107 protein-coding genes, 1 tRNA gene and 3 pseudogenes (1 of these 111 only partly in view) are annotated in these 113,652 nt (G+C 59.5%); 68 read left to right on the top strand and 43 right to left on the bottom strand.

Going from position 1 to position 113,652, the window contains the following annotated elements; genetic code table 11:
* The 8 genes from GIV26_RS15065 to GIV26_RS15030 form a co-directional block, all read left to right on the top strand.
* Window positions 1–727, top strand: the 3' portion of a protein-coding gene (locus GIV26_RS15065) for an ATP-binding protein (protein ID WP_200583337.1). It extends 602 nt beyond the left edge of the window; only the last 727 of its 1,329 coding nucleotides appear in the window; its start codon lies beyond the left edge, outside the window; it ends in the stop codon at window positions 725–727.
* 277 nt (window positions 728–1,004) lie between these two features.
* Window positions 1,005–1,961, top strand: coding sequence for an ABC transporter substrate-binding protein (locus tag GIV26_RS15060; RefSeq protein ID WP_034127415.1), 957 nt, complete (start codon window positions 1,005–1,007; stop codon window positions 1,959–1,961).
* A 22-nt stretch (window positions 1,962–1,983) separates the two neighbouring features.
* Entirely contained in the window at window positions 1,984–3,315 is a 1,332-nt protein-coding gene (locus tag GIV26_RS15055) for an LLM class flavin-dependent oxidoreductase (RefSeq protein ID WP_236281355.1), read from the top strand.
* Window positions 3,316–3,416: 101 nt separating this feature from the next.
* On the top strand, window positions 3,417–4,256 hold the full coding sequence (locus tag GIV26_RS15050) for a helix-turn-helix transcriptional regulator (protein ID WP_236281353.1): 840 nt from the start codon (window positions 3,417–3,419) through the stop codon (window positions 4,254–4,256).
* A 36-nt stretch (window positions 4,257–4,292) separates the two neighbouring features.
* Window positions 4,293–5,675: an aspartate aminotransferase family protein gene (locus GIV26_RS15045; protein ID WP_236281350.1), complete on the top strand. Its 1,383-nt coding sequence runs from the start codon at window positions 4,293–4,295 to the stop codon at window positions 5,673–5,675.
* 146 nt (window positions 5,676–5,821) lie between these two features.
* A complete protein-coding gene (locus GIV26_RS15040; RefSeq protein WP_236281347.1) occupies window positions 5,822–7,201 on the top strand; it encodes an APC family permease in 1,380 nt (459 codons plus the stop codon).
* Between the two features lie 153 nt (window positions 7,202–7,354).
* Window positions 7,355–8,845 (top strand): aldehyde dehydrogenase, encoded by a 1,491-nt coding sequence (locus tag GIV26_RS15035; RefSeq protein ID WP_236281344.1) that lies wholly within the window; start codon window positions 7,355–7,357, stop codon window positions 8,843–8,845.
* Between the two features lie 131 nt (window positions 8,846–8,976).
* Window positions 8,977–9,909 (top strand): cupin, encoded by a 933-nt coding sequence (locus tag GIV26_RS15030; RefSeq protein ID WP_054898490.1) that lies wholly within the window; start codon window positions 8,977–8,979, stop codon window positions 9,907–9,909.
* A gap of 1 nt (window position 9,910) precedes the next feature.
* Here the strand turns inward: GIV26_RS15030 and GIV26_RS15025 are convergent, their stop codons facing one another.
* The 3 genes from GIV26_RS15025 to GIV26_RS15015 all read right to left on the bottom strand — a co-directional run bounded on the left by GIV26_RS15025 (window position 9,911) and on the right by GIV26_RS15015 (window position 11,478).
* Window positions 9,911–10,816, bottom strand: a complete 906-nt coding sequence (locus tag GIV26_RS15025; RefSeq protein ID WP_072446671.1) for a LysR family transcriptional regulator — start codon at window positions 10,814–10,816, stop codon at window positions 9,911–9,913.
* Between the two features lie 117 nt (window positions 10,817–10,933).
* Window positions 10,934–11,194: a metallothionein gene (locus GIV26_RS15020; protein WP_236281341.1), complete on the bottom strand. Its 261-nt coding sequence runs from the start codon at window positions 11,192–11,194 to the stop codon at window positions 10,934–10,936.
* Between the two features lie 56 nt (window positions 11,195–11,250).
* A complete protein-coding gene (locus tag GIV26_RS15015) occupies window positions 11,251–11,478 on the bottom strand; it encodes a hypothetical protein (RefSeq protein WP_034127424.1) in 228 nt (75 codons plus the stop codon).
* A 247-nt stretch (window positions 11,479–11,725) separates the two neighbouring features.
* Between GIV26_RS15015 and GIV26_RS15010 the strand changes: the two genes are divergently transcribed.
* The 11 genes and pseudogenes from GIV26_RS15010 to GIV26_RS14960 all read left to right on the top strand — a co-directional run bounded on the left by GIV26_RS15010 (window position 11,726) and on the right by GIV26_RS14960 (window position 21,913).
* Entirely contained in the window at window positions 11,726–13,453 is a 1,728-nt protein-coding gene (locus GIV26_RS15010) for a hydrogenase maturation protein (protein ID WP_236281338.1), read from the top strand.
* A 143-nt stretch (window positions 13,454–13,596) separates the two neighbouring features.
* On the top strand, window positions 13,597–14,223 hold the full coding sequence (locus tag GIV26_RS15005) for a dTMP kinase (RefSeq protein ID WP_236281336.1): 627 nt from the start codon (window positions 13,597–13,599) through the stop codon (window positions 14,221–14,223).
* A gap of 10 nt (window positions 14,224–14,233) precedes the next feature.
* Window positions 14,234–15,013 carry a hypothetical protein gene (locus GIV26_RS15000; RefSeq protein ID WP_236281334.1) on the top strand — a complete coding sequence of 260 codons (780 nt, stop codon included), beginning with the start codon at window positions 14,234–14,236 and terminating at the stop codon, window positions 15,011–15,013.
* 6 nt (window positions 15,014–15,019) lie between these two features.
* A complete protein-coding gene (locus GIV26_RS14995) occupies window positions 15,020–15,613 on the top strand; it encodes a hypothetical protein (protein ID WP_072446665.1) in 594 nt (197 codons plus the stop codon).
* Window positions 15,614–15,725: 112 nt separating this feature from the next.
* The gene (locus GIV26_RS14990; protein WP_014718439.1) at window positions 15,726–15,974 is read left to right on the top strand and encodes a CsbD family protein; all 249 of its coding nucleotides are present in this window, start codon (window positions 15,726–15,728) and stop codon (window positions 15,972–15,974) included.
* 490 nt (window positions 15,975–16,464) lie between these two features.
* Window positions 16,465–17,832, top strand: a complete 1,368-nt coding sequence (locus GIV26_RS14985) for an epoxide hydrolase family protein (RefSeq protein WP_089041682.1) — start codon at window positions 16,465–16,467, stop codon at window positions 17,830–17,832.
* Window positions 17,833–17,894: 62 nt separating this feature from the next.
* Entirely contained in the window at window positions 17,895–18,968 is a 1,074-nt protein-coding gene (locus tag GIV26_RS14980; protein ID WP_054898501.1) for an alpha/beta fold hydrolase, read from the top strand.
* A gap of 24 nt (window positions 18,969–18,992) precedes the next feature.
* Window positions 18,993–19,502, top strand: coding sequence for a cytochrome P460 family protein (locus GIV26_RS14975; protein ID WP_072446660.1), 510 nt, complete (start codon window positions 18,993–18,995; stop codon window positions 19,500–19,502).
* A 25-nt stretch (window positions 19,503–19,527) separates the two neighbouring features.
* Complete coding sequence (locus GIV26_RS14970; protein ID WP_054918943.1) at window positions 19,528–20,304, top strand: alpha/beta fold hydrolase; 777 nt, start codon at window positions 19,528–19,530, stop codon at window positions 20,302–20,304.
* 12 nt (window positions 20,305–20,316) lie between these two features.
* Window positions 20,317–20,394, top strand: a pseudogene (locus GIV26_RS14965) (creatininase family protein); the annotation flags it as partial.
* A 100-nt stretch (window positions 20,395–20,494) separates the two neighbouring features.
* A complete protein-coding gene (locus GIV26_RS14960) occupies window positions 20,495–21,913 on the top strand; it encodes an aldehyde dehydrogenase family protein (RefSeq protein ID WP_236281333.1) in 1,419 nt (472 codons plus the stop codon).
* Window positions 21,914–22,012: 99 nt separating this feature from the next.
* Here GIV26_RS14960 and GIV26_RS14955 read toward each other — a convergent pair whose 3' ends face one another.
* Both GIV26_RS14955 and GIV26_RS14950 read right to left on the bottom strand, forming a co-directional pair.
* Window positions 22,013–23,224 (bottom strand): cytochrome c biogenesis protein DipZ, encoded by a 1,212-nt coding sequence (locus GIV26_RS14955; RefSeq protein WP_236281330.1) that lies wholly within the window; start codon window positions 23,222–23,224, stop codon window positions 22,013–22,015.
* Window positions 23,225–23,254: 30 nt separating this feature from the next.
* Window positions 23,255–23,515, bottom strand: a complete 261-nt coding sequence (locus GIV26_RS14950; RefSeq protein WP_014718446.1) for a DUF2790 domain-containing protein — start codon at window positions 23,513–23,515, stop codon at window positions 23,255–23,257.
* 304 nt (window positions 23,516–23,819) lie between these two features.
* Here GIV26_RS14950 and GIV26_RS14945 point away from each other — a divergent pair, with 304 nt between their 5' ends.
* The 4 genes from GIV26_RS14945 (at window position 23,820) to GIV26_RS14930 (ending at window position 27,946) form a co-directional block, all read left to right on the top strand.
* Window positions 23,820–24,560 (top strand): response regulator, encoded by a 741-nt coding sequence (locus GIV26_RS14945; RefSeq protein ID WP_054898507.1) that lies wholly within the window; start codon window positions 23,820–23,822, stop codon window positions 24,558–24,560.
* Complete coding sequence (locus GIV26_RS14940) at window positions 24,557–25,864, top strand: sensor histidine kinase (protein ID WP_236281327.1); 1,308 nt, start codon at window positions 24,557–24,559, stop codon at window positions 25,862–25,864. Before GIV26_RS14945 ends, GIV26_RS14940 begins: the two co-directional genes overlap by 4 nt.
* A gap of 509 nt (window positions 25,865–26,373) precedes the next feature.
* Entirely contained in the window at window positions 26,374–26,958 is a 585-nt protein-coding gene (locus GIV26_RS14935; RefSeq protein ID WP_236281324.1) for a hypothetical protein, read from the top strand.
* Window positions 26,959–27,259: 301 nt separating this feature from the next.
* Window positions 27,260–27,946 carry an ImmA/IrrE family metallo-endopeptidase gene (locus GIV26_RS14930; protein ID WP_236281322.1) on the top strand — a complete coding sequence of 229 codons (687 nt, stop codon included), beginning with the start codon at window positions 27,260–27,262 and terminating at the stop codon, window positions 27,944–27,946.
* A 125-nt stretch (window positions 27,947–28,071) separates the two neighbouring features.
* Here the strand turns inward: GIV26_RS14930 and GIV26_RS14925 are convergent, their stop codons facing one another.
* Complete coding sequence (locus GIV26_RS14925) at window positions 28,072–29,367, bottom strand: ImmA/IrrE family metallo-endopeptidase (protein ID WP_236281320.1); 1,296 nt, start codon at window positions 29,365–29,367, stop codon at window positions 28,072–28,074.
* Window positions 29,368–29,736: 369 nt separating this feature from the next.
* Here GIV26_RS14925 and GIV26_RS14920 point away from each other — a divergent pair, with 369 nt between their 5' ends.
* Window positions 29,737–30,447 carry a hypothetical protein gene (locus GIV26_RS14920; protein ID WP_153475329.1) on the top strand — a complete coding sequence of 237 codons (711 nt, stop codon included), beginning with the start codon at window positions 29,737–29,739 and terminating at the stop codon, window positions 30,445–30,447.
* A gap of 746 nt (window positions 30,448–31,193) precedes the next feature.
* On the top strand, window positions 31,194–31,532 hold the full coding sequence (locus GIV26_RS14915) for a hypothetical protein (RefSeq protein WP_057975923.1): 339 nt from the start codon (window positions 31,194–31,196) through the stop codon (window positions 31,530–31,532).
* Between the two features lie 118 nt (window positions 31,533–31,650).
* On the opposite strand, the gene GIV26_RS27385 is transcribed toward GIV26_RS14915, so the two are convergent.
* On the bottom strand, window positions 31,651–32,376 hold the full coding sequence (locus GIV26_RS27385) for a methyl-accepting chemotaxis protein (RefSeq protein WP_370712708.1): 726 nt from the start codon (window positions 32,374–32,376) through the stop codon (window positions 31,651–31,653).
* A gap of 132 nt (window positions 32,377–32,508) precedes the next feature.
* Window positions 32,509–33,264 (bottom strand): annotated as a pseudogene (locus tag GIV26_RS27380) (MCP four helix bundle domain-containing protein); the annotation flags it as partial.
* A 157-nt stretch (window positions 33,265–33,421) separates the two neighbouring features.
* Here GIV26_RS27380 and GIV26_RS14905 point away from each other — a divergent pair.
* On the top strand, window positions 33,422–34,633 hold the full coding sequence (locus GIV26_RS14905; protein WP_236281315.1) for a multidrug effflux MFS transporter: 1,212 nt from the start codon (window positions 33,422–33,424) through the stop codon (window positions 34,631–34,633).
* An 86-nt stretch (window positions 34,634–34,719) separates the two neighbouring features.
* Here the strand turns inward: GIV26_RS14905 and GIV26_RS14900 are convergent, their stop codons facing one another.
* On the bottom strand, window positions 34,720–35,634 hold the full coding sequence (locus GIV26_RS14900; protein ID WP_127881521.1) for a site-specific integrase: 915 nt from the start codon (window positions 35,632–35,634) through the stop codon (window positions 34,720–34,722).
* Window positions 35,635–35,742: 108 nt separating this feature from the next.
* Window positions 35,743–36,555 (bottom strand): M949_RS01915 family surface polysaccharide biosynthesis protein, encoded by an 813-nt coding sequence (locus GIV26_RS14895; RefSeq protein WP_236281313.1) that lies wholly within the window; start codon window positions 36,553–36,555, stop codon window positions 35,743–35,745.
* Between the two features lie 411 nt (window positions 36,556–36,966).
* Between GIV26_RS14895 and arnC the strand changes: the two genes are divergently transcribed.
* The 12 genes from arnC to GIV26_RS14835 all read left to right on the top strand — a co-directional run bounded on the left by arnC (window position 36,967) and on the right by GIV26_RS14835 (window position 50,056).
* Window positions 36,967–38,001: an undecaprenyl-phosphate 4-deoxy-4-formamido-L-arabinose transferase gene (gene arnC, locus GIV26_RS14890; RefSeq protein WP_003191219.1), complete on the top strand. Its 1,035-nt coding sequence runs from the start codon at window positions 36,967–36,969 to the stop codon at window positions 37,999–38,001.
* Complete coding sequence (gene arnA / locus GIV26_RS14885) at window positions 37,998–39,989, top strand: bifunctional UDP-4-amino-4-deoxy-L-arabinose formyltransferase/UDP-glucuronic acid oxidase ArnA (RefSeq protein ID WP_186527332.1); 1,992 nt, start codon at window positions 37,998–38,000, stop codon at window positions 39,987–39,989. The genes arnC and arnA overlap by 4 nt, the downstream gene beginning before the upstream one ends.
* On the top strand, window positions 39,989–40,873 hold the full coding sequence (gene arnD / locus GIV26_RS14880; protein WP_127881523.1) for a 4-deoxy-4-formamido-L-arabinose-phosphoundecaprenol deformylase: 885 nt from the start codon (window positions 39,989–39,991) through the stop codon (window positions 40,871–40,873). Before arnA ends, arnD begins: the two co-directional genes overlap by 1 nt.
* A complete protein-coding gene (gene arnT, locus GIV26_RS14875) occupies window positions 40,870–42,525 on the top strand; it encodes a lipid IV(A) 4-amino-4-deoxy-L-arabinosyltransferase (RefSeq protein WP_198861553.1) in 1,656 nt (551 codons plus the stop codon). Before arnD ends, arnT begins: the two co-directional genes overlap by 4 nt.
* On the top strand, window positions 42,522–42,869 hold the full coding sequence (arnE, locus tag GIV26_RS14870) for a 4-amino-4-deoxy-L-arabinose-phosphoundecaprenol flippase subunit ArnE (RefSeq protein WP_060764738.1): 348 nt from the start codon (window positions 42,522–42,524) through the stop codon (window positions 42,867–42,869). The genes arnT and arnE overlap by 4 nt, the downstream gene beginning before the upstream one ends.
* Window positions 42,866–43,279 (top strand): 4-amino-4-deoxy-L-arabinose-phosphoundecaprenol flippase subunit ArnF, encoded by a 414-nt coding sequence (gene arnF, locus GIV26_RS14865; RefSeq protein ID WP_096144642.1) that lies wholly within the window; start codon window positions 42,866–42,868, stop codon window positions 43,277–43,279. The genes arnE and arnF overlap by 4 nt, the downstream gene beginning before the upstream one ends.
* Window positions 43,276–44,658, top strand: coding sequence for a UDP-glucose dehydrogenase family protein (locus tag GIV26_RS14860; protein ID WP_034127447.1), 1,383 nt, complete (start codon window positions 43,276–43,278; stop codon window positions 44,656–44,658). Before arnF ends, GIV26_RS14860 begins: the two co-directional genes overlap by 4 nt.
* Window positions 44,659–46,281, top strand: a complete 1,623-nt coding sequence (locus GIV26_RS14855) for an ArnT family glycosyltransferase (RefSeq protein WP_096144640.1) — start codon at window positions 44,659–44,661, stop codon at window positions 46,279–46,281.
* Between the two features lie 320 nt (window positions 46,282–46,601).
* Window positions 46,602–46,790: a type VI secretion system contractile sheath small subunit gene (locus tag GIV26_RS14850; protein WP_254989728.1), complete on the top strand. Its 189-nt coding sequence runs from the start codon at window positions 46,602–46,604 to the stop codon at window positions 46,788–46,790.
* A gap of 166 nt (window positions 46,791–46,956) precedes the next feature.
* The gene (locus GIV26_RS14845; protein WP_034127449.1) at window positions 46,957–47,667 is read left to right on the top strand and encodes an HPP family protein; all 711 of its coding nucleotides are present in this window, start codon (window positions 46,957–46,959) and stop codon (window positions 47,665–47,667) included.
* A 130-nt stretch (window positions 47,668–47,797) separates the two neighbouring features.
* Complete coding sequence (locus GIV26_RS14840) at window positions 47,798–48,901, top strand: enoyl-CoA hydratase/isomerase family protein (protein WP_236281310.1); 1,104 nt, start codon at window positions 47,798–47,800, stop codon at window positions 48,899–48,901.
* A 3-nt stretch (window positions 48,902–48,904) separates the two neighbouring features.
* Window positions 48,905–50,056 carry an acyl-CoA dehydrogenase family protein gene (locus tag GIV26_RS14835; RefSeq protein ID WP_089041737.1) on the top strand — a complete coding sequence of 384 codons (1,152 nt, stop codon included), beginning with the start codon at window positions 48,905–48,907 and terminating at the stop codon, window positions 50,054–50,056.
* Window positions 50,057–50,304: 248 nt separating this feature from the next.
* Here the strand turns inward: GIV26_RS14835 and GIV26_RS14830 are convergent, their stop codons facing one another.
* Genes GIV26_RS14830 through GIV26_RS14810 form a run of 5 tightly spaced genes read right to left on the bottom strand, consistent with a single transcriptional unit; the run spans window position 50,305 to window position 55,862 of the window.
* Window positions 50,305–51,078 (bottom strand): enoyl-CoA hydratase, encoded by a 774-nt coding sequence (locus GIV26_RS14830; protein ID WP_034127452.1) that lies wholly within the window; start codon window positions 51,076–51,078, stop codon window positions 50,305–50,307.
* Between the two features lie 11 nt (window positions 51,079–51,089).
* Window positions 51,090–52,217: an acyl-CoA dehydrogenase gene (locus GIV26_RS14825; protein ID WP_034127453.1), complete on the bottom strand. Its 1,128-nt coding sequence runs from the start codon at window positions 52,215–52,217 to the stop codon at window positions 51,090–51,092.
* Between the two features lie 9 nt (window positions 52,218–52,226).
* Window positions 52,227–53,411: an acetyl-CoA C-acyltransferase gene (locus tag GIV26_RS14820; RefSeq protein ID WP_047710882.1), complete on the bottom strand. Its 1,185-nt coding sequence runs from the start codon at window positions 53,409–53,411 to the stop codon at window positions 52,227–52,229.
* Between the two features lie 12 nt (window positions 53,412–53,423).
* On the bottom strand, window positions 53,424–54,191 hold the full coding sequence (locus GIV26_RS14815) for an SDR family NAD(P)-dependent oxidoreductase (RefSeq protein WP_236281307.1): 768 nt from the start codon (window positions 54,189–54,191) through the stop codon (window positions 53,424–53,426).
* Window positions 54,192–54,212: 21 nt separating this feature from the next.
* Window positions 54,213–55,862, bottom strand: a complete 1,650-nt coding sequence (locus GIV26_RS14810) for an AMP-binding protein (RefSeq protein ID WP_054919007.1) — start codon at window positions 55,860–55,862, stop codon at window positions 54,213–54,215.
* A gap of 374 nt (window positions 55,863–56,236) precedes the next feature.
* Between GIV26_RS14810 and GIV26_RS14805 the strand changes: the two genes are divergently transcribed.
* From GIV26_RS14805 to GIV26_RS14790, 4 genes are all read left to right on the top strand, one after another.
* On the top strand, window positions 56,237–57,130 hold the full coding sequence (locus GIV26_RS14805) for a bestrophin family protein (RefSeq protein ID WP_054919016.1): 894 nt from the start codon (window positions 56,237–56,239) through the stop codon (window positions 57,128–57,130).
* 70 nt (window positions 57,131–57,200) lie between these two features.
* Window positions 57,201–58,259 (top strand): tetratricopeptide repeat protein, encoded by a 1,059-nt coding sequence (locus GIV26_RS14800; RefSeq protein ID WP_198715810.1) that lies wholly within the window; start codon window positions 57,201–57,203, stop codon window positions 58,257–58,259.
* A 157-nt stretch (window positions 58,260–58,416) separates the two neighbouring features.
* A complete protein-coding gene (locus tag GIV26_RS14795; RefSeq protein WP_034127457.1) occupies window positions 58,417–59,916 on the top strand; it encodes an ATPase domain-containing protein in 1,500 nt (499 codons plus the stop codon).
* Window positions 59,916–61,586, top strand: coding sequence for an ATP-binding protein (locus tag GIV26_RS14790; protein ID WP_034127458.1), 1,671 nt, complete (start codon window positions 59,916–59,918; stop codon window positions 61,584–61,586). Before GIV26_RS14795 ends, GIV26_RS14790 begins: the two co-directional genes overlap by 1 nt.
* Before the next feature lie 61 nt (window positions 61,587–61,647).
* On the opposite strand, the gene GIV26_RS14785 is transcribed toward GIV26_RS14790, so the two are convergent.
* The 5 genes from GIV26_RS14785 to GIV26_RS14765 all read right to left on the bottom strand — a co-directional run bounded on the left by GIV26_RS14785 (window position 61,648) and on the right by GIV26_RS14765 (window position 68,215).
* The gene (locus tag GIV26_RS14785) at window positions 61,648–62,025 is read right to left on the bottom strand and encodes a response regulator (protein ID WP_032897270.1); all 378 of its coding nucleotides are present in this window, start codon (window positions 62,023–62,025) and stop codon (window positions 61,648–61,650) included.
* Between the two features lie 78 nt (window positions 62,026–62,103).
* A complete protein-coding gene (locus tag GIV26_RS14780; RefSeq protein WP_034127459.1) occupies window positions 62,104–63,297 on the bottom strand; it encodes a hybrid sensor histidine kinase/response regulator in 1,194 nt (397 codons plus the stop codon).
* Window positions 63,291–63,890, bottom strand: coding sequence for a chemotaxis protein CheB (locus GIV26_RS14775; protein WP_054896518.1), 600 nt, complete (start codon window positions 63,888–63,890; stop codon window positions 63,291–63,293). The genes GIV26_RS14780 and GIV26_RS14775 overlap by 7 nt, the downstream gene beginning before the upstream one ends.
* The gene (locus tag GIV26_RS14770; protein ID WP_019817062.1) at window positions 63,887–64,717 is read right to left on the bottom strand and encodes a CheR family methyltransferase; all 831 of its coding nucleotides are present in this window, start codon (window positions 64,715–64,717) and stop codon (window positions 63,887–63,889) included. Before GIV26_RS14770 ends, GIV26_RS14775 begins: the two co-directional genes overlap by 4 nt.
* A complete protein-coding gene (locus GIV26_RS14765) occupies window positions 64,718–68,215 on the bottom strand; it encodes a response regulator (protein WP_034127461.1) in 3,498 nt (1,165 codons plus the stop codon). It lies immediately after the preceding gene.
* A 262-nt stretch (window positions 68,216–68,477) separates the two neighbouring features.
* Between GIV26_RS14765 and GIV26_RS14760 the strand changes: the two genes are divergently transcribed.
* Window positions 68,478–68,831 (top strand): response regulator, encoded by a 354-nt coding sequence (locus GIV26_RS14760; RefSeq protein ID WP_034127462.1) that lies wholly within the window; start codon window positions 68,478–68,480, stop codon window positions 68,829–68,831.
* A gap of 114 nt (window positions 68,832–68,945) precedes the next feature.
* A complete protein-coding gene (locus tag GIV26_RS14755; RefSeq protein ID WP_236281304.1) occupies window positions 68,946–70,346 on the top strand; it encodes a DUF1254 domain-containing protein in 1,401 nt (466 codons plus the stop codon).
* 55 nt (window positions 70,347–70,401) lie between these two features.
* Here the strand turns inward: GIV26_RS14755 and GIV26_RS14750 are convergent, their stop codons facing one another.
* From GIV26_RS14750 to GIV26_RS14730, 5 genes are all read right to left on the bottom strand, one after another.
* Complete coding sequence (locus GIV26_RS14750; RefSeq protein ID WP_034127464.1) at window positions 70,402–71,073, bottom strand: DUF3313 domain-containing protein; 672 nt, start codon at window positions 71,071–71,073, stop codon at window positions 70,402–70,404.
* A 116-nt stretch (window positions 71,074–71,189) separates the two neighbouring features.
* Complete coding sequence (locus tag GIV26_RS14745; RefSeq protein ID WP_236281302.1) at window positions 71,190–71,531, bottom strand: hypothetical protein; 342 nt, start codon at window positions 71,529–71,531, stop codon at window positions 71,190–71,192.
* Between the two features lie 106 nt (window positions 71,532–71,637).
* On the bottom strand, window positions 71,638–72,180 hold the full coding sequence (gene idi, locus GIV26_RS14740; RefSeq protein WP_236281299.1) for an isopentenyl-diphosphate Delta-isomerase: 543 nt from the start codon (window positions 72,178–72,180) through the stop codon (window positions 71,638–71,640).
* Between the two features lie 48 nt (window positions 72,181–72,228).
* Window positions 72,229–73,026 (bottom strand): class I SAM-dependent methyltransferase, encoded by a 798-nt coding sequence (locus tag GIV26_RS14735; RefSeq protein WP_236281296.1) that lies wholly within the window; start codon window positions 73,024–73,026, stop codon window positions 72,229–72,231.
* Window positions 73,023–75,248, bottom strand: a complete 2,226-nt coding sequence (locus tag GIV26_RS14730) for a cytochrome P450 (protein ID WP_236281292.1) — start codon at window positions 75,246–75,248, stop codon at window positions 73,023–73,025. Before GIV26_RS14730 ends, GIV26_RS14735 begins: the two co-directional genes overlap by 4 nt.
* Window positions 75,249–75,605: 357 nt before the next feature.
* Here GIV26_RS14730 and GIV26_RS14725 point away from each other — a divergent pair, with 357 nt between their 5' ends.
* The gene (locus tag GIV26_RS14725; RefSeq protein WP_236281277.1) at window positions 75,606–76,298 is read left to right on the top strand and encodes an aspartate/glutamate racemase family protein; all 693 of its coding nucleotides are present in this window, start codon (window positions 75,606–75,608) and stop codon (window positions 76,296–76,298) included.
* 433 nt (window positions 76,299–76,731) lie between these two features.
* Here the strand turns inward: GIV26_RS14725 and GIV26_RS14720 are convergent, their stop codons facing one another.
* Window positions 76,732–78,396, bottom strand: a complete 1,665-nt coding sequence (locus GIV26_RS14720) for an electron transfer flavoprotein-ubiquinone oxidoreductase (protein ID WP_034126749.1) — start codon at window positions 78,394–78,396, stop codon at window positions 76,732–76,734.
* 516 nt (window positions 78,397–78,912) lie between these two features.
* Between GIV26_RS14720 and GIV26_RS14715 the strand changes: the two genes are divergently transcribed.
* The 14 genes from GIV26_RS14715 (at window position 78,913) to GIV26_RS14650 (ending at window position 90,588) form a co-directional block, all read left to right on the top strand.
* A complete protein-coding gene (locus GIV26_RS14715; RefSeq protein ID WP_014719538.1) occupies window positions 78,913–79,662 on the top strand; it encodes an electron transfer flavoprotein subunit beta/FixA family protein in 750 nt (249 codons plus the stop codon).
* Window positions 79,663–79,664: 2 nt separating this feature from the next.
* The gene (locus GIV26_RS14710; RefSeq protein ID WP_034120769.1) at window positions 79,665–80,594 is read left to right on the top strand and encodes an electron transfer flavoprotein subunit alpha/FixB family protein; all 930 of its coding nucleotides are present in this window, start codon (window positions 79,665–79,667) and stop codon (window positions 80,592–80,594) included.
* Between the two features lie 160 nt (window positions 80,595–80,754).
* Complete coding sequence (locus tag GIV26_RS14705) at window positions 80,755–81,570, top strand: substrate-binding periplasmic protein (RefSeq protein ID WP_089041900.1); 816 nt, start codon at window positions 80,755–80,757, stop codon at window positions 81,568–81,570.
* A gap of 9 nt (window positions 81,571–81,579) precedes the next feature.
* Window positions 81,580–81,942 (top strand): DUF4398 domain-containing protein, encoded by a 363-nt coding sequence (locus tag GIV26_RS14700; protein ID WP_003193475.1) that lies wholly within the window; start codon window positions 81,580–81,582, stop codon window positions 81,940–81,942.
* A complete protein-coding gene (locus GIV26_RS14695) occupies window positions 81,939–82,751 on the top strand; it encodes an OmpA family protein (protein WP_034126751.1) in 813 nt (270 codons plus the stop codon). Before GIV26_RS14700 ends, GIV26_RS14695 begins: the two co-directional genes overlap by 4 nt.
* Window positions 82,752–83,016: 265 nt before the next feature.
* A complete protein-coding gene (locus tag GIV26_RS14690) occupies window positions 83,017–84,456 on the top strand; it encodes an aminotransferase-like domain-containing protein (RefSeq protein WP_236281274.1) in 1,440 nt (479 codons plus the stop codon).
* Between the two features lie 93 nt (window positions 84,457–84,549).
* Complete coding sequence (locus tag GIV26_RS14685; protein WP_201914458.1) at window positions 84,550–85,041, top strand: translation initiation factor 2; 492 nt, start codon at window positions 84,550–84,552, stop codon at window positions 85,039–85,041.
* Window positions 85,042–85,203: 162 nt separating this feature from the next.
* The gene (locus GIV26_RS14680) at window positions 85,204–85,458 is read left to right on the top strand and encodes a YkgJ family cysteine cluster protein (RefSeq protein ID WP_197883257.1); all 255 of its coding nucleotides are present in this window, start codon (window positions 85,204–85,206) and stop codon (window positions 85,456–85,458) included.
* Between the two features lie 41 nt (window positions 85,459–85,499).
* On the top strand, window positions 85,500–86,105 hold the full coding sequence (locus GIV26_RS14675; RefSeq protein ID WP_236281272.1) for an START domain-containing protein: 606 nt from the start codon (window positions 85,500–85,502) through the stop codon (window positions 86,103–86,105).
* A gap of 103 nt (window positions 86,106–86,208) precedes the next feature.
* A complete protein-coding gene (locus GIV26_RS14670; protein ID WP_054897212.1) occupies window positions 86,209–86,445 on the top strand; it encodes a hypothetical protein in 237 nt (78 codons plus the stop codon).
* 213 nt (window positions 86,446–86,658) lie between these two features.
* Window positions 86,659–87,000, top strand: a complete 342-nt coding sequence (locus GIV26_RS14665) for a ribonuclease E inhibitor RraB (RefSeq protein WP_003193463.1) — start codon at window positions 86,659–86,661, stop codon at window positions 86,998–87,000.
* A gap of 444 nt (window positions 87,001–87,444) precedes the next feature.
* Window positions 87,445–88,854, top strand: a complete 1,410-nt coding sequence (locus GIV26_RS14660; protein WP_236281269.1) for a circularly permuted type 2 ATP-grasp protein — start codon at window positions 87,445–87,447, stop codon at window positions 88,852–88,854.
* A 4-nt stretch (window positions 88,855–88,858) separates the two neighbouring features.
* A complete protein-coding gene (locus tag GIV26_RS14655) occupies window positions 88,859–89,809 on the top strand; it encodes an alpha-E domain-containing protein (RefSeq protein ID WP_034126756.1) in 951 nt (316 codons plus the stop codon).
* Entirely contained in the window at window positions 89,806–90,588 is a 783-nt protein-coding gene (locus GIV26_RS14650; protein ID WP_034126757.1) for a transglutaminase family protein, read from the top strand. Before GIV26_RS14655 ends, GIV26_RS14650 begins: the two co-directional genes overlap by 4 nt.
* Before the next feature lie 171 nt (window positions 90,589–90,759).
* Here the strand turns inward: GIV26_RS14650 and GIV26_RS14645 are convergent, their stop codons facing one another.
* Window positions 90,760–91,560, bottom strand: coding sequence for a c-type cytochrome (locus GIV26_RS14645; RefSeq protein ID WP_236281267.1), 801 nt, complete (start codon window positions 91,558–91,560; stop codon window positions 90,760–90,762).
* Between the two features lie 647 nt (window positions 91,561–92,207).
* Here GIV26_RS14645 and GIV26_RS14640 point away from each other — a divergent pair.
* The 3 genes from GIV26_RS14640 to GIV26_RS14630 all read left to right on the top strand — a co-directional run bounded on the left by GIV26_RS14640 (window position 92,208) and on the right by GIV26_RS14630 (window position 96,506).
* On the top strand, window positions 92,208–93,413 hold the full coding sequence (locus GIV26_RS14640; RefSeq protein WP_236281264.1) for an acetyl-CoA C-acetyltransferase: 1,206 nt from the start codon (window positions 92,208–92,210) through the stop codon (window positions 93,411–93,413).
* A 16-nt stretch (window positions 93,414–93,429) separates the two neighbouring features.
* Window positions 93,430–95,574, top strand: coding sequence for a 3-hydroxyacyl-CoA dehydrogenase NAD-binding domain-containing protein (locus GIV26_RS14635; RefSeq protein ID WP_236281262.1), 2,145 nt, complete (start codon window positions 93,430–93,432; stop codon window positions 95,572–95,574).
* Between the two features lie 206 nt (window positions 95,575–95,780).
* Window positions 95,781–96,506, top strand: coding sequence for an amidotransferase (locus GIV26_RS14630; RefSeq protein WP_181124864.1), 726 nt, complete (start codon window positions 95,781–95,783; stop codon window positions 96,504–96,506).
* Here the strand turns inward: GIV26_RS14630 and GIV26_RS14625 are convergent.
* From GIV26_RS14625 to GIV26_RS14615, 3 genes are all read right to left on the bottom strand, one after another.
* Window positions 96,503–97,474 carry a magnesium and cobalt transport protein CorA gene (locus GIV26_RS14625; protein WP_034127041.1) on the bottom strand — a complete coding sequence of 324 codons (972 nt, stop codon included), beginning with the start codon at window positions 97,472–97,474 and terminating at the stop codon, window positions 96,503–96,505. The two genes, GIV26_RS14630 and GIV26_RS14625, sit on opposite strands and share 4 nt — an antisense overlap.
* 147 nt (window positions 97,475–97,621) lie before the next feature.
* Complete coding sequence (locus GIV26_RS14620; RefSeq protein ID WP_096143565.1) at window positions 97,622–98,344, bottom strand: 1-acylglycerol-3-phosphate O-acyltransferase; 723 nt, start codon at window positions 98,342–98,344, stop codon at window positions 97,622–97,624.
* Between the two features lie 212 nt (window positions 98,345–98,556).
* Window positions 98,557–99,249, bottom strand: coding sequence for a crotonase/enoyl-CoA hydratase family protein (locus GIV26_RS14615; RefSeq protein WP_014719521.1), 693 nt, complete (start codon window positions 99,247–99,249; stop codon window positions 98,557–98,559).
* Window positions 99,250–99,570: 321 nt separating this feature from the next.
* Between GIV26_RS14615 and GIV26_RS14610 the strand changes: the two genes are divergently transcribed.
* The 3 genes from GIV26_RS14610 (at window position 99,571) to GIV26_RS14600 (ending at window position 101,012) form a co-directional block, all read left to right on the top strand.
* Window positions 99,571–99,660: transfer RNA gene (locus tag GIV26_RS14610), tRNA-Ser, on the top strand.
* A 562-nt stretch (window positions 99,661–100,222) separates the two neighbouring features.
* Window positions 100,223–100,792 (top strand): DUF2975 domain-containing protein, encoded by a 570-nt coding sequence (locus GIV26_RS14605; RefSeq protein WP_236281244.1) that lies wholly within the window; start codon window positions 100,223–100,225, stop codon window positions 100,790–100,792.
* A 7-nt stretch (window positions 100,793–100,799) separates the two neighbouring features.
* Window positions 100,800–101,012 carry a helix-turn-helix domain-containing protein gene (locus GIV26_RS14600; RefSeq protein ID WP_236281241.1) on the top strand — a complete coding sequence of 71 codons (213 nt, stop codon included), beginning with the start codon at window positions 100,800–100,802 and terminating at the stop codon, window positions 101,010–101,012.
* A 72-nt stretch (window positions 101,013–101,084) separates the two neighbouring features.
* Here GIV26_RS14600 and GIV26_RS14595 read toward each other — a convergent pair whose 3' ends face one another.
* The 6 genes and pseudogenes from GIV26_RS14595 to GIV26_RS14570 form a co-directional block, all read right to left on the bottom strand.
* Entirely contained in the window at window positions 101,085–101,312 is a 228-nt protein-coding gene (locus GIV26_RS14595; RefSeq protein ID WP_236281239.1) for a hypothetical protein, read from the bottom strand.
* Window positions 101,313–101,338: 26 nt separating this feature from the next.
* Window positions 101,339–101,521, bottom strand: a pseudogene (locus tag GIV26_RS14590) (IS3 family transposase); the annotation flags it as partial.
* 117 nt (window positions 101,522–101,638) lie between these two features.
* Window positions 101,639–101,908 (bottom strand): short-chain dehydrogenase, encoded by a 270-nt coding sequence (locus GIV26_RS14585; protein WP_236281235.1) that lies wholly within the window; start codon window positions 101,906–101,908, stop codon window positions 101,639–101,641.
* 338 nt (window positions 101,909–102,246) lie between these two features.
* Complete coding sequence (locus tag GIV26_RS14580) at window positions 102,247–103,287, bottom strand: DMT family transporter (RefSeq protein ID WP_236281233.1); 1,041 nt, start codon at window positions 103,285–103,287, stop codon at window positions 102,247–102,249.
* 68 nt (window positions 103,288–103,355) lie between these two features.
* Complete coding sequence (locus GIV26_RS14575) at window positions 103,356–103,691, bottom strand: hypothetical protein (protein ID WP_032881258.1); 336 nt, start codon at window positions 103,689–103,691, stop codon at window positions 103,356–103,358.
* A 145-nt stretch (window positions 103,692–103,836) separates the two neighbouring features.
* A complete protein-coding gene (locus GIV26_RS14570) occupies window positions 103,837–104,211 on the bottom strand; it encodes a DUF2784 domain-containing protein (RefSeq protein ID WP_198706900.1) in 375 nt (124 codons plus the stop codon).
* A gap of 108 nt (window positions 104,212–104,319) precedes the next feature.
* Here GIV26_RS14570 and GIV26_RS14565 point away from each other — a divergent pair, with 108 nt between their 5' ends.
* Window positions 104,320–105,006, top strand: a complete 687-nt coding sequence (locus GIV26_RS14565; protein ID WP_236281230.1) for an HAD-IA family hydrolase — start codon at window positions 104,320–104,322, stop codon at window positions 105,004–105,006.
* Between the two features lie 129 nt (window positions 105,007–105,135).
* On the opposite strand, the gene GIV26_RS14560 is transcribed toward GIV26_RS14565, so the two are convergent.
* Entirely contained in the window at window positions 105,136–105,882 is a 747-nt protein-coding gene (locus GIV26_RS14560) for a 3-oxoacyl-ACP reductase family protein (RefSeq protein WP_198862201.1), read from the bottom strand.
* A 107-nt stretch (window positions 105,883–105,989) separates the two neighbouring features.
* Here GIV26_RS14560 and GIV26_RS14555 point away from each other — a divergent pair, with 107 nt between their 5' ends.
* The gene (locus GIV26_RS14555) at window positions 105,990–106,913 is read left to right on the top strand and encodes a LysR family transcriptional regulator (RefSeq protein ID WP_034126766.1); all 924 of its coding nucleotides are present in this window, start codon (window positions 105,990–105,992) and stop codon (window positions 106,911–106,913) included.
* A gap of 105 nt (window positions 106,914–107,018) precedes the next feature.
* Here GIV26_RS14555 and GIV26_RS14550 read toward each other — a convergent pair whose 3' ends face one another.
* The 3 genes from GIV26_RS14550 to GIV26_RS14540 form a co-directional block, all read right to left on the bottom strand.
* On the bottom strand, window positions 107,019–107,747 hold the full coding sequence (locus GIV26_RS14550; RefSeq protein WP_034126767.1) for an aspartate/glutamate racemase family protein: 729 nt from the start codon (window positions 107,745–107,747) through the stop codon (window positions 107,019–107,021).
* A gap of 13 nt (window positions 107,748–107,760) precedes the next feature.
* Window positions 107,761–109,290, bottom strand: coding sequence for an NCS1 family nucleobase:cation symporter-1 (locus GIV26_RS14545; RefSeq protein ID WP_057976279.1), 1,530 nt, complete (start codon window positions 109,288–109,290; stop codon window positions 107,761–107,763).
* Window positions 109,291–109,779: 489 nt separating this feature from the next.
* A complete protein-coding gene (locus GIV26_RS14540) occupies window positions 109,780–110,514 on the bottom strand; it encodes a phosphoadenylyl-sulfate reductase (RefSeq protein ID WP_054920611.1) in 735 nt (244 codons plus the stop codon).
* A gap of 151 nt (window positions 110,515–110,665) precedes the next feature.
* On the opposite strand from GIV26_RS14540, the gene thrH reads away from it, so the two are divergent.
* A complete protein-coding gene (thrH, locus tag GIV26_RS14535; protein ID WP_236281227.1) occupies window positions 110,666–111,283 on the top strand; it encodes a bifunctional phosphoserine phosphatase/homoserine phosphotransferase ThrH in 618 nt (205 codons plus the stop codon).
* Between the two features lie 120 nt (window positions 111,284–111,403).
* Here thrH and GIV26_RS14530 read toward each other — a convergent pair whose 3' ends face one another.
* The 3 genes from GIV26_RS14530 to pabB form a co-directional block, all read right to left on the bottom strand.
* The gene (locus GIV26_RS14530; protein WP_034128345.1) at window positions 111,404–111,766 is read right to left on the bottom strand and encodes a helix-turn-helix domain-containing protein; all 363 of its coding nucleotides are present in this window, start codon (window positions 111,764–111,766) and stop codon (window positions 111,404–111,406) included.
* Window positions 111,766–112,068: a type II toxin-antitoxin system HigB family toxin gene (locus GIV26_RS14525; RefSeq protein WP_054920621.1), complete on the bottom strand. Its 303-nt coding sequence runs from the start codon at window positions 112,066–112,068 to the stop codon at window positions 111,766–111,768. The genes GIV26_RS14530 and GIV26_RS14525 overlap by 1 nt, the downstream gene beginning before the upstream one ends.
* A gap of 227 nt (window positions 112,069–112,295) precedes the next feature.
* Complete coding sequence (pabB, locus tag GIV26_RS14520; protein WP_205547384.1) at window positions 112,296–113,639, bottom strand: aminodeoxychorismate synthase component I; 1,344 nt, start codon at window positions 113,637–113,639, stop codon at window positions 112,296–112,298.
* Between the last annotated feature and the right edge of the window lie 13 nt (window positions 113,640–113,652).

The raw sequence follows: 113,652 nt of genomic DNA, 5'->3' as shown, positions 1-113,652 counted from the left end.
CGGCGGCGATCTGCGCGCACCGCCCATCGACATCGAAGGCCCCGACGAAATACGCCAGGCCACTATCGCCTTCAACACCATGCAGGCGCAGATCCAGCACTTCATCGGCGAACGCACCCAGATGCTGGCAGCCATTTCCCATGACTTGCGCGCGCCTTTGACGCGGATACGCCTGCGCTGTGAGTTCATGGAGGATCTGGACCATCAGCACAAGCTGATTCGCGATGTCGAGGAAATGCAGTCGATGATCAACGCCGCGCTGGCGTTTTTCCGCGACGATACGGTACTGGAGCACAGCACGGCATTCGATTTGTCTGAATTGCTGCAAACCATCATCGACGACTATCGCGACCAGCAGTTGGCGGTCGACTTCCGGGGGCCGCCCCATCTGGTCTATCACGGCCGGCCATTGGCGCTTAAACGGGTGGTGGTCAACCTGCTGGAAAATGCCGCCAAGTACGCCCGGCACCCCAGCATTGCTCTGAGTGTTGACGATCAGCGGGTACGCATCGAGGTCAGCGACGAGGGCCCGGGGATTCCCGAAGCGGACCTGGAGCGTGTGTTCGACCCTTTCTTTCGTCTCGAGACCTCACGCAACCGCAATACCGGTGGGGTAGGGCTTGGGCTCTCGGCAGCGCGGGCCATTGTGCGCGAGCAGGGCGGTGAGCTGAGCCTGAGCAATCGACGTGGGTCGGGGTTGGTGGCTCGGGTTGAATTGCCGCGCTAGCGTGATGCGATATGCGCATTATTAATGAATTAGGTTATGCGTTATCAGTATTTTACATCTCGCCTTCAACACCACGAAAATAGCCCGGAAACCAAAAATCTGTGGCGATTGAGCTTGCTCCCGCTGGGGCGCGAAGCGGCCCTGCTCTTGTCAGGAGCATGGGGCCGCTACGCAGCCCAGCGGGAGCAAGCTCCCTCGCCACAGATAAAAGCTTTTTAAAACCGAGACCGTGCGTGCGGATCGATTTGAATGCCCCACAAGGCATCTGGAGACGAACGTGCGTTACCTCAAAACCCTGGCGGCCGGGTTGGCCGCCTCTTTGCTGTGCCTGACGGCGCAGGCCCAAACCCTGGTGGTCGGCGACCAGAGCTACAACGCGCAGGCCGTGATGGAAGCGGCGGGGGTGCTCGATGACCTGCCTTACACGCTGGACTGGAAGCAGTTCACGGCCGGGTCGCCGGTGGCCGAAGCGCTCAACGTCGGCAGCCTGGACCTGGGCCTGCTCGGGGATGCCCCGGTGTTGTTCCTGGGCGCCTTGGGTGCACCGATCAAGGTGATTGCCGTCAGCCGGCAAAATCTCGACGGCGTAGCCATCCTGGTAAAAAAAGACTCGTCGATCCACAGCCTGGCCGATCTGGCAGGCAAGCGCGCTGCGATCTGGAAAGGTTCCTGGAGCCAGCAACTGTTGCTGACCGCACTGGACAAGGCCGGGGTTGCGCGGGATTCGCTGCAATGGCGCTACCTCAGCGCCCTGGATGCCTCCCACGCGCTGGAAGGCGGTGCAGTTGACGTGATCGCCACCTGGGAACCCTACGTCACGCAACAGGAACGCCAAGGTGCGCGGGTGCTGGCAACCGCTGAAGACTTGATCCCGGCCCAGAGTTTCATTGCCGCCAACGCCAGTGCTGTCGAGGCCAAGCGTGAACCCATCAGCGACTTCCTCCAGCGCCTGAAAAAAGCCCGCGACTGGGCCCGCCAAAGCCCGGCCAACGCCAACGCGTATGCCGATGCCTGGGCCAAGCGCACCCGCGCTGATGCCGACATCGCTCGCGTCTGGTTTGCCCGCGCACGCACCACCGTCGAGCCGCTGACGCCTCAGGCGCCCATCGAGGCGCAAAAGACCGTGGACTTTTTTGCCGGCCTGGGCCTGGTCAAGTCTTACTCGGCCGCCACGTTGTTCGACCCTTCATTTGCAGCCGCCTTGCAGCCCGCCGTCGCCACCACCCAGCCCTGACCGCTTGAAGGACTACTGCGCAATGACTAAAAGACAGCTCAAACTGGGCGCCCTGACCATGGGCTGCGGTGGGCCGGGCCGCCATAACCTGTGGCTTGATCCGCAATTGCCGGCCGATGCCAGCGTCAACGTCGATTGGTACATCGAGATAGCGCGCCAGGCCGAGGCGGCGCTGTTCGACCTGCTGTTCATCGTCGACAGCCAGTTCATCACCGAAGGCTCGCCTTCCCATTACCTCAATCGCCTGGAGCCGCTGACCTTGCTGTCGGCACTGGCCGTGAGCACGCGGCATATCGGCCTGGTCGGTACGCTGACTACCTCGTATAACTCGCCCTATAACGTCGCCCGGCGCCTCGCCTCCCTGGACCTGATCAGCAAAGGCCGCGCCGGCTGGAACGTGGTGACCAGTGGCGATGCCGGTACCGCCGGCAATTACAGCCGCGACGAACATTACGACTATGCCACCCGCTACGGGCGTGCCGCCGAACACGTTCAGGTGGTGCAGGGGCTGTGGAATTCTTACGAAGACGATGCGTTTGTGCGCAACCGTGCCACTGGGCAGTTTCTCGACCCGAGCAAGCTGCACAGCCTGAATCACCAGGGCGAACACTTCTCGGTGGTGGGCCCGCTGAATATCCAGCGCTCGCCCCAAGGCCAGCCGGTGATTTTCCAGGCCGGCGACTCGGAGCAAGGCCGCGACCTGGGCGCCGCCACCGCCGATGTGATCTTCACCCACGCGGCCAGTATCGAGCAGGGCCAGGCGTTTTACCGGGATATCAAGGGCAGGGCGGCACAACGGGGGCGCGATCCGGAACAGGTACTGATCATGCCCGGTGCGGAAATTTATGTGGGCGACACCGATGCCTATGCTCGGGAAATCGAGCAGCACTATCATCAGCTCGACCACAGTTTTGCGCTGGCACTCAAGGAGTTCGGGCGCAATTTTGGCTGGCATGATTTCAGCCAATACGACCTGGATGCGCCGTTCCCGCAAGAGAGCCTGGAGGCCGCGCGCAGCAGTTTTTTCACCGCTGCCAAACGCATCGCCGACCAGGCGCGGGAGCAGGGCTTCAGCCTGCGCCAGGCCGTCGAATTTGGCCGGCAATTGCGCCCAGGCGCGTTCGTGGGCAGCGCGGCCACGGTGGCGCAGAAAATGGCGGATTGGTTCGAGGCACGGGCGGTGGACGGGTTCAATATCTACATCGGGCACCCTGGGCAATTTGATCGCTTTACTCAGGAGGTGGTCCCTTTGCTGCAAGAGCGCGGTGTTTATCGCACGGCCTACGAGGGCTCGACCTTGCGCGAAAGCCTGGGCTTGGCGATTCCGAGGTTCCAGCGCACCCCCTCACCCTAAGGGGTGATTTCGATGACTTTGCGGGTGTGGGACTATCACTTCAGTCCCCGGCGCCAGTGATCTGGTGTCGCACCCAACCGTTATGACGGCGAGTCTTCGAAGTGGATAATGATCGACTGTCTTCAGCCCAGTGGTTCGAACAGATAGCCAGGGTGACCGAGAGCATCGGGCACGCGGGGTTTGCCGCCACGTTGTTCGATGCCCTGGGGTGTATCCGCCCCATTCAGGCCACGACCTTGTACCTGTACCCCCACGACGGCATGCCCAGCGCATTGTTCGAACTGGACGGGCCATGGCTGCCCCAGGGCAATGTGCGCCAGTACCTCTCCGGTTTTTACTTGCTCGACCCGTTCTACGGCGCCTGCGTGGAGGGCGCCACTTCCGGCTGCTACGACCTCGCCGATGTGGCCCCCGACCACTTTGAGCACAGCGAGTACTACCAGTCGTTTTACCGGCATTCGCACTTGGAGGATGAGCTCAACTACATCCTGCAGGCGAGCAGCGGCTTGAGCCTGGCGGTGTCGCTGGCCTTTACGCAGAAGCTCGACGCGGACACCACCGAGCATTTCAAGCGCATAGCACCATGGGTATTGGCAGTGCTGGGCAAGCACTTCGTCGGCCTGGAGACTCAGGGCGCGCGTTTCGAAAGCCTGTTGGAACAGCGTATTCACTCGGCACTCAACAACTTCGGCTCCTCGCTGCTCACCGAACGCGAATGCCGAATCACCCAGTTGATCCTGCGCGGCCACTCCACACGTTCGCTGGCCGAGCGCCTCGGGGTTTCCGAAGACACCATCAAGTCCCACCGCAAGCACATCTACAGCAAGCTCGACATCGGCACGCAGTCGGAACTGTTTTCCCTGTTTATCGACTCGTTGGCCGAGGCCCAGGGCGGGCTGAGCAAAGACCCCCTCGAACGCTACATGAGCAAAGGCCGTTGACCGGCTGCATGACTACCCACAACAAGAGAAAAAGCCATGAACCTACCCTTTGAACCGCAACGCCAGACCCAGGACTACCAGGCCTCGGACGCGGCCCACCATATCCATGCCTTTGTGGATCAAAAGGCGCTGAATGCCGAAGGCCCGCGCGTAATGGTCCGCGGTGAGGGCCTGTACCTGTGGGACAGCGAGGGTAAGCGTTACCTGGACGGGATGTCGGGCCTGTGGTGCACGCAGCTGGGTTATGGCCGCAAGGACCTGACCGCTGCGGCGGCTGCGCAGATGGATCAGCTGGCGTACTACAACATGTTCTTTCACACCACTCATCCGGCGGTGATCGAGCTGTCCGAGTTGCTGTTCAGCCTGTTGCCAGGGCACTACAGCCATGTGATCTACACCAACTCCGGTTCCGAAGCCAATGAGGTGCTGATCCGCACCGTACGCCGCTACTGGCAAGTGCTCGGCAAGCCCGAGAAGAAGATCATGATCGGTCGCTGGAACGGCTATCACGGCTCCACCCTGGCGGCGTCTGCCCTGGGCGGCATGAAATTCATGCATGAAATGGGCGGCTTGATCCCGGACGTCGCGCACATTGACGAGCCTTATTGGTACGCCCAGGGCGGTGACTTGACCCCGGCCGAGTTCGGGCGGCGCTGCGCCCTGCAACTGGAAGAAAAGATTCTGGAGTTGGGCGCGCAAAACGTCGCCGGTTTTATCGCTGAACCTTTCCAGGGCGCCGGCGGCATGATTTTTCCGCCAGAAAGCTATTGGCCGGAGATCCAGCGTATCTGTCGCCAATACGATGTGCTGCTGTGCGCTGATGAAGTGATTGGCGGTTTCGGTCGTACAGGTGAGTGGTTTGCCCATCAGTATTTCGGCTTCGAACCCGACACGTTGTCGATCGCCAAGGGCCTGACCTCAGGTTACCTGCCCATGGGCGGTTTGGTATTGAGCAAGCGCATGGCCGAAGCCCTGGTAGAGCGGGGCGGGGTGTTTGCCCATGGACTGACGTATTCCGGGCACCCGGTTGCGGCGGCGGTGGCCCTGGCCAACCTCAAGGCCTTGCGTGACGAAGGGATCGTGCGCCAGGTAAAGGACGACACCGGGCCGTATTTGCACAAGCTCCTGCACGAAGTCTTTGGCAACCACCCGCTGATCGGCGAGATCCAGGGCACCGGCCTGCTGGCAGCCTTGCAGTTTGTCGAGGACAAAGGCACGCGCAAACGCTTTGCCAATGAAAACGACCTGGCCTGGCAATGCCGCACTTTTGGCTTTGAAGAAGGCGTGATCATTCGCTCGACCCTGGGCCGCATGATCATGGCGCCGGCCCTGGTAGCCAGCCGCGCGGAGCTCGATGAACTGGTCGACAAGACCCGCATTGCGGTGGACCGCACCGCACGGATGGCGGGAAAACTGTGAAGGGCTGAGCCCCCGCATGCCGCTTCGGTTGAACAGGGTGGGCGGCCCATAGCGGCCTGCCCACCGCTCCCAATGGATGACTCATCAAAGGTGTCGATTTGATCGAACGCCGCGGCGCCCTGCATTCCACTTTCCAGGAGTCAGCAATGAATACAATAACAAACGTAGCCGATACTCCCGTCCATCAAACCCCAACCCAACCAACCTCATCGCGCCGCTTTCGACAACCCCTGGGCCTTGTCGGGCTTGTACTGTTCGGGCTGGCGTATATGGTGCCGCTGGCGGTGTTCACCACCTACGGTCTGGTGACCCAAATGACCAAGGGGCACCTGCCCACCGCCTACCTGTTGACCCTGGCTGCCATGCTGCTGACGGCCTACAGCTATGGGTGCATGGTCAAGGCGCACCCGTATTCGGGCTCGGTCTACACCTATACGCGCAAGGCGTTTGGCGCCTCCTTCGGCTTTATCGCCGGCTGGACCTTGCTGCTGGACTACATCTTCCTGCCGCTGCTCAGCTATTTGCTGATCGGCATCTACTTGTCCGAATACTTTCCTACCGTGCCCACCGCGGTATGGGTATTGGGCTCCATTGCCCTGGTGACGGCGCTGAATCTAGTGGGTATCGAGTCGATTACCCGGGTCAATTGGGTGCTGATCGTGGCCCAACTGGTGTTCATCGTGGTGTTCGTGGGGTCGTCGATCCACAACCTCAGCGGGCAAGCCGAGCCGGTGTCGCTGCTCAAGCCGTTTCACCATGAAGGTTTCAGCGTGCCGCTGATCATGACCGGCGCGGCGGTGCTGTGCTTGTCGTTCCTGGGGTTTGATGCCGTGTCGACCATGGCTGAGGAGACACCTGACCCGCGTCGTACCATTCCGCAGGCGATCATGGCGGTGTCGCTGATCGGTGGGTTGCTGTTTTTGGTGGTGTCGTATTGCGCCCAGATGGTCTTCCCGGAATGGAATAGTTTTGCCGATCCCGACTCGGCTTCGGTCGATGTGATGCGCCGGGTCGGCGGCGAGCTACTGGTGAGTGCGTTTACCGCCACCTATGTGGCGGGCTGTTTCGCCTCCGCGATGGTCTCCCAGGCCAGCGTGTCCCGCGTGCTGTTCGCCATGGGCCGCGACGGCGCATTGCCCAGGGTATTCGGCAAGCTGGTGACGAAAAAACGCGTACCGGCCAACGCGATCATGCTGGTCAGCCTGTTTTCGCTGATTGCCCTGTTCATCAGCCTGGACACCGTGGCCAACATGATCAGCTTTGGCGCGCTGTTCGCGTTTTCGGCGGTGAACCTGGCCGTGATCAAACATTACTTGGGCGACCAGAAGCTGCGCGGTACACGCAACTATCTGCTGTACGCCGCACTGCCGGGCCTGGGGTTTCTCAGCACGCTGTGGTTGTGGACGAGCCTGTCGGGTATGTCGTTCACCATCGGCCTGGGCTGGATGGGCCTGGGGCTGGTGTGTTTGTTCTGCGTCACGCGTGGGTTCCGGGTACGCATGCCGGAGCTGCAAATGGCCGAATGAACAGGCCCCACCTCGGTTCATCCGTAGGAGCGAGCTTGCTCGCGAAAAACGTCAACGATAACGCGTGCTTCCTGGATGAACGCGGCGCCTGTGAGTTTTTCGCGAGCAAGCTCGCTCCTACAAAAGCCTTACGGCCCAATTCAGGAGTACAGCATGTTCAACCTCGACTATTGGCAGCAACGCGCTGCCCGTCAAACCTTCATCAGCACCGCCCTGATCGACGGCCAGCCCGTAGGTGCACTCTCCGGGGCGACCTTCGACACCATCAACCCGGCGACCAACCGCTTGCTTGCGCAGGTCGCCGCCTGCGGTGCAGCGGAGGTCGACCTGGCAGTACGCTCTGCGCGCCGTGCCTTTAACGACGGCCCGTGGCGACGCATGCCTCCAGGCGAACGCAAAAAAGTCCTGATCAAACTCGCCGACCTGTTGATGACCCACCGCGAAGAACTCGCACTGCTGGACTCCCTGAACATGGGCAAGCCGGTAATGGACGCCTATAACGTCGACGTACCCGGCGCGGCCCATGTTTTCGCCTGGTACGGTGAAGCTCTGGACAAGCTCTACGATCAGGTCGCCCCGACCGCCGCCAACGCGTTGGCGACCATCACCCGCGAAGCATTGGGCGTGATTGCAGCGGTGGTGCCGTGGAATTTTCCGCTGGACATGGCCGCCTGGAAATTGGCACCCGCCTTGGCGGCAGGCAATAGCGTGGTACTCAAGCCCGCTGAGCAATCGCCGTTTTCCGCCCTGCGCCTGGCCCAACTGGCGCTCGAGGCGGGCGTCCCCGAGGGCGTGCTGAACGTGGTGCCAGGCATGGGCGAGGGCGCCGGCAAGGCACTGGGGTTGCACCCGGACGTCGATTGCCTGGTATTTACCGGTTCGACCCAAGTGGGCAAGTACTTCATGCAGTACTCCGCGCAGTCCAACCTCAAGCAGGTGTGGCTGGAGTGTGGAGGCAAGAGCCCGAACCTGCTGTTTGCAGACTGTCAGGACCTGGACCTGGCGGCGGAGAAGGCGGCCTTCGGGATATTCTTCAACCAGGGCGAGGTGTGTTCGGCGAATTCGCGCCTCTATGTGCAACGCTGCATCCACGACGAGTTCATCGAGCGCCTGATCGATAAATCCCACGCCTGGATGCCCGGCAACCCACTGAACCCTGCCAGCGCCGCCGGTGCAATTGTCGACAGCGGGCAAACCGCACGCATCATGCAAGCCATCGGGCAGGCTCGCGCAGAAGGCGCCACGCTGTTGACCGGTGGCCAACAGTTGAACATCGAGGGTTGTTCAAACTTCATCCAGCCGACGATATTCGCCAACGTCACCGCTGATATGCGCCTGTCCCGTGAGGAGGTGTTTGGCCCCGTGCTGGCGGTGAGTCCCTTCGATACCGAAGAACAGGCGATACAGCAAGCCAACGACAGCGTCTACGGCCTGGCGGCATCGGTGTGGAGTGATGACCTGAACCGTGCGCATCGCGTGGCGCGTGCCCTGAATGCCGGCACCGTGTCGGTCAACACCATTGACGCCCTGGATGTGACCGTGCCGTTTGGCGGCGGCAAACAGTCGGGGTTCGGGCGCGATTTGTCGCTGCATTCGTTTGATAAGTACACCCAGTTGAAAACCACCTGGTTCCAATTGCGTTAACTGCCCCGTTTCGCATAACTGCTGTGCCGTTACAGGCATTCATCCGCCAGTGGGCAATGCCTATAGTCCACTTAGCCCGTGCAGCGCTTCAACCGTGCTGCGCGATCCAGCCCAAGACTGAGGTGAGCCTGATGAACCGTGAATTCGACCCCGCACTGACGGATATCAACCAAGTGGACGCCGAGTACTTCGAGTACAGCAAGGCGGCGAATCCCATCAGTGCCAACCTGATTTCCCGCATTCCCTACCACAGCTTTCCGGCCTCGCTGTATGACAATGGCCCCTCCCGCGTGGTACCGCTGGACCTCAGCGACGCCTTGGGCTGCGAAGGCCCTGCGACAGGCCCCGGGCTATGCGCGAACTTCATGCGCCTTAACCCTGGCGACACGCTGACCCTGCAACCCAACGCCACTTCCCAGGTGTTCTACGTGATTGCCGGGGAGGGCAGCGTGGTTCAGGGGGAGTATGAGATTCAATGGTCCAAGGGCTGCTTTATCGCCCTGCCGGGATTACAGCAAGCGCACTTCAGTGCCCGCGAGGATGCACGTCTTTACTATGTGCACGATGAGCCGTTGCTGCGTTACCTGGGGGTGACACCCCGCGCCGATCGCTTTGCGCCGACCCTGTACCCAGCAGCACTGGCCAACGCGAAGTTGCGTGAAGCGGCCGATGATCCCAGGGCACAGGACCGCAGCCGCATCAGCATCCTGCTGGGCAACCGTCATTTCCCGCAGACGCGCACGGTGACCCACGTGCTGTGGGCCATGTACGGGATTCTGCCGGCGGGATCGGTGCAGAAACCCCATCGGCATCAGTCGATTGCACTGGACTTCATTATTGATTGCCCCACGGGCTGTTATTCATTGGTGGGCACCGAGCTGGACGCGGATGGGCAAATTCGTAACCCGCAGCGGGTCGACTGGTCTCCCGGCCTGGCGTTTGTCACGCCACCGGGTTACTGGCATGCGCATTTTAATGAATCGGATAGCGAGGCGTTCCTGATCCCGATTCAGGATGCGGGGCTGCAAACCTACCTGCGTGCGCTGGATATCCGCTTCAGTTGAGTCACTTCCAGTCCGGTGTTTCGCCCAGTCGTTCAACGATAAAGTCGATAAAACACCGGACCTTGGACGATACGATGCGCTTGGGCGGGTACACAAACCACACCGCAAACGCCCGCTCCACGCCCTGGATATGCCATTCGGGCAGCCACACTGCCAAGTCGCCGGCCTCGATACTTCGCGCCACCAGCCAGTCCGGCAACAGCCCAAAGCCTAAGCCTTGGCGCACGGCGATGAGTTGCGCGTCCAGGTCATTGATTCGAATAACGCCGTCATGCTGCAACGGGAGCGCGCGGCCGGCGGATACAAAACTGATATCGCCGGTGGTCGCCGTGCCCAGCACCGCAGGCAAACCGGCCAGGTCGGTGGGCGTGGAAGGAGGAGGGTGCTGCATGCCAAACGCCGGGCTGACCACCAAGCGGTAGTGGCCGTCGCTGAGCTTGCGTGCCTTGAGGGTCGAATCGGCCAGCTCGCCAATGCGTATGGCTAAGTCGACGCCGGCATGAATCAAATTGACCTGGGTGTTATCCAGCACCAGTTCCACGCTGATCTGCGGGTAGCGCACCAGAAAGTCATTCAACGCCGGCAGAATGTGATGCCGAGCAAACGCCGGCGGCAGGTTGAGTTTCAACACGCCCCGGGGATGCTGGTTCAGCGCAGACGTGGCGGCTTTGGCGTGTTCCAGTTCATCCAATACCCTGCGTGCGTGTATCAGGAAGGTCTGGCCGCCTTCGGTCAGATGCAGCGTGCGTGTGGAGCGGTTGAACAGCGCGATGCCCAAGTCTTGCTCAAGGTCCTTCACATAGCGTGAAACCGTTGAGGCCTTGATTCCCAGGCGTTCGGCGGCACGCGAGAAATTGTTGCCTTCGGCGGCTTCGATGAAGGCGGTGAGCGCGGTGAAATAGTCCAAGGGCAGCCTCAGGGCAGGGCGGTGACACGTGCAGGTTGTTGAGTTTTGCCGGGGGCTGTCAACTGCTAGACCCTAGAGCCACGATGCAGCCCCCGTTTTCCTAATGGGTCTGAATGATCAAGGCGATATGGAATCGCTCGCAGGAAAGGTTTCTTCGATCGCCTCGTCGAGCTGGCTATCGCTGACAGCGCGGTCTTGCACCTTCACGTTCGACTCGCAATGGCAATCGGCACTGGGGCACGCTTGAACCTGGGGGTGCAAGTCGGCGCATGCCTGGCTGCAGTAGGCTTTGCCGTTGCGCTGGTGACGCGTGTCATGGGTCACCTGGCAGGTGCAGCCTGGGCAGGCGCAGGTCCAACCTTGAGTTGTCGGGTTCATAGGTCCTCCGAATATTCAGTGATTGATAAACGGGCAGCGGTTTTCTGATACGTAAATCAGGGCTGCTGGTAATGCCCTGGGATGTCATGGCCTTCATCGGCCGGCTTGTTGCGCTTTTGCACCTGGACGTCGCTCAATTTCGCGTCCTTGAGCTCTGCGAAGCGCTGCCTGAGCAGGGACTCGGCCCATTGCGGGTCCAGCGTGTCTGCATCGTGCTCAAGCGTGCGGCTTTGTGGCTGGTTGTCGAGGATGAAACTGATGAGGTAATGCGCTTTCTCGAACATGAACGTGGCTCCGTTACGGTTAACAAGGCAAACCCGAGCAGGGCATGTTCGTTTGATGAGTGGGCTGCGCAGTGATTCAGAAAATATAAGCCGCTTTCACCGGCCGAACCTTGAGAACAACAGAACCCGACTATTGATCTCGATCAGGTGGCCGTGCTGGCCCGCTCTATAACCTTGGGCGCTTATCGATGGCCAGGGACGGCTCAACGAGCAGCTCTGGTCGCACATTCTCAAGGAAGAGTCAGCCATGCGATCACTCAAGATCCTGTTGTTATCATCGGCATTCAACGGTTTGACCCAACGAGCCTGGCTGGATCTGCGCCAGGCGGGTCACGACCCCAGCGTTGTGGTGTTCATCGATCAAGCCACGGTGTGCCAGCAGGTCGAGGCCTCAGGCGCCGACCTGGTGATCTGCCCGTTTCTGAAGGACCGTGTGCCGCACCAACTATGGAGCCATCCGCAGCGCCCGGTGGTGATCATCCATCCAGGCATCGTTGGTGACCGCGGTGCCAGTGCGCTGGATTGGGCTATCACCCAGCAGGCTCGCCGTTGGGGCGTCACCGCCTTGCAAGCGGTGGAAGAAATGGATGCAGGACCGATATGGTCCACCTGTGAGTTCGACATGCCCGACCAGGTGCGCAAATCCGAGCTGTACAACGGCCTGGTAAGCGATGCCGCGATGGTTTGCATTCGTGACGTCGTGGCGAAATTCGCCAAGGGCTTCGTCCCCACACCGCTCGATTACACCCAACCCAGCGTCATCGGGCGCTTGCAGCCGAACATGACCCAGGCCGACCGCACCTTCAGTTGGTTCGATTGCGCAGCCTTTATCAAACGCAGCATCGATGCTGCCGATGGCCAGCCCGGCGTGTTGGCCAGCCTGTTGGGCGGGCAATATTACCTCTACGACGCGCACTTGGACGCCCGCCAGGGCACTCCCGGAGAAATCCTCGCGGTACAGGACGACGCTGTGCTGGTGGCGGCCGGAGATCACAGCCTGTGGATCGGCTCGCTCAAACCCAAAGGCCCAGAGACCTTCAAGCTGCCGGCACGGCACGTACTGGCGCAAAGGCTGGCCGGCGTTCCGGTGCTGGACAGCTCAATCGCCCGCCAGCCTTTCAACGAGCGGGTCTATCAACCCATTCGCTACCAAGAGTTCGGCCACGTCGGCGAACTGACGTTCGAGTTCTACAACGGCGCCATGAGCACCGAACAATGCCAGCGGCTGGTCGCAGCGTTGCGCTGGGCCAAGGCGCGAGATACCCGGGTGTTGCTGATCAAGGGCGGGCGCGGCAGCTTTTCCAATGGGGTGCACCTAAACGTCATCCAGGCCGCCGACGTGCCGGGGCTGGAAGCCTGGGCCAACATTCAAGCCATCGACGATGTGTGCCTGGAGCTGCTCACTGCCAGGCAGCTGGTGATCAGCGGCCTGACCGGCAGCGCAGGCGCAGGCGGCGTGATGCTGGCGCTGGCCGCCGACCTTGTATTGGCCCGCGAAGGTGTGGTGCTCAACCCGCACTACAAGACCATGGGACTCTACGGCTCCGAATACTGGACCTACAGCCTGCCACGGGCCGTGGGCAGCGAAATCGCGCATAAGCTTACCGAAGAATGCCTGCCCATCAGCGCCATCCAGGCCCAGCAGTACGGCATGGTCCAGGGCATCGGGCCCCGCTGTCTGCAGGCATTCGGCCTGTGGCTTTTGCAAGAGGCTGACCGTGCGTTGACCGATGATAAGTACCTTCACGCACGCACGCGAAAAGCCATGCTGGATACTCAGCAAGTTGAACGCTGTCGCGAGCAGGAGCTGGCACAGATGCGACTCGACATGGTGGAAAACCGCCAGCAGTTTGCCGAGAAATGCCGCAACTTCGTGTTTAAACGCAAAGCCTGCCAGACCCCGCAGCGGTTGATTGCGCCATGGGCGTTGAGGTACGAGGCTGGTGTGCCGGAAAGCCGGATGCTGAATGACTGACCGTCGACGCGGGGAGGGCGCGTCGGCCAGTCCAGCCTCGCATTGGGCAATAGGGTTGCCCATAATGGAGGCCAACTCGCCCAAACGCTCAGACCCCGAGGCCCCATGGAACTGCACAACCTGAACGATGATGCAGCGCCCGTATGACTCGTGCGCTGTTTATTTCGATGGATGGCCCCAAAGGCACCGGTAAAACCACGCTGTTGGAGGCCGTTACGACAGCGTTGAGGGCCGACAACATAAAGGTCGTGCGACTGTGCGAGCGCAAGAGCGATCCCTGTCGAGCGCAAACGATGGCTCTGGTTAACACGTTCGCCCGAGATCCCAGCCGGGATCTGGAACTTGAGGTGTGTGAGCGCTTTGCCGACAGCCGCAGCTGGATTACTCGGAACGTACTGGCCGCGCAGCCACCTGACAGCATCATCCTGATGGATCGCTGGTACCCGTCTGATGCCGCGTTTCGTCGGTTGATACCCTTTGCAGACATTCTTGAGCTGAACATTAATCGGCAGGTGCAAATGCCGGACCTGCACGTGGGGGTTGTCACCGCGGCGCAAATATCCTGGGCGCGGGCGGTAGCACGACGGCGGGGGTTGAGCAGTACGGTGATGTCTAAGCTGGAGGAGCAAGTTGCGTGTACCGAGGCGTTTGAGCGAGCGGCTGTGGAGCAGGGGTGGGTAATGTGTCGCAATGAAGGGACGATTGAAGAGGCGGTGAGGCGGGTGGTTTTGCAGATATATAAGGTCCTTCATCCCAAGCATCAGGAGTAACGGAGTGCCGTTGAACCAGCAAGATCAGGATGATGTTGGTCATCAGAACAAACGTCACCGAACGAAGAAACTCTATGAAAACGTCGTGATAGGAAACTTCCTGTACGGTCTCGGGTTCGCCGTGCGGTCATGTCTAGACGCAAACACCTCGATCCCAAGCGTGGTCAACCTGCTACAGCAGACGCCTGCAGACAAAGAGCTGGCTGACGTACTGCTGAGCTTTCCAGGTGTCGTGCGCTTGATCGAATTCAAGATGAAGGACGCCAGCCTGAAAAAAGAACGGCTGCGACATCGTTTACTCATGGGCGCCCTTACAGGTGAGAATCAGGCATTGGTCGAAACGTCCAGAAGCCTGCACTGGTATGTGGAGGTGGGCGCCAATGACACCGACGCGCCTTTGGTTTCGCGAGCCGTGCCTTATCTGGACGCCTTCGACGAAGAACACTTGGCGTTGTCCGCGGGAAGCCTTGAACGACTCGTGGAGCAAACCGCGCGCGAAGCTGTTCGCGGCCTGGACCCGATGATGCGCGAGCGTTCACAGATATACCTGCGATTTTTACGCAATATTCAAGCTGACGACCCGGTGGGCGCAGGTGGTGTGCTTCTGGTCATGGGCGCAGGTGGAGCAATGCATTTTGTTCAGCTGCGAGACGTCTGTGATTTGAGTATGCCGCACAGGCAATGGCTGGAGCTGGAAATGAGCGGTCCGCAGCTGGAGCGATCTGTGCCTGCGTTGGAGCGAAGCATGAAGCGTCCCAAACACCGCGACGGCCCCGAATATGGAAGGTAATGACCCATGGACGAACACGTGAACGAGAATGACCTCAGCCTGCGGGCCATGGCCGTTGCTGCCAAGGGCATCATGAGCGCAGCGGAAAATGACAGAAAAGCCGCTGAGCAGGCGATTGCGCGCCTTGGCTATCTGGAAAAACGTGTTGAGCAGAGCCTGCAACAGATTCCGACGATACTGGGCGCTTCAGCGGCGCAGATCGCAGATTCAGTGGCTTCAAAGGCGGCCGAGCAGTTGGTTGGCAGGTTCAGACAGGCCGATGCCGCGGCGCTTGATGCGGCGCAAAAGTACCAGGCCGCCAGTGACAGCCTTAAGCGTCGATTCTGGCTCAGCATCTTCGCCATTCATCTAGGTGTGGTATTGCCTCTGGCGTTGCTGTTTTTCTTTGCGGTCCCCAGCACCGATGAGATTGCGCAAAGGCAACGAGAGTTAGCGGTGCTTGAGCAAAACATAGAAGCGTTGAAACGCCAGGGTGGTGAAGCTGCCATTATTGACTGCGAGGGACGCCCGTGCGTGCGCACGCGAGAGGTCCCGGGCGAAAATCCCTATCACGATGCCGCTACAGGGAAGAAGACTTATCGGTTGATCTGGACCAAGTGAGCTTCATCAACTTTGAACTAATCACTAAGCCTGTCCACCTAACGCTTTGCACGTTGCCTCAAGCCCGGGGTTTTCCTGGGTTACCCAATCACACACGAAGGTTTGGTTAATCATGAAGAGCGAACAGGTAGAAGGCGTTGTAGAAAAGGTTGCTGGCAAAGCGCAGAGCGCAGTCGGGAAGCTTTTTGGTGATTCGAAGTTGGAAGCTGAGGGCGCTGGACGCCAGGCTGCGGGTCAACTGACGCAAACCTATGGTGACGCACTGGACAGCGTTTCTACATTCGTCAAGGAAAAACCGGTTGCTGCACTGGCAATCGGGGCTGTTGCTCTACTGGTGCTGAAAAGATTGCTTGGTCGCTGAACAGCAGTAGCTTCAATAAGATTGCTGGCACGGTAGAGACGATGGTGAACGCTAACCAGAATCAGGGGCAAATTTCTGGAGTTTCTTGCAGGCGTGGAAGGGCGTGAAGTGGAGCGGGGTATCTGCCTGTTCCTTGGGTAGCCAAGTCATGCTGCCTAGCAATCGACGCGGTCTCTATGCCCTTTGCCGAGCTTGATGGGCTGAAAAGCCCTTATGTTTTCCAGGTCCCAGAAAAGCCAATGCCCCGACAAGTCGGGGCATTGGTTTTTTTATGAGCGAGTGGTCGGTTTGTATCGTTTTGTATCTGCGCTTTGGATAGATACACAGCGATTCCTTTAAGTCGGTTGATGACACATACGGGATACCTACGGGGCTTTAAATGAACCCATCGAGAAGGCGCAAACCTTCTCCAATGGATGACTCATTTAACTCGCGGCTATCTCTGCGCGTTTCGCGACGTTGTCGACCAATGACTTATAGGAAATTCAAAATGCCTGCAGCTACGTTCGGTTTCACCTGGCGCCATTGTATGGCTTCTTCCGTGAGAATGGGCGCTTTGGGATTGGCCCTGATAGCCGGCAGCGGTGGTGCCTGGGCTGCTGGCCCGGCCGCCGATGCGTCAGTTGCCAGCTCGGCCTCGACCAGTCCCGAATCGATTAGACCTTATCGAATTCACGTCGATGAAGCGCAATTGACCGATCTGAAAAAGCGTATTGCAGCGACCCGCTGGCCGGACAAAGAGACCGTCAATGACGTTTCCCAAGGCGTGCAGTTGGCCCAGGTCCAGGCGCTGGTGAAGTATTGGGGCAGCGGCTATGACTGGCGCAAGGCCGAAGCGAAGCTCAATGCGCTGCCTGAATTCATCACGACTATCGACGGCGTGGATATTCAATTCATCCATGTTCGCTCGCCAAACCCCAACGCGATGCCGCTGCTTCTGACACACGGATGGCCTGGCTCACAGTTTGAGTTCCTGAAGACGATCGGCCCTCTGACGGATCCCGTTGCTTACGGCGGTAAGGTTGAAGATTCGTTCGACGTGATCATTCCATCGATTCCGGGACACGGTTTTTCCGGTAAGCCAACTGAATTGGGCTGGGGGCCGGATCGGGTCGCGAAGGCTTGGGATGTGCTCATCAAGCGTCTGGGTTATACCCACTATGTTTCCCAGGGCGGAGATCACGGTTCGGTCATATCGGATGCATTGGGCCGCCTGAGTCCGCCGGGGCTGTTGGGCATTCACTTGAACATGCCGGCCACCATCCCGCCCGAATTGGTCAAGCCGATCAATAGTGGTGACCCGGCCCCTGTCGGGCTCACAGAGCCTGAACGCAAGGCGTTTGATTCCTTGAGCACCTTCTTCGGCCGCAATGCAGCATACGGCGCGATGATGGTTACGCGCCCGCAGACTATCGGTTACCTGCTGGCCGATTCGCCTACCGGAACTGCCGCGTGGATGTACGAAAAAATCGCCGCGTGGACGGACAGTGATGGCCAGCCTGAACGGGTATTGACCCGTGACGAGATGCTGGACGATATCAGCCTGTACTGGCTGACGAACGCAGGCGCATCGTCATCGCGTTTCTACTGGGAAAACAACAACAACAATTTCAGCGCTGCCGCGCAGAACACAGCAAGCATCAAGGTGCCGGTGGCGATCACGGTCTTCCCGCACGAGATCTATCAGGCGCCAAAAAGCTGGGCGCAACGCGCTTACCCATCACTTTCCTATTACAGCGAGGTTAACAAGGGCGGCCACTTCGCTTCCTGGGAGCAACCTCAATTGTTCAGCGAAGAGTTGCGGGAGGCCTTCAGGCCGCTGCGCGCCAAGCTGAGCGCAACGAAGACAGCCCAGTAGCTCACACGCAACCCAGCCAACACACCGGGCCGCTATTCGGCGGCTCGCTACGGAGAAATACCATGGAGATGACCTTGCTGAACAATCAAAATAAATCCAGCCGCCTGCGGGGTCTTGCCCCATCGCTGTTGGCAGCAGCGGTGCTGCAATTCGCGGCGGTGGCTGTCGGTTTTTCCCAAGCCAGCGCGGCTGATGTACCCGCGTCCACCATTGGGGCTATCACCCCGGGAGCTCACACCTCTCTCGGTGCACTTAAGCATGTGAAGGCGGGGCTGCTGAACGTTTCTTACGCGGAACTCGGTCCAGCCGATGGTCCTGTGGTCATTTTGTTGCACGGCTGGCCCTACGATATCAACGCATACGCTGATGTCGCTCCTGCTTTGGCGGGCAAGGGATATCGAGTGTTGATCCCTTCTGCGCGTGGTTATGGCGATACGCATTTTCTCTCGGCCAAGACTGCTCGCAATGGTCAACCTGCTGCGCTGGCGACCGACCTGATCGACTTCATGGACGCGCTGAAGATCAAGACGGCGGTGCTGGGTGGGTTTGACTGGGGCGCCCGCACTGCGGATATCGTTGCGGCACTGTGGCCGGAAAGAGTGAAAGCCCTGGTCGCTGTGAGCGGTTACCTGATAGGCAGCCAAGAGGCAGGCAAGGCGCCATTGCCGCCAGCCGCCGAACTGCAGTGGTGGTACCAGTTCTACTTCGCGACCGAGCGTGGGCGCCTGGGCTACGAGAAAAACACCCATGACTTCGCCAAGCTCATCTGGAAGCTGGCGTCGCCACAGTGGAATTTCGACGACGCCACTTATGAGCGCAGCGCGGCGTCCTTGCAAAACCCTGATCACGTGGCCGTGTCGATTTTCAACTATCGCTGGCGCCTGGGGTTGGTCAAGGGCGAGGCCAGATACGACGCGCTGGAGAAGAAACTCGCGGCATTTCCATCCATCAGCGTGCCCACCATCACCCTGGAAGGTGATGCGAACGGCGCACCGCATCCACCTGCCGAAGCGTACGCCAAGCGCTTCACTGGCAAGTATGAGTACCGATTGATCACCGGTGGAGTAGGCCACAACTTGCCGCAGGAAGCGCCGAAAGCCTTCGCCCAGGCGGTGATCGACGCCGATCATCTTTGAAAACCGGCGGAGAGGATGGCGAGAATGAAGCTGAAATTTCTGGCCGCGATGTCGGCTGCCATTGCAATCGCAGCGTTGACCGCTACCGGTGTTGCCTCGGGCGACGCCAGTAAGGGCGACGCCTCGCCGATCTATGGCGTGAAATTGCCTGAAAACTACCGCCTATGGCCGCTGATTGCGCCCGCGCAGGAAGCGGCCCCCTTGAACGAACTGCGAGCCGTGCTGGGCAATGACTTGGCCATCAAGGCTTATCAGGATTCAACGCTGCCATTCCCTGATGGCACGGTGCTGGTAAAGCTGGCCTGGAAACATGTGCAGTCCCCGGAATTCGAGCCGGCGTCCATCCCGGGGCCGGCCACCACCGTGCAGGTGATGGTCAAGGACTCGAAAAGATATGCAGCAACCGGTGGCTGGGGATTCGGGCGGTTTATCAACGGTAAACCGGCCGATGAAGCCCAACACGAAACCTGCTTCGCCTGTCACCAGGCGCGAGTGCGTAATCACGACTTTGTCTTCACGCGCTTCGCTCCCTGATTTCCCGTTAAACCCGGAGTCAACAATGAAAAAAGTATTAACCGCACTGGCCGTCGCCGTCAGCCTGAGCATGGCGACACACGCCTGGTCGCAAACTGAAAAACCCACGATTGTGCTCGTACATGGCGCCTTTGCCGATGCGTCGAGTTGGAATGGCGTCGTGAAGATTCTCGAGAAGGACGGTTACCCGGTGGTTGCCGCTGCCAACCCATTGCGCGGTGTAAAGAGCGATGGTTCGGCAATCTCGGCATTGCTGACGAGCATTCATTCGCCGGTGGTGTTGGTCGGCCACTCCTATGGCGGCAACGTTATCAGTGATGCGGCCAACGATCATGCAAACGTCAAAGCCCTGGTTTACGTCAGTGCGTTTGCACCTGAGGCCGGGGAAACCGTCGCCGGGCTGGCCGGCAAATTCCCGGGCAGCACGCTGGGTCCAACGCTGGCTGCGCCTGTACCGTTGGCCGATGGGGGCAAGGACTTGTACATCCAGCAGGACAAATTTCACAACCAGTTCGCCGCTGACGTCCCCGCGAAAGAGGCGGCATTGATGGCCGCCACCCAACGCCCGGTAACGGAAGCGGCGCTCAACGAAGCATCCGGCAGCCCTGCCTGGAAGCATATTCCGTCCTGGTACATCTACGGCGACAAGGACAAGAACATTCCCCCGCAAGCCATGGCATTCATGGCCAAGCGCGCCGCTGCCAAAGCCGTGGAAGTGGTCAAGGGCGCTTCACATGTGGTGATGGTTTCGAACCCGGAACCGGTTGCCCGCCTCATCGAAAAAGCCGCCACGGCGAAATGACACGCCAAGGGCGAAGCGGCGCTTTCAGCGCTCTACGCCGAGGCGAGTTTTGCACGTCGCCCGGCGGGTTTCGTTTTGAAGTTGTGCAACGCTGAAACGCAAGAGAGGGGGGTATTCGACGCGGCCAACGCCTGGGCACACCGGGCGTTGTGCTTATCGCGGGCAACCGCAATCAATCAGGTACGCCACGATGTGGAAGATCAATCACAGTTACATTGACGGAGCATTCGTTCCTGTTCATGGCAATGAAACGGTGCAATGCATCAATCCGGCTACCGAGGCGGTCATCGGTACGCTCACTCTGGCTGATCGTGAAGATGCCAGGCGCGCTATCGCGGCGGCTTCGCATGCTCAAGTCGCGATGGGCCGCACCTCCAAGGCCGAACGTATCGACATGCTCGAGCAGTTGCAGGCTGCCGTGCTGGCGAGCACGAATGAAATTCGCGATACCGCCATCGAAGAGTACGGTGCGCCGTTTGCCCGTGCGCAATGGGTCAGTCGCTACGCTTCACAGTCATTTACCAATGCGGCGCAGGTGTTGAAACACTTCGACCTGAGTCGTTCGGTCGGTGACGCTACCGTGGTGATGGAGCCGGTCGGAGTCGCGGCGCTGTTTGCCCCCTGGAACAGCACCGCCGGGACGATATGCAGCAAACTGGGATCGGCCATCGCGGCGGGTTGTGCCTCGGTCATCAAACCGAGCGAGTTGAGCCCCTTGCAAACCACCGTGCTCGCCCAAGCGCTGCATCGCGCAGAGTTGCCCAACGGGGTTTTCAATATTCTGTTGGGACGCGGCAGTGATGTGGGTGACGAAATCAGCGCCAGCCCACTCATCGCGAAAATTTCATTCACCGGGTCCACCGCCACCGGAAAGCTCATTGCACGTGCCGGAATCGAGACCATGAAGCGAGTGAGCCTGTCGCTCACGGGGAAGTCGGCCTCTATCATCCTGGATGACGCCGATCTCGACATCGCCATTCCCCTGGCTCTGAATGCTGCGTTCATGAACAACGGTCAGGCATGTGTCGCTGGCACACGTCTGCTGGTGCCACGCTCGCACGCCGAGGACATTATCGAGCGCGTGAAAAGCCTGGTTGAAGCGATGGTCGTCGGCGATCCGCAGGATCCGGCCACTGCTCTCGGGCCGCTGGTCAATCGCGCCCAATTCGACCGCGTACAAGCTTTCATCCGCCGCGGGCAGGCGCAAGGCGCGACGTTGATTATCGGCGGGGAGGGCAGACCGACCGGCTTGGACAAGGGCTATTTCGTCAGGCCTACGGTCTTTGCCGACGTCAGCAATGACATGGACATCGCGCAAGAGGAGATTTTCGGCCCGGTGCTATCGATCATTGCGTATGACTCGCAAGAACAGGCGATCGCTATTGCCAATGCCAGTCTCTACGGTTTGCAGGCTTATGTATTTTCCCGGCAACCGGAGCGTGCCCAACGCCTGGCGACCCAGTTGCAGGCCGGCTCGGTGTTGATCAACAGAATTTCGCCAGAGCTGCTGGCGCCGTTCGGCGGGGTAAAGCAGTCCGGTGTCGGCCGGGAGTTTGGAGTCTTTGGGCTGGAAGCATTTCTTGAGGCCAAAAGCATCGTGTCAGATTAGCTTGGGGTTGGCGGGAGAGGGTGGTCGCGCAACCCAGGCCGCAGGAGAAAAAGCTAATGGCCCACAGCACGTTGCCTGTGGGCCATGGGTTTTCAAGGGTTACGCGGCTGGAGCTTTCGCCTCCTGCAGCAGTTGCTGAATCATCTTTTCCTGCGTCTCGTAGCGACCTTCTCCGAAGTGGGTGAAACGCACTTGCCCTTTGGCGTCGATCAGGTAGTGCGCGGGCCAGTACTGGTTATCGAAGTTGCGCCAGATCGCGTAGTTGTTATCGATGGCTACCGGGTAAGTGATGCCGAGCTTTTTCACCTCATCCCTGACATTGCTGATGATGCGTTCAAAACCGTATTCCGGGGTGTGGACGCCGATTACCACCAAGCCATCCTTCTCGTACTTCTGCGCCCAGTCCTTCACGTACGGCAGGGTGTGCTGGCAATTGATGCAGTCGTAAGTCCAGAAATCGACGAGCACTACTTTGCCTCTGAGCGATTCACTGGTCAGCGCGGGCGAATTGAGCCATTCCACCGCGCCGGACAGCGACGGCATCGGGCCTTGGGCGTTGTCGAGGGTGGGTTCGGCCTTGGCCTTGCTTACCAGGTATTCGACGACTTTGGGGACGCTTTGCAGCACGCCTTTTTCCAGCACGCTGACGCCTTCGGACGACGCCCCGGCCAACAGCGTCTTGTCGGCACCGGTAGAAATCATCAGCGCTGCGGCCAGGACCGCAAAACCGGTGACGCGCCGCAGCCAACCAGTGACCGGAATCGAGGCCTTCAGGCGATTGACTAAACCGCGTCCGGCGAAAATCAGCGTACCCAACGACAGTGCACTGCCCAGGCCGTAGGCCACCAGCAGCAGGCTGGTTTGCGCATTGGCGCCTTGCAGCATGGCGCCGGTAAGGATCACCCCGAGGATCGGCCCGGCGCACGGCGCCCAGAGCAGGCCGGTGGCGACGCCGATCATCAGTGAACCCAGCGGCCCGGACATTTTGCGCGTCTGGGGGTCGAGGCGATTGCCCAGTAACACGAACGGGCTGGCCAGCCAGCCACTGATTCGTGCCGAGATCAGCGACAAGGCAAACAGCGCCATCACCACCAGTGCCACATAACGCCCGGCGTTGTTGGCCTGAATCACCCATTCACTGCTGACCACGGCCAGGCTGGAAATCAGCGCGAAGGTCAGAACCATGCCACCAAGGGTAAGCAGGATCGAGGAGCGTGTGCGGTCGATACCGGCGAACAGAAATGGCACGACCGGCAGGATACAAGGGCTGAGGACGGTCAATAAGCCGCCCAGTAATGCGATGAGGAACATAAGGGTCTCCTGATGAAATGTGGGCAGGGCTCAGTTATCGCTGTGGCATTCGGCAAATTTGCGGTAGTTCAAGATCTCGGTCTTGCCCTGCGAATTCAGGTAGGTCAGCTGGGCATCGACAATGCCGCAGGCAGCCCCGGCATCCTGTGTCAATGCCACCACTTTCTGGATGTCCAGGTGCGTGCCGTAGGTGTAGGTCTGCGGCGTGACGTCGGCTTCGGCGCGGGCCGAGAAGGTGCAGATATTCAGGGCGGCAAACAGGCAAGTGGCATAGAGGGTATTGGTGTTCATGGTCGTTTCCTCAAGGCTTCATGGGTTGGGTCGTTCGGTTGAGCCGAGGCGCTAGGGTTGGCCTCGATGTGGCTCATTAGAAGCCCGCGAGGTATCTCGTCTGTGTCAAAAACAGGCGCGGATAAATCGGTTCGTATCAGGACCCCGTCCCGATACAGAGCCATACAAAACCTAGGAAATTGTTGTTTTTGCCTCTGCATGTATCCTTCGCCACAGCAGATACACTGCAATACAAACCGCCGCGGGCGAACGGGCTCAGCCTCTATAGACTGAGCCGCAATTTCCAATGACAGAGGCTTGGCCCATGGAACACGTTGATCACATCCTCATCGTGGACGATGACCGTGAGATTCGAGAGATGGTAGGCAACTACCTGAAGAAGAACGGCCTGCGGACCACCGTGGTTGCCGATGGCCGCCAGATGCGCTCGTTTCTCGAGGCCACGCCGGTAGACCTGATCGTGCTGGACATCATGATGCCCGGCGACGATGGCCTGGTGCTCTGCCGCGACATTCGCGCCGGCAAACACAAGGCCACGCCGGTGCTGATGCTGACCGCCCGCAACGACGAAACCGATCGCATCATCGGCTTGGAAATGGGCGCCGACGATTACCTGGTCAAGCCGTTCGCCGCCCGTGAATTGCTGGCGCGCATCAACGCTGTGCTGCGCCGCACGCGCATGCTGCCGCCCAACCTGGTTGTTACCGAAACCGGAAGGTTGCTGGGGTTCGGGCGCTGGCGCCTGGACACCTCCGCCCGCCATCTGCTCGATAACGACGGCACCATGGTCGCCCTCAGCGGCGCTGAATATCGCCTGCTGCGGGTGTTCCTCGACCATCCGCAACGGGTACTCAATCGCGACCAGTTGCTCAACCTGACCCAGGGCCGTGACGCCGACCTGTTCGACCGTTCCATTGATCTGCTGGTCAGCCGCCTGCGCCAACGCCTGCTTGACGATGCCCGCGAGCCGGCTTACATCAAAACCGTGCGCAGCGAAGGGTATGTCTTCTCGCTGCCAGTGGAAGTGCTTGGAGCACCGGCATGAAGCCTTCGCTGCATTGGCCTCGTACCCTCATCTCGCGGCTGTCGCTGATCTTTCTGGTCGGGTTGACCCTGGCGCAGGCCTTGTCCTTCGGCGTGCAGTATTACGAGCGTTACGAAACCGCGAAAAACACCATGCTCGGTAACCTGGAAACCGACGTGTCGACGTCCATTGCCATCCTTGACCGCTTGCCCGCCGAGGAACGCATGAGTTGGTTGAAACAACTGGATCGACGCAATTACCGCTATTTGCTCGACGAAGGCTCGCCAGGCGTCGCTCTGCGTGACACTCCGATTGCAGTGACCTCGATCAAGGAGGCCATCGGCAAGGATTACCCGATGACCGTGACAGACATTCCCGGGCCTATCAAACATTTCCAGGTCCATCTGAAACTGGCCGACGGCAGCCCGGTGACCATCGACGTGCGCCCCTCGATGGTGCCGTTGTCGCCGTGGCTGCCGGTGGTTTTGCTGGGCCAGTTGGCCTTGATGATTCTATGCGCGTGGCTGGCTGTGCGTATTGCCATACGCCCGCTGACCCGCCTGGCCCAGGCCGTGGAAAACCTTGATCCCAACACTCACCCGGTGCATCTGGATGAACAAGGCCCGACCGAAGTCGCATACGCTGCCATCGCCTTCAATGCCATGCAGGCGCGCATTGCGGCCTATCTGAAAGAACGCATGCAACTGCTGGCGGCGATTTCCCACGACCTGCAAACCCCGATCACGCGCATGAAGCTGCGTGCCGAATTGATGGACGATTGCGGCGACAAAGACAAATTGTGGAACGACCTCGGCGAGATGGAGCATCTGGTGCGTGAAGGCGTTGCCTATGCCCGCAGCGTGCATGGCGCCACCGAGGAAAGCCGCCGTACCGATCTTGATTCATTCCTCGACAGCCTCGTGTTCGACTACCAGGACATGGGTAAGGACGTGCAGCTCAGCGGCAAAAGCAACGCAGTGATTCACACGCGGCCCCACGCGCTGCGCCGAGTGCTAGTAAACCTCACGGATAACGCGCTCAAATTCGCCGGTGCAGCGCAACTGCGGGTGGAGCCGAAGGAGGGCGACAGCCTCTCGGTGACCGTGATGGATCGTGGTCCCGGCATTGCCGAAGAGGAGCTGGCCCGTGTGATTGAGCCATTTTACCGCGTGGAAAATTCGCGCAACCGCAGCACCGGCGGCACGGGCCTGGGCCTGGCTATCGCCCAGCAACTGGCACAAGCCCTCGGCGGCACCCTGACCTTGAGAAACCGCGAAGGCGGCGGACTGTGCGCTGAACTGAGATTACCGACGCGCTCATCGTAGGAGGAGCGAAGCGTCGCTAGTCAACTGTGCTTTGAATCTGGATGTGGAAGAGTTGATCAACGCGAGTTTCATCAAGCGCTTTCGCCAGCGCCAGCATCAAACCGAGTCGACGTCGAGGGCTTCGAGGTACTCGCCGCCAAGCATCATTGAAAGCGCGGTTCCTGAGTCTGAGTTGGACGTACATGAACGGGACAAGCATGGGCAACGGCGCCGCTTCCCAGCTTGCACGAGCAGCGATAGTCGTTGACCTGAAGAGGACTCGTCATGAGCACTATGGACATGGCCCGTTGAGAGAGTAGGCGTAAAAACGAATTCGTCGAATCAGTGACTTACGTAGATCGACAGCCTGCAAACTGAACCGACGGCAGCGCGTAGGCAGCTCGACACTCAGCAAGCAGCGATTGAGGCTCAAACTGCTGACTTAAAAACCACGCAGTTTTCACTCCAGGCAGAGCTGACACGCAATGCCGGACTTAATCAACGCTGTACTGACCTAGAAGCCTTGGTCAGTGACCGGGATAAACAGATCCACTCCCTTAAAGGAAAAGCATGTTCATGCGCGCGGTGCTTTGGAGCACTACCCGCAGTCCGTCAAAGAGCAACGGGATCAGGATCAACGCCGGCATGAATCCCAACTCCACGAGGCTCAAGTGGAGAAGCGCAAACTCCAGGAAACCCTGGTACTGAAGCAGGATGACCTAACTCGCTTAAACCGTGACAACGAGCGGTTGCTTGGAGAGTCTAGGCAGCACGTGAAACTGCTACATGGCCATGAGGTGAAAATACAGGCACTGACTGGCGAGATCCAAGGTCTGAAACTGGCGGAGACGAGATCCGCCGGAGTTGCTGAGCAGCTCCAGGAACAGATCGCCACGCTTCGACAAGACGCCACGGCACTGAATGAAGCAGCAGCCAAGAGCGGCGAGCGCGAGCTGGAGGCAAGACTGCTGCTTGTCGCTGCCCAATCGGAGAATGAGCGACTCCGGCGATTGCAGGCTACCGAGGCTGAGACAGATAGAAGCGATTCGAACACCACATTTGTGCCTGCATCCGAGAAGCCAAAGACAGCACCCACAAAACCTTCGAGGAAGTGACCATGAACAAAGCCCGCTCAAACCGATAGGCCCTAATGAAGAATGCTCCGCGCTTCAGTGAGCTCATCAGCGACTCACATTTATGCTGGCGAACAGCACATTACCGCCAGCCTTCATACAGCTCGACACCCGCACTCGATTGGAAACCCGAGCTAAGTTAGGGATCGAAGCGGCTGACTCGAGTAAAGCAAATTAGCAGCAGGGTGCCGAGCACCGCCAGCGCATGTTTGAAAGACTTGAAAACCCTACATATTGGGTTATTATCAAGTTATGAACACTACATGCGGTGATTTTCATGCACATGTCAAGTATCGAACAAGAAGCATCCGAGCTGCTGCGCATGCTCTGGCGCGACCGATATCACCTGTGGGGCGATCAAGATATCACCCCGCTTCAGGCGCGTGATCCGAGAAAGGCGGCGTTAGCGTACGGCTTTGAATATCGGGAGCTTCCGAATCTCGGTGACCCCAAATTCATCCAAGGCGGCTCCGGCCCTAAGATTGCAGGTCTGATCGATCGCCAAGCGAACCGCATCGCCATCTCCCAAGAATTCTCACCCACAGTAAAACTGTTCACGGGTGCTCATGAGATCGGCCACCTTGCCCTACATAAAGGTGAGGTTATGCATAGGGATCGGGCGTTAGATGGCCGTCCAGTCGGCGGGCCGCGAAACCCTGAAGAACGGGAGGCTGATTTCTTTGCAGCGTGTTTTTTGATGCCTGCGAAACTGGTCGCTGACCGCTTCAGGCGTCTATTCCTATGTGGAGACCAGCTTCACTTTAACGATACGGTCGCATATCACCTCGATGCGCATAACATCGAAGGTTTGTTGTATGCCTCGTCAGACTCCTTGGAACGAGAGCTTGCTCTGGCGCGGTGCCAACGCTTCAATAATCTCAACGTCGTATCACTTGCTACGCAGTTTGGAGTATCCGATTCGGCAATGGCGTTACGGCTCAAGGAGCTAGGTTTAGTACGCTGGCCTTAGCTTGGTGCTTGAAACTGGGCGCTAGGTATCGATCGGAGTGAAAGAGAGTGGCGGGGTGGTATAGGACTGTACGCTCAAGCACCGCCCGACCATGAGACATAAACTTCCCGTCAGATGCTGATCAATCAATACTGCCGACCTACCTCGACCAGCAACTCCAACGCCCTCATGCGCAAACGGATCGCTGTCTTCGAAACGTTAAAATATTCGCTCAGGGAATTGCACACAGCATGAAACTGGATGATGTTGTCCCTCTGACTGTCCAGATACAGATGGCCGTGACCACGGTTTCGGATGCCAAGATGCTGTAGTAACAACCCAAACGCAGCCTGAAAGTCCTCTTTAGGCATCAAGAGACATGAAGCAAACGTATTTGCTTGCCACTCCAACCGCTCGACTTCCCCTTTAGGGATGGTGATGAGCTGGCTCTGGTCAATGTCCTGCTCTCGGATGGCTTCTCGTGTCATGTAGCGTTTATGACCTAGAAAGTGATGCCCCAACTCATGGCCGAGTATGAATCGGGCCAAGTGGGATTGGCTATCTGCCCCGAAGATTTTGATCTCAAGCGGGTTGAACGTGATACTGCCGAGGGCTGAGCCCGAGTTTTCAATGAAGCTCACGGACAGTCCACTGACATCAGCTTCCCTGGTCACTAGCTTAGTCAGATCGACCTCTCCCCGGATGTATGAAATGGATTTCAAAGCCTCCTGCGCCAAGCGATCTATTCTGTCCCGCGAAATGAACGCGACCCTGGGTGTTTCGATATGCGTGGGCTGACGAATCAGACTCAGATCGCTCTCTTTAAAGGCACTCTCAAGGTCGAGGCCTTTCCAGATGCCTTCCCAACCATCCGTAAAGCCGGCAGGAGTTACGGCATAGGCGCTGTAAACGGTAGGCCGAAAATCCGTCTGGGTAAGGGCGTATTCGATCTCTGCGCGCTTACGGGCTCTAGCGCTCCGCGCCCCGGTTAGCAGGGCGCGAGGAAGCTCCCATCGAAACTCAGATTGATCGAAGTAACGCAAGACACCGAAGCCTCGGTTCCGAGCAATATTGAACGTGCCGGACTGGAACGCACTGGCGGACGCAAAAACACCCTTGGCATTGAAGCCGGCCACTTGGCTTATCTTTGAACCAAATTCTTCGATGTCCCCCACGGGCACTTTGCCGCTGTAGTTCTTACATTCGATGAGCACAAGCAACGATGGGGTTTCGAAACCAGGCAGGAATACTTCGACAGAAATATCAAAAATGATGAAGCCCTCTCGGTCACGCGAGAAGTAACCCTTCTTCCTAAAAATTTTGCAGCACTCCGGTTGGAACGCATAGAAGCGACCTTCATTGATCTCACGAGACAGAAACTCAAAGACCTGCTCCTCGAATCGGTCGCCCTTGGCATAGGTACTGAGCGCTTCAATTTCCATATGTAGGGAGGACTCCTTGGTACCGGATTAGAATGTCAGTCGTGCGTGAATAGATAGCGCTCGCGACACGAACTACCACCAGGCATGTTGCCTGTCAGGTCGCACGAATAATGGGCGTTTTACCTGCTTTGATGTCAATGCCCGGAAACTAAGCGTAAGACCCACGTCGATTTTGGCAAGGTCTCGATTAGCGCTTGATGCATTTTTATCACTCTTGCGCAGCGTAGCGTCTCACTGCCTGGGTATTTAACCTCAGTGCTTCGGGGAGTAGCTTTTTCTGTTTACTTTGCCGAGTATGGACGGCTCAGACCTACAAGGAGTTATCAGTGCAAGATCCTATCAGAGCCGTGTTCACCAACGATGCCTTCGATGCAGCATTCCGATACGCAGGCAACCTTTGTGGCGACCCGATCCACGCCATCAAAGATGGTCGTGATCCTCGTCCCGGTGAAGGCCAACATGCAATTGAGCACAACGGTCGGTTCCTACCTGGGCGAGACCTTCGTTAAGGCACTGGACAAAGGGGGGCGCGCTTCGGTTGGTGGGAAGCCTGCTCGGCTGATGACAAAGAAGACGCTGACATACTTTTCGCCGGGTACTTTGGTCATTTGTCCCTACGCTAGCAAGGACATAATGGATAAGGTCGATTCTTCAGGCAAGGTCGCCGCAGTGATTGCTTTACCTTGGAGTGAAGAGGCGGTAGATGACTGGATTAAATCTTGGTCGCCCACGGTGAATGGAGTGCGGCAAACTCAGCCGCCTTCGCTGATAGATGATGCGGTAGTAGCCAAGGCCATGGAGTCGCTCACCCAGGTAGTGAACCTATCCCACTCGCTTTTCAACCCTAGAGACAAGGAGCAAGCAGTTCGGACTCTACGGATCTTGCGACGGAAGAAACACTCTCTGGACGCGGAGGGTATAAGAGCCTGGGCGGTGGCTCATGGATGGAAGCCAAGTGCGGCAGATGAGCTTGCAATGCTCGCGATAAAGACCGTCGCACTTAAAACCACACCTAAAGTGGATCGTCTCGATGCTGCTGAAGCTACCTATACCTACTGGGTAAATGCTGCGAAAAAATGAAGGACGATGCTCCGTGTCGGCATGGACAGATTTTTACGTAGATCGCGCGCGCATCAGCAGGTTAATTACTGCGCTGCACTTCCAACCATTTTGTCTGTGCGGTCTATAGCTCTATCACGGCTAGTCCGAGCCTGCCGCCGAATACTTTAGGAGCGAAATATGTCATTCGCAAACGCGCACCAGGCAGCGATGAAGATGCAAAGCAAAAAGGGGCGCTGCCTACATTTCAGTGATGGCATCATCGGAGATTCGAAAGATGGCAAGAGATGATCGGGAGTTTCTTGCCAAACAAGTCGGGTCAACGTGGAACCCTAAGGGAAAACTGGTAATCACAGGAAACTTCACCTGTGATGAAATGGTGTGGAGCGCGAGGGAACGTTGGACACTAAAAGGCGAAGCTTTTTGGGAGTCTGACCTATGATTTCGAACGTTTCGGGGTTTTGTGGGAATTTCGTTCGTAGGTAACTGGAAACAGAAAAGTCATGAACCTATAAGACATAACACTTCATTTAACATAATATACATTATGCGAACCGTCCTATGCGGAGCTGGGGGGCTCTGGTGGTCAGATTTCGAGCCTGGCACAGGCTTCGATCACTTGGCAGCAACCCGTACCTGGATATCAGTAAAGCGTAAGTCAAACAGGCTCGCGACACCTGACGACAACTCCGTCACGGTTGGCTTATCCGAGCACGTCATGAGAATCTACACGCTCAAACCACAGCTACCGATAATTGAGGTCATGGATGAAATTCAAGTTGTCCTTCACGCGCACCAACAAATTAGACTCAATGGAAAAGGACATTTTCACACTTGAAGTCGATGCTCATGTTGAGCCAAAACGAATCGCTGATTTTGATCAAGGCACAGCTTCAGTTAGCTTTGGATACCCAGGCATCACTGAGGAATACAGTATTGTCGGTCCACCCACCCAGGATGACCTAGTAGTTTTGGAGCTGGCCGGCAAACCGATTTTCAGGCTTTGGCAGCGAGATTCGGATGATTTGAGCATTGGTGCACCGGTTACGGTGAGCCAAGGCGAATTCGACCACAGTCTGGGCCGTGTTACCCAACGAACCTGGTGACACACGCGTAAATTAGATGGAGGGACCATGAATTCTGGTCCCTCCGCCTCCATAGATTTACATGCATTATAACTAAACTAAATAACTATTTAGTTTAGTTATATCTGATCGTTATCCATCAAAGCCTAAACCGATCCACCGACTGCGAAAGCTTCCCCGCCAAACTCGACAATTCATCCGTCGTAGACGCCGTCTCGCCAATCACCCGACTGTTACTTTCCGACATCCCCGCAATCCTCTCCACCTGATGAGCAATCTCATTACTGGCCAAGCTCTGTTCACTGATGGTGCGAGAAATATCATTGACCAATTCAGTAGTGCTCAACGTGGCCTGGAGGATCTCGCGAATGGCACGTTCCACTTCGGCAGTCACCGCCATGCCCTTGTCCACTTGGGCAACGCCCTCCTCCATGCTGATCACCGCTTCACGGGTGTTTTGCTGGATACTCCCGACCATGCTGGCGATTTCCTGGGTGGAGGCGCTGGTGCGTCCGGCCAGGCTGCGCACTTCGTCGGCCACGACTGCAAAACCGCGTCCTTGTTCACCGGCGCGGGCGGCTTCGATGGCGGCGTTCAGGGCCAGCAGGTTGGTCTGGTCGGCAATCCCTTTGATCACCTGGATAATGCTGTAGATCGCCTCGGACTCCTTGTCCAGCGTGCGGATCACTTGCGCCGACTGTTGGGCAGAACGGGCGATGCCGTCCATGTCGCTGACCACCTGGTGGATGACGCGGCCGCCGTCCTTGGCCAGGGTTTCAGCCTGGCTGGCCATGTCCAGGGCACGTTGGGCGTGACGGGTGATTTCTTCGATGCTGGCGGTCATTTCACTCGCGGCGGCGGCCATGGTGCTGGCGGCGACGCTTTGTTGCTGGCTGCTGCCTGCCACTTCATGGCAACCCTGGCTGAGGCGCTCGCTCATGCCATTCACGCCATGGGCATTGCTGCGAACCACTTCGATCATGCCGCGCAAATCCCGCTGCATCGTCGCCAGGCTGCGAATCAGTGCACTGGCTTCGTCCTGGTTCTTGGGTTCGGCAATCGGCTCGCTCAGGTTGCCATGGGCAATGCTCTGGGCAATACGGCTGGCGGTGCGCAACGGCCCCATGATGCTCAGGGTCACCCAACGTCCTTGTGCCAGCAGCAACAGCAGGCTCGCCCCCAATACGATAATCAAAGTCCAGTTAGCGTTACTGATGGTTTGCCGGGTACCGGTGCTGGTGAGTTGGGTATGGTTTTCGATCAGTTCGCTCAACGCCGCCATTTGTTCTTCCAGCTGGCTGAACGCGGCATTGAAGGTCTGCAGTTCCCCTCGTGCGGCCTCGGGATTGTCCAGGGCCAGCGCGACGATGCGCTCGCCGGCACTGATGTAGGTGTCCAGGCTGGGTTTGATTTTTTCCAGGCTGGCCTTGATCGAGGCGTCCAACGGCAGCTTGAGATTGTCCGCCAGCACCTCGCGAAAGTGCTCGGCATGCTCCTTGATCGTGCTGTTGACCTCGGCCGGCGTACTGGTGCTTTTGCCCAGCCCGACCAACATCGCCGACAGTACATCCGCACGCAGCGCGTCGTGCATCATGTCGGCTTCCATGTGGTTGCGCAGTACCGTCATGCTGACGTCGTTGTCCTGTACCGCATCGGCCATCCGCGTATTGCCCAGGTAGCCAGCCAGGCTCATGATCAAAGCGGTGAGCAACCCGGTCGCAATCAACAGCACCAAGCGTAATTTGATCGTCATAGTGGTACCCCGTGCCAGGACCGCCGGTTGGGAACCCAACCGTTTCAGTGTCGCTGCTAGCTGTATCGGCAGCTGTTGCTTGTTAGTGAAGCCTAAGTTTGCGGATCTGCGCGGTTCCCTTAAGCTGGCTGTCCGTTGCTCTACCTGGATCTGCCGAATGCCTCAACGTATCGCCCGTCTCGCCCTATTGCTGGGCTTGATCACCGCCGTCGGCCCGTTTGCCATCGACATCTACCTGCCGGCGCTGCCGACCCTGGGCGCAAGCCTCCAGGCCTCGCCGGCGGCCGTGCAGATGAGTTTGACGGTGTTCTTCATGATTATCGGCGTGTGCCAGTTGTTCTACGGCCCACTCAGCGATGTGTTCGGGCGTAAACCACCGATTTATGCAGGTTTGGTGATCTTTGCCATTGGCAGCGTCGGCTGCGCACTGGCCCCGACTATCGAAGTGCTGATCGGCTTTCGAGCCATACAAGCGTTCGGTGCCTGTGCGGGCATGGTGATCCCACGGGCGATTGTCCGTGACCTGTACACCGGCCATGAAGCGGCGCGTCTGATGGCTTTGTTGATGCTGGTGATGAGTGTTTCGCCGATCCTCGCGCCACTGGCCGGTAGCCTGGTGATTTCGATCTGGAGCTGGCGCGAAGTGTTTGCCGTGTTGGCGGTGGTGGCCGTGCTGTGCCTGGTGATGACCGCAGTACAACTGCCAGAAACCCACCCGGCCGAGCGCCGCCTGGGCAAGACACTGGGCCAGGCGTTCGGCAGTTATGGCGCCCTCCTCCGCGACCCGGTCTTTACGGGCTTGTCGGTGGTGTGCGGGTTTGGCCTGGCCACCTTCTTCGTGTTCATCGGCAGCGCGCCCTTCGTGTACATCGAGTTTTTTGGCCTGACGCCAACCCAGTTCAGCCTGTGCTTTGCGCTCAACGCGGCCTCGTTTTTCGCCATGAGCCAACTGACCGCCCGCCTCAGCGCCCGCTTTGGCCTGGCGCCGTTGATTCGCTGGTCGGTGGTGGGCGTGGCGGCGGTCATGAGCTTGCTGGCGGCTACTACGCTGTGGGGTGACAGCCTGGCCTTGATGATGGGGCTGTTGTTTATCGGTTTCGGCTTTCTTGGCCTGCTATTGCCGGCGGCCGGGGTGCTGTCGCTGGAGGATCATGGTGCGGTGGCGGGTTCTGCGTCTGCACTGCTGGGTGCGATCCAGATGGTCACAGCGACTGTGGGGATGACCTTGGTGGGTATCTTTGCCGACCATACACCGGCGCCGATGTTGATCGGTATTGCGCTGTGTGCGCTTGCCGCGATGGTTACCACGCTGTGGACCTTGCGCCGCTTGCCAGCTCACCTGGCCTCAAGCGTGACGCCACCCTCCTGATCCAACATCCTGGTTGCCTGTGAGGCCCTCTTCGCAGGCAAGCCAGCTCCCACATTTGGATCGTGGTGTATGTCTCAGGCTGCCACCTACAAATCAAACCGATCCACCGCTCTCCGGCGCTCATTGTCGTCGCGCACGTCATAGCTGGCAGTGGTCTGGATGTTGGTGTGATGCGCCAGTTTCTGCGCAATCGACAAATCATGCTCCTCGATCACCCGGGTGATAAACGAACGACGGAAATCATGGGGCATGATCTTGACCCCCACCTGATCACCGCGCTGGCGTGCGATGTAGTAAATCGCATGCTTGGTGATCCGCTCTCGGGTGATATGGCTGCCTCGCCGGATGCGGTTGAACAGAAAGCTATCGTCTTGCTCGCCTTCCTTGAGGTGCTCGCGACGAAACGCCAGCCAGGCCTGCAGCTTGGCAAACGCCCAGTCCGGCGCGTACTTGACCAGCTCTTTGTTGCCCTTGCCGATCACGCGCAAGCTGCGCTCGTCAAAGTTGATCTGTTCCAGGTCCAGGTTCACCGACTCCGACTTGCGCATGCCCGAGCCATATAACAGGCCGATCACTGCGGCATCCCGCAGGCCCTGAGGCCGAGGGTCGGCGGCGCAGACGTCGAGCATCTCGCGGATCAAGGTGCGGCGCAGATTGCGGCCCTGGCTCAGGCGCGTACCGGGTGTGGCCTTGACCGAGCGCATCTTCAACAGGTGGTCCTGGCTGATCAAGCTCATGCGCCACGCTTCATTCATGACCCCGCGCACCGCATTCACATACAGCGACGAAGTGTTCGGCGCTAAGCCGTCCTCGCGCAAGGCAGCCACCAGTGCGATGACGTGTTCAGGCTGCAGCAGGTGCCAGTCAATCTCTTCGAGGTTGAGGTCTTCGAAACCCAAGCGGTCGGCGGCATCCTGCAGCACGTAGCGCATGGTCAGTTGGCTGGAAGGCGCCAGGCGGGTGAGATATAGGGTCAGTGGGTTGCAAATGGACTCGGTCAAGGTAGATCAGCCTTTGGATTAAATACACCGACCAACTATTTGATTAGTCGATGTATTTAGTGGATTGGCGAAGGCCGAGTCTAACCCAGGACCGGCCCTGGCACAAAATCACGGGGCCGATTCGTCGTCTTCGCTGGCTGCCTGGGGTTGGGCCTGGGATTGGCTCCAGTCAGCGTCCTGTTGCTGCATCAGCGCGAACCAATGCTGGCGCATAAAGGCGAGGTAATTGTCCGGCGCCTTGGCAAAGTCCTTCTCGTCACCATAGCAACCTGGCAGTGGCAGTTCGGTGCCCTGCTCCTTGTATTGGCTGACCAGCGCTTGCTGCGCCGCGACGCTGCAGTCGGTGGGCAGGGGCATGCCGCGCAATGCACCAGCGTCCTCGTCCCACCAGCTGGCGCCCACGCGGTCAAGGCCACGCAGACGATACTTCTCGGACTTGCCGGCATGCATGATCAGCTTGAATTCGTTGGGGCTGACATCACTGGTGCAGGCCCGCGAATAACCGACCGTGGCCTGGGTATTGCCGTCGCCCAGCAGGTCGGTGACCTTGGTGGCAGCCCGGTCAAAGCGCAGCCCGGCGTCGAATTCGCAGTGCTGCACATCGTCGTACAGCATCCACACGCGCTTGGGGCGCTCGCCACCCAGCACGTATTGCGCCGCGTAGACAAAGGCCGACTGGGTACCATCGTCATCGCGCTCACCGACTTGCTCGGCGAGTACCAGCAGGTTTTTGCCTTGGCGGTCATCCCAGGTATAAGCCGCGACCTGCTTGCCGCGCACTTCCACCCCGTCCGGCACCTGGTCCAGTGGGGTCAGCGCGACGACTTGATCGGCCCGCACGCTGGTGACACAGGCCACCGTCATCAACAATCCCATCAGCGCTGGCCGCAACTGGCCGCGTAAAAGCTGCACGCTATTCATCCGAGTACCCTGGCAAGAGAGGGCTTACTTTACCGGCACTTGAGCGCTAATGCAGAGAAGATTGTTGAAGGGCGAGCATTGGGCTGATCGCCTCGCTCAGATTGAACCAAGCGTCTTGTACGAAGCTCCGATGTCGCCCTGTGAGACCTACATGTAACGCCTTGATTACTTAGCTGAACCCTAGCTGTCTGCCTGTCAAATAAACGAGTTTTTCATCCGCCTTTCATATTCGTTGCACATTTTTGCGCTTAACCTTGTACGCAACACTTAAGAGCAATCCGTGGATTATCGACTAACCTATTGAAAACGCGTCATCTTTAGCGCCGTTTTGTAACCTGCGGGCTGTAGTTTCGCCCAATGAACGCTGCTGTTTTCACGCTTGAAGTCGCTTTAGCCCGAGGTCATGAATCTTTGAAACCCTACCCTATTCATTGCGTGTCGATCGTTATCCCGGTCTACAACGAACAAGAAAGCCTGCCCGAGTTGCTGCGTCGCACCACGGCAGCCTGCAAGCAATTGGCTTACGAATACGAAATCATCCTGGTGGATGACGGTAGCCGCGACAACTCCGCTCAACTGCTCGAAGACGCTGCCGCCGAAGACGGTAGCAATGTGGTAGCGGTGATCCTTAACCGCAACTACGGCCAGCATGCGGCGATCATGGCCGGCTTCGAACAGTGCCGTGGCGAAGTGGTGATCACCCTCGACGCCGACCTGCAGAACCCGCCGGAAGAGATTCCGCGCCTAGTCGAGCAAGCTGCCCTGGGCTACGACGTGGTCGCCACCGTGCGTAATAACCGCCAGGACTCGGCCTTCCGCCGCTGGCCGTCGCGCTTGATCAACCTTGCCGTGCAGCGCTCTACCGGCGTGGCCATGACCGACTACGGCTGCATGTTGCGCGCCTACCGACGCACCATTGTCGACGCCATGCTCGCCTGCCGTGAACGCAGCACGTTCATTCCTATCCTGGCCAACGGCTTCGCCCGCCACACCACGGAAATCCTGGTGCACCACGCCGAACGTGAGCACGGCGAATCCAAATACAGCGCCATGCGCCTGATCAGCCTGATGTTCGACCTGCTGACCTGCATGACCACCACGCCCTTGCGCCTGCTGTCCATCGTCGGTTTCAGCCTGGCGGCGCTGGGCGTGCTGTTTGCCTTTGCCCTGATCGTCATGCGCCTGGCCTTCGGCGCCGACTGGGCCGGTGATGGCCTGTTCGTGCTGTTTGCGGTGTTGTTTGTGTTCACCGGTGGCCAGTTCATCGGCATGGGCCTGCTGGGCGAATACCTGGGCCGCATGTACAGCGATGTCCGCGCCCGCCCACGCTTCTTTATTGAAAAAGTGCTGCGCAACCAACCGGCAGCACCGGCTCCAGTCGTCGTGGTCGACGGTCTGGTGTCTTCCCATACTTCTACTTCTTCTTCGGATCAGGTCCAGTCATGAGTTCAAAAGCTGTTGTATTCGCCTACCACGATATTGGCTGCGCAGGCATTGAAGCGCTGCTCAGCGCCGGTTACGACATCGCCGCCGTGTTCACCCATGCCGATGACCCCAAGGAAAACAACTTCTACGGCTCCGTAGCCCAACTTTGCGCCCGCAATGGCATCCCGGTGCATGCACCGGAAGACGCCAACCACCCGCTGTGGGTCGAACGCATCGCCAAGCTGAACCCGGAGTACATCTTCTCGTTCTACTACCGCAACCTGCTGAGCGAGCCGCTGTTGGCCACCGCCCGCAAAGGCGCGTTCAACCTGCACGGCTCCTTGCTGCCTAAATACCGTGGCCGCGCCCCGGCCAACTGGGTGCTGGTCAACGGCGAAACCGAAACCGGCGTGACCCTGCATCGCATGGTCAAGCGTGCCGATGCCGGCGCCATCCTGGCCCAGCAAAAAGTCACCATCGAGCGCAGCGATACCGGCCTGAGCCTGCACGCCAAGCTGCGTGATGCGGCCACGGCGCTGCTGCGTGATGCCCTGCCACAGCTGGCCCAGGGCAAGCTGAGCGAAACCGCCCAGGATGAGAGCAAAGCCACCTACTTCGGTCGTCGCACCGCCGCCGATGGCAAGCTGGACTGGAAAAAACCTGCCGAGCAACTGTTCAACCTGGTACGCGCAGTGACCCAGCCCTATCCGGGCGCCTTCTGCGCCGTGGGCGAGCACAAGCTGATCGTGTGGCAAGCCGACGTGGTCAAAGGCAACGAAGGTCTGGCGCCTGGCCGTGTAATCAGCGTCAACCCGCTGCGCATTGCCTGCGGTGAAGATTCCCTGGTGGTCAAGTTCGGCCAGCGCAACGAAAACGGCCTGTACCTGGCCGGCCCGTCCCTGGCTGATGAACTGGGCCTGGTGGATGGCTCCGTACTGCGCGGCGCCGAGTCGGGTCGCAAGCCGCGCCGTACCCGTGTGCTGATCCTGGGCGTGAACGGTTTTATCGGTAACCACCTGTCCGAGCGCCTGCTGCGTGACGACCGCTACGAAGTCTATGGCCTGGACATCGGCTCCGACGCCATCGAGCGCCTGCGCAGCCACCCGAATTTCCATTACGTGGAAGGCGACATCAGCATCCACACCGAGTGGATCGAGTACCACATCAAGAAATGCGACGTGGTGCTGCCGCTGGTGGCCATCGCCACGCCGATCGAATACACCCGTAACCCGCTGCGCGTATTCGAACTGGACTTCGAAGAAAACCTCAAGCTGGTGCGCTACTGCGTCAAGTACAACAAGCGCGTGATTTTCCCGTCGACCTCCGAAGTCTATGGCATGTGCCAAGACCAGTATTTCGACGAAGACACCTCCAACCTGGTAGTGGGCCCGGTCAACAAGCAACGCTGGATCTACTCCGTCTCCAAGCAACTGCTGGACCGCGTGATCTGGGCTTACGGCGACAAGGGCTTGAAGTTCACCCTGTTCCGTCCATTCAACTGGATGGGCCCGCGCCTGGACCGTCTGGACTCGGCGCGTATCGGCAGCTCCCGCGCCATTACCCAGCTGATCCTGAACCTGGTGGAAGGCACGCCGATCCGTCTGTTCGACGGTGGTGAGCAGAAGCGTTGCTTCACCGACATTGCCGACGGCATCGAAGCCCTGGCGCGCATCATTGATAACGACAATGGCGTCTGCGACGGTCAGATCATCAACATCGGCAACCCCGAAAACGAAGCCAGCATTCGCCAGTTGGGCGAAGAACTGCTGCGTCAGTTCGAGGCTCACCCACTGCGCCACAATTTCCCGCCGTTCGCCGGTTTCCGCGACGTCGAGAGCAAGGCGTTCTACGGCACAGGCTACCAGGACGTGGCGCACCGCAAGCCGAGCATCGAAAACGCCAAGCGCCTGCTGAACTGGGAGCCGAGCGTGCAGATGAGCGAAACCATCGGCAACACGCTCGATTTCTTCTTGCGTGAAGCCATGCTTGAAATTGCGGATAAAAAGTAATGCAGGCAGGTCTTCGCATCGACGTCGACACCTACCGCGGCACCCGTGAAGGTGTGCCACGGTTGCTCGACTCCCTGGCCGAAGCCGGGGTCAAAGCGACGTTCTTCTTCAGTGTCGGGCCGGACAACATGGGGCGTCACTTGTGGCGCCTGATCCGCCCGCAGTTCCTGTGGAAGATGCTGCGCTCCAACGCGGCCGGCCTGTATGGCTGGGACATCTTGTTGGCCGGCACTGCCTGGCCAGGCAAGCCGATTGGCCGAGACCTGGGGCATTTGATGCGCCAGGCCAAGGCGGCCGGGCATGAAGTCGGCCTGCACGCCTGGGACCACCATGGTTGGCAGGCCAACACCGGGCGTTGGAGCGAGGCACAACTGGTCGAGCAAATTCGACGCGGCGTAGACACCTTGAGCGACATCCTCGGCGAACGTATCGACTGTTCAGCGGCCGCTGGCTGGCGTGCCGATGAGCGTGTGGTGCAAGCCAAGCAAGGCTTCAACTTTCGCTACAACAGCGATTGCCGGGGCTCCAGCCTGTTTCGACCAACCCTGGCCGATGGCAGCGCGGGCACCCCACAAATTCCGGTAGACCTGCCGACCTTCGACGAAGTCGTCGGGCCGGTGGTGGCTGCCAACGATTTCAACCGCTTCATTCTTGATCGCTTCAACGCGTCAAAGCTGAACGTCTACACGATCCACGCAGAAGTAGAAGGGATTCTGATGGCCAATGATTTTCGCCAGTTGCTCGCCCAGGCCGGGCAGCGCGGCATTGATTTCAAACCCTTGGGCGAGCTGTTGCCCACGGATGTGACCACCCTGCCCCAGCAACAGTTGGTGCGCGGCGCATTGAGCGGCCGCGAGGGTTGGCTGGGAGTGCAGCAGGCATGATCCGCCGCTGGGCTTTGCCCCTGCTCCTGCTGGCGTTTGCCGTGTTCTACCTGCTGCCATTGGCCACCCATGGCCTGTGGATTCCAGATGAAACCCGCTATGCGCAAATCAGCCAGGAAATGCTGCTGACCGGCAAGTGGGCCGCGCCGCACTTCATGGGCATTCGCTACTTCGAAAAGCCCGCCGCAGGCTATTGGATGATCGCGCTGGGCCAGGCGATCTTCGGGCAGAACCTGTTCGGCGTGCGGTTTGCCTCGGCATTGAGCACCGGTTTGAGCATTCTGCTGGTGTATCTGGTCTCTCGCCGGTTGTGGAACGACCCGCAAAAAAGCCTGGTCAGCACGCTGCTCTACATGAGCTTCGTCAGCGTGGCCGCGCTGGGCGGCTATGCCAACCTGGACCCGCAGTTCACCTTCTGGGTCAACCTGACAGGCGTGGCCTTGTGGTTCTGTTTCGACAGCACCACGCGGCGTGCGCGCTTGTGGTCCTGGGCCTTGCTGGGCCTGGCGTGCGGCATGGGCTTCATGACCAAGGGCTTCCTGGCCTGGTTGCTGCCGGTGCTGGTCGCCCTGCCCTACGCCGTCTGGCAAAAACGTTTTGGCGAGTTGTGCAAATTTGGCCCTGTTGCCGTGGTGGTGGCGATTGCTGTCAGCGTGCCGTGGGCCCTGGCCGTGCACCTGCAAGAGCCGGACTACTGGCATTTCTTTTTCTGGCACGAGCACATCCAACGCTTTGCCGGTGAAGACGCCCAGCACGCCGAACCTTTCTGGTATTACTTGCCGCTGCTGGTAGGGTTCGCGCTGCCGTGGGTTGCGCTATTGCCGTCCGCGTTCAAGCAGGCCTGGCTGCAACGTCGCGTGCCGAAAACCGCGTTCCTGCTACTGTGGCTGTTGATGCCCCTGGCCTTTTTCAGCCTGGCCAAAGGCAAGCTGCCCTCCTACATCATGCCGTGCATGCTCCCCCTGGCCTTGCTGATGGGCTCGGCCCTGAGCGACAAACTGGCTCAAGGGCGCGGGCGTGTGTTGCGCATCAATGGTTGGTTGAACCTGGTGATCGGTGTGCTGGTCTTGCTGGCCCTCAGCTGGTTCCAGTTGAAGAAGCCGGTATACGAACCGGGAGAAGAAACCCTCAGCCTGGTGCTGGTGTTCATCTTTTTGTTCGGTTGGATTGTGGTCAATCTGCTGCAAGCGGCGCGCCCTTTGGCATTGTGGGCCGCGCCGCTGATCGGCAGTGGATTACTGGTGCTGCTGGTGCCTGCGGCGTTGCCTCATTCGGTGGTTTACAACAAGACCCCGGACCAGTTCATCATTGATCACATCGACGAATTGCAACCCAGCGTTGCCCTGCTGAGCAACGACCTGGGCGCCGCCTCGGCGCTGTCCTGGCGCCTCAAGCGTCCCGATATCACGCTGTACAACACCTCGGGTGAGGTCAAGTACGGCCTGGCTTACGAGGATACGGCCCCGCGTCTGGTCGACCGTAACCGCATCCAGGCGTGGATGGCCGAAACCCGGCGTACCGGCGCGGTGGGCGTGGTGATGCGCGTCAATAGCACCGGCGAAAAAGAAGAACTCGCACTGCTGCCCACTGACGGCAAGCGTTATGCGCAAGGCAAGATCGTGATCCTGATTTTCCCGCAGGTCGCGCCATGATCACCCTGCTGCTACTGCTCACGGCCTGCCTGCTGACCTGCATGGGCCAAGTCTCGCAAAAATTCGCCGTGGAAAGCTGGCGCGACGTGCCGGACGGCTGGGCACCGAAACTGCGCTCACCGTGGTTGTGGTCGGCGCTGGTGTGCCTGGGCCTGGGCTTGCTGGTGTGGCTGCTGGTGTTGCAGCGCCTGGAAGTCGGCATTGCCTACCCCATGCTCAGCCTGAATTTTGTGCTGGTCACGCTGATGGCGCGCTTTGTGTTTCACGAACCCATTGATGGCCGTCACTGGCTGGGCGTGGGGCTGGTGATTGCCGGCGTGGTCTTGCTGGGGCGCCAGGTATGAGTCGCGTGTGGGGTTTCGCCCTGGCTTTGGGCAGTGTCGGCCTGGTGAGTGGTGCCCAACTGGGCATGCGCTGGAGCATGACGCGCCTGCCGCTTCCCACCCAATGGCTGGCTGCCTTCACGGATAACAGCATCGACCTGGGCGCCCTGGGCGTGGTGATCCTGGCGATCATCGCCTATGCGCTGTCGATGCTGTGCTGGCTCGGCGCACTGAAGCACTTACCCCTGGGCCGCGCCTATTCGCTGCTCAGTATCAGCTACGCGCTGGTGTATTTGCTGGCCGCCTGCCTGCCGGTGTTCAACGAAGATTTTTCGCGTTCAAAAACCCTGGGGGTGGCCTTGGTCATCCTCGGCGTACTGGTTATCAACTCTCGTCGTGCTAGCACCTCAAGTCCCAGGAATACCCCATGAAAATCAGTGTATTTGGTAGTGGTTACGTTGGTCTGGTCCAGGCCACTGTATTAGCCGAAGTCGGTCACGATGTCATTTGCATGGACGTTGACAAGCACAAGGTCGAATCGCTGCAGAAGGGGCATGTGACCATCTTCGAGCCGGGCCTGGCAGCCATGGTCAAGGACAACCTGGAAAGCGGGCGCCTGCGCTTTACCCACGACGAAAAACTCGCCGTCGAGCACGGTGAAGTGTTGTTTATTGCCGTGGGCACGCCGTCGGATGAAGACGGCTCGGCCGACCTGAAATACGTGCTGTCGGTAGGTGATGCGGTAGCCCGCCATCGCGTGGCGCCGGTGATCCTGGTGGAAAAATCCACTGTACCGGTCGGCACTGGCGACACATTGCGCGACCACATCCTCAATAACCTGCGCGCCGCCGGCCGTGAGCTGCAGTTCGATATCGTCTCCAACCCGGAATTCCTCAAGGAAGGCTCAGCCGTTGCCGACTGCCGCCGCCCGGACCGGATCATCATCGGCTGCGAGCGTGAAGAGGTGCGCGACGTGATGCGCGACCTGTACGCGCCCTTCAACCGCAACCACGATCGCATCATCTTCATGGACCTGCGCAGCGCCGAACTGACCAAGTACGCCGCCAACTGCATGCTGGCCACCAAGATCAGCTTCATCAACCAGATCGCCGAGTTGGCTGAACACCTGGGTGCCGACATTGAGTCGGTGCGCCTGGGCATCGGTGCCGACTCACGCATCGGCTACCACTTTATCTACCCTGGCTGCGGTTATGGCGGCTCGTGCTTCCCCAAAGACATGCGCGCCCTGATCCACAGCGCCAAGCAGGCCAACTGCTCCAGCGACCTGCTCGAAGCCGTGGAAGCCATCAACCAGCGCCAGAAGAGCAAGCTGTTCGAGCGCATCAACGCGTTCTTCCAGGGCAACCTCAAGGGCAAGACGTTTGCTTTGTGGGGCCTGGCCTTCAAGCCCAACACCGATGACATGCGTGACGCCCCCAGCCGCGTGCTGATGGAAGCCCTGTGGGCTGCCGGGGCCAATGTGCGCGCCTTCGACCCTGAAGCCATGCAGGAAACCCAACGCATCTACGGCGATGACCCGCGCCTGATGCTGATGGGCACCCCGGAATCCACCTTGGGCGGCGCCGATGCGTTGATCGTGTGCACTGAATGGCAGCAATTCAAGGCGCCGGACTTTGACCTGATTCACCAGCGCCTGAAAACCCCGGTGATCTTCGACGGCCGTAACCTGTACGACGGCGAGCGCCTGACGCGCAAAGGCTTCAAGTACTTCCCCATCGGCCGCGGCGACTCCTGCGAGTTACCGATCCCCCAGCAAAACTGGGTGGAACAGGTCAAGGACGCTTGCTAAGTGAACATCGCCTTACCGTCCGGGCAGCGTGCAACGATCCGCCGCCAGTCCCTGGGGCTTGGGCTCTTGGCGCTGCTGTTGTTTATCGTCGGCAACTGGCACCAGGCGATCATCGGCTTTGATTCGCGCTTTGTGCTGTTTGCCCAGGAAATGCTGCGCCATGGCCCGAGTTTCTTTCCCACCACCTATGGTCAGCCGTATGCCGATTACCTGGCGACCTCGACCCTGCTGACGTGGCTGCTGTCGTTGCCCCTGGGCCAGGTCACCAGCCTGACGGCGTGGCTGCCCACGGCGGTCGCTTCGGCGCTGATCGTGGTGCTGGTCTATCGCCTCACGGCACCCTACTCGCCACGTTGGGGCCTGCTGAGTATTGCGATGCTGCTGCTCAGCAGTACGTTCATCAGCGAAACCCGTGCAGTCTCCCTCGACCAGATGCTCGCCGCCGTGGCGTTGGCGGTGTTCTACCTAGGCTATGCCCATGATCATTTCGCTGCCGCCAAGCGCCTGCATTGGGTGTTTTTGCTGTTGCTGCTGGGGTTTGCCATCCGTGGCCCGATCGGCCTGGTGATCCCTACGGGCGTGTTGTGCAGCTATTACCTGATCAACCGCCAGTGGCGCCAGCTGTTCAGCTTCGGCCTGCTGGCACTGGCGCTGCTGGCGGCGTGCGTCGGTCTGTTGCTGCTGCTGGCCAAGCTCAGCGGCGGTGAAAACTTCATGCATGACGTGATTCGCATGCAGTTCCTGGGGCGAATGGATGGCAGCGAAGGCTCCGGCGGCGTCCTGTATTACTTCACCAGTTCCCTGGGCAACTACGCCCTGGCCTATCCACTGGCATTGTTAGTGCTGCTGGCGGTGCTGATGGACGGTCGACGCGCACCGGCCCCGGCCTTGAAGCTGGTGCTCTACTGCGCGGCAGCGGCTGTGCTGGTGATGCTGGGCCTGTCGGTACCTCAAGCCAAGAAAGCGCGCTACATCCTGCCGATGCTGCCGATGGCCGCGATCATTGCCGCGTACCCCTTCGCGGTCACGCAAGGGCGACAGTTTGCGTGGCTACGCGCCTTGATGCTGGGCATCTGGACGCTGTTGCCAACGCTGTTGGCCATTGGCTTGATGGTGGCGCGGCGGCGCTACCCGGAACCGCTGGCCGACCTTGAGCTGATCTTCGTCGTGCTCGGCACGCTACAGGTGCTGGCCCTGCTGGCATTGCTCCGCTCGCGGCTGCGCACCTACGGCCCCGCCTTGGCCGCCGTGCTCGCCCTCTGGACCACCTACATCATGGTGGTTGAACCCCTGGAACGTCAGGTGTACGACACCCGCACCTTCAGCCTTGCCGTCAAGGCGCACGTTCAGCAGCAACCGGCGCCGCTGGTGTTGCATGCACTGGGCAAAGACGCGAAAGCTATCAAGTTCATGGTCAACTTCGATTGCGACAAGGTGCCGCTGTTTACCCAACTGCCTGCCGAATTGAAACCGGTCCAGGCGCCGGCATGGTTGGTCATGAGCCAGGCTGACTTCCAGGCACTGGACGATCCGCGCCTGCGCTCAATCACGCCGACGCTCACCGCAGCGTTCGACAAAAATCCGTATGTGTTGCTGCACTTGGCAAAAGCCACGACGCCTTGAGTGCTATGCCCGCTGCACTGTAAGAAAGAACGCCCACTCCTCCACGAGTGGGCGACTTTCATCATAGGTACCAAGAAAACACCTACATTTGTTTGCGTAATGGCTGGTGCACTTTCCCTTCCGGTGCTCGGAGCCCAACTGTAGACTCGCTGCCACGTGCACTTACTATCTACCACCCGACCGCCAGGACTGCCCTGAAACGCTTGGGCCAGGGCACTTCATGACAACAAGGACGTTGTAGGCTGCCCGCGCGCGATGGCTTACTTCATCGAGAGGACAATGCCGTGCGAGAAAACCTGTTAACCCTCCCTTTACCCAGGCTGGATCGTTTGATGGCGTTGCGTGACGCACTGGTGGCGTTGAAAGGGCCGCTGGCCGACGATCCAAGGCTGCGCGAAGACCTGCAAGCGCGTCTGTTCAATGAAGAAACCCATAGTCGCGTGCTGGGCAAGATCAATCCGGCTACACCCGCAGACTCCGGGCCGATTACCTACGGCGAGGCCTTTTAGCTGCATTTATTTTGCATTTAACCCTCATTAATATGCATTGGCGCCGCGTTATCAAGCACTGCACACTGCACAGGTTCCTTCCCCCAAATGTTGGAACCTTCAAAGGGCTGTTCCGGGAAACCAGGCAGGCCTTTTTTTTCGCCCGCTGTTTATGGACCGTCTCTCAATGCTCGCTCGCTGGTTACCCGCTGCAATCAACACCCGTCCCGCCGAATGGAGCCGTGCAGCCATCGGCATGGCCCTGGGCACGATGTTCAGTGTCTGGGCCTGTGCCCAGGTGTTCGGCATGGAGGTGGCCCTGCACCTGCTCGGCCCGCTTGGCGCATCGGCCGTACTGCTGTTTGCCGTGTCGTCGGGGGCGCTGGCCCAACCCTGGTCAATCATGGGCAGTTACCTGTGTGCAGGCATCGTCGCGTTGTTGGTCGCCCGCGTCTTGGGGCGCACCTTGGGCAGCGCCTGCCTGGCGGCGGGCATGACCGTGATTCTCATCTGCTGGCTGCGCTGCCTGCACCCACCGGCCGGCGGCCTGGCCATGACCCTGGTGCTGGCCGATCCGGCATCGGTCAACCTCGGCTGGTACGAGCTTGCGCCGGTGATGCTCGGCGCCGGCGCCCTGCTCGCCTGCGCGCTGGCCTATAACAATGCCACGCGCACGCGTTATCCCAAGGGCCTTGCCGAGCCAGCCCCGGTTATCCTGGGCACTGCCAATGCCGTGAGCGAGCCGAGCATCACGGCAGCCGATCTCAAGCTCGCGTTGGCCGAGATGGAGCAGTTCTACGATGTCGAACCGACAGAGTTGGAGCAACTGATCCACGCCGCCGAGGGCCATGCCCGACGTCGCAGTATCGGTGAGGTTCTGGCCAGCCGGGTGGTTTGACCGGCACTGCATAAATGCAACAACGACCTGCAGGATTCCGGGTTGTACGAGGCAAATTTGCACTGGTACGATCACGAGAGAGTTCACCCGCGAACATCTTGATAAAGACAATAAAAGCAGGGAGTTAGAGATGACTGCTCAGGTTTCATCCCAAGCAAGCCACGCCGAGGTGCAGCAGGACGCTGTCCTGGCAAGCGTGCGCAACCATATCGGCCACCTCACCCTCAATCGTCCCGCTGGCTTGAACGCCATCACCCTGGACATGGTCCGCCAGTTAACCGCGCATTTGCAGGCCTGGGCCGACGACGCCGAGGTCTACGCCGTGGTACTGCGCGGCGCCGGTGAGAAAGCCTTTTGCGCCGGCGGCGACATCCGCTCGCTGTACGACAGCTTCAAGCAAGGCGACACCCTGCACCAGGACTTCTTCGTCGAGGAATATGCCCTCGACCTGGCCATTCACCACTACCGCAAACCCGTACTGGCGTTGATGGACGGCTTCGTCCTCGGCGGTGGCATGGGCCTGGTGCAAGGTGCGGACCTGCGGGTAGTCACCGAACGCAGCCGCCTGGCGATGCCGGAAGTGGCCATCGGCTACTTCCCGGATGTCGGCGGCAGCTATTTCCTCTCACGCATTCCGGGTGAGTTGGGTACTTACCTTGGGGTGACTGGCGTGCAGATCCGTGCGGCCGATGCCTTGTACTGCGGGTTGGCAGACTGGTACATCGACAGCGCCAAGTTGGTTGAGCTGGATCAGAAACTCGACGGCCTGCAATGGCACGACTCGCCGCTCAAGGACCTGCAAGGCGCACTCGCCAAGCTCGCCGTGCAGCAATTGCCCGACGCCCCCTTGGCGGCCTTGCGCCCGGCCATTGACCACTTTTTCGGGTTGCCGGACGTGCCCAGCATCGTCGAGCAACTGCAGCAAGTAACCGTGGCCGATAGTCACGACTGGGCACTGACCACCGCCAACCTCATGCAGACGCGCTCGCCCCTGGCCATGGCCGTGACCCTGGAGATGCTGCGCCGTGGCCGCCACTTGCCACTGGAACAGTGCTTTGCCCTCGAACTGCATCTGGATCGCCAATGGTTCGAGCGCGGCGACCTGATCGAAGGGGTTCGCGCCCTGATCATCGACAAGGACAAGACTCCGAAGTGGAACCCGCCCACCCTCCATGCGCTGGATGCCAGCCATGTGGACAGCTTCTTCCGCGACTTCGTGCAGATTGGGAAATAAGCCATGCAAGATCTTGAATACACTGAAGAACAAGTGATGATCCGCGACATGGCGCGGGATTTTGCCCGTGGCGAAATCGCCCCCCATGCCCAAGCCTGGGAAAAAGCCGGCTGGATCGACGACGCCCTGGTGGCGAAGATGGGCGAGTTGGGCCTGCTAGGCATGGTCGTCCCGGAGGAATGGGGTGGCACCTATGTCGATTACGTCGCCTACGCCCTGGCCGTGGAGGAAATATCCGCCGGTGACGCTGCGACGGGCGCGTTGATGAGCATCCATAATTCAGTGGGTTGCGGGCCGATCCTCAACTACGGCACAACCGAACAGAAACACACCTGGCTGGCCGAACTCGCCAGTGGCCAGGCCATCGGTTGCTTCTGCCTGACCGAACCCCAGGCCGGTTCCGAAGCCCATAACCTGCGCACCCGTGCCGAACTGCGTGATGGCCAATGGGTCATCAATGGCGCCAAGCAGTTTGTCAGCAACGGCAAGCGGGCCAAGTTGGCCATCGTGTTCGCCGTGACCGATCCGGACCTGGGCAAGAAAGGTATTTCGGCGTTCCTGGTGCCCACCGATACCCCAGGTTTCGTGGTCGACCGCACCGAGCACAAGATGGGCATTCGTGCGTCAGACACCTGCGCCGTCACCCTCAGCCAATGCAAGGTTCCCGAAGCCAATCTGTTGGGTGAGCGCGGCAAGGGGCTGGCCATCGCCCTCTCCAACCTGGAAGGCGGCCGCATTGGTATCGCCGCCCAGGCCCTGGGCATCGCCCGCGCCGCGTTTGAAGCCGCGCTGGCCTACGCCCGTGATCGGGTGCAGTTCGACAAGGCAATCATCGAACACCAGAGCGTGGCCAACCTGCTGGCCGACATGCAAACCCAGCTCAACGCTGCGCGCCTGCTGATCCTCCACGCCGCACGCCTGCGCACTGCCGGCAAACCGTGCTTGTCCGAAGCCTCCCAGGCCAAGCTGTTCGCCTCGGAAATGGCCGAGCGGGTCTGCTCCAAGGCGATGCAGATCCATGGTGGGTATGGGTATCTGGAGGATTACCCGGTGGAGCGTTACTACCGGGATGCACGGATCACGCAGATTTATGAAGGCACCAGCGAGATTCAGCGGATGGTGATTGCCAGGGAGTTGAAAAACTACCAGCTCTAACGGACATGACACCATCGCCTTCTGTAGGAGCGAGCTTGCTCGCGAAAAACGTCAACGATAACGCGTGCTTGCTGACTGACCGCGGCGTCTGTGAGCTTCTCGCGAGCAAGCTCGCTCCTACAAAAATGCCTTGACCGTCTGGCATTATGGCTTGCCTGCGATGCAGACACCTCGGTCCATCAGCTAACCGAGGCGATGCCATCGCAGGCAAGCCAGCTCCCACCTTTGCTATGCGGGGTTTGGCAGGGTTATTTATCCTTGAATTCCGGCGCCCGCTTGGCCACGAATGCGGCCATGCCTTCCTTCTGATCCTGGGTCGCGAACGCCGCATGAAACACCCGGCGCTCAAAGCGCACGCCTTCGGACAGGCTGACTTCAAACGCACGATTCACGCTTTCCTTGACCATCATGCTGATCGGTACGGATTTACCAGCGATCAGGGTGGCCACTTTCAGCGCTTCTTCCAGCAACTCATCGGCGGGCACAATACGCGCGACAATCCCGCAGCGCTCGGCCTCTACCGCGTCAATAAAACGCCCGGTCAGGCACATTTCCATGGCCTTGGCCTTGCCCACTGCACGGGTCAGGCGCTGGGTGCCGCCCATGCCCGGCAGCACGCCCAGATTGATTTCCGGCTGACCGAATTTGGCGGTGTCGCCGGCAAGGATAAAGTCACACATCAGGGCCAGTTCGCAGCCACCGCCCAGGGCGAAGCCATTCACGGCGGCGATGATCGGCTTGCGGCGATTGGCCACGCGATCGCTGTCGCTGAACAAGTCGTCCATATAGATCTGCGGGTAGGTCAGCTCGGCCATTTCCTTGATGTCGGCACCGGCCGCGAAGGCTTTTTTCGAGCCAGTCAGCACGATGCAGCCAATTTCAGGGTTGGCTTCCAGGCTGTCCAGCGCCTGGTTCAGCTCACTGACCAGTTGTGCATTCAAGGCGTTCAGTGCGCTGGGACGGTTGAGCGTGATCAGCCCGACACGGCCCTGGACGTCAAGCAGGATGGTTTCGTAACTCATGTATCGGCTCCTTAAAGATTGCGTGAGATGACCATGCGTTGAATATCGCTGGTGCCTTCGTAAATCTGGCAGACCCGCACGTCGCGGTAGATCCGCTCAAGGGGGAAGTCGTTCAGGTAACCGTAACCGCCCAAGGTTTGCAAGGCGGCCGAGCAGACTTTCTCGGCCATTTCGGACGCAAACAGCTTGGCCATGGACGCTTCCACCAGCGCCGGCTTGCCACTGTCACGCAGGGCGGCGGCGTAATGCACCATCTGCCGGGCGACGGCGATCTGGGTGGCCATGTCGGCCAGGCGAAAGGCCACGGCCTGGTGTTCGATCAACGGCTTGCCAAAGCTTTCACGCTCACGGGCGTAGTCGCGGGCCGCTTCGAAGGCGGCGCGGGCCATGCCCACCGACTGGGAGGCGATGCCCACGCGGCCACCTTCCAGGTTGGCCAAGGCGATTTTGTAGCCCTCGCCCTCCTCGCCCAGACGGTTGGCCACCGGTACTTTCACGTCTTCAAACAGGATCTGACAAGTGTCCGAGGCATGCTGCCCCAGCTTGTCTTCCACCCGTGCCACGGTATAACCGGGCGAATCGGTGGGCACGATAAACGCGCTGATTCCACGCTTGCCTGCGGCGGGGTCAGTGACCGCAAACACAATCACGATCCCGGCGTTTTGCCCGGAGGTGATGAACTGTTTGCAGCCGTTGAGTACATAGTGGTCGCCTTCAAGGCGCGCACGGGTTTTCAGGCTGCTGGCGTCGGAGCCGGCCTGGGGTTCGGTCAGCGCGAAGGCACCGAGCATGGCGCCGCTGGCCAGGGGCGTGAGGAACTGCTCTTTCTGCTGGTCATTGCCAAACTTGAGGATCGGTACGCAACCCACCGAGTTGTGCACGCTCATGATCGTGGAGCAGGCACCGTCGCCAGCGGCGATTTCTTCCAGGGCCATGGCGTAGGCAAGGTAACCGGTGTCGCAACCGCCCCACTGTTCCGGGACCAGCATGCCGAAAAATCCCAGTTCGGCCATTTCCCCAATGGCCTCCTTGGGAAAACGATGCTCGCGGTCCCACTCGGCGGCGAAGGGTTTCAAACGCTCCTGGGCAAATTGCCGGGCGGCGTCGCTGATTTGCAGTTGTTCGTCATTGGGCAACATTGGTCATCCTCAATACAGGCATTCAACGGCCATGGCCGTGGCTTCACCGCCGCCAATGCAGATAGCGGCGACGCCACGCTTGAGGCCCTTCTGGCGCAGGGCCGCGAGCAACGTCACCAGGATGCGTGCGCCGGAGGCACCAATGGGGTGGCCCAATGCACAGGCACCACCATGCACGTTGACCTTGTCGTGGGGAATCTCCAGCTTGCTCATGGTCACCAGGCTGACCACGGCGAAGGCCTCGTTGATTTCGAACAGGTCCACCTCGTCGAGGCTCCAGCCGGTCTTGCTCATCAGTTTGCGAATTGCCCCCACCGGCGCCACCGGAAACAGCCCAGGCTCATCGGCAAACGCGGCGTGCCCGTGGATCACTGCCAACGGCTTGAGGCCGCGCTTGAGTGCCTCGGACTCACGCATCAGCAACAACGCCGCGGCGCCATCGGAGATCGAGCTGGAGTTGGCTGCCGTCACTGTACCGCCGTCACGGAACGCCGGTTTAAGGCTGGCAATCTTGTCCAGCTTGGCTTTCGGCGGTTGCTCATCGTGAAGGATGGTTTTTTGTTCCTTGCCCACGGTGACCTGCACCGGGACGATTTCACTGGCAAAGCTGCCGTGGGTGATGGCCTCTTGTGCGCGGGTCAGGGAAGCGATGGCAAACGCGTCCTGGGCTTCCCGGGTAAAACCATTGTGCTCGGCGCAGTCCTCGGCAAAGGTGCCCATCAGGCGCCCCTTGTCGTAAGCATCTTCGAGGCCGTCGAGGAACATATGGTCCAGCACCTTGCCGTGGCCCATGCGGTAGCCGCTGCGCGCACGATCCAGCAGGTACGGGGCGTTGGACATGCTTTCCATGCCGCCTGCGATCACCACATCCACGCTGCCAGCGCGCAGCGAATCGTGGGCCAGAATCGTCGCTTCCATGCCGGAACCGCACATTTTGTTGAGGGTGGTGCAGCGCGTGCCCTTGTCCAACCCGGCGCCCAGGGCAGCCTGGCGGGCAGGCGCCTGTCCAAGCCCGGCGGGCAGCACACAGCCAAACAGCACTTCGTCGACAGCATCGGTGGCGATACCGGCACGCTCGACCGCCGCACGAATGGCGGCTGCGCCCAGCTGCGGTGCGGTCAGGCTTTTGAGGTCGCCCTGGAAACCGCCCATGGGCGTGCGCACGGCGCTGACAATAACAATAGGGTCGTTCATGGCAATTGCTCCTTATTTGGCGGCCATGCGCAAGGCACCGTCGAGACGGATCACCTCGCCATTGAGCATGCTGTTTTCAACGATGTGGCGTACCAGCGCGGCATATTCGGCGGGCTTGCCCAGGCGTGGCGGGAACGGCACGCCGGCAGCCAGCGAGTTGCGGACTTCGTCGGTCATGCCGGCCATCATCGGGGTTTCGAAAATGCCCGGTGCAATGGTCATCACGCGGATACCAAAGCGCGCCAGTTCCCGTGCGGCAGGCAAGGTGAGGCTGGCGATCGCGCCCTTGGAGGCGGCGTACGCAGCCTGGCCGATCTGCCCATCGAATGCCGCCACCGAGGCGGTATTGATGATAACGCCGCGCTCGCCGTCGGCATTCGCCTCGGTTTCAGCGATAACCGCAGCGGCCAGGCGCAACAGGTTGAAGCTGCCGACCAGGTTGACGTTGATCACCTGGGCAAAGCTTGCCAGGCCGTGCGGGCCATTCTTGCCGAGGATCTTCTCGCCGCGCACCACACCCGCGCAGTTGACCAGGCCATGCAAGCCACCAAAGGCCTCGACCGCCGCCTTCACCGCCGCTTCTGCAGCGGCTTCCTGGCTGATGTCTGCTACGGCACTGCGGGCGTTGTCGCCCAGTTGCTCGGCCTTGGCGGCCACGGCGTCAGCGTTCAAGTCCACCAGCATCACCTTGGCACCTGCGGCGACCAGCATTTCAGCCGTGGCCGCGCCGAGGCCCGACGCGCCGCCGCTGACCAGGAATACCTTGTTTTCAATCTGCATCGTTGTTTCCTTTTAAAGGGATCACGCCACGGCCGCCTGGGCCTTGGCTATTTCCTGATTGCGCAAAATAAAGCGTTGCAGCTTGCCGCTCGGGGTCTTGGGCAAGTCGCTGACAAATTCGATTTCCCGCGGGTACGCATGGGCGGCCAGGCGCTGACGCACATGCAGGCGCAACTCTTCAGCCAGCTCCGGGGTGGCACGGTATTGCTCACTGATCACCACAAAGGCTTTGACCAGCTCGGTGCGCTCCGGGCAAGGCTTGCCGACCACGGCAGCCTCGACCACCGCAGGGTGTTCCACCAACGCGCTTTCCACATCGAAGGGCCCCACGCGGTAGCCGGATGTAGTGATCACGTCGTCGCTGCGCCCGACAAAGCTGATGCTGCCGTCCGGGTTCAGCTCCACGGTGTCGCCGCTGAGGTAGTACTTGCCGACGAACGCCTTGGTTTTCACGCCGTCGTACCCGGCAAACCAGCACATAGGCGATTGCTCGCGGTCGATGGCAAGGATGCCGGGTTGGCCGGCTGGCAGCTCCTGATGGTTGTCATCCAGCACCACGATGCGATGCCCTGGCGAGGCAAAACCCGCCGAGCCGACATGCACCGGATGCGCCAAACCATGGTGATTGCACAGCACCATGCCTAGCTCGGTCTGGCCGTAATGGTCGTGGATGGTCACGCCCAGGTTGTCGGCGAACCAGCGGATCACCTCCGGGTTCAATGGCTCGCCGGCGCTGCTGACGATGCGCAGCTTGCCCTTGATCGAACGGGCGAACTGTTCGCCACCGGCAATCAACAGCCGATACGCCGTGGGCGAACCGGTCAGGTTGGTGATCGCGTATTTATTGATGACCCGGCAGGTGCTTTCCAGGGTGAACGGCCCATCGTAGAAGGTAATCGGGTGCCCCATGGACAACGGCCCGGTCACGCCGAAATAGATGCCATAGGCCCACCCAGGGTCGGCAACGTTCCAGAACGCGTCCTCGGGGCGCAAGTCCACGGCGTCGCGCATATAGCCCTGGAACGCGACGATGGCCTTGAGCGGTACCGACAGCGCCTTGGACGGGCCGGTGGTGCCGGAGGTGAACATCAGCAGGAACGGCTCCTCTGCGCCCAGCAGCACCGGCTCGCAGTGAGAAGAGTAATTGGGCAGTTCGGCCCAGAAGCTGTAGTCGCCCCGCACGATACCTTCGCCTTTGGCCCCGGCGACTGTGACGATGGTCGGGCAGTCGGCGACCTCCGCCAGCTTGGGACGGTTCACTGCATCGGTGACTACCAGCGCTGCGCCAGAGCTGTTCAAGCGATGTTCAATCGCCTTGGGTCCGAACGCGGTAAACAGCGGCTGATAGACCGCGCCGATGCGCCACGTTGCCAGCACGACCACCAACAATTCGGCAGTGCGAGGCAACAGGCCCGCCACTTTGTCACCGCGCTTGACGCCCTGGGCCAGCAGGAAGTTGGCGAAACGTGCGGCCTGCTCCTGCAGTTCGGTAAAGGTAGAGGTGGCGCTGCGCCCGTCCTTGCCTTCCCAGAACAACGCGATGCGCCCCGGCAGCGCGTGACGGTCACAGCATTCAACACAGGCATTGAGCGCCTGCAGATTGCCGGCCAGTGCGGCGTCGGCGGTATGCTGGTAATCAAACTCGGTAGTGGCAGCCAAATACTCACGCATCGCTTCCTATCCTTCTGTGTTTTTATTTTCAGGACGTTTACAACTCGATAAACCGCTGAAATAGTCGCTCCAGAGCGGCGCAGCGGCAATGGTCAAAGCCTTCAACTTGGCTGACTGGTTTGGCCAGTCCGTAGTGAACACGGGGGCTTTTTCGCTTTTCTGTGGGAGCGGGCTTGCCCGCGAAGGCGGTGGGTCAGTCACCCCGACTGTCACTGCACCACCGCTTTCGCAGGCAAGCCTGCTCCCACAGGGTTATGTACTGCCGGTTCACACGTTAGTCATTGAGTTGACTGATCAGACGGTCGATCCAAGTGATTGGACGCGATGCATAGCAGCTTCTAATCTGACAGCCTGCTCCGCCACAGAAGCCCTCCATGATCGTTCGCCCTAAACCCAACGTCCTGGGTATCCTGTTCTCCCTCAAAGGCTCCATTGCCAAGCGCATTGCCTGGCGCAGCCTGCTGGTCACGCTGTTGGCCTCGGTCATCGTGCTGGTGGAAACCCTGCACCCCGCCTATTTTTCCAAGGTCAACGCTACGCCCTTCACCTTGTTGGGCCTGTCACTGTCGATCTTCATGAGTTTTCGCAACAACGCCTGCTACGACCGTTGGTGGGAGGGCCGCAAGCAACTGGGGCAAATGGTCATTGACGTGCGCTCGCTGATTCGCGAGACCCAGGTGCTGGGGGACACCGCCGAGCGTGCTGGCCTGCTGCGCGGCCTGTGCGGTTTTGCCCATGGCTTGGTCGCGCATTTGCGCCATGAAGATCAAGCCCGGGCGATACACCCGTGGATCAGCGTGCCAGCGAGCCACCCCAACCTGCCGGACAGCGTGCTGCAAGCAGTCGGTGCGCGCTTTTCGGTCCTGGCACAACAGGGCGTGATCAGCGAATGGCGCTACACCCAACTGGAAGCCCGGCTGGTCAGCCTGAGCCAGGTGCAGGCGGCATGCGAGCGCATCAAGACCACACCACTGCCCTTTCCCTACACCCTGCTGTTGCACCGCACCATTTACCTGTTCTGCATCTTGCTGCCATTCGCCATGGCCGAGCCTCTTGGCTGGTTGACGCCAGTGTTCACCGCGATTGTCAGCTACACCTTCTTTGGCCTGGATGCGATTGGCGATGAATTGGAAGACCCCTTCGGCTTCGACGAAAACGACTTGCCGTGTGACGCTATCCTGCGGACATTGGAGCGCGAGATCCTCTCCGCCTTGGGTGAAGTCAACCTGCCGCCAGCGTTGGAGCCAGCGGACTACGTGCTGACCTGACGCGGGTTTGACACTCGCCTCGCACTGACCGAAGCTTGGAACTTTGCTGCCCAAGCTTTCGGACGCCTGCATGTCAAAGTCACGCCGTTACTCCATCATCGGCCTGTGCGCCCTGTTGCTGATCGTACTGATCACCTGGTTTTTCTCCCGTACCCCGGCAGTGGCCGTCGCCCCGGCCATCGCCCATGGCTATTCCAAGGCCTTGAAGCAGGCGCATAACGGCGAGCCAGGCGCCGCACGTGTGTTGTACCAACAGCTGGGCCGGCCGGACCTGTCGCCCGAGCGCCGCGCCGCCTTGCACGCCGAGCTGCCCAATTACCCCAGCCCCCAGGCGCTGAAGCTGGCCGATAAAGACCTGACCAATGAGTCGGCGCTGGTGCGCGAAGCCGCGATTCACAGCATCGTCGGGCTGGTGCCCACTGGCCAACGTACCTTGCTACTCGGCCCGGTGCTGGACGATCCGGAACAATCGGTGCGCTTTGCCGCCGCCAACGCCTTGCTCGGCCTGTCGCCCGATACCCTGGGTTTGTACTTTGGCCCACTGCAGCAGGTACTCGACGAATTCGTGACAACGCTGAAGGCCCAGCCCGAAACGGCTGAAGGCTGGATTCAATTGGCGCGCCTGTACATCCACAGCGCCCTGCTGCCGGAGGCGCAAAACGCCCTGGAGCAGGCAATGCGCTTGCAGCCGGACAACCTGCAAGCGGTGGTATCGCAAATCGAACTGCTGGACAAACAAGGAAAGACTGACGAGTCGCGTCAACTGCTGGCCCGACAATTGGCTGCGCACCCCGAATCGGCCTACCTGCAACATGCTCTGGGCATGTGGCTGCTGCACCATGGCGAGCGGCCCTACGCCCTGCTCGGCTTGTCCAAGGCGGTGGAGCTTGCGCCGGACAACCCGGATTATCGCTACGACCTGGCCACGACCCTGCACGCCCAGGACGAAGTAGAGGCGGCCCAGCGCCAGTTGGAAGAAATCGTCCAGCGTCACCCCGCCAACCGCAAAGCCCGCGTGCTGCTGGTCAACTACTGGAAAGAGACCGGCCAGTTGCAGAACGTCCAAGTGCTGCTCGCTCAACTGGAGCAACAGAACCCGGATGATCCGGCGCTACAGCAGGGCCTCTGATCTGCGATCAGTTCAGCACTGCAAAAACTTGTAAAAGCAGCCTCTCTTCGTCCAAATCATTCAAAACGTTGAACCGCCAGTGGCCACTACGGTCAAGTGAATATGGCGCGTCCCATTCGGCGTGCCCCTCTACTTGTACGTGACCTGAGGGCACTTCTTGAGTACATCCAAACAGCTGTTGAGTGAAAAGGCGGCCACCGGCGTCGAAGGTCTTGATGACATTCTTGCCGGGGGGCTATCGCGAAGCCACGTGTTTTTGCTCGAAGGCGAACCCGGCACCGGTAAAACCACCGTGGCCCTGCATTTTCTGCGGGCCGGTGCGCAGAACGGCGAACGTTGCTTATATATCACCCTGTCCGAAACCGAGCACGAACTGCGCCAGGGTGCCAAATCCCACGGCTGGGACTTGGATGAGCATATTCATATCTTCGAGCTGACCCCTCCGGAAAGCCTGCTCAACGCCGATCACCAGCAAAGTCTGCTGTATTCCTCCGACCTGGAGCTGGGTGAAGCCACCCGCCAGATCTTTGAAGTGGTAGAACGGGTCAAGCCGACCCGCGTGGTGGTCGACAGCCTGTCTGAGATCCGCCTTCTGGCGCAAAGCTCCTTGCGCTATCGCCGGCAGATCCTGGCGATCAAGCACTACTTCGTACGCTATGACGCCACCGTACTGCTGCTGGACGACCTGACCACCGAGTCCCTGGATAAAACCGTGCACAGCGTGGCCCACGGCGTGATTCGCCTGGAAGAACTGACCCCCACCTACGGTGCCGAGCGTCGGCGTATCCGCGTAGTGAAATACCGTGGCCAGAAATACCGTGGCGGCTTTCATGATTTCACCATCATGGGCGACGGCATTCACGTGTTCCCGCGCCTGGTAGCGGCCGAGCATCGCGGTGGTTATAACCGTCAAACGTTGAGCAGTGGCATCGAGGAGTTGGACTCTTTGCTCGGCGGTGGTATCGAGACCGGCTCCAGCAGCCTGATTCTCGGCCCGGCGGGCACCGGCAAGTCGCTGATCTCGATGATCTTCGCCGCCGCCGCCGTGGCGCGAGGCGAAAAGGCTGCGCTGTTTATCTTCGATGAAGAACTGGGCCTGCTGTTCGAGCGCATGAAAAACATGGGCATTGATCTCGCCGCGCTACGGGACACCGGCAACCTGCTGATCGAACAGGTAGACGCCGCTGAACTCTCCCCCGGCGAATTTTCGCACCGGGTTCGTCGCTGCGTGGATGAACGCGGCATCAAGACGGTGGTCATCGACAGTATCAACGGCTACCAGGCCGCAATGCCTGAAGAAAACGCGTTGATCCTGCATATGCATGAGCTGTTGCTGTACCTCAACCGCCGCGGTGCCGCGACCTTCATGACGGTGGCCCAGCACGGCCTGGTGGGCGACATGCAGACCCCGGTCGACATCACCTACCTGGCTGACACCGTGATCCTGCTGCGTTACTTCGAGGCTCTGGGCAAAGTTCGCCGGGCCATTTCGATCATCAAGAAAAGGACTGGCTCCCATGAGTCGACTATCCGCGAATATCGCATCGGCAGCCGTGGCATGACCGTGGGTGTTCCCCTGGATAACTTCCAGGGTGTGCTGCGCGGCATTCCAACCTATATGGGCGCCGGCTCCCCTCTGCTCAAGGATGAGGGCTAGTGCCGGCCCTCTCCCCCATCTCCGAGCGCGCCATCGTGCTGGCGCCCATGGGCCGCGATGGTTCATTGGCGCTGATGATGCTTAACGAAGCCGGCTACAGCGGGATCGTCGCCAGCAACCTGGGGCAAGTGTGCGAAGAACTGGCGCAAGGCGCCGGCCTGCTCATCATTGCCGCCGAGGCGCTGCGTGGCGTAGACCTTGAACCACTGCTCGAGCAATTGCACCAGCAGCCGGCGTGGTCCGACCTGCCGATCGTACTGATGACCCATCATGGCGGCAAAGAGCAGAACGGCTCCACCCGGCTCAGTGGCTTGCTGGGCAACGTGACGTTTCTGGAGCGGCCTTTCCACCCCATTACCCTGATCAGCCTGGTGAGCGCCGCGCTGCGCGGTCGGCGTCGCCAATACGAAGCACGGGACCGGTTGATTGACTTGAGCGAGAGTGAACTGCGGCTGCAGCGCACCCTGGAAACGCTTGAGCAGCAAGTGGAAGAACGCACGGCTCAACTGCGCCACAACGAAGAAGCCTTGCGCCAGTCGCAGAAAATGGAAGCCGTCGGCCAGTTGACCGGCGGCATTGCCCATGACTTCAACAATATGCTCACGGGCATTATCGGCAGCCTGGAACTGCTGCGCAGGCGGGTATCCCGAGGCAAGCTGGATGACCTGGACAGCCTGATCGACCTGGGTGTGACCTCCGCCAATCGCGCGGCCAGCCTCACACACCGGTTGCTGGCGTTTTCGCGCCGACAGTCGCTTGACTCCAAGCCCGTGCAGATCAATCAACTGGTGGCAGCCATGGGCGAGTTGCTGCAACGCAGCATCAACGAAAGCATCAGCCTGGACATGCGTCTGAGCGATGCCCTGTGGACCGCCGAAGCCGACCCGAACCAGCTCGAAAGCGCCTTGCTCAACCTGGTGATCAACGCGCGCGACGCCATGCCCACGGGTGGCACGCTAACCGTGGAGACCACCAATCGCCACCTCGACAGTGTCTTTACCGCCGCCTACGGCACCTTGACCCCGGGCGACTACGTAGAGCTGAGTGTCAGCGACAACGGTTGCGGCATACCGCAACATCTGATGGGCCGGGTGTTCGATCCGTTTTTTACCACCAAACCCATCGGCCAAGGCACCGGTCTTGGGTTGTCGATGATCTACGGCTTCGCTCGTCAGTCTCGTGGGCATGTGACCATCCACAGCGAAGTCAACCAAGGCACGACGGTCAGCCTGTTTCTGCCGCGCTTCATCGGTGAGCCCCAGGCACAGGCGCCGCTCAACCCGACACTGCTGCCGTTTGCCAATGCTGGGGAAACGGTGTTGATTGTCGAGGATGACCCCGCGGTTCGGGTGCTGGTCAGCGCTGTGCTCAAAGAACTGGGGTATGGGTTTATCGAGGCTGGGGATGCGAATACGGCGGTGCCGATTATTGAATCCGAACAGCGCATTGACCTGATGATCAGCGATGTCGGCCTACCCGGTATGAACGGCCGGCAACTGGCGGAAATCGGCCGGCAGATTCGTCCTCAACTCAAGGTATTGTTCATCACCGGCTATGCCGAGCATGCCGCCGTGCGAGGGGGATTCCTGGATCCGGGCATGCAGTTGATCACCAAGCCGTTTACCTTCGATTTATTGACCGCCAAGGTCCGAGAAATGATCAGGGCCTGAGGCGGTCACGCCACCTAAAAAGAAGAGCGTCGAGATGCGCAGAGTCTCAAGTTGTGCGGTATTACGCCAATAACCGCTGGATATGCTCCTGCAGCGTATCCAGATCGAACGGCTTTGCCAGGATCGGCGCATTGCGCGTGATGGGGCTGTGGCAGTCCAGAATTTCCTGCGGGTACCCGCTGATAAAGATCACCTTCAGCTCCGGACGCAATTTGATTGCCGGCTCGGCAATTTGCACGCCCGAGATCCCACCCGGCAGGCGGTAATCGGTCACCATCAAGTCCAGGTGCGGTTTGGTCGCAAGGATTTCGAAGGCCTGCTCCCCGTCGATCGCCTTCAAGACCCGGTAGCCCAAGCCTGCCAGGTACTCGCCCAGCACAAACATAATGGATTCGTCGTCCTCGACGATCAGTACGACATCTTGTGCATCTTCACTCATGGGAAGCCTTTGTCCGGTCAATTGCTGCAGTTACGACCATGGGGTCACGCAGAGGTTGCGTCGGGGTGACGATTGATTTCACTCAGCCACTTCCAAAGGCAGGCATACCCGGAACAGGGCGCCCTCACCTATCTGACTCTCGACCTCAATCGTGCCGCCATGGGCCGCCACGATCTGCTCGGAAATAAACAGGCCCAGGCCCAGGCCGGCTGCGGAATGGTTGGCCGAAACCCGTTCGAACTGTTGGAAAATACGCTTCTGGTTCTCCTCGCTGATACCAATGCCATGGTCGCGTACCTCTACCCGCGCTTCGCCATGCTCGGTATACACCCGCACCTGCACCGGGCTCTTAGCTCCGTAGCGCAGGGCGTTGGTCAGCAGGTTGGTGATCACCTGCTCGATACGGAACTCATCCCAGCAGCCTTGCACCGGGCTTTCGGCCTGCAATTGCATGGACGACTCGGCGGCTGCCACTTGCGGCGCGAAGTTATCCACCAGGTTGCGTACCAGTTGCGCCAGATCGATGCGTGCCGGGCGAATCGACAGCTTGCCGGTACGGATACGCGACACGTCGAGCATGTCCTCGATCAGGCGGATCAAGCTCTGGATCTGGCGCTCATCGCGGTCAACCATGGCGCGCATCTTGTCCAGGGTAAACGCCGCGGCGTTGTCCCGGGCCAGGTGCATCTTGCGCAGTTGGGTCTCCAGAATCAGCCCGTTGAGGGGCGTACGCACTTCGTGGGCGACAATCGACATGAAGTCGTCACGCATGCGCACCGCCTGTTCCAGCTCGGCCTGGGTGGCCTGCAGGCGCGTGAGCAACAGCTCCTGCTCACGGCGGCTGCGCTCCAGCTCTTCAACTTGCAGCTTCATCGCCTTGCTTTGGCGATACAGGTCGACGAACACATTGACCTTGCTCTTGACCGCATGGATATCCAGCGGCTTGTGCAGGAAGTCCACCGCGCCGCTTTCATAGCCCTTGAAGGCGTAGTTGAGTTCGCGGCCAGCGGCGCTGACGAACACGATGGGGATGTTCTTGGTCTTTTCGGTGCCGCGCATCAGTTCGGCCAGTTCGAAACCGTTCATGCCAGGCATCTGCACGTCGAGGATCGCCATGGCGAATTCATGTTCCAGCAACAGGGACAACGCCTCGTCGGCACTCAATGCCTTGAAGACCTGGCGATCCTCACGCTTGATCAGCGCCTCGAGGGCCAGCAGGTTTTCCGGCAGATCGTCGACGATCAGCAGTTTGGCCTGGACAGTACTTAACATGGGAAGGGTTCCAGGGAAGCCAGCAATGAGCCGATTCGGCTCAAGGAAAGAATATGGTCAGGTGTGTGCAAGGCCAGAGCCGCCAGGGGCATGACGGCAATGCGTGCCTCTTGTGGGTCCTGCACGATGGTAATGCCACCCGATTGCTTGACGTGGGCCAGCCCGCTTGCGCCGTCCTGGTTGGCGCCAGTCAACAAAATGGCGAGCAGGCGCGGCCCATACACATCGGCCGCAGAGGAAAACAGGTAGTCGATGGCGGGTCTGGAATGGTGCACCCGGTCTTCCTGGCTCAGGGACAGGCTGCGGTCCTGCTCTACCGACAGGTGATAACCGGGCCCGGCAAAGTACAAGGTGCCCGCCTCCAGCGCTTCTTTGTCCCTCGCCTCCTTGACCGGGATGTTCAGGCGCCGGGCAAAAACTTCTGCCAGTTGGCTGCGGCGCTCGTCCGGCAGGTGCAGCACGGCAATGATCGGCAGCGCGAAGGTGCTCGGCAACTGGCCGAAAATACTCAGCAACGCCTCAACGCCGCCGGCGGAAGCGCCGACGACGATGGCTTCGATTCCCGAAATCGGGGTGTCTGGCGCGTCGCTCATGATTTTCGGTAAATCCGTTCCTGCTTGACCAAGGGCTCGAATTGCTTGCTGTAGGCGGAAAAATCCAGGGTTTCCTTGCTGCCCAGCACCAAAAAGCCGCGATGACACAGCGACTCATGAAACAAGCCAAACGCTCGATCTTGCAATTTTTTATTGAAATAAATCAATACGTTACGACATGAAATCAATTGAGTTTCTGAGAATACGCTGTCGGTTGCCAGGCTGTGGTCGGCAAAGGTCACGTTCTCGCGCAATGTCTTGTCGAAGATCGCGTAATCGTAAGCCGCTGTGTAGTAGTCGGCAAATGAACGTTGCCCGCCGGCCTGCTGATAATTGGCGGTGTAGGCGCGCACGTTCTCCAGGGAAAAGATGCCCTGCTTGGCTTTATCCAGCGACGCGGGGTTGATGTCCGTGGCGTAGATGATGGTGCGTTCCAGCAAGCCTTCTTCACGCAGCAGGATGGCCATGGAGTACACCTCCTCGCCCGTGCTGCAGCCGGCGATCCAGATCTTGATCGACGGGTAGGTCTTGAGCAGCGGCACGACTTCCTGGCGAATCGCGAGGAAGTGCGACGGGTCGCGAAACATCTCGCTCACCGGAATGGTCAAGAACTGCAGCAACTGCATGAACGCGGCCGGGTCGTGCAACACGCGCTCTTGCAGTGCGGAAATGGTCGCGCAGTCGAACTGACGCAAGGCATGGGCCACACGGCGTTTGACCGACGCGCCCGAGTAGTCGCGAAAGTCATAGCTGTACTTGAGGTAAATCGCCTCGATCAACAGGCGCAGCTCAATATCGCTGCTCTTATCCAAGAAACACTGCTCCACTTAAATGCGTTCCATCTTCGGTAGCCATACGCGAATCAGTGAGAACAGGCGGTCCAGGTCAATCGGCTTGGCCAGGTAATCGTTTGAGCCTGCTGCCAGGCAACGTTCCTGATCGTCCTTCATGGCCTTGGCCGTCACGGCAATGATTGGCAGTTTTTTCCAGCGTGGGTCCTGGCGGATCAAGGCGGTGGCCTCGTAACCGTCCATCTCCGGCATCATCACGTCCATCAGCACCAGGTCGATATCGTCCACTTCATTGAGCTTGTCGATGGCTTCCTGGCCGTTACGCCCGATCACCACCACCGCGCCTTTGTGCTCCAGGGCGCTGGTCAGGGCGAAGATATTGCGTACGTCGTCGTCCACCAGCAGGATCTTGCGCCCCTCGAAGACCTTATCGCGGCTGCGGGCAGTCTTGAGCATCTTCTGGCGGTCATGGGACAACTGGGATTCGACTTTGTGCAGAAACAGCGTGACTTCATCCAGCAGACGCTCGGGCGAGCGCGCGCCCTTGATGATGATCGAGCGTGAATACTTGCGCAGTTCGGCCTCTTCATCCCGGGTCAGGTTACGCCCGGTGTAGACGATTACTGGCGGGAACGAGCAGATGTCCTCGGTGGCCATGCGCTTGAGCAGCTCGTTGCCGAGCATGTCCGGCAGCTTGAGGTCGATGATCATGCAGTCGTAGATGGTGGTGCGCAGCAGGTCGAGGGCTTCCTGGGCAAAGCCTACGGCGGTGATCTCGATGTCATCGTCGCCGATCAGGCGGGCAATGCTGTCGCGCTGCAGGTCATCGTCTTCGACCAGCAGGATGCGCTTGACCTTCTGGGTCAACTTGGCTTCCAGGCGCGCAAACACGTCCTTGAGCTCTTCGCGGGTAGTGGGCTTGACGGCATAACCGATGGCGCCCATGTGCATGGCGGCTTCGACGCGGTCTTCCACGGAAATCACATGCACGGGGATATGGCGCGTGTTGGCGTGTTCCTTGAGGCGTTGCAGCACGGTCAGCCCGGAATGGTCTGGCAGGCGCATGTCCAGCAGGATCGCGTCGGGGATGTACTGCTCGGCAAGGCTATAGCCCTCGTCGGCACCGTGGGCTACCAGGCAGTGGTAACCCAGTTCGTGAGCGAGGTCGAACAGGATTCGCGCAAAATTCGGCTCGTCTTCCACCACCAGGATGCAGCGGGTGCTGAACGGTGCTTTTTCTCGGTCGTCGGCAAAGCGTGGGATCACCTTGGCGTCGGCCACCGGCAATGGCGACACCTTGACAGGCGCCGGTGCCGGCGCGACCACCACTTGGCGCGGTGGCTCGATCGGCGCCGCGTCCTCGTCGCGTTCGACATACTGTTCAGGCAGTACAAGCGTGAAAATACTGCCTTTTCCCGGTTCGCTGGTCACACTGATATAGCCGCCCAGCAAGGTGGCCAGGTCACGGGAAATCGACAAGCCCAGGCCAGTACCGCCGTAACGGCGATTGGTGGTGCCGTCGGCCTGACGGAAGGCTTCGAAGATGCTTTCCTGTTGATCCGGGGCGATACCTATGCCGGAATCGCGCACGGTAAAGGCAATGCCTTCCCCCGGCGCGCGGGACACCGACAGGCTGACCTCGCCCTGTTCGGTGAACTTGATGGCGTTGGACAACAGGTTCTTGAGGATCTGCTCCAGGCGTTGGCGATCAGTAAACAGCAGGGTTGGCGAGCCTTGCTGCACGTCCACCTGGAAGCCCAGTTTGCGGTCCATTGCCAGCGGCTCGAACATGCCGCGCAGGCCATCCACCAGGCGTTCGACGCTAGCGTTTTCCGGGCGCACTTCCAGCTTGCCGGCTTCGACTTTGGAAATATCCAGGATGTCGTTGATCAGGTTGAGCAAGTCATTGCCGGCTGAATAGATCGATTCGGCAAACTTGACCTGCTCGGCGCTGAGGTTTTCCTGGGGGTTATCTGCCAGCAGTTTGGCCAGGATCAGCGAGCTGTTCAGCGGTGTGCGCAGCTCGTGAGACATGTTGGCCAGGAATTCGGACTTGTACTTGCTGGAACGCTGCAGCTCATCGGCGCGGTCTTCCAGCTCCAGTTGGGCCTGGTTCAGCTCGATGTTCTTGCGGTCCATGGCGTCGCGCTGTTCGGCCAGGGTCTGGGTCTGTTCGGCGAGTTGCTCGTTGGTCTGCTCCAGCTCAGCCTGCTGGGTTTCCAGGTGGGCCTGGGACTCCTTGAGGATGCGCGACTGTTCTTCCAGCTCTTCGTTGGCGGTCTTGAGCTCTTCCTGCTGTACTTGCAGTTCTTCGTTGAGCTGCTGGGTCTCGGCCAGCACTTCCTGCAAGCGCTGGCGATAGCGCGCGGCTTCGATGGAGGTGCCGATATTGCCGGCGATCAGTTCCAGCAGTTCGATATCACGCTCATCCAGCGGGCGCAGGAAACCCAGCTCGACCACGCCATTGACACGGTCATCATCGCTGGTTGGCACCACCAATACGCTGCGGGCGGCCCCTTCACCGAGGCCGGAACTGACCTTGAAGTAATCCACCGGCACATCGTCCAGGCGAATCAGACGATCGCGCTGGGCGGCCTGCCCGACGATGCCTTCGTCGCTGTAGATCGACTGTTCCTGTTGTTCCTGCTCGCGGGAGAAGCCATACGTGGCCACACGCTTGAGGCCGCCGTGTTCTTCGCGCACGTACAGCGCCGCGACGGCCGAGCCCATGTACTGGGCGAAGAACTGCAGGATATTGCGTCCCAGCATGTTCAGGGTCAGTTGGCCCAGCACTTGCTCGGCCAGCTCGGTCTGGCCATTGCGCAGCCAGGCGGTTTGCTCCAGGCGCCGTGCAATCTTCTGTTGTGACGCGAGGTTTGCGCTGTAACTCTTTGAAAGTGAAATTAAATTCTTCCTGCCGATGTAGGCCAGAAAACCACTCAGCCCCAGTACAAACGCCAGGTACAACGTGACACTGATCACCGTCGTGCGGGTAACCTCTGCGTTACGGGTGATACGGAACTGTTGTTCCATCGCCACCGCGTCCTCATATTCCTTGCGAATTTCATCGGTGAGCCGCTTGCCCCGGCCCGCCTTGACCGCGCCCCGGTAATCACCGCTGTTGCGCTGCAGCTCAATCATCGACTGTGCGTAGTTGTTCCATTCGGTTTGCAAGGTTTCCAAGCGCTTGAGTCGGTCGACCTGCTGCGGGTTGTCGGCCACAAGATCCTGCAAATTGCGCAGGTCGGCAATGATCCGCGGCTTGGCCACTTCGTACGGATCAAGGAAGTGCTCGTCACCGGTGATCAGGAACCCGCGCATACCCGTTTCCAGGTCAACCGTCAGTTTGGACGTCTCATTGAGGTTGTTAATGACGCGGTCGGTGTGCTCCACCCACTGGATCACCGAGAGCAAATAGGTAATCAGGCAGACGAAAAACACCGCGCTGAGCACGCCCACGCCCAAGGGCAGGGCCACGTTACGGCTCAGCAAGGTACGAAAGCTTTTTTCATCGACGGACGACGCGGGTGTCATGGGCATGCCTTGGCCAAATGCGGGAAAACCGCAAGTTTGCCCGAATAACATCGCTCAACGCTATGTTTGTGCGTTGATTGGCAGCGAATGCGGTCAAGCGCATGGCGCCGGTACCTTTGTGAGTCATTACGCAAGCTGACGGGACTTTTTGCCTCGCTAAGGTCACAATGCCAGCAATTGCTTCGGAACTTGCTGGCATTGTTATCACTCCCAATCTAGTTGCCTTTAAGCCCAGCGCTCTCACTGTTCAGGAAAGTTCACTATGTCCCACACCTCCACCATCCTTGTAGTCGAAGACGACGCCATCGTGCGCATGCTGATCGTCGATGTCCTCGAAGAGTTGGAGTTCAAGGTGCTCGAAGCCGCGGATGCTGGGGAAGCACTGGCGCAGGTGCAAAATACCGACCAGATCATCGACCTGATGATGACGGACGTTGGCCTGCCCGACATGGACGGCAAACAACTGGCAACCAAGGTCCGCGAACTGCGCGCTACCCTGCCTATCCTGTTTGCCAGCGGCTATGCCGAAAACATTGATGTACCTGACGGCATGCAGGTGATTGGCAAGCCGTTTTCGATCGATCAGTTGCGTGACAAAGTCAAATCCATGCTCTAACGCCCCTTCCCCATGGTCCTTTGCAGAGATTAACGTGACGACCGGCCAATAAAACAGGAAACTCAGCGCCTTCACGCCACGCTCTCAGATAGCACTCAGGAAGGACGCAACAACATGATTGGAAAACCGACGCGCCTGCTGTTGGCGAGCCTCTCGATACTCATGAGCTCCGGCGCCTGGGCTGACTTCACCGCAAGCCCCAGCGAAGCCAGGGCCATTGCCAAGGAAGCCTACTTGTACGGCTTCCCGGTGGTGCAGATGTACAAGACGCTCTACACCCAGGCCGTTGATAAAGGCGGTGCCCACTTCAAGGCGCCGTTCAACCGTATCGAAAACAGCGCCCAGGTGCTCACCCCCAAGGACAACGCAGTTACCACCCCGAACGTCGACACGCCCTACTCGTTCGTGTGGATGGACTTGCGCAAAGAGCCGCTGGTGCTGACCCTGCCCAAGATTGAAGACAACCGCTATTACTCGGTGCAATTGATCGACCTCTATACGCAGAATTTCGCCTACCTGGGCACCCGCAGTACCGGCAATAACGGCGGGCACTACATGATCGCCGGGCCAGACTGGAAAGGTCAGCAGCCGGTGGACATCGACCGTGTGGTCTACAGCGAAAGCAACATCGCCTACGCCCTTTACCGCACTCAACTGTTTGACGACAAAGACCTGAGCAAGGTCAAGCAGATCCAGAGCGGCTACAAGGTGCAGGCGCTGAGCAGTTATGTGAGGCAACCCGCCCCCGCCAACGTGCCGAAGATCCAATGGCCCAAGCCGATGGCGACGATGACCGAAGGCCCGCAGCTGTTTCGCTACCTGAACTTCATGCTGGCCTTCGCCGCGCCCCAGGACAATGAAAAAGATCTGCTGGCGCGCTTTGCCAGGATCGGTATTGCCCCGGGCGCGCCGTTCAAAGTCAACCAGTTGACCGCCGAGCAGCGCAAGGCTCTGGAAGACGGCATCGCCGATGGCCGCGCTGAATTCGCCGCGTTCAAGAAGGCCAAGGTCGACACCCACCAAGTAACCGGCGCAGACCTGTACGGCAGCCGCGATCACCTGCAAAACAACTACCTGTACCGCTACGCCGGTGCCGAGCTGGGGATGTTCGGCAACTCCAGTGATGAAGCCGCACACTTGAGCTACGTCATCGACAGCGAAGGCAAGCCGGCCAATGGCGCACGCCACAGCTACACCGTGCATTTTGCCAAGGACCAGTTGCCGCCGGCTGACGCGTTCTGGTCGCTGACGATGTACGACGCCAAGACCAAATTGCTGGTGCCAAACCACAAGAAGCGCTACCTGATCAACTCGCAGATGTTGCCGAGCCTCAAGCTCGACGCAGAGGGTGGCTTGACCCTGGCATTGCAACACCACGAGCCACCCAAGGCTGAGCAGAGCAACTGGTTGCCAGCCCCTCCCGGCCCGTTCTATGCGGTCTTGCGCATTTACCTGCCCAAGCCTGAAGTCGCTAGCGGCCAGTGGAAGCTACCAGCGTTGACGCCGCTTAAATAAGCTCGGCGAATAAAAAAAGCGCGACGGGCGATGACCCGCCGCGCTTTTTTTTGACTCAGTGTTTTTTCAGTTTCACGTAGGACTGGTGCAGGTCTGACGCCCAACCGTCGATGACGCTTTTTACATCGTCGGCCTTCATCACTTGGGAGTCATTAGCCAGCGGCTTGCCGGTGCCTTTGCGCACCACTTGGGCCAGCACTTTATGAGTGGCGCCATCGAGGAACTGCGCCTCGGTGCCCAGGGTGGTTTCCTGGTCGCGAATGCCGGTGCCCGTGCTCACTGCCGCAGCCACCAGGGCGACGGGAATAAACTCATATGGCTTGAGACTCTCGGTCTTGCTGCTCACGGCGGTAATCGCCGCTCTCACAACAATTACCCCTGGGCCTGGGGCATTGGCCACGGGCAGTGACTGACCCAGCTCGCGCTTGAGCGCCTGGTTGTAATAGTCATTGATGCCCCGCAACGTGCTCTCGGGAATTCGGGAAGTGGCCTGGGGCTTGGGGTAAAACTGGGTAGGCTCGATGTAGACCGCGGTGTAGCGGCTCAGGTCCAGCTGTGGATCAACCCAGCGCATCACCTCAGCCCCCGACGGTGACTTGGCTTCCTTGAGCTGACTGTAGTTGGAAAGAAACCCTGAATACTCATCCGGCTGCACTACCTTGCTGGCGCAACCGGCCATGCCTAGCGAGGCAACACACAGTGTGCTGACCATTAGCCTTAGTTTCATCAATTAAACTCCCTGGCGACCACTATCGTAAGAGTGAGTGGTAGGTATAGCACCTTATTAACGCCAGAGATGGCGAAGGAGGTCGCCTCCCTCGCCACAGGTTATTGTCGTCTGTTCTAGCTCTGATTGGCCGCCGTCGTCGCTGGAAAATATGACACGGCTGAACGATGAACCGCGCGCTTGTTAACGTAGGCCCCGTAATCGACGTGCCACTCCTTCGACTTGGGTAGTTGGCTCTTATCCAACTTCACCTCCATGGGTTCATTCAGGCGGTCTTGTTGCAAGGCCAGGTAGACGGCAATGCCCTTGCCCAGAGGCGTACGCACGAAGAACACGACTTCTTGTCCTGCATCAACGTCAGGAATCGCTGGCGCGGTAAGGGTGATCGTGTTTTCGTTCTCGGTAATTTCAGCAGCTGGCAAATCATCGAAGCTAAGAAACTCGTATGCATTTGACATTTGGCAACCCTCGTCATCCAGGTGGGCCAAGGCGTGCAACACGCAGGCTTGGCCCACCTATTAACGGCTGTGGGATGCGCGTCGTCTACTGTCATAAACAACAGGTCTATACGTGCTTGGACGGTATGTCGAACTCGGGATGTTCTGCTAGAAGACGCGGCCATTGCATTGCAAACCAGGGCGTAAATAACGCCTGACTCTGTGCAAGTTGGGCGGATATGTCGGCTCGGGTCTGCCACTTGACCTCGCTGACTTCGTCGGCAGCGGGAGAAACTCCAGCGTCCGTTTGAGCAACCAGCACATGGCAGAGTTCGTGCTCCGCACCGACAGATCCGAACCGCGCGTGGTACTCAAAGCTGTACAGAGAGCGGCAGGAAGCCCAGACGCCTAACTCTTCGTGTAGACGACGGGACGCCGCCTCCAGAATAGTCTCGCCAGGTGCAGGATGACTGCAGCAAGCATTCGACCAAAAACCAGGCCAAAGCATTTTACCTGCCGCACGACGCTGAACCAGATGACGGCCACTGCTGTCGATCAAATGCACTGAAAAAGCGCGATGAAGCCGTCCGTTCCCCAGGTGTGCATCGCGTTTGCCACACACTCCGATCGGTCTATCTTGCGCATCAACTAACACTACATCATGGGTCATTGTGTATGTTCCTAAGTGCAATGATGTGCGCCCCCGCACAGTATCAAGCTAGAGGACGCGTCCCCAGGCACTGACTAACGTCAAGGCGGCGTCGGTGAACGTTGGATCGGCACGCAGCATGGCCATGGCATCCAGCTCTGCCTGGGTGAGTAACCCAAGTTCCAACAATGCAGGCCCTGCCTGCGCGGTGGTTGCCGCCCAGAAGGCATCTGCCGGGCTGTTGTCGCCGATTCGGCCTTCGAGGGTGCGATGCCCCACGTTGACAAGCCCCCGGTCACGTAGCCGATCAGGCAGTCGATCGGCCCAGAACATGTCAGACCCGATGGACTGCTCCAACAGTGTGATTCCGGCCTGGGCGACTTTGCGCAGCAACGGGTTCGTCGTTCTGAGGCTCGGTTGCAGGCTCACATCTTCGATCACCAACCAGCCTCCGGGACGTAACCAAGTGGCGGCTCGCGTCACTATCTCCTCGCGGTCAGTGAGGTGGCACAGCAACGCCCGGGCGTGCACCACGTCAAACGATGCCGCAGGAAAATCATCGGTCGTGACATTGTGGGTCATCACCTTGATGCCGGGGATATCGACCAGAAAGCGGGCATCGATATCCGTGGCGGTAACCGTTGCGTCGGGATATCGCTGGCTCAACCAGCCCGCGAGCGATCCGGCACCGGCGCCCAGATCAAGGATGGCGGGCGCGTCCGGCAGATCCAATCGTTCAAAAACCTTATGGCTTAACGGGTCAAAGGCGCGCTCCAGGGTTTGCAACCTCGCCAATTGGCCTGCGTGTTGGTCCGCGAGATAGCTGCGGGTGTAGCCGGGTTGCTCGGTGGAAACAGATGTGGTCAAAGCACCACCTCCAATTGATCAGGGCAGCGATTGAGAAACCCGCGCTCTTCGGGCTTGAACCCCGGAGCCCAGCGCAGGTTGGGAAAGGTCTGCAGCAGCATGCGCGCACCGATCGTGATCTCCATCCGAGCGAGCATGGAGCCCAGGCAGAAGTGGCGCCCCGCTCCGAAAGCGAAATGGCTGCTCGCCTGTTCGGCGCGCAACATATTGAAGGTGTCCGGGTCGCTGAACCGGGCCGGATCACGATTGGCTGAACCGATCAGGCAGGCCAGGGTTGCGCCACCAGGAATTGTTCCCGACGGCAGTTGCAGCGGTTCAGTCGCCTCCCGCAGTACAAGTTGCAAAGGCGGGTTGCGTCGCAGGGTTTCGGTGAGGGCGTTGTCCATCAGTGCTGGATCAGCGATCACCGCCTCTTTCACGCCAGGTTCGCTCAACAGGTTGACGATCAGATTCGCCAGGGCGCCGTGACTGGTCTCGCTGCCTGCCGTCATCAGGATCGCGCAATAGGACCGTACAAAGGACTCGGACAACGGCTGGTCGTCGATACGTGCCGCCAGGAGTTGTGAAATCAAGTCGTCCTTGGGTTCTATACGCCGAGCGTCGATGTAGGGCTGGATAAAGTCGTAAAAACTGTCCCGGTTGGATAACCCGCCGGTCAACAGTGCTGGGTCCTGACGATAGTTGCCCATGTACGCGAAGCCGATGGCACACCAACGCTTGAGCCGCTCCACCTCCTCTCGTGTGTGTGCCGGGAGGCCCAATGCATGAGCCATCACTCGCACCGGCAGCGCAGCGGTGAAATCGGCAATCAGGTCGACCTGAGGCCGGCCCTGCATACGCGCCAGCAAGTCTGCGGTCACTGCGGTGACAGACGCTTCGAGCGCCACCAGCGCCTTGCTGCGAAACGACGGGGTGAGCAATGCTCGGTGCTGGGCGTGTTCGCAGCCGTCCATGGTCACAATGGTGTGCCCCAGCAGCGGCCCAATCTGCCAGGTGTAGTTGCGATTGCTTGCCCCTGGGTGGGTCAGCGCGGCTTTGACATCCACATAGCGACTGACCAGCCACACATCGGTGGGCTCGTCGTACGCGATCGGAAGTGTGGTGCGTAAACGCTCATACAAGGGGTACGGGTCGATTTCGAACTGGCGGGACTTGAGGGTCGGCGGAGTCAGCGCCAGGTCCACTTGTCGGCTGTGCTGTACCGCGCAACCATCGGCCTGTAGGTGATAGCGCGAAACGCTGCGATGCCAGTCCCCCGCCGCCCGGACAACCTGACGCAACCGGTCCGGATCGGTCGCAGCGCACGGCGGGTAATGGGCATGCTCGGTAGCGGCTGCCGTGAATTGAGCAACTGCCGTGTTGACCATCTGATGGGCTGCTTCTATCGCGCCAGGCCAGTCCAGGCCAGCGGTGTGCGCGAGTATCGATACCAGATTGAAGCGCTCGCCACACACCACATCTTTGGCAACCGAGTGGATATCGTTTGTCCACGCGATGATATCGGCAGCGTGCTTACGCAACCTGCTCCACGTTTCCACCTGCGCAGGATGCTCGTACGGGTCCAGGGCTTCGGCACCATCGATCAGATCAAAAAAGAACAGGGCGCCGAAGGAATCCCGGCGCAACGGCAGATACTCAGCCAAGGCGAGCGCCGTATCGGTTTCTCGCATGCGTACCTGCGCCGCCTGCGCGCGCAGATGCTGGACCAAATGCCCCACCAGCCTCTGCCGCCAAGGCCCGCTGCCCCAACGCTGGATCTCGGGCCACAAGTCATCGGCCAGAACAACCAGCATCGGGTCCTCGAACCGGTCGCGTTCACCTGACGGCACAGCATCGCCGCTGTCGGTCAACGCCTGCACGGCGGCGATGAAATGCTCCAGCGCGCCGTTTTCCGCCCAGGGTCCGTCATCAATACGGTCATCCAGCGTAAGCGCCCACAGGTACCAGCACACCAGAGTCTGCGCTCGGTGCGTGGGCGCCCCCCCGCACAATGCTATTCCCAGGTCGAGCAGTGCCGTGGTGGTCAACCGATGCGCGCCACGCCTGCCGATCAAACCGTATCGCTGCGCCCAAGCAAGCGCATGCGCACGCAGCCGTTCAGTGTCGGCACGCGGCGGTGCAACGGCGAAAGGTAGCTGGATATCGGGAATCGTGAGCGGCGCCGGTGACGAATGACTGTTGTGGCGGGTATCGGTGTCGCCTTCACAGTGTTGCGGTGCCATGAAAAGCTCCTCTGGAATCAAACTTTCAGTAGGGCTGACCTTATTTGAAATCAAAAACTCTGGATGTGAGAGGTATCCGAAGGTCACTCGGCAATGGCGGTCTTTCGGCGTAGGGGAAAACGGAGCGTCGCCATCATGAGCGCTCAGGGGCTGCTCGGTCGTTCGTGCTGATTAGATATGGGGTTTTCAGCAAAATATACTGTCATTTCTCACAGGTATGGACGAGTCGCTCAGCACCGGACGATGACCGATCACCCACGTTGCTTGAACTGTTCCGGTGAATGGGTCGGCAACTGCGTATGACTCATCAGCCTCGAGTGGGTAAGGTGAAGGCTCATCCTTTTTCAGGAGCACCCTATGCGCACCATCGGCCTTATCGGCGGCATGAGCTGGGAGTCCAGCGCCGAGTATTACCGCCTTATAAATCAGCGCGTGCGCGACCGTCTTGGCCCGCTGCGCTCGGCGCAAGTGTTGATGTACAGCGTGGATTTCGGCCCGGTGGAACAGGCTCAGCATGCCGGGCGTTGGGACGATGCCGCGCTGATCCTGGAAGATGCCGCACGGCGCTTGCAGGCCGGGGGCGCTGATTGTGTGGTGCTGTGTACCAACACCATGCACTTGGTGGCACCGCGTATTGAGGCGGCGGTGTCGATCCCCTTCCTGCATATTGCTGATGCCACGGCGGCGGCGGCTCTGGAGGCCGGGACCCTGACGGTGGGCTTGCTGGGTACCGCGTTCACCATGGAGCAGGACTTCCTCAAGTCCCGCCTTGCCGCCCAGGGGCTCAACGTGCTGGTGCCAGACGCGGATGAACGCCAGGAGGTGCACCGAATCATCTATGAAGAACTGTGCGTGGGCATCATCAGTGACGCGTCACGCCAGGTGTATCAGCGGGTGATCCAGGCACTCGCTGCACAAGGCGCCCAGGCGATCATCCTCGGCTGTACGGAAATCTGCCTGCTGGTCCAGCCCGAACACAGCGCCCTGCCGCTGCTGGACACCACCGCGTTGCATGCGCAGGCCGCGGTGGGGTTTGCCTTAGAGGCTTAGGTATCGACACAACTTTGTGGTCCTTACCTGAATAACGGGTATGTACTCGGTCTGATCCAACATCCTGGCGGGCTTGCCCGCTTTCGCGGGCAAGCCCGCTCCCACAGGGGATCTGTACCAGACGCTGATTCTGTGGGTAATGCATGACCCGTGTGGGAGCTGGCTTGCCTGCGATAGCGGTGGTTCAGTTGTAGATTCAGTGACTGACACTCCGCCTTCGCGCGCTTGCCCTAATGCCAGTCAGTTAAGAGCTAGAGCAGACAACCAGTGACTTGTGGCGAGGGGGCTTGCTCCCGCTGGACTGCGTAGCAGTCCCATTTTTGGGGCCGCTTCGCGCCCCAGCGGGAGCAAGCTCCCTCGCCACAGTTACCGATTCTGTCTTAACTGACTGGCATTACCCATTTCGGGAGCCTTTTCTGGTTAAGCGAACGACTTACATATTCGGGTAAGTCGGCCCGCCCGCGCCTTCCGGCGTCACCCAGGTGATGTTCTGCGAGGGGTCCTTGATGTCACAGGTCTTGCAGTGCACGCAGTTCTGGGCGTTGATCTGGAAGCGTTTCTCGCCGTCTTCCTTGGTCACCACTTCATACACGCCTGCCGGGCAGTAGCGCTGCGCCGGTTCATCGTAGAGCGGCAGGTTGGTGCCGATCGGGATGCTTGGGTCTTTGAGCTTCAAGTGGCACGGCTGCTCTTCTTCATGGTTGGTGCCGGAGATGAACACCGAGCTCAGCTTGTCGAAGCTCAGCTTGCCGTCGGGTTTGGGGTAGTCGATCTTCTGGCTGTCTTTGGCCAGCTTCAGGCAGGCGTAGTCCGGCTTGGTGTCGTGCAGGGTGAAAGGAATCTTGCCGCCGAAAATATTCTGGTCGAGCCAGTTGAAACCGCCGCCGATGATTGCGCCGAACTTGTGCACGGCCGGGCCGAAATTACGGCTGGCGAACAGTTCTTCATACAGCCAGCTGGCTTTGAAGCTGTCGACATATGTGGTCAGCTCATCACCGCCCTCGGATTCGGCAAACAGGCGGTCGGCCACGGCGTCGGCGGCGAGCATGCCGGACTTCATCGCGGTGTGACTGCCTTTGATCTTGGCGAAGTTCAGGGTGCCCAGATCGCAACCGATCAGCGCGCCGCCCTTGAAGACCATCTTCGGCAGCGAATTCAGGCCACCTTTGCAGATCGCGCGGGCGCCGTAGCTGACCCGCTTGCCGCCTTCCAGGTACTGGGCCAGCACCGGGTGGTGCTTGAGGCGCTGGAATTCATCGAACGGCGACAGGAAGGTATTGCTGTAGGACAGGTCGACGATCAGGCCGACCACGACTTGATTGTTTTCCAGGTGATAAAGGAACGAGCCACCGGTGTTCTCTTTACCCATGATGTCCAGCGGCCAACCGGCGGTGTGCACCACCAGGCCCGGCTGGTGCTTGGCTGGGTCGATTTCCCAGATTTCCTTCAGGCCAATGCCGTAGTGCTGGGCGTCGGCGTCGCTGTCCAGGTTGAAGCGCTGGATCAGTTGCTTGCCGATGTGGCCACGGCAACCTTCGGCGAACAGCGTGTACTTGCCACGCAGCTCCATGCCCGGGGTGTACAGGCCGTCTTTTGGCTTGCCTTCACGGTCGACGCCGAGGTCGCCGGTGATGATGCCGCGTACCACGCCGTTCTCGTCGAACAGCGCTTCCTGGGCGGCGAAGCCTGGGTAGATTTCCACTCCGAGGTTCTCGGCCTGCTGGGCCAGCCAGCGGCACAGGTTGCCCAGGGAAATGATGTAGTTGCCTTCGTTGTGCATGGTCTTGGGCACAAAGAAGTCGGGCACCTTGGTGGAGGCTTCCGGGCTGCGCAGTACATAGATGTCATCGCGCACCACGGGCGTGTTGAGCGGGGCGCCGAGTGCTTTCCAGTCCGGGAACAGCTCGTTCAGGGCACGTGGTTCAAACACGGCACCGGAGAGGATATGGGCGCCGACTTCGGAGCCTTTCTCGACCACGCAGACGCTGATTTCCTTACCGGCTTCGGCGGCCTTCTGCTTCAGTCGGCAGGCGGCAGACAGGCCAGCCGGGCCAGCGCCGACGATGACCACGTCGAATTCCATGTATTCGCGTTCCACAGGCTATCTCCTACTCAAGGCTCAACAGGCTTTTTTTTCTAATGGGTGGAGGTTCGGTGTGGTTCTGCGCGAAGGCAGGACCCACCTGTCTCTCTAGGTGGCGCATTATATATAGACCACTGACAGCGTCCAATACAAACGTTTGTTTGAATTGCCTGCAGCCTAGATAAATCAAAGCAACGGGGCTTATGACTGACCATTTTGCCGTATTGACCAGAATAGGCGTTCCGGTCAAGATACGGTCGGTTTTGCGCTTCCCGTAGGCAGACTGCAGGTTTCAAGAGCACGTCCAAAGACAAGCCGAAGGCAATGAAGGTGATGCGCACCCAAACGTTGGAGCGCAGTTTACACGCCACGATAAAGAATGACCTCTCAGTCACCACTGACGAACGGTCGTCATTTCCCGTGTGCAAGGCCACTGCCGAGGTCTTTGGAGGTGCCCTTGTGTGCCGATGAGCATCAACCGCCAGGTTCGCCTAGGCGACTTTCTTTTCACCGGAGAGTAACGAGGAATCCATGAAGGTTCTTGTAGCTGTCAAACGCGTTGTCGATTACAACGTGAAAGTTCGCGTCAAGGCGGACAATTCCGGCGTCGACCTTGCTAACGTCAAGATGTCGATGAACCCTTTCTGCGAAATCGCTGTGGAAGAAGCCGTACGCCTGAAAGAGAAAGGCGTGGCGACGGAAATCGTCGTGGTGTCCATCGGGCCGACCACTGCCCAAGAGCAGTTGCGTACCGCTTTGGCCCTGGGCGCCGACCGCGCCATTCTGGTGGAGTCCGCTGAAGAGCTGACCTCCCTGGCCGTTGCCAAGCTGCTCAAGGCCGTTGTCGACAAGGAACAGCCACAACTGGTGATCCTGGGCAAACAAGCCATCGACAGCGACAACAACCAGACTGGCCAGATGTTGGCTGCACTGACCGGTTACGGCCAGGGCACCTTCGCTTCGAAAGTCGAAGTGAGCGGCGACAGCGTTGCGGTCACCCGTGAAATCGACGGCGGCGCGCAGACGGTTTCCCTGAAACTGCCGGCCATCGTCACCACCGACCTGCGTTTGAACGAGCCGCGTTATGCGTCCCTGCCAAACATCATGAAAGCCAAGAAGAAGCCTTTGGAGACGTTGACTCCGGACGCGTTGGGCGTTTCCACCGCCTCTACCAACAAGACCGTCAAAGTCGAAGCGCCGGCTGCACGCAGCGCGGGTATCAAGGTCAAGTCGGTGGCTGAACTGGTCGAGAAACTGAAAAACGAAGCGAAGGTGATCTGATCATGACTATCCTCGTAATCGCCGAACACGATAACAAGGTGCTGGCCCCGGCCACCCTGAACACCGTGGCCGCTGCCGCTAAAATCGGTGGGGACATCCACGTGCTGGTTGCTGGTCAGGGCGCTGGCGCCGTGGCTGAAGCGGCTGCAAAAATCGCAGGCGTGAGCAAAGTCCTGAACGCTGACAATGCCGCTTATGCGCATCAGCTGCCGGAAAACGTTGCACCGCTGGTCGCCGAGCTTGGCGCTGGCTACAGCCACATCCTGGCCGCCGCTACCTCCAACGGCAAAAACATCCTGCCACGCGTTGCCGCGCAGCTGGACGTTGACCAGATCTCCGAGATCATCTCGGTAGAAAGCGCCGACACCTTCAAGCGCCCGATCTACGCCGGTAACGCCATCGCTACCGTGCAGTCCAACGCCTCGGTCAAGGTCATCACCGTACGCGCCACCGGTTTCGACCCGGTTGCTGCCGAAGGTGGCTCGGCTGCCGTTGAAGCCGTCTCCGCTGCCCACGACGCTGGCACTTCCAGCTTCGTCGGCGAAGAGCTGGCCAAGTCGGACCGTCCTGAACTGACTGCTGCCAAAATCGTCGTTTCCGGCGGGCGTGGCATGCAGAACGGTGACAACTTCAAACACCTGTACGCCCTGGCCGACAAGCTGGGCGCTGCGGTCGGCGCTTCCCGCGCAGCCGTTGACGCAGGTTTCGTACCCAACGACATGCAGGTCGGCCAGACCGGCAAAATCGTTGCGCCACAGCTGTACATCGCCGTCGGTATCTCCGGCGCGATCCAGCACTTGGCCGGTATGAAAGACTCCAAAGTGATCGTTGCGATCAACAAGGACGAAGAAGCTCCGATCTTCCAGGTTGCCGATTATGGCCTGGTGGCGGACTTGTTCGAAGCGGTACCTGAGTTGGAGAAGCTGGTCTAATCCAGCCGCTTCACTTATAAAGAGCCCGGTCTTATGACCGGGCTTTTTTATTCCCTGTAGGAGCGAGCTCGCTCGCGAAAAAACCACAGGCGCCGCATTTATTCAGAACGCACGCGTTATCGTTGACGTTTTTCGCGAGCACTTTAGGAAGGAACATGCCATGGCGCTGCGCCCCTGGACTGTACTGTTGGGCCTTACGCTGCTGCCGAGCCTGACGCTCGCCGCCGGCAAGTGCGAGCGCCTGGTGATCACCGGCAGCCCGGACGCACCGCCTTTACTCTGGCGCGACCCCCAGGACCCTACGCACCTGATCGGCGCGACCGCTGACGTGCTGCAACAAGTGGGCAAGGAGCTCGGGGTGAAAATCGACCTGCTCTACGGCGGCAAACGCTCCCTGGCCCTAGATGAAGCACGCAGCGGGCGCATGGACATTCTCGCCGACGCACCGCTGAACCTGGGTGAACTGGACCACTTCGACTACATCCATCCGGCGCTGATGCAGACCGACTACCTGGTATGGACGCGCAAGGATTCAGCCGTGGTCTATTCCACCGCCGCCGATTTGCACGGCCACAAAGGCGCAGTCTCGGAACGTGCGCGTTTGAGCACGGAGTTCGAAACCTTCGCCAGCCAGCAACTCAACCTGCAACGCCTGCCCAATTTGACGCCGGCTTTCCAGAAACTGTTGCTCGGTGAGGTGGACTACGTGCTGGCTGGGCGCTATTCCGGCATGGCCATGGCCCAGACCCTGGGCATGAGTAATGACCTGGTGGCCCATGAGGTGCCTGTCGATCAGCCTGGCCTGTACCTGGCGATTTCCCACAACTCGGCCTGCAATGATCCTTGGCTTCGCGGACAGCTGACGAAAAAGATGACAGAATTGCCCGCCTCCGGTGCCGCTCAAGCCGCGCTGCAGCGCAATCTGGAGCGTTGGAAAGCGCAACTGCAACAACCTGTCGGCACCCCAACAAAGTAGGGATTTACAGTGATTTTTCGAGCTCTTTTCGCGGCCCTTGCCGTTGTCGCGCTGGCGGGATGCGCAACCGATCCTGCGCCGATCGAACAAATGCGCCTGACCCAGCAAGCCTTGGAACAAGCCACCGCGGTCGGGGCCAACACCGATGAATCCCCCGAACTGAAGCTGGCCGAAGAAAAATTCGCCCGGGCCAAGGGCAACATGGCCGACCAATCCTACAAGCGAGCGCGGATGCGCGCCGAGCAGGCTGAGCTGGACGCACGCCTGGCCGAAGCCAAAGTGCTGACCGGCAAGAGCCAGGAACAATTGAACGTGCTCAATACCCGTATCACTCGCCTGCGTAAGCAGCTGCAGTTGGGAGAAGCACAATGAGCCCGATGATCCGTGGCCTGAGCTGTGTACTGCTGCTGGGCAGCGTGGCCCTGGGCGGCTGTGCGAGCCAACCCACGAGTGAGCAGGCGTTGCAGCAGGCCGGCGATGACTTTCAAAAGGTCAAGGAAGACGCCAACGTGCTGCGCTTCGCGCCCAAGGACGTGATCCGCGCCGGAGAGTCCCTGGCCCGCGCCGATCGCCTGTCCAGCTACTGGGGCAGCGGCTCCGATGTGGTGCATTACGCCTACCTGAGCCAGCGGTACAGCGCCATCGCCCGAGAGCACACCCAGCAGGGCCTGAATGCCGAGCGCGGCACCCAACTGGAGTTGGAACGTCAGCGCCTGCAACTGGCCTTGCGCGAAAACAAGCTGGCCAGCGTGCAACAGCAGGGCAAGTGGGTTGAAGCGCAAATCGCCAGCCTCACCACCCAGACCGACCGTGGCCTGGTGATGACCCTGGGCGACGTACTGTTCGACACCGGCGAAGCGGAGCTGCAGAACTCGGCCAACCGCACGGTGCTCAAGATCGTGCAATTCCTGCAACTGAACCCCAAGCGTCGGGTGCGCATCGAGGGCTACACCGACAACACCGGTGGCGAGCAGGAAAACCTGAAACTGTCCCGCGACCGGGCTCAATCGGTGGCCGACCTGTTGATGGACCTGGGCATCGATGACAAGCGCATCGAAGTCGAGGGCTATGGCGACCAATACCCGGTGGAAGCCAATGCCTCCGAGCGTGGTCGTGCACAGAACCGTCGGGTGGAAATTGTTTTCTCTGACGAGAAGGGCCAATTGGGCGCTGCGCGCTAACAGCTGACGCAGCTCCAAATTGTGGGAGCGGGCTTGCTCGCGAATGCGGTGGCTCAGTACTGGATGTGCTGGCTGACACACCGCCTTCGCGAGCAAGCCCGCTCCCACATTTCGTTTCGGCGATGCCCACCCCAGCTCCCCCCGCAGTTTTTACTGTCACTCCCGCCCACGCTCGACTATTGTGGCAACTGTCCCCGTACACTTCTAAACTGTGCCGGTATGTTTCACACAAAAATAAAATGCCCGTGAAATCGAGTGCTGCGTCATGACCAATCTGTTGCTTTACCAGCGTATTGCCCAGCAACTGGCTGAGGACATCCGCCGCGGTGTCTACCAACCGGGGGAGCGCGTGCCGTCGGTACGCAAGATGAGTTCCCAGCTCAATGTGAGCCATGCCACGGTGCTGCAGGCCTACGCCAACCTGGAAGACCAGGGGCTGATTCGGGCGCGGCCGCAGTCGGGCTACTACGTGCATCAGACGCCAGCACTCACGGCGCCTACGCCTGATATCGCACGGGTCGAGCGCCCAGGTTTGGTCACCCGTAGCAGTATCATCCAGCAGGTGCTGGTCGAGTCGCGCCGTGAAGGGGTGTTTCTCTTGGGCGCGGCGGTGCCGAGTGTCGACTACCTGCCGGTGCGGGCATTGCATCAGCAATTGGCCAAGGTCACGCGTTTCCAGAGCCCACGGGCGTTCAGCTACATGTTCAGCCCTGGCTTTGAACCCCTGCGGCGCCAGGTGGCGATCCGCATGCGCGATGCCGGGGTGGTAGTGGACCCTTCCGAAGTGGTGATCACCCACGGCTGTGTCGATGCCTTGCAAATGTCGTTGCGCGTGCTGACGCGCCCTGGCGACCTGATCGCGGCTGAATCACCGACCTATTACGGCTTGCTGCAATTGGCTGATCTGCTGGGCCTCAAGGTGATCGAGATCCCCAGTGACCCCGCCACGGGCATGAGCCTGGAAGCCCTGCAACTGGCCGCCAACCAATGGTCGATCAAAGCGCTGGTGCTGACCACGCGCTTGAGTAACCCGCTGGGCGGCACCATGCCAGAGGAGCGGCAGAAACAGTTGCTGCGCCTGGCGTCGGACTTCGATATCCAGATTGTCGAAGATGATATTTACGGCGAGTTGATGTTCGAACTCGGCCGCACCAAAGCCCTCAAGGCCTACGACCGCCTCGACCGAGTGATCTATTGCTCAAGCTTTTCCAAGACCTTGTCCCCAGGCGTGCGCATTGGCTGGATGATTGCCGGCAAATACCAGCAGGAAATCCAGCGCCTGCAGATGTTCAGCACGCACTCGGCATGCAGCGTCACCCAGATGGGCGTCGCGGCCTATCTGGAAAACGGTGGCTACGACCGTCATTTGCGCTACATCCGCCAGGAATACCGCAAGAACCTCAGTGCCTTCCAATTGGCGGTGCAGCAGTATTTCCCCGAAGGCACCCAGATGACCCGCCCGACCGGCGGCTTTATCTTGTGGGTCAGTTTGCCGGGGCGGGTCAATACTCAGGAACTGCATGTGCGTGCCCTGCAACAAGGCATCAGTATTGCGCCAGGGCTGATTTTCAGTAATACCGAACAGTTCAACCACTGTATTCGCCTCAATTGCGGCACGCCGTGGAATCGCGAGGCGGAGAGGGCGTTGATGACCCTGGGAATGCTTGCCAGCCAGCTGTGCCAGGAGGCCGCAGCGGGTTTTTGAGGCGAGCAAAGGGGACAAGACTGATCTGTGCCCTTGTCATGCCGCGCACAACAAGCGAGCATATGGCCTTCTGCCGTTAATGCTGTTGGCGATATGACTTCTATTTTTCGCGTTACGTTGATGCTTGGTCTGCTGAGCCTGTGCAATGCCGGTAGCGTGCTGGCTGCAGCGCCGGTGGTTGAAGGCAAGCCTGTTGTCGGTGCCGAGCAAAAGACCTCAGCCAAGCAGCCAACGCCTGCGAAAAAAGCCCCCGCCGCGCAAAAGAAAGCCGCTTCGACCAAAAAGCGTGCACCCGTGGCGAGCAAGTCCAAGTCGGCCCATGAGGTCGCCCAGACCAAACTGCCACCGGCACAGTTGGACCTGTCCCTGCCTTCGGACATGGTCAGGCACTTGCAACCCATTGGCACCATGCCCAAGCCCAAGAGCGTGCCTCTGTTGCCGCCGATGTTTGGTGAAAAGCCCACCGACAACAGTGCGTTCCAGATCAACGGCCGCTTGCTCAGCAATGAGATGAAGCTGCAACTGCGTAACGAAGAGCGCCGTGATGTTGAAGGCGCTGCGCTGGATTTCGAATTCAAGCAATAAACTTTCTGAGCACAGGTGACCCAGGTTGCCGACCATCTGTCGCAGACTGGTCGGTCACTTTTGTTTTGTGCGAAAAACTCCTGTTGGGCCATTTTAAAACGGCTGTTTAAGGGCGTACTCTAGCCCGGCCATCCCTATTGAGTCGTCGAGGACCTGCTGGTCATGAAATGCCGTGAAGGCTGTGGCGCCTGCTGCATTGCCCCCTCCATCAGTTCGCCACTACCCGGAATGCCCCAGGGCAAACCCGCTGGCGTTCGTTGCGTGCACCTGTCGGTGGAACAATTGTGCCAGTTGTTCGGTCAACCGCAGCGGCCCGCCGTGTGCAGTGATTTCCATGCCGATATTGAGGTGTGCGGCAACGACCAGGCCGATGCCATCCGGCTGATCGGCTGGTGGGAGCAGATGACGGCGGCTTGATGGGCTTTACTATCGGAACTTCAACAATAAGGAATACAACGATGGGTTCGCTGAAACGAGTGGCTGTGCTGTGCGGTTTTACGCTGTTGTTTGCGGCCACTGCCCAGGCTGAGGATTGGCAAGTCGCCAAGGACGAAGACGGTATCAAGGTGTCCCTGAGCGAGATTGCCGGTTCCAAGTACAAGGCCTATCGCGGCGTGACCGTGATCAAGGCGCCTTTGGCCAAGGTCCAGGCGCTGCAGGAAGATGTGGTCGGTGCTTGCGCATGGATCCATGAATGCAAATCCCAGAAACTCGTCGACAAGAAAGGCGACGAGGCCTGGACCTACACCCAGTTCAAGGCCCCGTTCCCCGTGACGGACCGCGATTCTTACATCCACGTCACCACCACCAAATCCGCTGACGGCACCGTCACGCGCAAACTGGAAGGTGTGCCGACCTACAAGCCCGAAGCAAAAGGCTACGTGCGGGTCGCCCAGGTGGAGGGTTTCTGGAAACTGGTGCCAAAGGGCGATAACCAGACCGAAGTCACCTACCAGGTACACACCGAGCCAGGTGGCAGCGTACCTTCGTGGCTGGCCAACAAGTTTGTGGTGGACGCCCCGTTCAACACCTTGAAAGCCTTGAAAGAACACGCTGAAAAATAAGTGCAGTTGATCCGGTGCCTCCGGGCTTGAGCGGAACGTTTTGCGCGCCGCCAAGGTCCAGATACTTGTAAGCCCACCTATGGGTTTTATCGAGGAGGCATCGATGCAAACGTGGCAAATTACCTTCGTTGATGATCACGGTGAAACGTCCGTGCAGCAGTTCACCTGCGAACAAAAGCCCAGCCTCGAAGATGCTGCGCATATGATTCGTGCGAAGCTGGTGCCGATTGCTGCCAAACTCGATCTCAATGACCTGGAAGGCCGTAAACCCGAGCCGACGGTCAAGATTCTCAAAGACCAGAACAGTATCCAGATTCTCGATATTTCTCCCTCCGTCTAAACATTTTTCATGCGCCACACGAGCCCCTCTGGTGGTGGTGACAGCTTCACGCTACTCTGCAATCGAGATCAGCGAATGAATCGCTAAGGTCTGGTCTTGTCAGCTACATGCTTGTTTTCCTGCGGTGTTGTTATGCCGTGGTGCCCGCGCCAGCAGGGCGCGGGGCTTCAGGAAGCACGGAAAGTCTATCCATCGGTGTGAGGAGGACGTTTCATGAGCACAGCCTATCAAGAAGACATCAGCACCAACGTACTGCGCCGCATGAAAGAAGGCGGCTTTGATTTCTCGCGCTTTCACCCCATCGAGTTCTACGCCATTTTCCCGGATGAGGAACGGGCGCGCAGGGCTGCGGGTCGATTTCGTGGGGAGTCCCTCAACGCCCAGGTCAGCGCGCGCGACGATGGCGCCTGGTACCTGGAACTGAGCAAAATCATGTTCGCAACCTACGACGGCATAGGAGACTTCGAGCAAGACTTTGAAGCGGTGGTCGAGCCCCTGGGAGGGATCATCGAAGGATGGGGCGTCAAGCAGGAGGTGCGTGGGTTACCCATGTAGTTGGTATTTATGAGCAGCACAGCGTATCGGCTGACCTTTGGGTCGGCCGATTTTGTTTGGGCTACCGTCGCAACGGAAACTGCCGTTTCAGGCGCAAAAAAAACCACCCGAATAGGGTGGCGGAAAGGGAAGACCGAGGAGTCATCAGTACACGAGTCAATACGTTACTGAATGTGCAAAGGGTTTGGCTGTAGGACACGTCCTGTTCAACCGATGTGGGCGATTATCCGCATGTGCAGGCGGGCAGTGAAATCAACTCTGACTATGCTGTTGATAGCCAAACACCGCATTGCAACGGAGCGTACGGCGTGGCCCAGGCAATTGCGCGCACCAGGACGGTGCGGCAAATCCCCTCGGATTATGCAACTGTTTGATTATCAAGTGTTTATGCCGCTGGCACGGGCCTTGCGAAGGTTCTTGCGTCCGGGTGACAAGGAGTACGGCATGATCCGCACTTATTACGATGAAATGTACGATGGGGCAGGGCAGGTTCGCCCCCATTATCGCGAGTTCGCCCGTTGGTTGGCCGACACCCCTGCCGAACTGCTGGCCCAGCGCCGGCGTGAAGCCGATTTGCTGTTCCATCGCGCCGGCATCACCTTCACCCTCTACGGGGACGAACAAGGCACCGAGCGTCTGATCCCCTTCGATACCATCCCCCGCAGCATTCCGGCGAGTGAATGGCGGGTTGTCGAACGCGGTTGCATCCAGCGGGTCAAGGCGCTGAACCTGTTCCTCACCGACCTGTACCACGACCAACGCATCATCAAGGCCGGCATCATCCCCGCCGAGCAGGTATTGGCCAACGAGCAATACCAACTGGCAATGCAGGGCCTGGACTTGCATCGCGATATCTATTCGCACATCTCGGGGGTGGACCTCGTACGCGATGGCGACGGCACGTACTACGTGCTCGAAGACAACCTGCGCACGCCCAGCGGTGTCAGCTACATGCTCGAAGACCGCAAGATGATGATGCGTCTGTTCCCCGAGTTGTTCGCGGCCCAGCGCATCGCGCCCATCGACCATTACCCCAACCTGCTGCTCGACACCCTCAAAAGCGCCAGCCCCCTGGATAACCCCAGTGTGGTAGTACTGACGCCCGGGCGTTTCAACAGCGCATTCTTCGAACATGCCTTCCTGGCTCGGGAAATGGGTGTGGAGTTGGTGGAAGGCGCGGATTTGTTCGTGCGCGATGACCGTGTGTTCATGCGCACCACCGATGGACCCAAGGCTGTCGATGTGATCTACCGTCGCCTCGATGATGCATTTCTAGATCCCTTGGCATTCAACCCCAACTCGATGCTTGGTGTACCCGGCCTGCTCGCCGCCTACCGTTGCGGCAATGTGGTGCTGGCCAACGCCATTGGCACCGGAGTCGCGGACGACAAATCGGTTTACCCGTTCGTCACCGAGATGATCCGCTTCTACCTCGATGAAGAGCCGATCCTGCAGAACGTTCCGACTTTTCAATGCCGTAAGCCTGACGAGTTGTCCCACGTACTGGCCAACCTGCCCGACCTGGTGGTCAAGGAAACCCAGGGCTCCGGTGGTTACGGCATGCTGGTTGGCCCGGCGTCTACAACCGCAGAAATCGAAGCGTTCCGGGCGCGTATCAAGGCCAAGCCACACGCCTATATCGCGCAGCCGACCCTGTGCTTGTCCACCTGCCCGACCTTTGTCGAAAACGGCATCGCCCCGCGCCATATCGACCTGCGCCCCTTCGTGTTGTCCGGCAAGGACACCCGCGTGGTGCCGGGTGGCCTGACCCGTGTGGCGCTGCGCGAAGGCTCGTTGGTGGTCAACTCGTCCCAGGGCGGCGGAACCAAAGACACCTGGGTGGTCGAGGACTGATGCCATGTTGAGTAGAACTGCCTCGGATTTGTACTGGATGTCACGCTACCTGGAGCGTGCCGAAAACCTCGCACGCATGCTCGATGTCAGCTATTCGCTGTCGCTGATGCCCCAGGACGGGCGCGGCGATGGCCTGCATGAATTAGCCATGCCGCTGTTGATCACCGGCACTCTGGACGATTACCACGAGCGCCATGGCCCACTGCACGCTGAACGGTTGCTGCATTTTTTTGCCCTGGACGCGGCCAACCCGGCGAGCATCTACAGCTGTCTGGGTGCGGCGCGGGCCAGCGCCCATGCGGTACGTGGGCGGATCACCGCCGACATGTGGGAAAACATCAACGCCACCTGGCTGGACATTCGCGATATCGCCCAGCAGGGGCTCAGCCATTACGGCATGAGCCGGTTTTGTGAGTGGGTCAAGGAGCGTTCCCATCTGTTTCGGGGCGCCACGTACGGCACCATCATGCGCAACGATGCCTTCCGCTTTATCCGCCTGGGCACTTTTATTGAGCGTGCCGATAACACCCTGCGCCTGCTGGATGCCCGCTACGAAATGGCCGGCGAACAGGCGGCGGCGGTCAGCGATGGTACGGCTCACGCTTATTACCAATGGAGTGCGTTGCTGCGCGCTCTGTCGTCGTTCGAGGCGTACACCGAGATTTATCGCGATGCGCCGGGCGCTCGGCAAGTGGCCGAACTGCTGCTCTTACGCGCGGATGTGCCGCGTTCGCTGCGTGCTTGCAGCGAAGAGATCGACCAGATCCTCGCGAGCCTGCCAGGCCTCAATGGTCGCCCGGCCCAGCGCCTGGCCGCCGAGATGGATGCGCGCCTGCGCTTTACGGCCATCGACGAAATCCTCGAGGAAGGCCTGCATGCCTGGCTGACCGACTTTATCCCCTTGGTCCGCCAGTTGGGCGACGCCATCTACAGTTCCTACCTGGAGGCGGCATGAGACTCTCCATCAGCCACGACACCACCTACCACTACGAAGACCAGGTGCGCGCCAGCATCCAGTACCTGCGCCTGACCCCCCATGACAGCGAGCGCCAGCACGTGCTGAGCTGGCAACTCGACCTGCCGCGCCCGGTGCGGGCGCAGGTGGACCCCTTCGGCAACATATTGCATGTGCTCACGCTGGACGAACCCCATGACGCCATCATCATTGGCGCTCGGGGCGTGGTGGAGATCGATGAATGGCGCGAGGCCGAACACGAAAGCCAGTCTGCCTTTCCGTTCCTGCGCTCCACGCGCCTCACCGAGCCCGACGACGCCCTGCGCGGGTTTGCCGAGCAAAACTGCCATCAGCGTCGCGACCGCACGGCGCTTATCGACTTGATGCAGGCGCTGAACCACACCATGGTCTACACCCCCGGCGCGACTGACGTCGATACCTGCGCCGCCCAAGCCTTCGCAGGGGCCGCTGGGGTGTGCCAGGACCATACCCATGCGTTCCTGGCCTGCGCACGTAGCCTGGGGATCCCGGCGCGGTATGTGTCGGGGTATTTGTACACCGAAGACAGCGCGCACCTGGCCAGCCATGCCTGGGCCGAAGCCTGGCTGGATGACGCCTGGTACAGCTTTGACGTGACCAACCAACTGGCGCGGCCGGAGCGGCACTTGAAGCTGGCCGTCGGCCTGGACTACCTCGACGCCTGCCCGGTACGCGGCATGCGCCGTGGCGGTGGGCATGAGCAGATGCACGCCAAGGTATTCGTGGCGCCGCAGCAATGACCGATAACTGTCGGAGCAAGCTTGCTTGATCGTTCGCACGCTCTGCGTGGGAATGCAGCCCAGGACGCTCCGCGTCCCATAGCGTGACGCAGAGCATCACGAGAGGCGTTACCACGCAGAGCGTGGGAACGATCGACGGTGCTCTCAGGCTTTTCGCGAGCAAGCTCGCCTCTACAACTTGCGGCCCGCCATATGCCGCAGATACCCCACCAGCAAGTCCAACTCATTGTCTGGCAATACACTGGCTGTAAACGCCGGCATCTTCGCCTGTGGCCAATGCCTCAGGCTTTGCGGGTCGCGGATGTAACGCTTGAGAAAATCGCCGCTGAAATACTCGGTGGGGTTGTAGGGCACATTCAAGTCCGGCCCCATCTGGGCATCACCGCCGCCATTGAGGCGATGGCACGCCAGGCAGTTCTTCTGGAACAACGCGAAGCCTTGGTTGATCGGGTCGTTCGCCGCCAGCTTAGGGTCGGGCAATAACGCCGGGAAACGCTCGCCAACCTTCTGCAACTGTTTGAACCTGGAGACCTGGAACGGCCACTGTTCCGGGCTGATACGTCCGGCTTGAGGGTTGGTCCAGACCAGATAGAACGGTCCGGCGCTGGGCTTGCCCTGTGCCAGTGGTGGCCATGGATGGGCCGGGTCTTCCACGGCCAGCCAGGCGCGGGCGCCGTTTTTTTCCAGCAACGGCGCGGCGGCAAGTTCGGCGGCAAAACCATCAAGGGCAACGGCTTGCAGGTGGTTCGCAGATTTAAGGCCCGGCAAGAGCACCGCGAGGGGCACCGCACGATAGGTCATGTTGCGCTTGTAGGACACATCATCAACGATCTGCACCGTTTGAGCGTCAGGGTGCTTGAGCAGCTCGGCGGTCTCCCAGGTGTTGTGGGTGTGGTCCAACTCGATGGTCAACTGTGCCGCCGCCGCAGGCAGGCTCAGCAGCAGGGCAAAAAGGGCGAGGATCGGTTTCAAGGCACAGGCCCGTTGCGAGAGAGTGAGGGCGCACACGATAACGGAAAACGGCAGGTAAAAAGACAGCCCCTGCAACAGGAGCGCTAAGCGCAATGTCCTGGCAGGTGCTGCCAAAAGCTGCAGGCCTGGTGCGGTGTGTGCACGGAAGCTGGGAGTGTCACCCAATAACCTTGGTTAAATTGGGCAAGATCAGAATCAAGGTGGTGGCGAACAGGATAAGTCCCGCCTGACGTACTTTCGATTGTTTGAACATGGCTGACTGCCTTTTCTTTTGTTGTTATTCCTGAGCGTCAAATGCGTGCCGTTGAAGTCAGTATCGCGAGGTGACGTTGCACTTTTCTTACAGCTGCTCCAGCAAAACCCGGCAGCAGCGTCTTACAGATTCAACCTTAGAGCGCCCGTTCTTTCTGGCTTAGACTCATTTCATATCAGCTAAGAAGTATTTGCGCTAAAAACGGCATGAGGCTTATTGCCACCTTGGCGCCAGCCCTAGGGCTAGACAGCTAAAACGATTAATCAGGCATTTCCCGTAGGTACCTACCGTTCGTCCGAGCGAGGGGGTCAAAAGCAATGAGCGCATCCGTCATTGAAACCGTGTCAATCGGGCCTAAGGTAGGGGCACACACCCATAGTGGTTCGAGGATGTCATGACCCAAGCTTTGATCTTTGATGCGATACGCACGCCCCGGGGAAAAGGCAAGGCCGACGGTGCCCTGCACAGCGTCAAGCCGGTAAACCTGGTGGCCGGCTTGCTCACGGCGCTGGCGCAGCGCAGCGACCTCGACACCCGCCAAGTGGATGACATCGTCCTTGGCTGCGTCACCCCCGTGGGCGACCAGGGCGCCGATATCGCCAAGACCGCCGCGCTGGTGGCCGACTGGGATGTCAGTGTTGCCGGTGTGCAGGTCAATCGCTTCTGCGCGTCGGGCCTGGAGGCGGTGAACCTGGGGGCGATGAAGGTGCGTTCCGGCTTCGAAGACCTGGTGGTTGTTGGCGGCGTCGAGTCCATGTCCCGCGTGCCCATGGGCAGCGATGGCGGCGCCTGGGTGCTCGACCCGCAAACCAATATGCACAGCCACTTCACGCCCCAAGGCATTGGCGCCGACCTGATCGCCACCCTGGAAGGCTTTACGCGCCAGGATGTCGACACCTTTGCCCTGCAGTCCCAGCAGAAAGCCGCCAGGGCGCGGGCAGACGGTTCTTTCAATAAGTCGCTCATCGCGGTGCACGACCAGAACGGCATCGTGCTGCTGGACCATGACGAATTTATCCGCGGCGACTCAACACTCGAGGGCTTGGGCAAGCTCAAGCCCAGCTTCGAAATGATGGGCCAGATGGGCTTTGACGCCACCGCGTTGCGGGTCTATAGCCACGTGGAGCGCATCCACCATGTGCATACGCCGGGCAACAGCTCTGGGATCGTGGATGGCGCCGCGCTGATGTTGATCGGTTCCGAGGCCAAAGGCCGCGAGTTGGGCCTGCAACCGCGGGCGCGCATTGTTGCCACGGCGGTGACCAGCACCGACCCGACCATCATGCTTACAGGCCCCGCGCCGGCCACTCGCAAGGCGCTGGCCAAAGCCGGCCTGCGGATTGAAGACATCGACCTGTTCGAAGTCAACGAAGCCTTTGCTTCGGTGGTGCTCAAGTTCATCAAGGACATGGGCATCGACACCGCACGGGTCAATGTCAACGGCGGCTCCATCGCCATGGGCCATCCCTTGGGCGCCACCGGCTGCGCGATTCTCGGCACCTTGCTCGACGAGCTCGAGGTGCGCCAGCAACGCTACGGCCTGGCCACCTTGTGTGTCGGCGGTGGCATGGGGATCGCCACCATTATCGAACGTCTCTGAGCCTAAGGAATTTGTCATGACCGATGCCATTCGTTACGAAAAAGGCCAGGACCAGATCGTGGTACTGACCCTGGACATGCCCGGCCAGAGCGCCAACACCATGAACGCCGCCTACCGTGAAGCCATGGCGGCCACCCTCGCGCGCCTGGAAGCGGAAAAGGACGAGATCGCCGGGGTGGTGATCACCTCGGCCAAGAAAACCTTTTTTGCCGGGGGCGACCTCAATGAGCTGGTCAAGGTCGATAAAGCCCATGCCAAGTCGTTCTACGACAGTGTCTTGGTATTGAAAACGCAATTACGCCGCCTGGAAACCCTCGGCAAACCGGTGGTGGCCGCAATCAATGGCGCGGCCCTGGGCGGTGGTTGGGAAATTTGTCTGGCCTGCCATCACCGGGTCGCGCTGGACGACAAGTCCGTGCAGTTGGGTTTGCCGGAAGTCACCCTCGGCCTGTTGCCCGGGGGCGGCGGCGTGGTGCGTATGGTGCGCATGCTTGGCCTGGAAAAAGCCTTGCCGTATTTGCTCGAAGGCAAAAAGGTGCGGCCCGCCCAGGCCCTGCAAGCGGGCTTGATTGATGAGTTGGCGGCGGATCGCGAGGCATTGCTGGCCCAAGCCCGTGCCTGGATTCTGGCTAATCCGCAGGTCAGGCAACCCTGGGACAACAAGGGCTACGCGATTCCCGGCGGCACGCCGTCCCACCCTAAAGTCGCGCAGATGCTCGCCATTGCGCCGTCGATCTTGCGTAGCAAGACCCAGGGCTGCTTCCCCGCGCCGGAGAAAATCCTCTGTGCTGCAGTCGAGGGCGCCCAAGTGGACTTCGACACCGCGCACCTGATCGAAACCCGTTACTTCACCGAACTGGTGACCGGGCAAGTAGCGAAGAACATGATCGGCACCTTCTGGTTCCAGCTCAATCAAATCAATGCCGGCAGCTCGCGACCGCAGGGTTTTGCGCCTTATGTAACGCGCAAAGTCGGCGTGCTCGGCGCCGGGATGATGGGCGCGGGCATCGCCTATGTCAGTGCCTGTGCGGGTATCGAGGTGGTGCTCAAAGACATCACCCTGGCCGCCGCCGAAAAAGGCAAAGCTCATTCGGCCGCATTGCTGGACAAGAAAGTCAGCCGTGGGCAATTGACCGCCGAACAGCGCGAAACCATCCTGGCGCGCATTCATCCTACGCAGGATGACGCCGACCTGGCCGGCTGCGACCTGATCATCGAGGCCGTATCCGAAGACCGCGCACTCAAGGCCAAGGTTTCGGCTGCGGCGCAAAGCGTGGTGGGGGCCGACGCGGTGATCGCCTCCAACACCTCCACCTTGCCCATCAGCGGCCTGGCCACGGCGGTGCCCGATCAAGCCAGGTTCATCGGCCTGCACTTCTTCAGCCCCGTGGACAAGATGGCCCTGGTGGAAATCATCAAGGGGGCGCGCACCAGCGACGAAACCCTGGCCCGAGGGTTTGACTTCGTCCTGCAAATCAAGAAAACCCCGATTGTGGTCAACGACAGTCGCGGCTTTTTCACCTCGCGGGTATTCGGCACCTTTACCAACGAAGGCATCGCCATGCTCGGCGAAGGCGTGGCCGCGCCGATGGTCGAGACCGAAGCGCGCAAGGCCGGCATGCCGGTGGGGCCGTTGGCGGTGTCCGATGAAGTGTCCCTCAGCCTGATGAGCCATATCCGACAGCAAACGGCCAAGGACCTGCAGGCCGAAGGCAAGGCTATGCCGAACCACCCGGCGACGGCGGTGATTGATCTGTTGGTGAACGAATACAAGCGCACAGGCAAGGCGGCCGGCGGTGGTTTTTACGACTATCCCGCAGGCGGCCAGAAGCACCTGTGGCCTGAGCTGAAAACCCGGTTTGAACAGCCCGACGAGCAAATCTCACCCCAGGACGTGCGCGACCGCTTGTTGTTTATCCAAGCCATCGAAACCGTGCGCTGTGTGGAGGAGGGCGTGTTGATGTCCACGGCGGATGCCAACGTTGGTTCAATCTTCGGCATCGGCTTTGCCGCGTGGAGTGGCGGCGCGTTGCAGTTTATCAACCAGTACGGGCTGAACGACTTCATCGCCCGCGCCCGCTACCTGGCAGAGCAGTATGGGGAGCGCTTCTCGCCGCCGGCGTTGTTGTTGGAAAAAGCCGCAAAAGGCGAGCGGTTTTAGACGTTTCACTGTAGGAGCGAGCTTGCTCGCGAAAAACGCACAGGCAACGCTTTTATCCAGGATACCTGCGTTATCGTTGACGTTCTTCGCGAGCAAGCTCGCTCCTACAGTGAGTGTGGGTGCCCATTGAGGGCTTGCTTTGGGGGTGTATTTCAAGGCAGGCTCTGGGGTGTGCAATATTCCCATCGCCGTGTCAGGTATTTTTTATGTCGCTACGCGTCTGCATCCTGGAAACCGATATTCTGCGTCCCGCTTTGATCGATGAGTACCAAGGCTATGGGCAGATGTTCAAACGCCTGTTCGCCAAGCAACCGATTGCCGCCGAGTTTGTCGTCTACAACGTGGTGCAGGGCGAATACCCGCCGGACGACGAGGTGTTTGACGCGTACCTGATCACCGGCAGCAAGGCCGATTCCTTCGGTACCGACCCCTGGATCCAGACGCTCAAGACCTACCTGCTCACGCGTTATGAGCGCGGCGACAAGCTGCTGGGCGTGTGCTTCGGCCATCAGTTACTCGCGCTGCTGCTGGGCGGCAAGGCCGAACGCGCCAGTCAGGGCTGGGGGATGGGCACCCACGCCTACAAGCTGGATGCGAAGACGCCATGGATGAGTCCTGAGGTGCCGGAACTGACGCTATTGATCAGCCACCAGGATCAAGTCACCACTTTGCCGGAAAACGCCACCGTGATCGCTTCCAGCGAATTCTGCCCGTTTGCCGCGTATCACATCGGCGACCAGGTGCTGTGCTTCCAGGGCCATCCGGAGTTTGTTCACGACTATTCCCGTGAGTTGCTGGAAATACTTCAGACAACCCTGGGTGAAAAGGTCTACAGCAACGGCGTGGCCAGCCTGGATCGCGACCACCATGGCGTCACCGTGGCGGAATGGATGATGCGCTTCGTTGCGCATCAGCCTGAAGCCAAGGCTTAAAGCCAGCCCGAACGCTTGAAACTTGCCCATAAACCGGTACAGCCCAAGGTAATAAACCCGAGCACCCCAAAATAGCCGTAGTGCCATTGCAGCTCGGGCATGTTCTGAAAGTTCATCCCATAAATCCCTGCCACCGCCGTGGGGAACGCCAGGATCGCCGCCCACGCCGCGAACTTGCGCTGCACCACGCTCTGGCGTGACGCCTCCAGCAACACACCGATCTCGATGGTCTGGCTGGCAATGTCGCGCAGGGTGGTGAGGTCTTCCATTTGCCGCGTCACGTGGATTTGCACGTCACGGAAATACGGGCGCATGTTCTTGTCGATAAACGGGAAGCTCAGCTTCTGCAGCTCCTGGCTGATTTCCACCATCGGCGCCACATGCCGCTTGAGCCGCAACACGTCGCGGCGCAGGCCGTGGAGATGCTGGATATCACGCTCGTTGAGCGAACTGCACAGCACGTTACGCTCCAGCTCATCGATTTCGGCGTGGATCGCCTCGCTCACCGGCTGATAGTTTTCGGTGACAAAATCCAGCAGCGCATAGAGTACGAAATCTTCCCCATGCTCCAGCAACAACGGGCGCGCCTCACAGCGTTGGCGCACAAAGCCGTAGGACGCCGAGTGACCGTTGCGTGCGGTTATGATGTAGCCGTTGCCGGCAAAAATATGGGTTTCGATAAACTCCAGCTTGCCGTTCTCGCGCACCGGTGAGTAGGTGACGATAAACAGCGCGTCGCCGAAGGTTTCCAGCTTCGGGCGGCTGTGTTTTTCCATGGCGTCTTCGATCGCCAGTTCGTGCAGGTTGAACTGGCGTTGCAGGTTGTTCAATTCCTGGGCGCTGGGTTCTTCCAGGCCGATCCACACAAAGTGCCCAGGTTTGGCGGCCCAGGCCGCGCCTTCATCGAGAGTGATATCCGAGACTTTCTTACCGGCGCTGTAGACGGCAGCCGCAACAACTCTACCCATGGTGCTGATCACTTCTTATCAAGAGGACAGATGTTGGGCAGCTTAGCCTGAATGGCGTTCCGTTGTTGCTGGCTGATATCACTGATCGTTCCCACGCTCTGCGTGGGAATGCCGCCCGTGACGCTCCGCGTCACCCTAAGCGTGCGCCTACGCGCGTTGCAGTTCGCGGTCCATCTGTGCAATGCATTCATCCATCTGCGTCTGACACGTCAGCAGCAACTGAGGGATGTCATCCACCGTCAACCCACAGGTAGGAATCGGCGGCAACGAGCGTATCAGCACACTGCCGCTGTCCCAACGATTGAGCTTCATCTGCGTCACGTAATTGCTGACACACACCTGCACGATAGGCACACCGGCCGCAATCGCCATATGGAACGCGCCTTTCTTGAACGGCAACAACCCTTTGCCCAGGTTGCGCGTACCTTCCGGGAACACCCAGATTGACGTGTCCTCATGCTGCAAGGTATGCGTGGTCGTCAGCATCGCACGCCGGGCCTTGTGCGCATTGCCGCGGTCGATCAGCACATTGCCCGCCAGCCAGAACAACTGGCCGAACAGTGGTACCCATTTCAGGCTTTTCTTGGCGATGCAGACCGTGCGGTGGGGCACTACATTGCCGAACACAAACAAATCGTAATTGGACTGATGGTTGGCGATCACCACGCAGGTACCGGGCTTGTCGCGCAGCGAGTCGACGTCGGTCTTCACGTTCAAGCCCAAGATCCGCATGGCCGGCAACGCATAGAGGCGAGCGCAGAGACGGCTGTTGTCCGGGTTGAACGGCCGGCACACACCGACCAGCACACCCAGCACGCCAGCGATCATAAAATGCAGGCTCATCAACAACATACGCAACAGAAAAAGCATCGACACGGCCCATCGGGACAAAAGGTGGCGCAGTGTACGGATGTGCACTGTATTCGGCAATTGCCCCTACAGACGTAGGAGATAGCCGATGTTTAAGCGCATGTTTCCACATGGGCCGATAACGGCTAGCTAGAGCGGCTACGGACGTTTCACATTTATAGGTAAGAAAAAGCCCGACTCAAGGTCGGGCTCTGGCGCAGCAGGGGTAGGACTTAGCTCAGGCTATGGCCCTGATCCTGGATGATTGCATCATCCAGGGCTTCGAGCAGCGCGCGGCGTACTTTCAACTTAGTGTGTTTGTGCGCGTTCATATTGATCTTCTTCAGCTGCCGCGCTGCTTCCAGTGCTGCAGCGTGCAGTTCTTCGGGTGCCACCACCTTGTCGAGGAAACCGGCGTGCAAGGCGCCTTGCGGATCAAACATTTCGGCATTGATCACCGAACGCTGAAACGCCGACTTACGCAGGCGATCCCGCGCCAACTCGATACCGGCGTGGTGCATGGTCATGCCAATCGCCACTTCATTCAGGCCAATGCTGAACGGGCCTTCGACGCCAATCCGATAATCGGCCGACAATAACAGGAACGCGCCCTTGGCCACCGCATGCCCAGGGCAGGCCACAATCACCGGGAACGGATGCGCCAACATCCGCCGCGCCAGGGTCGAACCCGAGGTCACCAGGCTGATCGCCTCTTTAGGGCCGGCCGTCATCACCTTCAAATCATAACCACCCGACAAAATCCCCGGCGTGCCCGTGATGATCACCACCGCCCGATCCTTCTCGGCCTGATCCAGCGCCGCATTAAACTCACTGACCACCGCCGGAGAAATGGCATTCACCTTGCCGTTGCTCAGGGTCAGGGTCGCGATACCGTCTTCGAAGTGGTAGGCAATCAACTCACTCATGACGCGGTTCCTTGTAGGGCTTGTTATAGAGATAGATGCGCAGACGTTACTCACCACGCCCGTGCGGGTAAAGCGCCGTGACTGACTACCCAGTCAGGCTTTTCCTGCATCCCCAAGGGTAGACGCCCCGGAGCAGGGCGCAGCAAGCACTCCAGACGCGTGCCGCCGATGCCTGAGAATGGCACAATCACCACCCCTTGCCGGACGGTGAATGGCATAACGGTCTAACCGCATGAAAATTCTGAAAAAAACCTTTGCCATCAGAAAGGCTTTCGACTACATTAGCGCGCCTCGACAGACTGAACTGGTTTGACGAGATACGGTGAAGTGTCCGAGTGGCTTAAGGAGCACGCCTGGAAAGTGTGTATACAAGAAATTGTATCGAGAGTTCGAATCTCTCCTTCACCGCCAAATTCTACTAAAAAGCCCCGTTTTTACGGGGCTTTTTTGTATCTGGTTGTTTTGTTACCCCATTTGTTCCCCCATGTGGATTTCGCAGCAATGTCCGTGTCTTGAGGTGTTTCAGTCATCTCTTCTTTCTGTCCCAAGCGTTATCCCCGCGTTAACCATATTTTTAGCTGTCGGTTCTGCCAGTGGAGTGGGATGCATCGGTATACCACGTCTTGAATGTGAGGATAGCCCTGTGCGCGCATGCCCGACTCCTGTCCGGGTGATGGCTCTTAGTTCTCGTTGGTCAGTGCATAGCTCAGAGCAGTGATGGCGTTCATCGCCTTCACCTTCTTCAGCCGCTTTTCCATTTCTAGCCTGACCTTTTCCAGATCGCCGTTAAGCGGGGGCTCTTCGGTGTGTCTGAAATCGGGGTATTACCGACCGCAAAATAGGCGCTATTCAGAGAGGTTTTGGAAAAAATTATTAGTTCTGATCAATTTATTATCTTTTTTCATTAATTAATTATTGTTTTGCAATAATATTGTTGTTAGGGTTTTACTACCTCAACACTATGGAGCTTCACATGACTTCCATTCACCTTGTTCAAATCAGCCAGCGCATGGCGACTGCCACCCTGTCGCTTATCATCAGCATGTTATTGCTCAATACCGCCGTATGGCTTTATCCCAACCTGGGCACAACGTATGGCTTGGGCTTTGGGCTCACTGAGCGGCTGTTGGTTGATCGGCTGCTGATGGTCGCCGCCGATCAACCGGTATCGCTCCTGTGGTGGCAAACACTGGGGGGGATCGTGCTGTCGAGCGTGCCATTGATGGCACTGGCATTTGGTTTGAATCACTTACGCCGGTTGTTTCAGAGCTATGCGCGTGGTGAGTATTTTTCCAGTGACGCGGCTTCACGTCTGGGTAAGGTAGGCTGGGCAGTGGCGATCTGGGTCGTATTGGACTTCTTGTGCGAGCCCATGCTCAGTGTGTGGGTGACGATTTACGCTCCTGTCGGCGAGCGTCTGATCACGCTCAGCATTACCGCGCCAAGTTTTGTTGCCCTGTTCCTCGCAGCCTGCATCTCGGTCATTGCGCGTATACTTCACGAAGCCAGTGATCTGGACTCAGAAAGTCGTTCGTTTGTTTGAGATCTATATGCCAATTGTCATTCAACTTGACGTGATGCTTGCATTACGCAAAGTCAAATCCAAAGACCTCGCCGTCGCCATCGGAATCACTGAAGCCAACCTTTCCTTGCTCAAGCAGGGGAAGGTCAAAGGCATACGTCTGGCTACCCTTGATGCGATCTGTGACTATCTGGATTGTCAGCCTGGCGATCTGTTGGTTCGTGAGGCTCAAATCGCGTAGATCCTGGTGCCATCGGATGGAATCTTCCACGGGCTGCTGCCATCACACCCGATTCCTTTAGTTCAGAGGGGATCAGTGGTAGTTTTTCTCCCTAGCCCGGTTGTACGGAAGAAGAGCTTTTACGGTGGCATCAGATAGGCTATTGATCTTGTGCAGGTAGATCGGTTTTATCCAGTCGCACTCCATATCAAAAATTCGCGTTTCGATGGTGTCCTCAGGCGGCGCCCGCTCGACAGGCTGGCTTTGGCAAGTGGTGAGCAGCACGAACAGGCTACCAGCGACTCCACTTTTCCCATTCATCTCTCACCCTTGCGTCTGTGTAGTGGTCAACTAATCCCGGACACGACGTTAAGTTTTTCCTTGGCCCGCGCTGGAGCCAACCCATCGTTGAATTGATGAGGCCTAATCCAGTTGTAGCGATGCATCAAAAAATGGCTGATATCGCGCTGTGCTTCCCGCGCAGTTCGATAGCCCACGGTCGGTATCCATTCTGTTTTCAAGCTGGGGAAAAAGGGGACAGATTTATTTAATTTTCATTTCACCACGTTCGAAGCAAACAAAATCCCAGGTTTCGAAAGAAACCTGGGGTTTCGTAATTTTTAAGTTGAAAACCTACTGCTCTTAAATCATGCGCAGGACACGTCTAGCCGTCGCCCCATGACATCAAGTAAATCGCATCCGTCCCGCAGCGGAATGGAGCAGAGCAATGCCAAGTCACTCAGCACCACCGCATCACTGTTGATCTCACTACGTAGCGCAAGATTCTCAAGGACTTGAGTAACAGCACGAAGCCGATAGGTCGCAGCATCGAGGAGTATTCCCAGCGGCACGGTGGTGTCGACAAAAAGGGCAGGGGTGGCGCTGTCGTTGCTGGTAAGGGCGATGTATTGGTTCATATGTTGAACTCCGGTTGTCAAAGGAGAGCAACCACACATTTGTCGCCAAACAAAAGGGTGGCAGCTGTACGCAGGTTGGCGAACCGGGACAATCGGAAAAACCGGCAGACCCGAAGGTCTCCCGCGCACAGCTACCGTCGAGCAGCTTATTGCGCGCAGAAGCATCCCGCAAATCCCGAGAGGCATCTATCGATTTATCATCGGGTCGCCAAACCCGTTCGCTATGTGAGCGACCGTCAGACTATAGGTGTGGCGATTTTAAAACGGCAGCCCATCGCTTCTGAGTGACGTGTAGGACGTTGCCGAAAGCCACCCACACCCTATGCCTAAGTCCGCCCTCAATGCCTATGCCGATGATGCACATCCGGAAAGTGCGCATGGCTATGCCTCATCACTCCATGTGCATGCACATGGCTATGAGGCACCTTCGAGTCCCACTCAAACCCATGCTCATGCTGGTGATGTTCATCATGCACATGCCAATGCCCATGTTCCGTTGCCTCATGCACATGCTCATGGGCATGCCGTTCCGTCAGGTGCAGCCACACGCCCACGGCCATCAGCGCCGAGGCAATCCAGAAGGCCGCGGTCACCGACTCGTCAAATACCAGCAACGCCACTGCGGCACCGAGAAAGGGTGCCGTGGAGAAGTAAGCGCCGGTGCGCGCGCTGCCCAGCCCGCGTAGCGCCAGCACGAACATCACCAGGCTGATGCCATAGCCGAGGAAACCTACCAGTAGAATCGGCGCCAGTTGCGCCATGCCGGGAATCTGCGCCCCGAGGTAAAGTGCCAGGCTGCAATTGACCAGCCCCGCAATCAAGCCTTTGGCACTTGCGATAAACAACGCGTCAGACGCGGACACTTTGCGCGTGAGGTTGTTATCGATCCCCCAGCACAAACACGCTAGCGCAACGGCAAGCGGTCCGGCCCAGTCCTGGCGGCTGCCGTCGGCACCGGACCCTGGCAACACCACGCCGCCCAGCACAATGGCAAGCATGCCGAGGACGATGCGTCGGTCGGCGTTTTCGCGGAACACGACCCAGGCGATCACGGCGGTGAGTACCGATTCAAGGTTGAGCATCAGGGAGGCGCTGGCGCTGGTGGTGCGGGTCAGGCCGAACATCAGTGCAACGGGGCCGAGGAGGCCGCCGAAGGCGATGGCGCCAAGTAGCCAGGGCCATTCCGATGGGGTTAGCCCGGTAGGTTTCCAGCCGCGATCACGGATCAAGCGCACACCGGCAAGGCCAATGCCGCTGCCGAGGTAGAGCAGGCCGGCGAGCAGGATGGGCGAGAGGCCCAGGCCAAGACTTTTGGCGAGCGGGGTGCTGGCGCCGAACAGGGCGGCGGCCGCGAGGGCGTAAATGATGCTGAGGTTCATGGGCCATCCTCGAAAGTCAGGCCCATGATACGTCGCTTGCCGGGGTCAGCGCCCTGGCAGTTTCATACTTACTGCGCGGTTTTCAGCTTGATCACATCACCGGAGATTTTGGTGGTATAGCCGTTCAATACCCAAGCCCAGAACCACTTTTCCTGCACTTGTGTGTTGATCAGCGCGTCGCCGCCCTTGGCCTTGATGGCCGCATCCTGGGCGCGCACGAAGCGGTTGTTCTGGCCGATCGGGATGACGCCCAGCAGCATGATGCCGGTGGCGCTGGCTTCGCTGTGACCGAGGACGGTGTATTGGCTGGCGTCGTATTGCTGGGTTTTCATGGCGGTGCCGGTGCAACCTGCCAGGGTGAAACCGAGAACTGCTGCTGCAACTGCTTTACTGACGTATTTCACTTGAAACTCCATGGACTCAACCTCGAGATTCAATTCCCGAGGGGGCGACACTTTAAGCGCTCGGCGGGCAGATTGAAAACAATCTGCCCAGGTTTCATGTTCAGGCTTGTGCGTGCGCCCAGGCGAGCAAGTTCGGATCCGAAGGTCATGCGCTTCTGCGTGCCAGCCAACGCCGGATCAACCGCCCATACACCACAACGTTGATCAATATCACCACCGCCCCCAGCACCAGTTGAATATTCGCCGTCAGCCCGGCGGGGTAGATCAGCGTCAGGATGTAGTGCTCGATAAACCCGCCGCCATAACCGTCTTGGCCAGCCAAGTGGCGAAACAGGTTTTCCCAACGGGTAAGCGGGCAGGGCAGGTGCAGTACCTCTACCGCAATGCCCCAGGCCACGGCGGGCAAGTGCAGCCACATCACCCTGGGCCATTTCAGGGCGAGCAGGCCGCCGAACAGCACGAACAGGATGAAGGTCAGGTGAAACAGCACGAGGCCGTCGGCGGCGAGTCGGTAGAGCATTGGGAGCACGTCGAAAAGAGGGGCAAACAGTCTAAAGGGTTGCTCGCCGGTTAGCGTGGCCGTTATTGTGCTGAATCCATTTAGTCCTTGCCCCAGGGTTGTGTCGTGATGAATGCACCGCGTACCGCTGTCCCGATCAAAGCCGTGATTTTCGATATGGACGGGTTGTTGCTGGATACCGAAGGCATCTACACCGAAGTCACGCAGATCATTGCCGAACGCTATGGCCGTACCTACGACTGGGGCATCAAGCAACACATCATCGGGCGGGGTGCCCAGGATTTGGCCGATTACGTGGTCAAGGCGCTGGACCTGCCGATCACGCCCGCCGAGTTTCTGGAAATACGCGAACCGCTGATGAGCGAGCGCTTTCCCAAGGCCTTGGGCATGCCCGGTGCCGAGGCGTTGGTGCGGCACTTGAAGGCGCACAATATTCCGATTGCGGTGGGCACCAGTTCATCGCGTAATTCGTTTGGCCACAAGACCACCCTGCACCGTGAATGGTTTGGCCTGTTCGACACCATCGTCACCGCTGACGACCCGGAAGTCGGTGCTGCCAAGCCCGCGCCGGATATCTTCCTTACCGCAGCGCGCCGGTTGGGTGTAGCGCCTGAGGATTGTCTGGTGTTCGAAGATTCGCCGTTCGGCGTGACGGCCGCGAAGGCTGCGCACATGACCGCTATTGCGGTGCCCGATGAGGCGATGGCTGACAGCAAGTACCAGCATGCTGACCAGATTATTTGCAAGCTCGCCGACTTTGATTTGGCCGCCTACGGCTTGCCCCCCATGGCCTGACCCCGCGCGGTCAAAAATGTGGGAGCTGGCTTGCTCGCGAATGCAGGGTGTCAGTCAGTAGATTTATCAACTGACTCACCGTATTCGCGAGCAAGCCCGCTCCCACATTTGGTTTGCGGTTTTGCAAAATCAGGCGCTGAAACCACCATCGATGGTCAGGCTGGCGCCCGTGATATAGCCGGCTTCCGGCCCGGCCAGATAGGCCACAAAACTGGCAATCTCCTCCACATGCCCATACCGTCCCACCGCCATCAACCCGATCAGACTTTCGGCAAAATCACTGTTCGCCGGGTTCATATCGGTGTCCACCGGCCCAGGCTGCACGTTGTTGATGGTAATGCCCCGTGGCCCCAGGTCCCGCGCCAATCCCTTGGTCAACCCCACCAGCGCCGCCTTGCTCATGGCGTAGGGCCCGCCACCGCCAAAGGGCATGCGTTCGGCGTTGGTGCTGCCGATATTGATCACGCGGCCGCCTTCACCCATGTGTTTGGCGGCTTCCTGGGTGGCGATAAACACGCTGCGTACGTTGATCGCCAGGGTCTGGTCGAAGTCTTCCAGCTTGAAGTCTTCCAGCGGCGCGATGGCCAGCACGCCGGCGTTATTCACCAGGATATCCAGGCGTCCAAACGCCTTGACCGTGGCGTTGACCGCCGCGCGAATCGCCGTGGCATCGGCGCTGTCGGCGTGAATCGCCAGAGCCTGACCCCCTGCGCTGATCACCTCGTTCTGCAACGCTTGGGCCTTGGCGGCCGAGCTGACGTAGGTAAAGGCAACCGCTGCCCCCTGGGCGGCGAGGCGCTTGACGATGGCGGCGCCGATGCCGCGGGAACCGCCTTGAATCAAGGCGACTTTGCCGGTGAGGTTGTGTGTGGTCATGTCGATCTCCGAGGTAGTTGATGGAGCGAGTATCGACCTCACCCGCGCTGCTCGGTAGCCCGTGGTTGCTATAGTCTGTGTAAACCAAAAGTTTAGAGTGTGGCGATATGGAAAGCTTTGGCAGTATCGAATGCTTTGTGCGCAGCGCCGAGGGTGGCAGCTTTGCCGAGGCTGCTCGGCACCTGAGCCTGACCCCGGCTGCGGTGGGTAAAAGCGTTGCCAAGTTGGAGGCGCGCCTCGGTGTGCGGCTGTTCCAGCGCAGCACTCGGCGTCTGGCGCTGACCGAAGCCGGCAAGATGTTCCTGGCGGAAGTCAGCGGCAGCCTCACCACCATTCAGAATGCGGTCGCCAACCTGGCCAGTGCCGAAGGGCGGCCGGTGGGCACGCTCAAGGTCAGCATGGGGCCAGTGTTCGGTAACCGGTACGTGGTGCCGTTGCTGGGCGAATTTATGCGGCGCTATCCGGATATCAGCCCGGACTGGCATTTCGATAACCGCCAGGTCGACCTGATCGGGCAAGGCTTCGATGCGGCCATTGGCGGCGGGTTTGAGCTGCCCCAAGGCGTGGTGGCGCGCAAGTTGACCCCGGCGCACCGGGTGCTGGTGGCGTCGCCGGATTACCTGGCGCGGTGCTCGCTGGTGCTGGCGCCCGATGACCTGTCCCACTGCCTTGGCATCTTGATCCGCTCGCCGCAGACAGGCCGTGTGCGTTCATGGCAACTGACCCATCGTGAGCGCGAGCACAGCCCTTTAGTGCTGAAACCGGCGATGACCATGAGCGACTCCGAAGCCGCTTGCTGCGCCAGTGCCCAGGGCCTTGGCATCGCGCTGGTGAGCATGCCGATGGCGGTGCCGTTCCTGGACAGCGGTGCGTTGGTGCGAGTGTTACCCGATTGGTATGTGGACGACGGCAATATTTCCATCTACTACGCCGAGCATAAATTGCTGCCGGGCAAGACGCGGGCGTTTGTGGATTTCATTATTGAGCAGTTCGCCGAGCAGAAACTGGCTCAACGGTTCAGTGCTATCTGAGCAGGGCCTTGCATCGAGTCGTGGCCATCGCGGGCAAGCCCGGCTCCCACAGTGATCGCAATCCAATGTGGGAGCCGGGCTTGCCCGCGATGCAGGCGCATCGGTCTACCGCCCGAACTTGCCCGGCCAGCCGATGACCTTCTTCGGCCGCGGTGTCGCATAAGTTCTGACCTTCGAGGTCGACAACCCCAACCGCACCAACGACTCGGCCACCATCACCGCCGCCGTTACCCCGTCCACCACCGGCACCCCGGTGCGCTGGCGAATCTGCTCGTCCAGCCCGGCCATGCCGCCGCAGCCCAGGCAGATCACTTCGGCCTTGTCGTCGCGAATGGCCAGTTCCGCCTGGTGCACGATGGCTTCCATGGCGCCCAGCGGGTCTTCTTCCAGCTCCAGCACCGCCATGCCGCTGGCACGCACCGAAGCGCAACGCTGGTAGAGGCCGGCGAGTTTCAGCCGGTCTTCAATCAGCGGCACCGTGCGGTCCAGGGTGGTCACCACCGAGTAGGCGTGCCCCAGGAACATCGCGGTGCTGGCCGCCGCTTCGGTGATATCCACCACCGGCACGTTGAGCAATTCCTGCAACCCTTCACGGCCATGCTCGCCATAACCGGCCTGGATCACCGCATCAAAGGGCTGGTCGTAGGCCATTACCCGATCCATCACGGCGATGGCTGCCAGATAACTTTCAAAGTTGCCTTCCACCGATTCTGCGCCGAAGTACGGGGTGAGCCCGACAATCTCGGTGCCCGGTGAAGCCACGGCCCGTGCTTGCTGGGCAATGGTGTCGGTGATGGATTCGGTGGTGTTGACGTTGACCACGAGGATACGCATGGAAAGTCCTTGTTTAATGACTGACGTTATCGACGGCAATGCTTTCGCCGCTGACATCGGCGTAGTGCGGTTGACGCTTGGCAATCAGCAGGTACAGCAACCCGGCAATGCCGGCGCCAAACAACCAGGAAAACGGCGAGACGCTGGCAAACCCCGGCAACAGCGCCAGCAGGATGGCGATCACTGCCGCCGGAATGAACGCCGCCACCGCACGCATATTCACCCCCCGGCTGTAGTAATAAATGCCTTGGGGGTCTTCGCTGTACAACTGCGGCACATCCACCTGGCTTCTACGAATCAGCCAGTAATCGACCATGATCACCCCGTACAACGGCCCCAGCAGCGCGCCGAGGCCAGAGAGGAAATACACGATCACCAGTGGGCTGTTATAGAGGTTCCACGGCAGGATCAGCACGGCAACGAAGGCGCTGATCAACCCGGCGCGCCGGAAGTTCAGGTACTTGGGCGCCAGGTTGCTCAGTACAAAGGCCGGGGCGACGAAGTTGGCCATGATGTTCACCGCCACGGTGACGATCAGGAAAGCGAGGCAGCCGAGCACCAGAAAAAAGGTGTTGGGGATCGCCGCGATGATTTCGGTCGGGCTTTCGATCACGCGGCCATTGAGCTGGAACTGTCCGCCGCACAGCAGCACGGTAATTGCGGCGAACACCAGGATATTGACCGGCAGGCCCCAGAAGTTCCCGACCTGGATGGTCTTGCGGCACGGCGATGAACGCGCGAAGTCGCAGAAATTGAGGATCAGGGTGCCGTAGATGGCCAGCCACAGCGCGCCGCCGGCAAAGATATTGCGCCACATCTCGCCGCCACTCAGGGGCTCGCGGATCGACCAGGCGATCTGCCCGTTCGCCTGGAAGTACATCCAGCCGGCCAGTGCGGCCACGGTCAGCAGTATCACCGGCCCGGCGAAGCCTTCATAGCGACGTACCATTTCCATGCCATAGGCGAGGATCACCAACTGCACCAGCCAGATCGCCACAAAACACGCCCAGCCCAGGGTCGACAGGCCGAGAATCGAGTCGTGGTCATAATCGGCAAAGCCTGGATGAATGGCGGTCAGCAGCACGCGGAAAACTACCGAGGCCAGGTAGGTCTGGATCCCAAACCAGGCAATCGCAATTACCGCCCGAATCAACGCCGGAATCTGCGCCCCATGAATGCCGAAGCTGATGCGGCTGATAACCGGAAACGGCACACCGGTCTTCTGCCCCATGTAGCCCGACAAGTTCATGAAGAAGTACACCAGTGCTGCGCCGATCCCAAGGGACAGCAATATTTGCCAGCCGCCCAGGCCCAGGGCATAGAGCCCAATGGCGAATGAATAGTTGGCGATGTTGTGCACGTCATTGGTCCACAGCGCAAAGATGCTATAGCGCCCCCAGCGTCGGCCTTCGACCTTGGTGGGCGCCAGGTCCTTGTTGTGCAGGCGCGGGCTGAGTACCAGCGGGCCGGGGCCTGTGGCTGCAGGATTCAGGGGAGAGGAGGGCAGATCCAGTGCGAGGGTGTTCGAGAGACTTGTACGCATTCCGGCAGGCTCCAGCGCATCTGCAGCAAAGCGGCGGATGGCAAAGTGTATGTAGGTTTTGTATTGATTGTATACAAAGCGCACTTCTGCCTAAGCCATATGCGTGCCAATTTTCGATATATGAAAATCTTGGCTAATTTCGTTTTTATATAGGTCGCGAATAACTTACTGAATTACGGGCACTATAAGTTGACCGTTTGAACAGGTATTTATTTTTTCATTAATTGCAGGGTTATTTATATGCAGCGCCATTGGCGCAGGGAGATGTTACGTTTTGGTGCGTTGCACATTAAGTTGCACACAAAAATGGCACCTATGGTTACAAGGTTGTGTACAGGTTTACCCGGCCCCAAAGCAAATATCGCGTTATGTAGGAGCGAGCTTGCTCGCGAAAAACGTCAACGATAACGCGGGCTTCCTGAATAAACGCGGCGTCCGTGAGTTTTTCGCGAGCAAGCTCGCTCCTACAGAGGCGGTGGCATCGGAGGCTCAAGCCTTGCTGATGATATTCCCCGCATGCAGCCCGCATTCCTTCTGCGTGGCTTCTTCCCACCACCAGCGGCCTTCGCGCTCATGCTGGCGGGGCAGTACCGGCCGGGTGCAGGGCTCGCAGCCGATGCTGATGAAGCCGCGCTCATGCAGGCTGTTGTACGGCAGCTCCAGCATGCGGATGTAGCCCCAGACCTCTTCGCTGGTCATCTGCGCCAGCGGGTTGAACTTGTACAGGGTGCGTTCCGGCGTGGAGAACGCCGTGTCGATTTCCAGCGCCGCCACCTGGCTGCGAGTGCCGGGGCTCTGGTCGCGGCGCTGGCCGGTGGCCCAGGCGCTGACGCCTGCGAGTTTGCGGCGCAGCGGTTCGATCTTGCGGATGCCGCAGCATTCGCCATGGCCGTCCTTATAGAAGCTGAACAGGCCTTTCTCTTTGACGAAGGGCTCCAGCTTGCTCGGGTCTGGCGAGACCAGCTCGATGTCGATCTTGTAGAACTCACGCACCTGCTCGATAAACCGGTAGGTCTCCGGATGCAGGCGGCCGGTGTCGAGGCTGAACACCTTGACGTTCTTGTTCAGCTTCCAGGCCATGTCCACAAGGACCACATCCTCGGCACCGCTGAAGGAAATCCACAAGTCATCGCCGAACTGGCTGAACGCCAGCTTGAGAATGTCCTGGGCAGACTTGTTGGCATAAGTCGTGGCGAGTTCAACGACGTCGAAGGCTTGGTTCATCAGGACGGTTCCTACAGGTCAGTGGCGCTGAGCGCTCTCTAGGAGGGCGATGGTATCAAAAACTGTCCCGCGTTGCGGCGGCGGGCTTGAGTCGCTAGAGTTCGGCAGTCCTTTTGCTCGCTCAACTAACAATATCTAACAGGAGTGTCGTGTGGAAATTGTCTGCCTTGACCTGGAAGGGGTACTGGTTCCGGAAATCTGGATCGCCTTTGCCGAGAAAACCGGCATTGAGTCCCTGCGGGCCACCACCCGTGACATCCCCGACTACGACGTGCTGATGCAACAGCGCCTGCGCATCCTCGACGAGCATGGGCTCAAGCTGGCCGATATTCAGGCCGTTATCGCCACGCTCAAACCGCTGGACGGCGCCATTGAGTTCGTCAATTGGCTGCGCGAGCGCTTCCAGGTGGTGATCCTGTCCGACACCTTCTATGAGTTCTCCCAGCCGCTGATGCGTCAGCTGGGTTTCCCGACCTTGCTTTGCCACCGCTTGATCACCGATGAAAACGATCGGGTGGTGAGCTACCAACTGCGCCAGAAAGACCCCAAGCGCCAATCGGTGCTGGCATTCAAGACGCTCTACTACCGCGTGATCGCTGCCGGTGATTCCTACAACGACACCAGCATGCTGGGTGAAGCTGACCGTGGGATTCTGTTCCATGCGCCGGACAATGTGATTCGCGAATTCCCGCAGTTCCCGGCGGTGCATACGTTTGAAGACCTGAAGAAAGAGTTTATCAAGGCGTCGAATCGGCAGTTGAGCCTGTAAATTATGCGGCGCGGCTGATTGCCCCATCGCAGGCAAGCCAGCTCCCACCTTTGACCATGTAACGTCAAACGACGCGGTCAACTGTGGGAGTCGGGCTTGCCTGCGATGGCGTCGGCGCCGTCACACCTTACCCTCGGCCAGCAAGCGCTCATAAGGAATACGCAAGCCTTCATGCAGACGCTTGATCATCGACAGGCTCAGCTTGCGCTTGTGGTTCAGCACCTCTGACACCCGCCCACTGGTGCCGATAAACGGCTCCAGATCGCGGGCGGTCATGCCCAATTGCTCCATGCGAAACTTGATAGCCTCTACCGGATCCGAAGGGGGCATGGGGTAATGCTCGGCTTCGTACTTCTCGATGAGGACTGCCAGGATTTCCAGCTCATCACCTTCAGGCGAGCCGGGTGGTGCTCCCCATACCTGCTCGACTCGTACGAGTGCCGCAGTCAGGTCTTCCTGGGAGTGAATAGGTTTGATGTTCATCACACAGTCTCCGCGTTGATCTGGTCGTACTGAGCATGGGTTCCCACGAACCGTATAAACCCTAGTTGTCGCTGGTAGTCGATCGCCATGATCACTCGATACTTGTTGCCGCCAACGTTGAACACGACCCTGCCACCCTTAAGAATGCTCGCTGTTCTGAGTTCGGCCTTGAGTGCTTGCGGTGTTGGATAATTGGCCTTTTCCATGTGCCGATACAACTCGACCAGCGGTGTTCTGGCGTCGCTATAAGCTGAATGGCTTTCCCAGAATATTCGTAGGGTAGATAGAGCGATTATCCGCATCGCTTCAACCTCCCGTTTTGGGAGATCATAGGTGCGATTGCGTGGATAGGCAATCTCGGAAATATTTCCAGACGATGAGGTAGTCGCTTCATGTGATCCTTCACAGGTGGCGGGTGGGCGGTCGCTCCGGACGCTATCTGCAAGCGTCTATCCCGTCCACAGCGGTTCTGATTCAGGCTTTTTCTATCGCATGGCGTTCTACTCGAACGCTAGGAAGGGGCTGTGCCCTACAGATTTTCCAACGTTTGTAACAACACACGCACCTTTGTCAGCGACTCCTGATACTCCGCCTGCCACTGCGAATCCGCCACAATCCCGCCGCCACCCCAGCAACACACCTGCCCATCCTTGACCAGCAAGCTGCGAATCGCGATGGAGCTGTCCATTTCGCCGCGCACGTCCAGGTACACCAGCGAGCCGCAATACAACCCGCGGCGGGTGGGCTCCAGCTCATCGATGATCTGCATGGCGCGAATCTTCGGCGCGCCGGTAATGGAGCCGCCAGGGAAGCTGCCGGCGATCAGGTCGAGGGCGTCTTTGTCGTCGGCCAATATGCCAGTGACACTGCTCACCAAGTGGTGCACGTTGGGGTAGCTTTCCAGGCTGAACAGTTCCGGCACGTTCACCGAGCCGATGCGGCAACTGCGGCCGAGGTCGTTGCGCAGCAGGTCAACGATCATCAGGTTTTCTGCGCGGTCCTTGGGGCTGGCGAGCAGCTCAGCGGCGTTGGCAGCGTCCTCTTCCGGTGTTAAACCGCGAGGGCGGGTGCCCTTGATCGGGCGGGTTTCGACCTGGCCTTCGCTGATGCGCACGAAGCGCTCCGGCGACAGGCTCAGCACCGCGCCGTCATCGGGCAAACTCTGGAACCCGGAAAACGGCGTCGGGCAGGCTTCGCGCAGCGCGCAGTAGGCTGCCCATGGATCGCCGATGCACGGCGCACGAAAGCGTTGGGCAAAGTTGACCTGGTAGCAGTCGCCGGCCTGGATGTAATCCTGGATACGCAGGATGGCCTGCTGGTACGCATCCACGCTGAGGTCCGGCGCCATGGTGCCCTGGAGCTTGAAGGTGGTGGGGGTGTCACCTGTTGCATGACTGAACAGGGCGATCAGACGTTGCCGCTCGCTATCGGCCAGCACCGGGTGAAACACCAGTTGGCTGGTGTGCGCCAGGTGATCGCTGACCAGTGCCCAGGCATACAGCCCCAGGCGCGCATCCGGCAGATGCAGGTCGTCCACGGCCAGGCGCGAGACCTGTTCCAAGTGCCGGCCGAAGTCATAGCTCAAGTAACCGATCAAACCGCCGGCAAATGGCAATTCAACGCCAGCAGGCAGGGCCGCCTCACCCAACTGCGCCAGGTTCTCGCGCAGGCGTTGCAGGAAATCGCTGCCGCGTTCATCCGGCCCAACCGTCAAGGTCGCTTCGGGCCAGGCGCTGAGCAGGTCATAACGCCCCCGCTCGGCAGCCGGGCGGCCGCTGTCGAGCAGCACCGCGCCAGGCGCATGGCGAATAGCCGCAAAGTACTCGGCGGGGTTGGCCCGGTAGGGTAAGGGGTAAACGGAGCAGGTCGACATGCGAGGGTGAATC

Source organism: Pseudomonas sp. PA-1-3F, assembly GCF_021609665.1.
Taxonomy (GTDB): Bacteria; Pseudomonadota; Gammaproteobacteria; order Pseudomonadales; family Pseudomonadaceae; genus Aquipseudomonas; species Aquipseudomonas paracarnis.
The sequence above is the reverse complement of the archived record's forward strand: the minus strand, read 5'-3'. Positions and strand labels throughout refer to the sequence as shown.

What these genes read in the sequence shown, in the direction of transcription:
- arnE (WP_060764738.1), top strand. Translation starts at nt 42,522, where the DNA reads ATGATCACCCTGCTGCTACTGCTCACGGCCTGCCTGCTGACCTGCATG.
- GIV26_RS14730 (WP_236281292.1), bottom strand. Translation starts at nt 75,248, where the DNA reads ATGGCACCGCAACACTGTGAAGGCGACACCGATACCCGCCACAACAGT.
- GIV26_RS14825 (WP_034127453.1), bottom strand. Translation starts at nt 52,217, where the DNA reads ATGTTGCCCAATGACGAACAACTGCAAATCAGCGACGCCGCCCGGCAA.
- GIV26_RS14755 (WP_236281304.1), top strand. Translation starts at nt 68,946, where the DNA reads ATGATTGGAAAACCGACGCGCCTGCTGTTGGCGAGCCTCTCGATACTC.
- GIV26_RS14640 (WP_236281264.1), top strand. Translation starts at nt 92,208, where the DNA reads ATGACCCAAGCTTTGATCTTTGATGCGATACGCACGCCCCGGGGAAAA.
- GIV26_RS14555 (WP_034126766.1), top strand. Translation starts at nt 105,990, where the DNA reads ATGGAAAGCTTTGGCAGTATCGAATGCTTTGTGCGCAGCGCCGAGGGT.
- GIV26_RS14550 (WP_034126767.1), bottom strand. Translation starts at nt 107,747, where the DNA reads ATGCGTATCCTCGTGGTCAACGTCAACACCACCGAATCCATCACCGAC.
- GIV26_RS14780 (WP_034127459.1), bottom strand. Translation starts at nt 63,297, where the DNA reads ATGTTAAGTACTGTCCAGGCCAAACTGCTGATCGTCGACGATCTGCCG.
- GIV26_RS14750 (WP_034127464.1), bottom strand. Translation starts at nt 71,073, where the DNA reads ATGAAACTAAGGCTAATGGTCAGCACACTGTGTGTTGCCTCGCTAGGC.
- GIV26_RS14605 (WP_236281244.1), top strand. Translation starts at nt 100,223, where the DNA reads ATGACTTCCATTCACCTTGTTCAAATCAGCCAGCGCATGGCGACTGCC.
- GIV26_RS15035 (WP_236281344.1), top strand. Translation starts at nt 7,355, where the DNA reads ATGTTCAACCTCGACTATTGGCAGCAACGCGCTGCCCGTCAAACCTTC.
- GIV26_RS14580 (WP_236281233.1), bottom strand. Translation starts at nt 103,287, where the DNA reads ATGAACCTCAGCATCATTTACGCCCTCGCGGCCGCCGCCCTGTTCGGC.
- GIV26_RS14635 (WP_236281262.1), top strand. Translation starts at nt 93,430, where the DNA reads ATGACCGATGCCATTCGTTACGAAAAAGGCCAGGACCAGATCGTGGTA.
- GIV26_RS15015 (WP_034127424.1), bottom strand. Translation starts at nt 11,478, where the DNA reads ATGTTCGAGAAAGCGCATTACCTCATCAGTTTCATCCTCGACAACCAG.
- GIV26_RS14745 (WP_236281302.1), bottom strand. Translation starts at nt 71,531, where the DNA reads ATGTCAAATGCATACGAGTTTCTTAGCTTCGATGATTTGCCAGCTGCT.
- GIV26_RS14975 (WP_072446660.1), top strand. Translation starts at nt 18,993, where the DNA reads ATGAAGCTGAAATTTCTGGCCGCGATGTCGGCTGCCATTGCAATCGCA.
- GIV26_RS14925 (WP_236281320.1), bottom strand. Translation starts at nt 29,367, where the DNA reads ATGGAAATTGAAGCGCTCAGTACCTATGCCAAGGGCGACCGATTCGAG.
- GIV26_RS14905 (WP_236281315.1), top strand. Translation starts at nt 33,422, where the DNA reads ATGCCTCAACGTATCGCCCGTCTCGCCCTATTGCTGGGCTTGATCACC.
- GIV26_RS14650 (WP_034126757.1), top strand. Translation starts at nt 89,806, where the DNA reads ATGAGACTCTCCATCAGCCACGACACCACCTACCACTACGAAGACCAG.
- GIV26_RS14615 (WP_014719521.1), bottom strand. Translation starts at nt 99,249, where the DNA reads ATGAGTGAGTTGATTGCCTACCACTTCGAAGACGGTATCGCGACCCTG.
- GIV26_RS14840 (WP_236281310.1), top strand. Translation starts at nt 47,798, where the DNA reads ATGACTGCTCAGGTTTCATCCCAAGCAAGCCACGCCGAGGTGCAGCAG.
- GIV26_RS14990 (WP_014718439.1), top strand. Translation starts at nt 15,726, where the DNA reads ATGAAGAGCGAACAGGTAGAAGGCGTTGTAGAAAAGGTTGCTGGCAAA.
- GIV26_RS14625 (WP_034127041.1), bottom strand. Translation starts at nt 97,474, where the DNA reads ATGGGTAGAGTTGTTGCGGCTGCCGTCTACAGCGCCGGTAAGAAAGTC.
- GIV26_RS14630 (WP_181124864.1), top strand. Translation starts at nt 95,781, where the DNA reads ATGTCGCTACGCGTCTGCATCCTGGAAACCGATATTCTGCGTCCCGCT.
- GIV26_RS14820 (WP_047710882.1), bottom strand. Translation starts at nt 53,411, where the DNA reads ATGAACGACCCTATTGTTATTGTCAGCGCCGTGCGCACGCCCATGGGC.
- GIV26_RS14690 (WP_236281274.1), top strand. Translation starts at nt 83,017, where the DNA reads ATGACCAATCTGTTGCTTTACCAGCGTATTGCCCAGCAACTGGCTGAG.
- pabB (WP_205547384.1), bottom strand. Translation starts at nt 113,639, where the DNA reads ATGTCGACCTGCTCCGTTTACCCCTTACCCTACCGGGCCAACCCCGCC.
- GIV26_RS14765 (WP_034127461.1), bottom strand. Translation starts at nt 68,215, where the DNA reads ATGACACCCGCGTCGTCCGTCGATGAAAAAAGCTTTCGTACCTTGCTG.
- GIV26_RS14595 (WP_236281239.1), bottom strand. Translation starts at nt 101,312, where the DNA reads ATGAATGGGAAAAGTGGAGTCGCTGGTAGCCTGTTCGTGCTGCTCACC.
- GIV26_RS14655 (WP_034126756.1), top strand. Translation starts at nt 88,859, where the DNA reads ATGTTGAGTAGAACTGCCTCGGATTTGTACTGGATGTCACGCTACCTG.
- GIV26_RS14560 (WP_198862201.1), bottom strand. Translation starts at nt 105,882, where the DNA reads ATGACCACACACAACCTCACCGGCAAAGTCGCCTTGATTCAAGGCGGT.
- arnT (WP_198861553.1), top strand. Translation starts at nt 40,870, where the DNA reads ATGATCCGCCGCTGGGCTTTGCCCCTGCTCCTGCTGGCGTTTGCCGTG.
- GIV26_RS14995 (WP_072446665.1), top strand. Translation starts at nt 15,020, where the DNA reads ATGGACGAACACGTGAACGAGAATGACCTCAGCCTGCGGGCCATGGCC.
- GIV26_RS14970 (WP_054918943.1), top strand. Translation starts at nt 19,528, where the DNA reads ATGAAAAAAGTATTAACCGCACTGGCCGTCGCCGTCAGCCTGAGCATG.
- GIV26_RS14675 (WP_236281272.1), top strand. Translation starts at nt 85,500, where the DNA reads ATGGGTTCGCTGAAACGAGTGGCTGTGCTGTGCGGTTTTACGCTGTTG.
- GIV26_RS15040 (WP_236281347.1), top strand. Translation starts at nt 5,822, where the DNA reads ATGAATACAATAACAAACGTAGCCGATACTCCCGTCCATCAAACCCCA.
- GIV26_RS14955 (WP_236281330.1), bottom strand. Translation starts at nt 23,224, where the DNA reads ATGTTCCTCATCGCATTACTGGGCGGCTTATTGACCGTCCTCAGCCCT.
- GIV26_RS14715 (WP_014719538.1), top strand. Translation starts at nt 78,913, where the DNA reads ATGAAGGTTCTTGTAGCTGTCAAACGCGTTGTCGATTACAACGTGAAA.
- GIV26_RS14945 (WP_054898507.1), top strand. Translation starts at nt 23,820, where the DNA reads ATGGAACACGTTGATCACATCCTCATCGTGGACGATGACCGTGAGATT.
- GIV26_RS15030 (WP_054898490.1), top strand. Translation starts at nt 8,977, where the DNA reads ATGAACCGTGAATTCGACCCCGCACTGACGGATATCAACCAAGTGGAC.
- GIV26_RS14815 (WP_236281307.1), bottom strand. Translation starts at nt 54,191, where the DNA reads ATGCAGATTGAAAACAAGGTATTCCTGGTCAGCGGCGGCGCGTCGGGC.
- GIV26_RS14710 (WP_034120769.1), top strand. Translation starts at nt 79,665, where the DNA reads ATGACTATCCTCGTAATCGCCGAACACGATAACAAGGTGCTGGCCCCG.
- GIV26_RS14525 (WP_054920621.1), bottom strand. Translation starts at nt 112,068, where the DNA reads ATGCGGATAATCGCTCTATCTACCCTACGAATATTCTGGGAAAGCCAT.
- GIV26_RS14695 (WP_034126751.1), top strand. Translation starts at nt 81,939, where the DNA reads ATGAGCCCGATGATCCGTGGCCTGAGCTGTGTACTGCTGCTGGGCAGC.
- GIV26_RS14600 (WP_236281241.1), top strand. Translation starts at nt 100,800, where the DNA reads ATGCCAATTGTCATTCAACTTGACGTGATGCTTGCATTACGCAAAGTC.
- GIV26_RS14805 (WP_054919016.1), top strand. Translation starts at nt 56,237, where the DNA reads ATGATCGTTCGCCCTAAACCCAACGTCCTGGGTATCCTGTTCTCCCTC.
- GIV26_RS14545 (WP_057976279.1), bottom strand. Translation starts at nt 109,290, where the DNA reads ATGCGTACAAGTCTCTCGAACACCCTCGCACTGGATCTGCCCTCCTCT.
- GIV26_RS14665 (WP_003193463.1), top strand. Translation starts at nt 86,659, where the DNA reads ATGAGCACAGCCTATCAAGAAGACATCAGCACCAACGTACTGCGCCGC.
- GIV26_RS14760 (WP_034127462.1), top strand. Translation starts at nt 68,478, where the DNA reads ATGTCCCACACCTCCACCATCCTTGTAGTCGAAGACGACGCCATCGTG.
- GIV26_RS14810 (WP_054919007.1), bottom strand. Translation starts at nt 55,862, where the DNA reads ATGCGTGAGTATTTGGCTGCCACTACCGAGTTTGATTACCAGCATACC.
- GIV26_RS14940 (WP_236281327.1), top strand. Translation starts at nt 24,557, where the DNA reads ATGAAGCCTTCGCTGCATTGGCCTCGTACCCTCATCTCGCGGCTGTCG.
- GIV26_RS14775 (WP_054896518.1), bottom strand. Translation starts at nt 63,890, where the DNA reads ATGAGCGACGCGCCAGACACCCCGATTTCGGGAATCGAAGCCATCGTC.
- GIV26_RS14585 (WP_236281235.1), bottom strand. Translation starts at nt 101,908, where the DNA reads ATGAACCAATACATCGCCCTTACCAGCAACGACAGCGCCACCCCTGCC.
- GIV26_RS14860 (WP_034127447.1), top strand. Translation starts at nt 43,276, where the DNA reads ATGAAAATCAGTGTATTTGGTAGTGGTTACGTTGGTCTGGTCCAGGCC.
- GIV26_RS14835 (WP_089041737.1), top strand. Translation starts at nt 48,905, where the DNA reads ATGCAAGATCTTGAATACACTGAAGAACAAGTGATGATCCGCGACATG.
- GIV26_RS14895 (WP_236281313.1), bottom strand. Translation starts at nt 36,555, where the DNA reads ATGAATAGCGTGCAGCTTTTACGCGGCCAGTTGCGGCCAGCGCTGATG.
- GIV26_RS14980 (WP_054898501.1), top strand. Translation starts at nt 17,895, where the DNA reads ATGGAGATGACCTTGCTGAACAATCAAAATAAATCCAGCCGCCTGCGG.
- GIV26_RS14660 (WP_236281269.1), top strand. Translation starts at nt 87,445, where the DNA reads ATGATCCGCACTTATTACGATGAAATGTACGATGGGGCAGGGCAGGTT.
- arnF (WP_096144642.1), top strand. Translation starts at nt 42,866, where the DNA reads ATGAGTCGCGTGTGGGGTTTCGCCCTGGCTTTGGGCAGTGTCGGCCTG.
- GIV26_RS14680 (WP_197883257.1), top strand. Translation starts at nt 85,204, where the DNA reads ATGAAATGCCGTGAAGGCTGTGGCGCCTGCTGCATTGCCCCCTCCATC.
- idi (WP_236281299.1), bottom strand. Translation starts at nt 72,180, where the DNA reads ATGACCCATGATGTAGTGTTAGTTGATGCGCAAGATAGACCGATCGGA.
- GIV26_RS14845 (WP_034127449.1), top strand. Translation starts at nt 46,957, where the DNA reads ATGCTCGCTCGCTGGTTACCCGCTGCAATCAACACCCGTCCCGCCGAA.
- GIV26_RS14915 (WP_057975923.1), top strand. Translation starts at nt 31,194, where the DNA reads ATGAAATTCAAGTTGTCCTTCACGCGCACCAACAAATTAGACTCAATG.
- GIV26_RS14830 (WP_034127452.1), bottom strand. Translation starts at nt 51,078, where the DNA reads ATGAGTTACGAAACCATCCTGCTTGACGTCCAGGGCCGTGTCGGGCTG.
- GIV26_RS14705 (WP_089041900.1), top strand. Translation starts at nt 80,755, where the DNA reads ATGGCGCTGCGCCCCTGGACTGTACTGTTGGGCCTTACGCTGCTGCCG.
- GIV26_RS14725 (WP_236281277.1), top strand. Translation starts at nt 75,606, where the DNA reads ATGCGCACCATCGGCCTTATCGGCGGCATGAGCTGGGAGTCCAGCGCC.
- GIV26_RS15045 (WP_236281350.1), top strand. Translation starts at nt 4,293, where the DNA reads ATGAACCTACCCTTTGAACCGCAACGCCAGACCCAGGACTACCAGGCC.
- GIV26_RS14960 (WP_236281333.1), top strand. Translation starts at nt 20,495, where the DNA reads ATGTGGAAGATCAATCACAGTTACATTGACGGAGCATTCGTTCCTGTT.
- GIV26_RS14950 (WP_014718446.1), bottom strand. Translation starts at nt 23,515, where the DNA reads ATGAACACCAATACCCTCTATGCCACTTGCCTGTTTGCCGCCCTGAAT.
- GIV26_RS14985 (WP_089041682.1), top strand. Translation starts at nt 16,465, where the DNA reads ATGCCTGCAGCTACGTTCGGTTTCACCTGGCGCCATTGTATGGCTTCT.
- GIV26_RS14785 (WP_032897270.1), bottom strand. Translation starts at nt 62,025, where the DNA reads ATGAGTGAAGATGCACAAGATGTCGTACTGATCGTCGAGGACGACGAA.
- arnA (WP_186527332.1), top strand. Translation starts at nt 37,998, where the DNA reads ATGAGTTCAAAAGCTGTTGTATTCGCCTACCACGATATTGGCTGCGCA.
- GIV26_RS15020 (WP_236281341.1), bottom strand. Translation starts at nt 11,194, where the DNA reads ATGAACCCGACAACTCAAGGTTGGACCTGCGCCTGCCCAGGCTGCACC.
- arnD (WP_127881523.1), top strand. Translation starts at nt 39,989, where the DNA reads ATGCAGGCAGGTCTTCGCATCGACGTCGACACCTACCGCGGCACCCGT.
- GIV26_RS15010 (WP_236281338.1), top strand. Translation starts at nt 11,726, where the DNA reads ATGCGATCACTCAAGATCCTGTTGTTATCATCGGCATTCAACGGTTTG.
- GIV26_RS14920 (WP_153475329.1), top strand. Translation starts at nt 29,737, where the DNA reads ATGCAGCATTCCGATACGCAGGCAACCTTTGTGGCGACCCGATCCACG.
- GIV26_RS14565 (WP_236281230.1), top strand. Translation starts at nt 104,320, where the DNA reads ATGAATGCACCGCGTACCGCTGTCCCGATCAAAGCCGTGATTTTCGAT.
- GIV26_RS14570 (WP_198706900.1), bottom strand. Translation starts at nt 104,211, where the DNA reads ATGCTCTACCGACTCGCCGCCGACGGCCTCGTGCTGTTTCACCTGACC.
- GIV26_RS15055 (WP_236281355.1), top strand. Translation starts at nt 1,984, where the DNA reads ATGACTAAAAGACAGCTCAAACTGGGCGCCCTGACCATGGGCTGCGGT.
- GIV26_RS14670 (WP_054897212.1), top strand. Translation starts at nt 86,209, where the DNA reads ATGCAAACGTGGCAAATTACCTTCGTTGATGATCACGGTGAAACGTCC.
- GIV26_RS14620 (WP_096143565.1), bottom strand. Translation starts at nt 98,344, where the DNA reads ATGCTTTTTCTGTTGCGTATGTTGTTGATGAGCCTGCATTTTATGATC.
- GIV26_RS14930 (WP_236281322.1), top strand. Translation starts at nt 27,260, where the DNA reads ATGTCAAGTATCGAACAAGAAGCATCCGAGCTGCTGCGCATGCTCTGG.
- GIV26_RS27385 (WP_370712708.1), bottom strand. Translation starts at nt 32,376, where the DNA reads ATGGCCGCCGCCGCGAGTGAAATGACCGCCAGCATCGAAGAAATCACC.
- GIV26_RS14800 (WP_198715810.1), top strand. Translation starts at nt 57,201, where the DNA reads ATGTCAAAGTCACGCCGTTACTCCATCATCGGCCTGTGCGCCCTGTTG.
- GIV26_RS15005 (WP_236281336.1), top strand. Translation starts at nt 13,597, where the DNA reads ATGACTCGTGCGCTGTTTATTTCGATGGATGGCCCCAAAGGCACCGGT.
- GIV26_RS14540 (WP_054920611.1), bottom strand. Translation starts at nt 110,514, where the DNA reads ATGAACCAAGCCTTCGACGTCGTTGAACTCGCCACGACTTATGCCAAC.
- GIV26_RS14685 (WP_201914458.1), top strand. Translation starts at nt 84,550, where the DNA reads ATGACTTCTATTTTTCGCGTTACGTTGATGCTTGGTCTGCTGAGCCTG.
- GIV26_RS14530 (WP_034128345.1), bottom strand. Translation starts at nt 111,766, where the DNA reads ATGAACATCAAACCTATTCACTCCCAGGAAGACCTGACTGCGGCACTC.